The following is a 112,989-nucleotide window of genomic DNA, read 5'->3' on the forward strand; positions in this document are numbered from 1 at the left end:
TAAGTATCAGTTAAGTGATAACAAAGCGGCGGCGGTTCTCGCACTGGACAAACAGGCGGATAAAGTGGTGGCCAATTTAGGCACATTGATCGCCCAACTAAAACGCGGGAGCATCGACGTATAGAAGGGGTAGCGAAGAACTCCTGAAAGAATTAAAGTTAACGATTGTACAAGAATATCTAGTTGGAAAAGGTGATGTGGATTATGTTGCCGATGAAACAACAAGACGAACCAGACAAATTGGTTGGCAAATTTTGCTAAAGGAAGCAATCTACCACATGAAAAAGTAGAGTGGGAAGAGCCACTCTACAGAAGTCTAACTTTTGGGAGTTGCAAGATGCCGCAACTCCTTTTTTTATTTCAATTTCAATTTCTGCCCAACATAAATCGTGTTGCTTGTTAGTTTGTTGAGGGACTTCAATTTGGTGACGGAAGTTTTGTTTTTTGAGGCAACACCCCATAACGTGTCACCTTTTTTTACGGTGTAGCTTGCTGTACTTGGTTTTGAACTAGACGGTGTGTTAGCGGATTTTGAAACGATGAGCTTTTGCCCAACTCGTATGGAGTCTGACGGTAGTTTATTCCAAGACTTAATATTTGCGACAGTCGTTTTGTTGGCTGTTGCGATTTTCCAAAGTGTGTCACCTTTTTTAACGGTGTACGTGGCAGTGGTTGAACTTCCGCTTCCGCCGGTATTTGTACTACCTGCGCTCACTTTTAAAACTTGTCCGACACGAATGGTATCGGATTTTAGGCCGTTCCAAGCTTTAAGATTGGCGGGTGTCGTTTTGTATTTTGTAGCAATTCGCCAAAGCGTGTCGCCAGAAACTACTTTGTATGTCGTGGCCGATGTATTGCTGCTACCACTAGGTGTGCCTTGTTTTATGACGAGTTTTTGCCCGATGTGAATGGTGTTGCTCTTTAAGTTGTTTAATGATTTTAAATTCGAGACAGACAATCCGTGGCGCGTAGCTATGCTCCACAAGGTGTCGCCTTTTTTCACAGTATAATAAGTACTGCCGACGATGTTTCCTGAACCTGTTCCGCTTCCGGGTGTGTCGTACTGAGTTAAGTTATAAGTTTTGATCAGGTTGTTTAGTTTGACGGAGTAGCTTGTGTCGGTTGCGTATGTTCCGGTCAGTGCTTGGGTGGCGCCGAGATAAGATGATGTGTTGCTTTTCCAAGCGCCGGCATAGTAGTTCGGGTTCCATGACGGACCGTTTCGGATGACGCGCGCATAGTCCTGCAAAGATTCGTGGTATGACGGATATTTGCGGAAATGAGCGTTAATAGGATAATAATTGCCATTGCCGTCATCTTCTAACGTTTGTTTTAAAACGGATTGTCCGTTGTATGTGCCTTTTATGCCGAATAAATTGTAATTTGGCGCTGAACCGAGGGCGCTTGTTCCGTAGGCGCTTTCTAGAATCGCTTGTGCAATCATGACGGAAGCATACAAGTCATTTGCAGTAGCAATTTGGGAAGCACTTAAACTAATCTGATTGATAAAACTTTGAACCGAAGCTGTGCTTTTTAGTGTCGTTTTTTGAAAGTTACTAAACGTTGCGCCTGAAGAATAACTTACGAGTGGTTTAACGGAAACCGTTTCTTTTCCTCCGGTAGCGGCACGCTGATTTTCTAATGTTTTCGCAGGTGTCTTATCGTTTTGACTGTTGTTTGCGACTTCATCTGCACTCACTACAGTTGAAAACGCAGGGACTAAAGCTGTACTTGCGATAGCTGTAAAGCTTGCAACTTTCGCTCCTGTTTGTAGAGCGCTTTTCTTTTTATTTAACTGTCCGTTTTTGCGGGCAGCTAAAATCCTCTCTTTTCTTGTTTTGTTCAAACATGGTCACTCCTTTTGAGGGAAATCTTCCCGGGCTAGGTACACTAATTTAGTTATCATTATCCCATTTTTCCCTTTCAGTTGCTATTTCAAACAGATTACAGTTCTGTGATTCTGCAGACTATTAGTCAAAAGAGGACACCTCTTGAACAACATTTCATCCTCTGCTATACTTTTGTTAAGTAAGTACTTGCTTTGTGTGCAAGGAAGGAGAAAACAAGTGATTACGAAAGAGTCAATTATGGAGGCAACGCTTAAAATGCTTGCTCAAAATGGCATTAAAGGTTCCACTACGCGCCAACTCGCTGAAGCGGCGGGAATTAATGAGGCGACCATTTTTAAAAAATTTAAAAGCAAAGAAAATTTGATTCATATGACTCTTGAATTCCAATTTGAGATGATGCAAGAGGAAATCAATCGCTTTTTTGAGCGCGATTTTGAAGACAGTCACAGCTTTTTAAAAGAGGCCAGTGAATTTATTCTCACTCTTTATGATAAATACCAAGCGTTTATGGTTATTTCGGTGAAAGAAATGGGCAGTAAGGACATGGAATTCATCAATCCGACCATAATTGAATATTTATATCTAAAAGTTGGGGAGAAAATTAAGCAATTCATGCGCGAAAAAGAGAAATCGGAACAATCGGAAACAATTTCCCTTGTTTTAAACAGTGTGATCTTATTAACGATGGTTGAGCGGGTCAATGATACGATTTATGCGAGACCGCCTAAAATTACGATTAATGCGGAACTTTTAACAAATGTTTTGGATAAATTAATGAAATAGAGGCGAATGGGAATGAGAATAGTGAACAATGGACCGAAAATCACGCGTGAACGTCAGACGGTTACAGCAATGATTGAGCTATATTGCAAGAAAAACCATCATACGCCGTGCTTATGCGATACTTGTCAAGACTTGCAAAATTATGCGATGAAACGTTTGGATTTTTGCCGTTTTGGTGAAGAAAAAGGCACGTGTGAGAAGTGTAGTGTTCATTGCTACCGCGCCGACTATCGCGATAAAATCAAGCAAGTTATGCGCTTTTCAGGTCCGAGAATGCTGTTTCACCACCCAATTTGGGCTGTTCGCCATGTAATTAAGAATATGAGGAGTTAAAAAACGCCAGGTCTCCCTGGCGTTTTTTATAACATCGCTTTATAAAGTGATAAAATGTCCTCTAAACTAGTTTCACGCGGATTTCCGCCAGTGCAGACATCTTTAAGGGCATCTTTTGCAATGGCTTCTAAATCAGTTTCTAGAACGCCGAGTTCGGTGATGTTTTGTGGGATGCCAACTTGTTTGCCGAGTGATTTCACGGCTTCTACGGCTTTTATGCGAACCTCGTCAATTGAGGAAGCTTCAACATTTGGAATGTCCATGACACGGGCAATTTCTCGATATTTTTCCCCCGTAAAGTCTTTGTTGTAGTCCATCACAATCGGAAGAAGTGCGGCGCAGGCAACTCCGTGAGGTACGTTATACCAAGCGCTTAGTGGGTGAGCCATGCCATGAACGAGGCCAAGCCCCACGTTTGAGAAGCCCATTCCAGCCATATATTGACCGAGCGCCATTTTTTCGCGTGCAGCTGAATCACCGTCTACAGAAGCAGGAAGGGCGTGACTAATTATTTCGATGGCTTTTAAGTGCAAGGTGTCGGTTAGCTCCCAAGCCCCTTTTGTAATAAAACCTTCGATGGCGTGGGTTAAAGCGTCCATTCCTGTTGCGGCACAAAGCGCTTTCGGCATGCCCATCATCATGTCGCTGTCAATAAAAGAGCATACAGGGATATCGTGCGGGTCGACGCAAACAAATTTGCGGTTGTTGGCCTCGTCAGTAATCACATAGTTAATCGTCACTTCGGCAGCAGTTCCTGATGTTGTCGGGACAGCCAAAATTGGCAAGCTCGGGTTTTTAGTTCCAGGTTCTCCCTCTAGGCTTAAAATGCCCGCGTGTTCTGGATTTGCGTAAATGATGCCAAGTGCTTTGGCCGCGTCAATTGGGGAACCTCCCCCGAGCGCCAAAATATAGTCAGCGCCAGACGCTTTTAGGGCAGCGACGCCGGCGTTTACGACCGCTAAATTAGGGTTTGGCGTGATGCCATCAAAAACCGTATACGGCAATTGGTGTTCATCCAGAATGTCCGTTATGCGTTTGGCCACACCCGCATCAACTAGGCCGCTATCCGTCACCAAAAAGCCTTTTTGAAATCCACGTTTTTGAACCTCATCCGCAATTTTATAAATCGCACCTTTCCCAAAATACGAAGTTTCATTTAAAATCATGCGGTTTACCATAAAAATCCTCTCCTTTGTTCGAAATATCACAAAAAACAATGCGCGAAAGGGCCGCAACTGGCGACCCGTAACTCGCTAGGCTAAATAAAATACTTCACGTAAATCTTTTGTGACAGGACTGTTATCCTCATTTGTTTTCATTATCTGCGCCATGTATGCCCACCATTTTTTGCAAATTTCAGTGTCCGCGATTTTGTTGTACCGCGAAAGATCACTGACCTCCAGATACGCAAATAAAATGTCGGTGTTTTTGTCCAAAAAAATGGAGTAATTACTTGCCCCGTGCGCTTTTAATGCGGCTTCAAGCTCAGGCCAAAGCTCGTCGTGGCGTTTTTTGTATTCCTCTTGCTTGTCTGGGTACAAATACATGAGTTGTGCAATGCGTTCCATGTGGATTCCTCCTTATATGTTCAAATAACCGGCTTTTGGGGTGACGCCAAAGCGTTCGCCGAGCAAGTGCAATTGTTCATCGGTAATCGTTTGTAAAACGTCGCCTTGTGCGCGGACAATCGTGTAAACTTGCGCGGCTTTTTCTGCGGTTTCAATTAGACCGAATGTTTCGTCCATCGTTTCGCCGGCCCCGTAAATACCGTGATGCGGCCAAACGACGAGGCGAGTTTCCTTCATCTTTTCCGAAGTCGCCGTGCCAATTTCGTTCGTCCCCGGGATAAGCCAAGGAATGATGCCAACACCATCTGGAAAGACGACCAGACATTCTGTACACATTTGCCAAAGTGTTCTGGTGAAGAGGCGTTCATCTAAATTGTGCGTGAAAGTCATCGCCAAAAGATGCGTCGCGTGACAGTGCATGACAACGCGATTATTTGGGTTGACAGAGAGGCGCGCGATATGGCTCATAAAATGAGAAGGAAGTTCGCTTGTTGGCACAGCTCCGTTTTCAAGTCCCCAAAGGAGGTCTACGCTTCTCCCGTCATTTGTAACGCGGATAATACCAATATTTTCGCTAGGCGCTTTTCGCACATTTTTGAAATATTTGCCTGATCCCGTTACTAAAAAATATTTGCCGATTAGAGCACTGCCATCAAAATCCATTGGAATGTTGCGGATAGTTTTGCTAGCATCCAAATAAGGCGCGATTTCTTCCTCGAAAAGCAAGTAACTAATATTTCCGCCGTTTCGTTCATCCCAGCCTAGGCGGTACAAATTGCTTGCCGTTTCGACCATTTCTTCTACAAAAGGGGCAGTTTCAATTTTGTTTACTATTTGATTCACCATTTTTAAGACTCCTATCGTTCTAAAATTGCGTTTCGTTTTAACAGCGTACTTTCTTCGTAATCACGCACGTCCGTAAGCCAGTTAAGCCCAACTGGAACGCCGTTTTGCTCGCAGAAATAATTCCATACATCCCCGTAAGGAAAGTCTTTTAGTTCCTCTGTGAAAACTAAACGCGATGTAAAGTCGTTTGCAAGCTCCATTTTTTTCAAATCAGCGGTCGGTTCAAGGAGTGCTTTTAAAAGTGCTTTTTGGGTGTTGCGAACGCCGACAACCCAGGCAGCGACACGGTTAATCGTCGCATCAAAGAAATCGAGCCCGATATTTGTAATCGGCAATAAGTCATTACGCACAAGCTCACGGCCAATCTCGACAAGCTCATCGTCCATGAGCACAACATGATCGCTATCCCAGCGCACTGGCCGGCTTACGTGGAGCATAACCCCTTTGCTGAATAAAGCTAAGGAGGAAAGTTTATTTGAAATGACTTCGGTTGGATGGAAGTGCCCAGCATCTAAACAAATTAATTTATCACGTGTTAAACCGTACCCCATATAAAACTCATGAGAGCCAACTGTATACGCTTCAGCGCCCAAACCGAAAAGTTTGCTTTCAACTGATTCTTGCGTGAAATTTTCATCCAATTTTTCCGCAAAAACTTCATCAAGTGCCTCCATTAGGCGTTTTCGAGGTGTCAGACGGTCAATTGGATTGTCTTTCATACCATCTGGAACCCAGAAATTGTTAATGCTCGTTTGCCCTAATTCGCGCCCGAAATATTCCGAGATTTTCCGTGAACGTTTCCCGTGCTCAATCCAAAAATCGCGAACCGTTTGATCAGGAGAAGCAAGCGTATAATTGTCTTTAAACATCGGATGCGAAAAGAAAGTCGGATTGAAGTCAAGTCCAAGCCCGTGTTCCTTCGCCCAGTTCACCCAACCTTCAAAATGTTTTGGCTCAATCTCATCTAAATCCACTTTTTCATCCGTATCCACGTACATCGCGTGCAAATTCACTTTATGTTTCCCGGGAATTAACGAAAAAGCCTTCTCTAAATCAGCGCGGAGCTCATTCGGCGTTGTCGCCACACCAGGGTAGTTGCCCGTTGCCATAATGCCGCCAGTCAGTTCGCCGCCAGGATTTAAAAACCCTTTCACATCGTCGCCTTGCCAGCAGTGCATCGAGATTTTGATTTCTTGCAGCTTCCGAAGAGCCGCCTCCGTATCTACACCAATCGCCGCATAACGGCTTTTTGCGCTCTCATAACGTTTTTCTACTTCACTCATTGATTTTCCCTCCTAAAATTAAATCGCTCGTTTTTGGAACATATTTTTTTATATGAAAAGAAGAACGAACGATGTTTCTTGCGTGAGACATATTTTTTAAGACGCCTTTTGTTATCATTTGCACGCATAAGTTCCCGGTGGCCGTCGCCTCGCTTGGTCCAGCGTAAACGGGAATGCCCGCAAGATCAGCTGTCAATTGGTTCAAAATGGCAACATTACTGCCTCCGCCAACAATGTGGAGCGACTGAACTTGTTCGCCGGTAATTTCAGCTAGCGTCTTTAGTGCGTCCCGGTAACAAATGGCGAGGCTCGAATAAACACAGTTTGTCAGCTCCCCAATTGACTCCGGCACCGGCTGCCCATTTTCCCGACAATAATTTTGAATTTCTACAATCATGTTTTCCGGATTGTTAAAACGGGCGTCGTTCACATCAATAACGCTCGTAAAATACGGATAACGATTTGCTTCCTCAGCCATCTCCGCAAACGAAATCGAATGCCCCGCCTGACGAGCAATTTCCTGCACAATCCAAAGTCCCATAATATTTTTCAAAAAGCGATACGTCCCGTATGCGCCCCATTCATTTGTATAATTTTCCTGAAAGGCGCGGTCGCTTGTAATGGGCGCAGATAATTCCGTGCCAAGGAGTGACCATGTTCCACTACTTAAAAAGGCGGAATTACTACCAGTAAGCGGCGTTCCAACGACTGCTGAAGCGGTATCATGCGTCGCCACTGTAATGACCTCGCAAGTTGGAATGTCGAATTCGTCGTACCATTTTGGAAGCAATTCGCCAAGCGTCGTTCCCGCATCCGTCAATTTGGCAAACTTGTTCGGGTCGATATTTAAGTGGGCGAGAAGCTCAGCGTCAAACAATTGTTCCCGCAAATTAAGCATTTGTGTTGTAGACGAATTCGTCGTTTCAGCGACCATTTTACCCGTTAATACGTAGCCAATATAATCAGGGATGAGCAAAATTTTGTCTGCCTTCTTAATTTGGTTTTTGTCCTCCGCGTACAATTGGTAGAGTGTATTTAATTCCAAAAACTGAATCCCGGTTTTTTTGTAAATAAAGTCTTTTGGGTAAAGCGCGGTCATTTCGGTCATCTTATCCTCGGTCCGTTTGTCGCGATAACTAATCGGATCGGCCAGTTTCTGCCCTTCCTCTGAAATCAAAACATAGTCGACGCCCCACGTGTCAATGCCAAGGCTACACTCTGCGATGCCTTCTTGTTTTAATTTCGTAAGCCCGGCGAAAATTTCGCGAATCAATTGGTCGATTTCCCACCGGTCATGGCCATCTCGGAACGTAAAACCATTTTTAAATCTGTGCACCTCCCGTAAAACGAGTTTATCTTGCGCGATTTCTCCCAAAATAAGTCGCCCGCTCGATGCCCCAATATCAACTGCTACATAGTGTTTCACATCAATCACTTTCCTTTGCAAGAGTTGCTTTCACTTCTTTTTTGTTTAAAGCGCCGTAACGTTCCTCCGTGATATCATCAAGTGTCCGCCCGCGAGTATTTGGTGTCCAAATGACGCCAATGAATAGCGAAATAGCGAGTAAAACAATCATGATAGTTCCTGCTACAGTGAAACCAAGGTTGGTGAGAATAACTGGGAAAATAATCGACCAAATGCCGGCGCTTCCGCGAACGATAAAGAACATAATGCCTTGGACTCCGCCGCGGTACTGCGTCGGGAAGAGTTCGGTTGACCAAAGTGCATAAAAAGCTTGCGCCCCGATGCCTGCTGAAATTCCCCAAAGGATAACGAACGTCCAAAGACCAACCCAAGACATGCCAACATAAGTAAGTACAACCCATGAGGCAACTGCCATTGCGGCTCCGACGAAAAATAACCATCTGTGACTGACACGGTCGCCAAATTTGGCAAATCCGAAATAAGTAGCTGCGGCTGTTAGAATCCATAAAACAGCTTGAAGTAAGTTTGCTTGCGTATTTGTAAGTCCGCCAACCGTTTCATAAACAAATGGCATGAAAAAGCCCATTGCGCCAGCAACCAAGTTCCAAAACATGTAAACGCCAACTAAAAATAAAATCGATTTAATGTTTATCATATTTGAAAAAGCGTGTTTGAATGGATGCGACTGTTTTGTGCCCGCTGCTTTTAATTTTGCTTGCTCCGCTTCCCAGTCTTTCGATTCATCTAAACGGCGTTGCAGCGACCAAGCTACAATAGCTACAATAAGTAGTGATAAAAATAGTAAGCGGTTTCCAAAAAGCCCAAGTGGTGAAACTAAAATACCAAGTGTAAAGATAATCGCTGGGCCACATGACCAAGCAAATTGTGAAATGCCGATATTTCTAGCTCTAATTTTCGGGTTCGCCATTTCAGAAATATACGTCCACGAAGCGGGAACGCCTGCCCCAACAGACAATCCAGTAACTAAAAATCCAAGCAATAACATCGTAAAGTTCATCGCAAACATAATGATTGCAACACCTAAAATGTAAACCAGCATATTGTATGTGTAAATGAATTTCCGACCATATTTATCGGCCAAATGACCGCCAATTAACGCTCCAAAAGCAGAACCAAACGCATTCGCACTCACCGCACCTAGTAATCCTACAGCAAAACTATCTAAACCAAATTCGCTGGCCCATAAAGTTAAGCCACTTGCACCTGCAACAATACAACCTGAGTCTAAGTAATTTGTTAAGGATACCGCGATGGTTCCTTTTTTGCTCTCCTTTGCAACTGTACTCATAATTAACCCTCCTACGTATTTTTGTTAAGCGCTTACTTATAATATATTCTTGAATGATTGCGTTTACAATAACGTAGGATTATAATAATAGTATCAAATATACAGGTGGTGAGCATCGTGGATGAGGTCATTAAATCAAGGTTATACCGCATGAACAGTAAAGAAAAGGTTCAAAAAGAAACAGGCGATTTCATCATGGATTACCCGAAAAAATCGTTTTCTGAAAAAGATGGCAATATGAATTTGCTAAATGAATACTTTTTTCGAAATAAAGACATTTACATCAGTAAACATAACCGCTTTGCCGATTATCCGAACCACTCTCATCAATTTTTAGAGCTCAATTATATGCTCCGCGGACAGTGTCATCAAACGATTGAAGGAAAACCCGAAGTTTTAAACAAAGGGGAACTTCTGCTACTCGACAGTGGTTGTCATCACTCAATCGGAGCGATGGGCGAGGAGGATATTTTGATCAACATTCTTTTTCGGGATAAAAATATTAACCTAGAGTGGCTGACCGGAATAAAGAAGAAAAACAGTCTCGTGTATGATTTTTTGTTAAACTCCAGCGTTTCTGGCAACCGTATGAAAAAATATATTATCTTCAAAAGCGCCAATATCCCGCACATCCAGCAAATTTTAGATCAAATTATAACCGAATATTTTCGTGATGAAGAATTTTCAACCAAAATTATCACACTATACTTGCCGATTTTATTTACTGAGCTCGTCCGAAAATGTGATACTTACTTGTCGGATGAGGTGCGCAGTTTGCACTCGGAAACGGACAACGTAGCGCTTAATACGCTACACTTAATTGAAAAAGAATACCGTGATATAACGCTTACAACAGCTGCTGATACGCTCGGCTACAATAAAAATTATTTAAGCAATGTCATTAAAAAGAAAACGGGCCAAACATTCACCGAACTGGTCAACAAACAAAAAATTTTCGCCGCCAATTTATTAATCGAAACAACGAACATCCCCATTAACGCTATTATCGAACAAGTCGGCTTCCAAAACAAAACGCATTTTTACTCGCTCTACAAAACAAAATATGAAGCGCTCCCGTTAGAAAGGCGAAAAAAGAAAGTATCTCCGTGATACTTTCTTTTTTTGAAAAGCTATTGACAAATAAAATGCAAGCGATTACAATGAAGTTGGTATTAAAAATATATTTAGCTGTATCTTTTTAGGAGGTGTCGCCATGGAGTACAAAGACATATCGCCGGCTATTCAAAGCGAGGAGCAGTTGCGGTTTCTTGTGCAAGAAAAAACAGCTAGTGGTGAAATCGATATGCCATCGGAACGCGCGCTTGAAACAGAGCTAGGCGTAAGCCGGACAACGCTCAGGCGGACGCTTGATACGCTTGAAAAAGAGGCCATCGTGCAAAAAAGAAATCGCAAAGGCATGGTCATCAACACGAAACAAACCATTAATATTTTGAAAATGAATTCAATGAGTAGCCAGCTCCCCGGTGAGCAAATCATTACAGTGGTTTCAAATGAAGTAGCGAACGGGGTTCCTGAAGTCAACCAATTTCTTGGACTCGATTTAAATCAGCCGGTTTTCAAATTAATTCGTTTGCGGGAGGTTTCTGGAAGGCCGTTCTCTTTCGAAATATCGTACGTAGACATTCGGCGATTTGCGGGTATTGCGGCAATCGATTTTAACAATAGATCGCTCTACCATGTTTTAGAAAAGGAATTTAAAACGCGGCCAACCTACGGGCGAGAAGAGTTGCGCTTTGTGTCGGCGGACGAGGAGCTTTCAGATAGCTTGAAAGTCCCGCTTGAAACGCCGCTTTTCGAGGTTGTGAGTAAGGCGTTCGACCAAAATGATGAGCCAGTGGAATATAGTAAACAGTATCTTATTGGTAATCAAATTAAATATAAAATCAACGCGAAACATATTTTTGATTACTTGGAGGATGAGTGAAGATGGGCGTAAAACAGCCACTTTTTGAGAAAATCGCGCAAGAAATAAAAGAAAAAATTAATCGCGATGAATATAAAGCGGGAATGCTAATGCCAAATGAAACGGAATTGCAGGACATTTTTTCGAGTAGCCGAACTACGATTCGCCGCGCGGTGGATTTACTTGTAAATGAAGGGCTTGTTATGCGAAAAAATGGTGTCGGACTTTATGTGCAGCCAAAATTAACCGCGCAAAACATTCTAGAGATGACAGGTGTTATGAAAAATAACACCAATGAGGACTCGAAAAAGGAAATAAAAGACTTTTATGTGCGTAAAGCAGGGAAGTTTTATGCGGCAAAATTAGGCGTTAAGGAAAATGAGCTTATTTATTACATTAAATTTACTCAAAAAAATGAGCGCGCAACAACGCTAGACATACTTGTTTTACCAATGCGTTTATATCCTGATTTACAAGCGAATGATTTTCAAATTATTAATGTCATAGAGCTTGTCAATTCAGGTAAATATAAATTGTTTGAGCTTGAGCAGGAACTTCAACTTATTTTAGCCGGTAATGAGCAAATAAAATCAATGCATGTGCAAGAAAATGCCCCCGTATTCAAATTAAGTAGCCTGTTTTTTGCAGAAAACGGAGTGCCCATTGCCATTCAAAATCGTTATGAAGATGCCCAGTCAACCAAATATGTAGTCGATTTTAACTAAGGAGGAAGAAAAAATGATTCAATTTCTACGAGTGGATCACCGCTTGCTTCATGGACAAGTAGCGGTATCCTGGTTTAATGCACTAGACGTAAACACGATATTGGTCGCCAATGATAGCGTTGCCGCAGATGATTTTCGAAAATCTGCCATTCGTTTGGCTAAACCTGAAGCGGCGAAGTTAGTAATGAAGAGTATAGAAGAGAGTGTCCAAGCTATTAATTCCGGAGTCACAGACAAGTATAACTTGCTCATTGTAGTGGAATCGGTTGAAGACGCTTACAAACTAATCGAAGGCACAAATGGCAAAATTCCAATGTTGAATTTAGGTGGAACGAAGCAGCGAGAAGGCACGACCAATTTTTCTAAGGCGGTAAATCTGACGGCGAACGAAGTTGAGCGCTTGAACGATTTGAAAAAACGGAATATTGACATTTTTATCCAACAAGTACCGAACGAAAAGAAAGTCACTTTTGAGGCATAAACTTAGAAAGAAGGGCTAAATTATGGAAAATATTGTAACAGCAATTTTGTTGGCACTGGTTGCAATGCTTGCAAATGGAGAATACTTACTTGGTTCATCCATGCTATCAAGGCCACTTGTAACATGTACGCTCGCAGGTCTTATTATGGGGGATGTTCAGATGGGCATCATTATGGGAGCCACTTTAGAATTAGCGTTTGTTGGTTCCTTTTCCATCGGTGCGTCGATTCCGCCGGAGATTATTTCAGGCAGCATCTTAGGAACTGCTTTTGCGATAGCGACTGGGGAAAGCACAGCGGTAGCATTAGCGCTGGGGATTCCAATCGCTTCCCTTGTTTTAGTCGTAAAAAATCTCTGTTTTATCTTTGTTCTACCTTATTTTGTGCATAAAGCTGACCGCTATGCTTTGGAGGGGAATTCCAGTGGGATAAGTCGAATGCAGCTTCTGGGAGGCTTCTTATCCATTAACTTGCCGATAGGGATTATCGTCGCGGTTTCTTACCTTGTCGGGAGCCCTGTTATTCAAACGGTTCTTGATGCTATTCCGCAATTTGTTATTACGGGTCTAGGGATTGCGACAGGACTTCTTCCAGCTTACGGTTTCGCGTTACTACTTAAACTAATGATTAATAAAAAGAATGCGGTATTCTTTGTTTTCGGTTTTGCTTTAGCCGTTTATTTAAAAGTACCTGTTACTGGTGTTGCCATTTTTGCCGCTTGTTTAGCGCTAATTTTAACTGGCTATGCGACACTCAAAAATGATAATTCGCCAAAAAATGACCAGACAAAACCAGCTCTTGCAAATGATGGGGGGATTAACTATGAAGATGAAGAATTCTGATGTACTCACTAAAAAAGATTTGATGAAAGTTTTCTGGCGCTCATTCACAATGGAATGGTCGTGGAACTATGAGCGGCAATCAAATCTCGGTTACGGATTTTCAATGTTACCAGCACTAAATAAGATTTTTAAAAATGACAAAGATCAAAAAATCGCTTCTTATCAAAGGCATTTAGAGTTTTATAACGTCACACCGTGGCTCTCTACATTTCCGCTAGGGATTTCAATCGCGATGGAGGAACAAGCTGCCAAAGAAAAAGATTTTGACACAGACTCCATTAATAATATTAAAGTGGCGCTCATGGGCCCATTAAGCGGAATTGGCGACTCGTTCTTTTGGGGAACATTACGCGTTATTGCAACGGGAATCGGGACTTCACTTGCCCTGCAGGGAAATATTTTAGGCCCCATTCTGTTCCTTCTTATTTTCAATATTCCGGCTATTCTGACTCGTTATTACGGTTTGTTTGTCGGCTATAATATTGGAGCTAACTTTATTGAGAAAATCCAAAAGACAGGTTTAATGGATAAATTATCTTATGGCGCGTCCATTATTGGGTTAGGTGTTGTTGGCGCGATGGTAGCCACCATGGTAAGCATAAATATGCCGTTTAAATTCGGTACGGGAAAAGAAGCCGTCAGTATTCAAAGTATTTTTGATGGCATTGTTCCAGGGATTCTAGCGCTTGGCTTCACTTTCTTCATCTTTTGGCTAGATAAAAAAGGACTTAAAGCGCATTGGATACTCCTTTTAATCGCAGGAATTGGAATTTTAGGAGCCTTTACAGGATTATTAAAATAAAGCGGGTGAAAAAATGAAAAATATGGAACATTATATTCATGCAGAACCAGAAATATATACAAATATTATGCGAAATCGCAAACAAATTTTAGCAGAAATCATTCAAATGGAGCATAAAACGTATCATTCCATCGTCATTTTTGCTACAGGATCAAGTTCGAATGCGGCTTTCGGGGCACAACTTTATATGAGCGCGAAACTAGGTATACCCGTTTATATAGAAGAGCCGTCTATTTCTGGAAATTACATGCTTCATTTGGATAAAAATACGTTATATGTGGCAATTTCGCAAGGCGGCCATAGTTATTCTACCATCCATCTTGTGGAAGAAATTCAAAAACGAGGCGGTACAATTTTTACGGTGACAAGTGATGTGACTAGTCCAATCGCAAAAGCGGCTGAGCACGTCATTGAAATGGGCATGGGCATTGAAGAAATGCCATATGTGACGGCAGGCTACAGCGCGACGATTCTCATCTTGAATTTACTGGCGCTTGAAATGGCATTAGCAACTGGAAAAGTAACGACCGAACAATATGAATTTGATTTGGCTGAAATGCAAAAAATCGCTACCAAATTGCCAGCGCTTATCACGAAAGCGACCAAATGGGTAGACGAACGCACGCCTGAATGGTTAAAGGCGAACCGAATTTTCTTTATTGGCTACGGAAGCACGTATGGTGTAGCGCGCGAAGGAGAAACAAAAGTAACCGAAACCATTCGAATTACGGCGTTTGGCAAAGAGTTAGAAGAATACATGCACGGACCATATATTGGTTTATCTGCAGATGATTATGTGATTTTCTTGGAACCGGAAGGGATACTTTTGGAACGCGCGGATAAATTGAAGGAGTTTTTGCACGGACATGTTTCGCGTGTAGAGACCATTTATGCGAATGGGGACAAAGCGAAACGTGGAGATTTAGCGTTGGACATTCAAACAGAGGAACTACTCGCCTCGCTATTTATGACGGTGCCCGTTCATCTGCTCGCGTTTAAAGTGTCGCAGGAAAAGGGCATCAATTTGGAAAAATCCGCATTCCCGGAATTTGACACAATTACAAAATCGAAAATTTGAAGAGAAAGGCAGGACTAGCAATGCTAAAATTTGACGAAGGAAAAGTATTAAAAAATATGGAGGGGGCGTTAAAATTACGTCCGCAAATTAATGAGGTTATTGATCATGTCTTTAACCGAGGCTTTAGTAACATATGCTGGTTAGGTATTGGAGGCACTTACGCGTCAGCTATGCAGGCGGTTGTGCACATGAAAGAGAGAACGGAGCTTGAAACTTTTTATGAAAACGCCGCCGTGTTTCTAACGACAGGGAATAAGCGAGTGACGAAAGATACGTTTGTTGTGGTTTCATCGGTCACAGGTAGCACAGAAGAGGTTGTGCAAGCCGTCAAAAAGTGTAACGCGCTTGGCGCAACGGTTCTTGGTTTCATTGATAAAGCCGATGCGGAACTAGCTTCGCTTGTTGACCATTTAATTTCCTATCCGCTAAACGAACAATTGAAATTCTTCATGGTGGGGGACCGCTTTATGCATTTGGCTGGCGAGTTTGCCGAGTATGACGAGTTTTATAATGAAATGGATCAACATTTTGCAAAAGGCATTGTTGAAATTGAAAAATCCGCCGACGCATTTGGGCGTGAATTTGCCGAAAAACACCATCGCGATGACATTCATTATTTTGTAGGCGCCGGGAACCAGTGGGGCGCAACGTATTCCTACGCCATGTGTTACTGGGAAGAGCAGCACTGGATTAAAACGAAATCAATTGAGGCGCATGAATTTTTCCACGGCATGTTCGAAATTGTTGAGCGTGATACACCTGTAACGATTTATGTAACCGAAGATAGCCAGCGCGCATTAAGTGAACGAGTCGCCCGTTTTATTCCACAAATTTGCGGCAACTATACAATCATCGATGCAAAAGACTACGCTTTGCCTGGCATTTCAGAAAAATTCAGAGGCATCTTATCCCCGTTCATCATTCATGCTGTAAACAACCGAATTGATGTGCATATCGAGCGTTTAAATCGCCATCCAATGGAAATCAGACGCTACTATCGTCAATTAGACTATTAAAAAGGCGGTTTTGAAAATGACAGCAATTTTTGTTTGCACGCACGGGAATGCCGCAGAAGAATTAATTCGCTCAGCGGAAATGATTTGCGGCACGCAGAAAAATACCAGTTTTGTCCCATTCGAAGTGGGAGAAACGCCTGAAAACCTACAAAGCAAAATCATGCAGGAAATCAGCAATTTAAATGTAGAAGAAGGCGTTTTATTCCTCACTGATTTAAAAGGAGGCACCCCCTTTAATGTGCTAGTCACGCTTCTTCTGAATTTTAGTCAGACAGAGCTTGTAACGGGCGTGAATATACCGCTACTGCTAGAAGCATTTATAAACCGAGAGAGCTTACCGCTAAACGTGTTAGCGAATCAAATTATTGAAGCGGGAAAACAAGGTGTTTATCAATATGTGGCGCCGGTCGATCAAATGGAAGATGATTTTTAGCAGCTAGGAAATATTCTTAGCTGCTTTTTGTAGGCAATCAAATAGAATCTATAGGGTATTAAAAGGTGCTAGCCTAATTTACATTGAGGGACGGGAATGTTATTATTTAATTAGCGAAAAGTTAAGGAGTGATTATATGGCAACCACATTAGCAGGTATGAAACCTTTTACAAAATGGGTTGGCGGTAAGAGGCAACTATTGCCGGAAATAAACAAGTATTTGCCTAAAGAATATAGTTCATATTATGAGCCGTTTATTGGTGGAGGCGCGGTTTTTTTTGATCTGCAGCCCAAAAAAGCAGTTATCAATGACTTTAATAAGGATTTAATACTTGCATATAAACAAATAAGAGACAATTTAGAAGAATTAATAAAAGTTTTAGAGAAGCATTCCAGACTGAATAGCTCAGAATACTACTATGAACTTAGAGCGATGGATAGAACAAATGAAATTCAACAAGTTTCTGCTGTTGAAAGGGCTGCAAGACTCCTTTATATGTTGAGGGTTAACTTCAATGGTTTATACAGAGTAAATAAGAGTGGACAATTTAATGTTCCGTATGGTAGATATAAAAATCCAAAAATTATAGATTTAGCCAACTTAACAATGGTTTCAGAATTTCTAAATGAACAAGAGATAACGATTTTAAATTGTGATTTTGAGGAGGCTGTTAAGGGGGCTGGAAAAGGGGATTTTGTTTATTTTGATCCACCGTATGTACCGCTAACGAAAACGGCTACTTTTACTTCATATACCCATGAAGGTTTTTCTTATGAAGATCAAGTTAGGTTACGGGACTTATTTGATGATCTCACGAAAAAAGGGGTTTATGTGATGCTTTCAAATTCTAGCACACCAATAATTCATGAATTATATCAAGACTATCAAAAGACTATACGAATCATTGAGGCATCTAGAATGATAAATAGTAAAGGAGATGCAAGAAAAGGGAAAGTTCCGGAAGTTATCATAACAAATTACTAGAAGATAGGAGAATGGAACAAGAATGAAAACGATTAATGGTTATGACATACTTGATTATATCAATATGCCAGCAAAGAAAAAAACAGAATTCTTTTTAGACACTAGATCCAGTCTTAAATTTCCAGCCGATTATTGGATTGATTTTTCCAAAGTAAGAGAATATATTGATGAGTATGGGGCAGACTTATATACTCTAGACTATCTTATAAATAGAGATCAAGAAACAGTAAAGCAGTTTTTTATAGAGAGACCACATCTTTTGAAATTAATCCCAGTTTTGTTAGGAATTAGAAGAGAAAAATATAATTCAGGAAACGCAAACGGTTTCCTTGATGTACAACATATTTTGGGTGAGTATAAATTAAACTTTAATGCTATAGATATAAAAAACATTGATTTATATATGAAGTTCATTAGAGAGTCTGGCTTACTCGAACTTTTAGAGCGCGGTTTAAGTAAGAGTGTTCGCGATTATGTTGTAGGTATTGAGGCAGGATTAAATACAAATGCTAGGAAAAATCGTTCAGGCAATTTAGGAGAGTGGTATTTAAGTGAGTTGTTAAAAGATATAGCTAATAGAAGAGGATGGCAGTCTTGTGGACAGACAACGGCTGATACCGCTAAAAAAAAGTATGGTTTGGAAATGGACGAAATTTTTGCAAATAGAAGATTTGATGGTTCTTTATTTGACAAAGAAAGAAGAAAATTGTTTCTGTTTGAAGTGAATAATTTTAATTCAGCGGGAAGTAAGGTGAAGGCATCTTCAACAGAATTTCAAGTTCTTCACGATAGGTTTTCTCGAACTAACCACAAATTTATTTATATTACAGATGGTGAAGGGTGGAATAAGGATAAGTCACACTTGTATGAGGCGATGTCCTATATTGGCTTAGTCTTCAATTATGAGATGTGTGAAGCGGGATGGATAGATGCTTATCTTTCCTTATAGAAAAAATATATATTTAAAAAGAAGCAAGCCAGTTGGCTTGCTTCTTTTCTTACCTTATTTTGTACGATATAACTCAACAATTTCTTTTGCTAAATCCTTGAAAGTGATAGCGTTCATTAAGTGGTCTTGAGCATGAACAAGAAGTAGTGATACTTCTGTTTTTTCACCACGAGCTTCACCTTGGATTAAAGCAGTTTGAGAATGATGAGCCTCGAGTAAAGCGTCTTCGGCAAGTTTAATTTGCTCGTCAGCTTTATCGAAATCTCCCTTTTTAGCGGCATCAATTGCGAGCATTGCATCGCTTTTAGCATTACCACCAAAAACGATTAGCCCCATAATTGTTTGTTCTAGATTTTCAGAATTCATGTTCAACACGTCCTTAAAGTGTAGAGTTCAAGTTGAAATTATTTTGCTTCCTCAGCAGCAGCCTCTTTTTCACGTTTAAGCTCTTGAACTTGAGCCATTTTCGCGAATGGAAGGTAGATAATAACAGCGACAACTAAGTTCACTGCGGCTAAAATACCACCTGACAAGCTTTGTGTTGCTAAGGCACCACCGATAATTGGCGGAGTAGTCCAAGGTGTGATAACTGTTGCAGCTGGAACAAGTCCAAGTACAGTTGCAAAGTAAGCAATTGTTACAAGAATCATTGGTGTCAAGATATAAGGAATGAAGAAGATTGGGTTTAACACAATTGGTAAACCAAACATCATCGGTTCATTAATCATGAACACACCTGGTGCAGCAGATAATTTAGATACTGTCATGTAAGCTTTATGTTTACGAGCTACTAGGAAAATCGCAATGATAAGACCTAGAGTCGCCCCTGTACCACCTAAGTTTACGAAAGAATCGAAGAAAGGTTTGTTAACGATATAAGGGATTTTGTCGCCTGCTTCTAGAGCTTTTACGTTAGCTTCGATTGCAGGAACGTTAATTGTTTGCATAAATGGATCGATGATGTTTGCACCATGCAAACCAAAGAACCATAGGAATGAAGAAATAAATGCTAATAGTAAAGCAACTGGCAACGAGTTAGCAAGACCCATGAATGGTTCTTGAACAAGTTTGTAGAATTCGCCAACTAAATCTGTAATACCTGCAGCTTGGAAGAAAGCTGTAATTAAAGCGAAAATTGAAACGGTAATCATCGAAGGGAATAATGCAGCAAATGAACGAGCAACTGCTGGTGGAACCCCTTCAGGCATTTTGATAATCAGTTTTGAGTTTCCACTTAAACGAGTGAAAATTTCAGTTGAAATTAAAGAAATAATAAGTGCTAAGAATAAACCAGCAGATCCAAGACCCGCGACACTTCCAGCCCCGTCAGTAACGGTAACGAATCCAGCGCCGATTGCAAAGAAAGAAGCAACAGATACGACACCAGAAGATAAAGCATCTTTGTCATAAGATTTGGCAAGGTTGTAAGCTACTGTAAAAGCAATAAAAAGACCTAAAATAGCGAAAGTACCAGCCCAAATGTTACCACCGAAGGCTTGCCATTTTCCTTCCCCAAAAATGTTATTCATCATCGGGATATAACCAGGGATTGGTAAGTTGTTAATTAGTACGGCGAACGAACCGAGAATCATTAGTGGCATTGTCGCGATGAAACCATCACGCACGGCTACTAAATGACGTTGTGCACCGATTTTAGCTGCGTATGGAATGAAGTGCTTCTCCATAAATGCAATAAAACCATTCATTTAAAAAATCTCCTTTTTTGTGGCCTTTAAAAGAACCATTAATTTATAGTAAGGGTTGCCCCTTTGCTAACAAAATTATTTCATTAACTCTTTAGCTTGTTCTAAAACTTTGTCGCCTTTCATCATTCCGTAGTCAATGCTGTTAATCACGCCTAGTGGAATACCTTTTGGCTCTAATTTTTTCTTCATGTTTCCTTCTAAGAAACGAACTTGTGGACCAAGTAGTAAAACATCGATTTCATCTAAGTGCTTATCAGCTTCCGCTTCAGCAACAGCAAAGATTTTTGCTTCCATACCTTCCGCTTCAGCAGCTTTTTCCATTTTAGTTACAAGCAAGCTAGTGGACATACCAGCGGAGCATACTAACATAATCGTTTTCATTGTAAACCCTCCTATAGGTTGAATTCTTATAGTTATAATATATGCAAAAACCGTGCCAACTTTTTGAAACTATGAAACCGCTATATAATAACGTTTTCATTCTGTAGAAATGTGTACACAATGTGTGTGATGTGTGTAAACTTTACACAGACTACCCCCTTTACAAAATCTTTATACCCTAATAAATAGATTTAACACCGTCTTTATACCTTAACTGATAGGATTAGGATAGAAAAAGGAGTTGAGAAAAATGAGCGTGGTCATTGGTGTTCTAGGTGTGCTAGCCCTTATTTTGATGGCGTATTTATTTTACGTTTTATTCCGAGGTGAAGACTTATGAGTCAAGCGATATTAAAAGATGTTATTTTCATTGTTGTCTTAATTGGTCTGGCGATTCCTCTTGGACGTTATATGTATGCGGTAATGCAAGGCCGGCATACTTTTTTATCGCGTGTTGTTGAACCAGTTGAAACGTGGATTTATAAAGGGATGGGTGAAAATAGTACGGCGAGTATGTCGCCAAAAAAATATGCTCTTTCGGTGTTAATTTTTAGTGGAATTGGGTTTATTTTTTTGATGGCCATTTTAATGATGCAAGGATTTTTGCCGCTTAACCCAGAAAATATGAAAGGGATGTCAATTGGGTTGGCGTTTAACACGGCGGCGAGTTTTGTATCAAATACGAATTGGCAGGCCTATGCGGGGGAAACTCAGTTGTCCTATTTTTCGCAAATGATGGGGCTGACCGTGCAGAATTTTGTGTCGGCAGCAACTGGTATTGCCGTTTTATTCGCATTAATTCGTGGGTTTATTTTAAAAAAGGAACATACTATAGGTAACTTTTGGCAAGATTTGACGCGGATCACGCTTTATGTGCTGTTGCCGCTATCAATCGTGCTTTCGATAATTTTAGTTTCTGGTGGCGTTGTGCAAAATTTATCGGGCTACAGTGTTCAGACGACGCTTCAGGACGGGGTAAGTCAAATCATTCCGATGGGACCAGCGGCGAGTCAGATTGCGATTAAGCAGCTTGGAACAAATGGCGGCGGGTTTTTCGGAACCAATTCGGCGTTTCCGTTTGAAAATCCTACGGCAATTACGAATTTTTTCGAAATGCTGGCGATTTTAATTATCCCAGCGGCGCTAGTTTTTATGTTCGGTCATGCGGTTAAAGAGCGGGGGCAAGGAAAAACCCTATTTTTAACCATGATAATTGTTTTTGTAGTGGCGCTTGTTGGCATCACGGCGGCGGAATATCAAACTGTTCCAAATTACGCTGGTGTAGACGTGAGTGCGGGGAATATGGAAGGCAAGGAAGCGCGTTTTGGGGTTGCGGATTCGTCACTTTTTGCAACGTCAACTACGGCGGCATCGAATGGCTCAGTGAACGCGATGCACGATAGTCTGACGCCGCTCGGAGGCTTTATACCGCTGTTCTTAATGCAACTCGGGGAAGTGATTTTTGGCGGAGTTGGTAGCGGGCTTTACGGGATGATTGCTTTTGTCATTTTGACCGTGTTCATTGCAGGACTTATGGTCGGGCGGACTCCGGAGTACTTAGGCAAAAAAATCGAACCTTATGATATGAAAATGGTCTGTCTGATTATCCTTGGGCCGCCACTATTCACGCTTTTCGGCACGATGTTTGCGGTGATGATGCCAAGTGCTACGGGTTGGCTGACAAATAGCGGCGCGCACGGCTTTTCGGAAATCTTATACGCTTTTACTTCTATGGGAAATAACAATGGGAGTGCGTTTGGAGGCTTTTCGGCCGATACAACCTTTACGAATTTGATTGGCGGAACCATCATGCTCATTGTGCGTTTCTTACCGCTTGTCGCTGCGCTGTTCTTAGCGGCAAACTTGGCGAAGAAAAAGCCTGTTGCAGCAAGCAGTGGCACGCTAAAAACGGATACAGGGTTGTTTGTTGGCCTTTTAATTGGCGTAATTTTCTTAGTCGGCGCTTTAAGTTTCTTGCCGAGCCTGGCGCTTGGTCCAATTGCCGACTTCTTCACTACAAAATAGGGGTGAGTAAAAATGAAACAAGAAATCAGTCAAAAAAATGTATATATGGACGCGACAAAGCAATCTTTTAGAAAACTTGCGCCTAAAATTCAAATTAAAAATCCAGTCATGTTTGTCGTTTATCTTGGCGCCGTTTTAACGACCATTTTATATTTTTTAACGTTCATAAATATTGGTGATGAAGCGCGGTGGTACACATTTGTCATTGCGATGGTACTCTGGTTCACCGTTTTGTTCGCCAACTTTGCGGAGGCGATTGCAGAAGGCCGCGGCCGGGCACAGGCGGATAGTTTAAGGAGTGCTAGGAAAGATGTTTTGACGCGGAAGTTGAAATCGGCTGATAACCACGAAGACTTTACCGAAGTTTTATCCAATACTTTGAAAAAAGGCGATGTGGTCATTGTCGAAGCTGGTGAGCAAATTCCGATGGACGGCGAAGTGATTTTTGGTGCGGCTTCGGTGGACGAAAGCGCGATTACCGGTGAATCGGCACCCGTGATTCGGGAATCTGGTGGCGACAGAAGCGCCGTGACAGGCGGGACAACACTAGTTTCGGATTCGCTTGTCATTGAAATTACGACAGAAGCGGGTGAAAGCTTTTTAGATAAGATGATTGCGATGGTAGAAGGCGCTGCGCGGAAAAAAACACCGAATGAAATTGCGCTACAAATTTTACTCGTGACGCTAACGATTATTTTTCTAGCCGTTTCGGTGACTTTACTTCCGTTTTCCGATTTTTCCAGCAAACTAGCAGGAAATGGCTCGGCCGTTTCGGTGACAAACATTGTCGCACTGCTCGTCTGTCTGGCACCAACAACCATTGGCGCGCTACTTTCTTCCATTGGAATTGCTGGCATGAGCCGCTTAAATAAAGCGAATGTACTTGCGATGAGCGGTCGGGCAATCGAGGCGGCTGGTGATGTGGACGTTTTACTACTCGACAAAACTGGGACAATTACACTCGGAAACCGTCGTGCAAGCGAGTTCCTACCTGTAACAGGCGTAAGCGAACGTGATCTTGCAGATGCAGCGCAACTTTCCTCACTCGCTGACGAAACTGCTGAAGGACGAAGTATCGTTATTTTGGCTAAAGAAAGGTTTGATATTCGCGGGCGTGATTTTAGCGGGACGCAAGCAGAATTTATTCCGTTTACAGCTAAAACGCGTATGAGTGGCATTGATTACGCGAATGACGCGATTCGAAAAGGGGCCGCAGACGCGGTAAAAAAATATGTGCAGGAAATTGGTGGCGCGTATCCAGATGAATGCGACGAACTCGTTTCAAAAGTAGCGAATGTCGGGGGAACTCCGCTTGTCGTCGTTAAAAACAAGCAAGTGCTAGGCGTTATATTCTTAAAAGATATCGTTAAAAATGGTGTCAAAGAGCGTTTTGTTGACCTTCGGAAAATGGGGATTAAAACGATTATGATTACCGGGGATAACCCGATGACTGCGGCGGCAATTGCAGCGGAAGCGGGTGTGGATGACTTCTTGGCCGAGGCGACACCAGAGGCGAAGCTCGATTTAATTCGGAGCTACCAGCAAGAAGGCCACCTTGTTGCGATGACCGGTGACGGCACAAATGACGCCCCAGCGCTTGCGCAAGCAGATGTTGCAGTGGCAATGAATTCGGGAACGCAGGCAGCAAAAGAGGCGGGGAACATGGTGGATTTAGATTCGAGCCCGACCAAACTGATCGACATCGTTCGCATTGGCAAGCAGCTTTTGATGACGCGGGGAGCGCTCACGACATTTAGTGTAGCGAACGACATCGCCAAATATTTCGCGATTATTCCCGTCCTGTTTTACGGCATTTATCCGGAGCTAGCGGCGCTAAACGTCATGGCCTTAACGAGCCCTAAAACGGCGATTTTATCCGCGATAATCTATAACGCTCTGATTATTATTTTCTTAATTCCTCTTTCGCTTAAAGGCGTGAAATATACGGAGATGCCGGCGCAAAAATTACTTGGACGCAACCTTTTGATTTACGGGTTAGGCGGACTCATAGCGCCATTTGTGGCGATTAAGTTGATTGATTTGATTTTAACGTTTATTGGTATTTCATAGGAGGCGATGGAAATGAAACCACTTTTTAGACAGGCACTGGTCGTGTTTGCTGCCCTAACAATTGTGTGCGGCGTCCTCTACCCGGCCGTCGTAACGCTTGTTGCACAAGCTGCTTTCCAAAACAAAGCAAATGGCAGTATAATAGAAGGAAATAAAGGTTCCAAATTGATTGGTCAAAACTTTACAGAAGCAAAATATTTAATTGGTCGCCCTGATAGCGGTTCGCCCTCCAACTTGAATCCATCAAGTTCAGAAGAGGAAAAATTAGTTGCGGAGCGTGTGGCTTTTTTCCATAAGCTCGATTCAGCGAATACAAAACAAATTCCGATTGATTTAGTCACAAGTTCTGCAAGTGGTGTGGATCCGAACATTTCGGTCGCTGCGGCGGAATACCAGGTGGATAGAATCGCGAAAGCGCGCGATATGTCCCCGTCTGCTGTGGAAAAAATCATAAAAAATAACACGGAAAACCGTGCGTTAGGATTTATGGGGGAACCTGTTGTAAATGTTCTTGGCGTGAATTTGGAGCTTGATCAAAAGGTTAAATAAAAATGGAAAAAGAACTCGTTTCGTGTTAAACTAAACGAGCAGAGAAGTGAAGATGGTGGCGAAATCCCTACTAAGGGGGTGACGCCTATGTTTATTCAGGTTTTTCTCCTAGAGAGGAGTTAGCCGTGTCGGTGTATGAGGCGCTGGTACTGATGATTGCATTTGCATCATTAGTGCTAGCCATTCGTAACTCGAACGATAAACAAGAAAAATAACCATCTTTCCACTTGGCGAGTGAAGATGGTTATTTAATAAATCATTAGAAACTGCCACCGTCTTAACGGCTCTGTACGGGGATATGTTGACGCATATCCCTTTTCAATTCAAATTATAACATAAACAAATAAAAAATACACGCTTTTTTCACTCATTTTGAGTCTAAAGGAGGTGCTAGCAATGCAAGATGATCGGCCAAATCCAGATGCGTTACTACAAGAGGCACGGGAGGCTTCTTCAGGAAAATTGAAAATTTATTTTGGCTATGCAGCAGGCGTAGGCAAAACGTTTGCGATGCTAAATGATGCCCGCGAAGAGCTTGAGCGCGGAGTGGCGGTTGTCGCCGGTTATATTGAGCCACATAATCGCAAAGAAACGATGCGGCTTTTAGACGGAGTACCTGCAATTCCGAAAAAATCGATGGCATATAAAAATATGAGTTTGGAAGAACTCGATGTTGATGCGGTTCTCTTGCGGAAGCCGGATATTGTGTTGGTCGATGAGCTTGCCCATACAAACGCACCCGGTTCGCGGAACAAAAAGCGCTATCAAGACGTGCAGGAACTGCTTGACGCCGGCATTGATGTGTATACGACGGTCAACGTCCAACATATTGAAAGCCTAAATGATATTGTGGAAAACATTACGCAAATTGCAGTCAAGGAAACGGTTCCGGATCAATTTTTTGACCAAGCTGATTTTGTCAAATTGATTGACATTGAACCAGATGAGCTGTTGAAGCGGTTTAGCGAAGGGAAAATTTATGAAGCGGAACGCGCCGCGCTTGCGATGCACAAGTTTTTCACAAAAGAGAATTTGAAGTTGCTTCGGGAAATTGCGATGCGGAAAGTGGCTGACCGCATTAGTTTTGAGAATGAACAGACGATTTCCTATGCGGAGAAGCGCGCGAGTATGAAGATGCTCGTCTGCATTAGCGCCTCAAAGTCATCGCAAAAATTGATTCGCTGGACGGCGCGTGCGGCAGAGGCTTTTCACGCGACTTGGACGGTGCTTTATGTGGACGACGGGGATACGGAAAGCTTGCCGTTCGCTGAGAAGAAGACGCTGCAAGAGAACATCGCGCTCGCGGAAAAATTAGGCGCGGATACGGTCACGATAAACGGTCACAATTTGGGCGAAACAATCGCCGAATACGCCAAGCTGTCGGGTGTGACGAATATCGTTCTCGGAAAATCCAAACGCAAATCTTTTCTTTTGGGAAAATTGGGGACCGATTTGGAAGACGAACTAATTGACTCCCTGCAAGCAATTGAAATCCACATCATTCCAAGCGGCCGCAAAGAAAAAGCAAAACCGCATGCGTGGACATTTAAAAATATACTTACGTGGCACGACACCGCCAAAATGTTCGCAGCCCTCATTTTAGCCACCTTAATTTCGGCTGGTCTATCCGAGCTTGGCATTGGCGATCAAAATATCATTATGGTGTTCATTTTATCCGTGCTCGTCATTTCCCGAATGACGTCAGGCTATTTATACGGAATTATCGGGTCACTTCTTGCCGTACTTATGTTTAATTTCTTCTTCATGACGCCGCTGTACACCTTCAATACCGTTCAAGCCGGCTATCCAGTCACATATGGCATCATGCTACTTGTCGCCTTAATCACAAGTGCGCTCACGGTTCGAGTGAAAAAAATTGCCAAGCAAGCCGTTGTCAGGGAGCGCCGTACGGAAATTTTATACGAGCTCAATCGGAAACTGCTTGTCACCCGCCAACTAGACGGCATTTTAGAGCTAGTCACAACCTATCTCGTCCGCCTGCTCGGTCGCTCGGTCATCGTGTACGCGGAAGACCCGAAGGAACACGGAGCGGGGACCTTTTTACAAGAAGAAGAGGAAGCCGGTGCAATCGCAATGCTCTCAGAAGGTGAGCGCGCCGTCGTGCACTGGGTGTTTAGAAGCGGCAAAGAAGCAGGGCAGGCTACGGACACGCTTTCTGGGGCTGCAGGATTTTATTTACCCGTTATTTCTGGTGGGAAAATTTTAGGTGTCATTGGGATTTTTTGCGACCCTAAAAAAGAAGCGCTCACACAGGATAATCGATTGTTCTTGCGAATGGTCAGCTCGCAGGTGGCCACTTCGCTTGAACGGCAGAAGCTCTCAGACGAACAACGCGAAATCCTAATTGAAGCCGAAAAAGAACAAATGCGCAGTAATTTGCTGCGCGCCATCTCGCATGATTTGCGCACGCCGCTCACCGGCATTCTAGGCGCCAGCTCGGCGCTACTTGAAAATAAATTGGACGAAGAAACTCGCACGAAGCTCGTCTTGGATATTAAAGAGGATTCTGAATGGCTCATTCGAATGGTTGAAAATTTACTTTCTGTCACACGGATAAACGAAGGAATGCTCACGGTAAACGCCGACTTGGAAGCGCCTGAAGAAGTAGTAAGCGCAGCGGTAAGACGAATTCGTAGCCGATTTTCAAACCGAAAAATCACCGTTCGAGTCCCAGACGAAGTCGTTCTCATTCCCATGGACGGTACTTTAATCGAACAAGTTTTAATAAACTTAATGGAAAACGCGCTTAGACACGGCGGCGCGGATGCTGAGGTTTGGGTGAACGTGATTTTGGCTTCTGATGAGGTCGTGTTCACGGTGAAAGATGACGGCATCGGCATTCCGAAAGAGCGTTTTAGCCAGCTGTTCAATAATTTTGGCGTGGAGGAGCGCGACCGTGTGGATATGACGCGTGGTCTTGGCATCGGGCTTTCTATCTGCATGTCGATTATTCGGGCGCACGGTGGTAAAATGGAAGTGGCAGAAAATCCTGGCGGAGGGGCATTATTCCGCTTTACGTTGCCATTAGGAGGGAATTCGCATGCAAAATGACAAGCTCATTTTAATTATTGAAGATGAACCGGGTATCAGCCATTTTATGAACGCTATATTAAGTGCCAGCGACTATAAAACACTTGAAGCGCGCACAGGTAAAGAAGGTCTAAGCATGGCGGCTTCGCACGCCCCCGATTTAATTTTGCTTGATTTAGGACTGCCAGATACGGACGGGCTCACTTTGCTTAAAACCATTCGTTCCTGGTCTGACTTACCCGTAATTGTTGTGTCGGCACGACTTCATGAGCGCGAAAAAGTCGAAGCCCTCGACCTTGGTGCGGACGACTATATCACAAAGCCATTCGGCACGTCCGAACTGCTAGCCCGAATCCGAACAGCCCTAAGGCACAGTGCGCGCAAAACGCCTCGTGCGACTTCCGGCACCATTCAAATCGGCGACCTCCAAATTGATGCCGACAAACGCCTCGTCACCGTATCTGGCGAAGTCGTTCACCTCACTCCAATTGAATATAAAATCCTCCAAATGCTCGCCCAGCACGCCGGAAAAGTTTTAACGCACGACTTTCTAATCCGCGAAATCTGGGGCCCGTACGCCAATGAAAACCAAACTTTACGGGTTAATTTAAGCAATATCCGCCGCAAAATCGAACAAAATCCAGCAGAACCGCGCTACATTCTAACAGAAGTCGGCGTCGGCTACCGAATGGTGGAGGAGTGAAAAATGAAAATTTCAGACATGCAAAATTTAGGTAAAATCAACGAAGAAAAATTAAACGAAGCCGGAATTATGACCGCTGAACAACTTATTTCAGTCGGTACGGAAACCGCGTATTTAAAAACGAAACACCTTGTTGATGAGGGTGCCTGCCTACATTTCTTATACGCGCTAGAAGGCGCCATTTCGGATATCCCTAAAAAAGAAATCAGCTCAACTCGAAAAGCTGAATTAAGGGCGTTTTATAAAGCGAATGAACACTAAAAAGCAGAATTTCATGAATCCGCCATTCAAAAAATGGTTAGACATGAAATTCTGCTTTTTAATTAGCCTTATTTAAAACTCGTAATTTCCGTGGCATCCAAACGATAAGAAGGATAACCTGCATCTTTTGCTTTCCCAATTGAAAGAATCATAATGGGTGTGTAGCGTTTTGTGTCCATATCAAAGGCTTCAGCCACTTCATCGCGTTCAAAGCCGCCGATTGGATTTGTGTCGTAGCCGTAAGCGCGGGCAACGAGCATGAATTGCATCGCAACGAGGCCGCCGTCAATTAGGCTGGTGCGTTCTAGTTCGCTTTCAGGAGCGCTTGCAAACATTGCGCTTAAAGCAGGAAGTTGCTTGTCTTTCACTTCTTGCGGCATCAAACCTTTTGCAACCGCCGTACCGTAAATTTTTTCGCCATTTTCGAAAGCATTTTTATCCCCAAAAAGAATAATCATCGCAGAAGACGTGTCGTTTTGCGTCGTGTTAAAGCGCACTAGCGGGCGAAGTTTTGCTTTTGCTTCGGCCGTATCTGCCACGACAAAGCGCCAAGGCTGCATGTTAACCGAGCTAGGTGCAGTTGTCGCCTCATTTATCATTTCGAGCATTTCTTCGTGCGAAATTTTCACATTTTCATCGTAAGCGCGAATCGAGCGGCGATTCTTCATTAAGTCTTGAAAATCATTATTTTTGTACATCTGTATGCCTCCAAAGTTCTAATTTTATCGAACTATTGTACTTTAGCACAGAATGTTTTTATCGGCAAATAAATCGTCCTGTGATAAGATGGTTTTATGAAAACTTTATCTGAGGAAAATTTATTAATGATTTTGCAAGCACTCGCTGACCCGATTCGCTTGAAAATATTTCGTTGCCTGTTAAAAAACGGTGAGCGCTCCGTAAATTGCAGCGAATATCATATCGCCAAATCCACCTTATCGCACCACATTAAAATCTTAAAAGATGCCGATTTAATTCAACTACGAAAGGAAGGAACGACGCATATTTATTCAGTCAACGCGGAACTAATTGATGGTGCGCAATCGTTTTTTGATGTTTTAAAGTAGAGGAGGCCGACAATTGAATTATTTAGCCGATTTAGAAGAAGCGTACGCGCTAGGCTGTCATGATGCGCGGATTATCGCCGTGTTAGACCGTGTCATTTTAAGCGCCGGCGTCTACCAAGATCAAGCTGCCATTTTAGAAGCTCAAAGTTTACTATTTGAAGCAGCGACTTGCCAACAATTACGCGCCAAACAATTGCAAGCCTATGAGTGGTTGCGCGCAGAGTATCAAGATGGCAATCCAGAAATCGACTACGACGAATTAACCAAAAAATTAAACACCCGTCACTTTTCCACAAGCTGAAAAGTGACGGGTGTTTTTATCCACAAGTATAAAATATGTTACATCAGCCAATTGGATAAGCGTTTGTGGATAATGTGGATAACTATGTGCATAAGTATGCTAACGGAAGCGATAAAATCCTTCGCCAATTCGAAATTCTGTTTGGCTGATAACGTTTGATGTAGCGTCAAACACAAGCGCATGTAAGCGATTAGCTGACCCTTTTGTAAAATTCACAGCAATATCATCAAAAAACAACGAATTGTGGATAACCTGTAGATTAAAAAGTTCTGCCCAGTATTTCAACACGTATTTGGGGTTATCCACACGAATGTGGATTTCTTTAAGTGTGTGGTGAATTTTCGGCGTCGTCACCGTCTTTTTTTTCTGAATAAGTGGATATGCTAAGCCATTTAATGAGCCTGGAATGGCATAAAGCGGTTCAGCTTCATCGGCCGTTGAAATGAGTGTCAATTCGTGTCCTTTTTCAAAAAGGCGTTTGCGTAGGCCGTTTAAATCATCGGTTTCGAGGACAAGGTGCCCTAAAATTTGTTTGACCGGCAAAAAGGTGAGCGCCTCTTTTCCAAGGAAACTTTTAGATGCGGCTGTTTTTTCGGTAATACTTAGAAATTTGATATGTGGAAAACTAAATTCGGTTAAGGCAGACTGGGTGCCGGGTAGGCTACGCTCGTTGTTCGTATACAGTTTTAACCCAAAATGATGCAACTGAGTGCGGACCGCTTCTAAATCGTGGACGAAGTGGACGGCATGACTAACGGATAATGAATTCATTTTATTTGCTCCTTTCGACAAAAGAAAAACTCTCCTTTCAGAAAAAGAAGAGCGCCTAAAACAAACTCTTCTCATCTGCCAAGCTTTGCGCCTGCTGGATTTAGCACAGTGCCCGTAGGTCTGTTGCTGAGATTTCAACGGGCCAAGTCCCTCCATCTCTCTTGATAAGAATTCCGAGTATTTTCATTTGATTTATAAACATTAAACCATCTTTTTGGGGAAAAATCAACTTTGAGTGTTTTCGAATTGTTCAATTTGACTAAGGCGATTTGCGTGGCGCCCGCCTTCATAGTCCGTTTCGAGCCAAAGTTTCACGATATCGAGTGCAAGTCCCGGGCCGATAACACGGGCACCTAGTGCAAGGACGTTGGAATCATTATGTTCTCGTGTAGCATGCGCCGTAAAAGTATCCGAAACGAGCGCACAGCGAATGCCGTGTACTTTATTTGCGGCAATGCTCATACCGACGCCAGTCCCGCAAACTAAAATGCCGCGTTCAACTGCTCCGGTAGCGACTTTTTCAGAAACAGTGAATGCCAAATTTGGGTAGTCTACAGATTCTTTAGTTTCTGGGCCAAATTCTTCAAAATCGATTTTCTGTTCTTTTAAAAAGGCAATGATATTCTTTCGAAGTGCTATACCGCCATGATCGGAAGCGATGGCCACTTTTGAGATGTTCATTTAGATTCCTCCTAAAGGTTATTTATCTACATTATACACGTAAAAAATAATTTATAAAATGGAAGTTTTAAAAGTAGAAAAGTCGTCATAAGCCAGTCTGGATAACAATTGATAAAAGGTTTCAATTCGAATTAAATAAAGTATGAAATGTTCAATTTATTGTCACAAATACGATGAGTATATATGGTATAATTATACAGTGGGTTTATATCCATAAAAACATAAGAGGAGATGAAGAAATATGTCAGGACAAATTAGAATGACCCCTGCAGAACTTCGTGATCGTGCTAAAACATATGGCCAAAGTGGTCGCGAAATCGAACAATTGTTACAACGTTTATCTGGGCTTCAAGAAACTTTACGTAGTGAATGGGAAGGTCAAGCATTCCAACGCTTTGATGACCAATTCAACCAATTGCGTCCAAAAGTAACAGAATTTGCAAACTTAATGGACCAAATTGAAAACCAATTACAACGTACAGCACAAGCTGTCGAAGAACAAGACCAACAATTGTCTCAAAACTTTGGATTCAATTGATTTCCAAATTTCTATTTGTGTAGCTTAGTAGTACATATTCTGCTACGTAAGAAAAGCTGTGTAGCATTTGTTACACAGCTTTTTCTGAAAAATATACAATCTGACATTAAATTGAATACAATGAACGACATTATAGATATAAAAATAACAGCGGGAGTGAATTAAACATTATGAAGCGGAAAGTAAAATGGAACATTTTACTATTTTTAGTTTTGGCTGTTTTGCTTACGGCAGGAATTTCCTATCTGGGGCTTAGTCAAAATTTAAGTAAAGAAAAGACTACTCCGGATAAAAAAGACACACATAAAATGAGTATTGCCTTCGTTAATGAGGACCAAGGCGCGATGCTTTCGGGTAAGAAATATACATTCGGAGATGATATTCAAACGAGTGTTTTAAAAGATACAACACATGACTGGGCGACGGTAAGTCGGGGCGTGGCAGAAAGCGGCTTAAAACGAGATGTGTACAATTTAATGATTATCATTCCGGATAATTTTTCTGAAAAAGCTTTATCGCTTACTTCTACGTCGCCAGAAAAAATTCAAGTAAATTACAAAATTAATGATGTGGGTAATAATGATTTAAAAGTAGAGGCAGAAAAGACGGCATCCAATTTGGTGGCGGATATTAATCAGCGGGTTATCGACGTTTATTTTGCTAGTATACTGACAAACTTACAAGAAGCGCAAGATAATATTAGTACGCTCGTTGCGAAAGAAAAGAAACATACTTCGCGCTATGATAGCGCGGTGAAAGACCCGCTTTCCAACTATACAGATCAGTTTGGAACGGTTCAAAGTTATACAGGTTCTTCGAAGGAAAGTTTTTCTGGTTTTGAAGAATTATTAAAAAATCAGGAATCTTCTCTTGCAGACGCAAGTAAAGAAAATGCGGCATACCAAGAGTCTTTGAATAGTTTGGTTGCGATGCAGGAAAAAAATGCACCGTTTGGAACTACTTTTACGGATAACTTGCAAAAATATTCTGCTAGTATTTCGGCGGATTCTGTGCAAGGGCAACTTGCAGCGCTAGAACAAGCAAATGCCGTTTTATATGCGGAACTTCAAACCATGCAAGATTCTAATTCGTTAATGTCACAAACGCAAGCTCTGCAAAACTATATACAAGATGTCAACAGTCGGATTACTGATTTGGATAATCAGCTTAACACGACGATTCAAGCGGATATTCAAGAAGATATACAGAAGGAGCTTGCGCAAATTTTATCTGGTTCAGCAGGTGGCGAAAGCAAAAACTATACCATTCAAGAGCTACGTAATGACATTAATAATCGCTTTAAGAGTAAGCTAGAAGAAGAAATTAAAGGGTTGCAATATTTCACTCCAGAAGATGCTGCGATTCTTGGGATTGATACGGATGAGTACAATAATATAAAAGCATTAGCGGCGAAATTTATGTCGGAAAATGCTGATGATTTTTCGGACACGGAGTTGAATCAGACAGTCACTGATTTAACGATTACTAAACCAGTGGAAGATACATATAGAGCGATTCAGCAAAGGCTAGCGACGGAAGGTATACCGGTTAGTTCGCAAACTTTCTCGTTACCAGCAACGACAAAAAATACAGAAATTAAAATCAATCATGAAGACACTTTTCGTTTAGATAATATACAGGTATTTAAGATTGTTGATGGGGTAAGACAAGAAGTTTCTTATAGAAAAAAACTTGACTTAAAAGACGATGAAACGACGCTTACTTTTTCTCAAGAGGATGAGGCTGGAGATTATGAAGTCACTTTTACAGCATTTCTAAAAACGCCTGTACCAGAGGGATTCCGAATGTTTGGTACATTTGATGTGAGCATGATGGCGATCCAGTACACAGATCAAAATGTTGCTGTTACTGATAGTGGACTCACGCTAAATAAAACATTCATTCAAAAGGTTACACCGATTAAAATGAACGAACAGAGTTCTTATTACACAGAAGAAGATTTAACTGAAGATGTTACAAAGATGTTTAAAGAATTCCAAAAGATTTCACAGTCTTATGACCATACAGCGACTTTATTCCAAGTTTATTATGGTTTAGACCCGCTGGATGTGGGTTTTAATTTAGATGGGAAGTCACTAGCTGAACAAGCTACGGATGATTCTTACTATGCGATTTTTAATCGCGATAATTTGCTGGACAGTATTGCCGCAATGGCATCTGGGAATGTTACAAAGGCTTATAAAGAAAGTTTAGCAAGTTTTGAGGCGCAAATTGCTGCGTACAAAGAAACGATGGCCGAAGTTGAAACGCGTTCAAAAGATGTGGCAGAACGATTAGTGCATACAAGTTCAGAAGCGGCATCTCAAAATGAAAATTTAACCAAAATGTTAGAAGAAATGGCGACTTGGCAAGAGACGAGTCAGGCACTGTTAGAAGAAAATCAAGTCATTATGTCGAATGGTTCAGATGCTAACTCTGCAATTACGTCGATAAATGGTGACTTTAGTGGTCTTCTTACGCGAAGCCAGAGTTTGGCAGAGGCAACTAGCAGTAATTTGGAGTCAGCAGACGGCGTGTATAAAACGTTTGACTCACTTGATCAAGAAGCAAAAAATATTAAGTCAAGCGGTGAAGATTTAATTTCAGATGCGGGCACATTATCGAAAGACTTGGCGAAGAAGCTCACGGCTGATGAAACATTTTCTGATAATTTTTCGGATGTAATGTCGAATAGTCGTGTGGGAGATCGGCAAAATGAAAGCTTATATAATTTCTTGAGTAGTCCAGTTGAAAAAGTAAATGGTAAAACAATTGCGGCTGGCGATAAGGCGACGCCGTATTATATGGTGCTTATCATGACGCTCATCGCGCTTTTCACAAGTCATGTGATTTCTAGTCAGGAGAAAAAACGAATGCAGCGTGATGCGTTTAGCGAGGAACTTTCGATTGCATCGAAAAACTTACCAGTTACGTTCCTGACGGCTTGTGTGGCCATCGTAGAAGGTCTTATTATTGGCGTGATTTCTGGAAATATTTTTGATGCTCAGCAAATTGGGCTGTTCCTTTGGATCGGGATTTGTATCATTTTGATGCTCGTGTTGGTTATGGGATTCACCTATTTACTGCGCCAACTGCAAATGCTCGGCATGTTTATCATTTTATTCCTAGTCGGCACCTACCTTTTCCTAACAGATGCAGTGGGGTTAAATGTTGACCGTACTTCTCTTTTTGGGACGCTACAAAAGTATTCGCCGCTCCAGTATATAGAATTGCTGTTAAATCGTATTTTGAACGGAGAAAACAACTTTTTAGTGCTAATGTACATTTTTATTGGCGCAGCGGCAGTTTTTGTTGTACTTAACTTATTTGTTGTTCGAAAAACAACTCCGGAAAGTGAGGAAGTTGCTCATGAAGATATGTAAAAGCGTCATTTTTTCTCTTTTGCTATTAATGTTTGTGTCTGTTAGTGGCGCAACGGTTTTTGCGGAGAATGGTTATTTGGAAAATGACGGCAAAATGGAAATGAAAGCGGACCGTCTTCAAAAATCCGAGGAAGAAAAAACGCAAACAACCGAGCAAGAAAAAACAATGCTTGATGAACTCGGCTTACCACTTTTCACAGATGAGCTGGATAAGAAAATAGAGCAGCAAGAAAAGGAGCAAAAAGAGAAATATAAAGAGTTGCAAGATAGTTTATTTACAGGTAAAGAAGTGACAAATCAAACAGCAAAAGACACGCAAAAGAAACTTTTTGAGGGAAACTATGCTTTAAAGGCTGATGAGGAAGTAGTGGAAGACACGAAAGAAGATAAAACTTCAAACTCGATGATCGCCAGTATTGGCGGAATCGTTTTAGCGCTTGCGGGCGGCATTTATTTTGCTAGCCGGCACGTGATGGAATAGGAGGAAGAACATTGGCGAAACAAACACATCTAAACGTTACAGTTGATTTCACAAAGTGGGGTGCCACGCAAAAGGATTTGCGCATCCCCATTCATCAGCCGATTAAAGCGCTGATTTTAAATTTGGCGGAGACGCTTAAATTTGAGGGTGCGAATGATACGAAATATTCACTAAAGGCAACGAATAAAGGCATTTTATTAAGTGACGATGACAAATTGACAGATTACCCAATTACTGACGGGGACATTTTAGAAATTTTATAAATGAGGGAGTAGAGATAATGAAAAACAAGATTGAGATTGGCGGAGTTTCTTACGAATACAACTATGAGGATACAGTGTGGTCTGTTAGCTTTACTGAGTCGCGGACGCGCATTAAAGACGATGCAGAGCTGGAAATTTTGGCAAAGCCTTCCTCGTATTTTGTTCCAGTAGAGATGGAACATGCGAATGATACATATACATTTAATTATACGATTGCAAAGGAAACGTACAGTTTTGACGAGCTGAAAAATTTTGAACGAAAAGATAGCTTGCGCGCGCTGCGAAACGTGGCGGAACTTGAGGCGCTAATTGGCACGCGCTTCACTTTTTTCCTTCACCCGAGCAATATTATTTTTGACGAAAACTTAATGCCCAAAATCGTTCATCGGGGATTAAAAGGGATTTTGGAGCCTTACGATTTAACGCGCGAAACATTTTTCAAACAGTATCAATCGCTTATTGTGGCGATGTTCCAGAAAAAATATGACTTTGACAATTTATATGCGGGATCTGTTCAAAATGCACGCGGAACGGCCTTTTTGAAGGCGATTGTAGATGCAAAAACGACCGCGGAATTAGTGGGCATTTTAGATGAGGCGTTTCAGAAGGAGAAGGAAAGTTCTGGCAAGAAGATGGCGCTCGTCCCTAAAAAGACGTTTAGAACGTATAAAGGTCTTGCGGTTGGGTTTATTATTGCGGCTGTGTTGCTTGCTGCGCCGCTCATTTACTTGGCGTTTATGAAAGTGCCCTATCAGAACGAGTTGCTTACGGCGAATGAAGATTTCTTGAAAACGGACTATTCGAAGGTGATTGCGGATTTGGAAAATGAAGATCCAGAGAAATTGCCACAAGCCTCTAAATACATTTTGTCGTATTCGTACTTGCAAGGTGAAAAATTGGACGATAAGAAAAAAGAAAATATCATGAAGAATTTAAGTTTGAAGTCTGACGAGCAGGCACTATTATATTGGATTTATAACGGGCGCGGGGACTTTGATGAGTCGCTTGATGCGGGACAACGATTACAGGACGATGTGCTGATTACTTATGCGCTTACGAAACAATTGGAAGAAGTTCGCGCGGATAAGACGCTTTCTGGGGATGAATCAGTGAAGAAACAAGCGGAAATTGAAGCGGAACTGAAGAAATACATGGAAAAACTAGAAGGCTCAGATAAGGGAGAACAAACAGATGAAGGATAAAACTTTACTTATTGTTAGCAACGGGAGAGAAATTCATAAACAGCATTTAAATCGCGACAAAGTGATTCAAATCGGGAGTTCGAAGGATGCGAACATTTTTTACCCGGGACTCGTGGAAAATTTAGATATCAAATTCGAAAATGAAACTTGGTTCGCTGGAAGTACGGCGCTTGCTTTGGATGAAAAGCAAGATTTCCACACGGAAGAAGAAGAAAAGCTGTCACTTTACGTGACGGAAAACATGGTGCCGCGGTCCTATGATGTGGCAGGCTTATTTGTTGTGACATTTGGCGCGGGAGACTTCCAAGATGTTGCCATTGCAGGCACAAAAGCCGATTTTGTTTTCCTGCGTGACAGCACAGAAGAGGCGTTTTCTGTCCAAGTTTCTGCGGGTGAAGTGTACCACAATTTGGAACGCGTAACTGGGAAAGTGTCGCTTCAAGTTGGTGACCAGCTTTATGTTGACGGTGTGACGATTACAGTTGGTCAAGATGACATTACGGTTTTAGGGCGCGATAATCGGGTGCAGGCAAAATTGGGCTCCTTAGTTGCTGCTGACAATGCGTACAGTGTGGACTATCCAGATTACCACCGGTCGCCGCGCATTATTTACCGTGCGCCGGAAGATAAATTTACACTGGCGAAACCAGCAAACAAACCAGCAAAACCAACTGACGGCCTTTTGAAAATCATTTTGCCGCCGCTCGTGATGATTGCCATCACCGTTTTAATTTCGATTTTCCAACCTAGAGGGATTTACATTTTCATGACGCTTGCGATGACTGGTATGACGGTTATCATGTCTACAGTAGCCTATGTCAAAAATCGTAAGGAATATAAGGTCGGAACGAAGGAACGCGAGGAAAGCTACGATTTATACCTAAAGAGAAAAACGAAAGAACTTCACAGTGCGAGCGAAGAACAACGTCACGCGCTGCTGTATCATTATCCGAGCATTGAGGAAATCCGCGACATGGCGGTTAGTGTGGATTCACGGATTTATGAGAAAACGATGCTTCACCATGATTTCCTGACATTTCGTGTGGGGACGGGAACGGAGCCGATTAGTTTTTCGGTGGATTACAAAGAAGAGGAATTCACGCAAGAAAAAGATGAGCTGCTAGAAGCTGCCACAAACTTGAAGGCGCAGTACTATGAAGTGAAAAATATTCCGATTGCAACCGACCTAATGAATGGCCCAGTCGGCTACATTGGCCCGCGTCGTCTTGTGCTGGAGCAATTGCAAATGCTCGTGATGCAAACAGCACTTTTCCACAGCTACTTCGATTTGCAATTTGTCACGATTTTCCCAGAAGAAGAAAAGAGCGAATGGGACTGGATGCGCTGGCTGCCACATGCGAATGTGCGTGATGTCAACGTCCGCGGCTTTGTGTATCACGAACGCTCGCGCGATCAAGTGCTTAATTCGCTGTACCAAATTTTAAAAGAACGAAAACAAGCGCTTACTGAGCGTCCAAATAAGAACGAAAAAATGTACTTTGCCCCACATTACGTGGTTCTAATTACTGACGAAAAACTAGTTTTAGACCATACCGTGATGGAATTCTTTAACGAAGATCCAGCCGAACTTGGCGTATCGCTCGTATTCGTGCAAGATGTGATGCAGAGCCTACCTGAACACGTGAAAACGGTTGTCGATATTCGCGATTACAACAGCGGGAACGTTATTTTGGAAAAAGGTGAGCTCGTAAATCGCGCCTTCGTTCCAGACCACTTGCCACACGATTTTGACAAGGAATCCATCTCCCGTGCGCTCGCACCCCTGAATCATTTGCAAAATCTGAAGAATTCAATCCCAGAGTCCGTCACATTCCTCGAAATGTACGGCGTGACGCGCGTTGAAGAGTTAAACATCGCTACTCGCTGGCAACAAAATGAAACATATAAAAGTTTGGCGGTGCCACTTGGGCTTCGCGGAAAAGACGATATTGTTAACTTGAACTTGCATGAGAAAGCGCACGGACCGCACGGCTTAGTGGCCGGGACAACAGGTTCCGGTAAATCGGAAATCATTCAGTCGTACATCATTTCGCTTGCTGTCAACTTCCATCCGTATGAAGTTGCTTTCTTACTTATTGACTATAAAGGCGGCGGGATGGCGAACTTATTTAAAAATATGCCACATTTGCTTGGAACGATTACAAACTTAGACGGGGCTCAGTCCATGCGGGCACTAGCTTCAATTAAAGCGGAGTTACAAAAACGACAACGCTTATTTGGCGAACATGATGTGAACCATATCAATCAATACCAAAAGCTGTATAAAAAAGGTGAGGCGAGTGAGCCAATGCCGCATTTATTCCTCATTTCAGATGAGTTTGCGGAATTGAAATCAGAACAACCTGAATTCATGAAAGAGCTTGTCTCGACTGCGCGTATTGGACGTTCACTCGGCATTCACTTAATCTTGGCAACGCAAAAACCGAGCGGTGTTGTCGACGACCAAATCTGGTCAAACTCGAAATTTAAACTCGCGCTGAAGGTTCAAAATGCGAGCGATTCAAACGAGATCTTGAAAACACCAGATGCGGCCGATATCACCCTACCTGGACGTAGTTACCTCCAAGTGGGTAATAACGAAATTTACGAACTTTTCCAAAGTGCATGGAGCGGCGCGGATTACGTGCCCGACAAGGAAGACGAGGACTACTTGGATACAACGGTCTACGCGATTAATGACCTCGGCCAATACGAAATTTTAACGGAAGATTTGAGCGGTCTTGACAAAAAAGAAGACTTAACAAAACTACCGTCCGAACTCGATGCTGTCATTGACCACATTCACGAATACACAGAAGCAGAACAAATTGCACCACTACCAAGACCTTGGTTGCCACCGCTTGAAGCAGAGATTTTCTTGCCAGAGCTACATCCGGTTGACTTTGACGTAGCGTGGACAGGCGAAAAACGACCACTACAAGCGACAATCGGCTTCCTAGATATTCCGGAAATGCAGGCACAAGAACCACTTTCCATTGACCTCGCGAAAGACGGTCATGTTGCTGTGTTCTCCAGTCCAGGTTTCGGGAAATCAACATTCCTACAAACACTCACAATGGCAGTTGCGCGCGAACACAGCCCAGAACGACTCCATGTTTACCTACTCGATTTAGGAACAAACGGCCTTTTACCGCTTAAAGACTTGCCACATGTGGCAGACACTATCATGGTTGACGAAGAAATTAAAATGCACAAACTTATTCGGCGCATCACGCGTGAACTCAAAGAGCGGAAGCAGAAGTTAAGTGAGTACGGCGTTGCCAGTATCGCGATGTATGAGAAGGCAAGTGGAACAGAAGTGCCAACTATCTTGCTTGTCATTGACGCGTTTGATTCGGTTTCAGAATCGCCATTTAAAGACGACTTTGAAAAAATTATTGCGCAAGTAGCCCGTGAAGGTGCCGGTGTCGGCATTCACCTCGCGATTAGTGCTGTCCGCCTAAACGCTATCCGAATTCAAGTGCTCGCCAATATTAAAACGCAAATTTCGCTATACATGATTGATCCAACTGAACCGCGCAACATTGTTGGAAAAACAGATTTGACAGTCGAAGAACTTCCAGGACGTGGGCTTGTTAAACTAGAAAATCCAACGTCATTCCAAACCGCGCTACCGGTCATCGGGGAAGACACTTTAGTTGTCATCGAAAATATTCAAAAAGAAAGCAAACAAATGAGCGAGGCCTGGAAAGGTGCTTTACCGGATCCAATTCCAATGGTGCCAGACGTCTTACCAATTGCCGACTACCTGGCGAAGCCGCTTGTAACGGACATGCTTGCAGATGGCAAACTTCCATTTGCAGTTGATTTCGAAGATGTGCTACCAATTGATCTAGCACTAAATAAAAACGGCAATACGCTTGTGCTTTCTGACATGAACGACGTCATCGAGCGCACAATGCTGTCGCTTACTGAAATCGCAACGCGTAATACGAAAATTGAAATTGCACTCTTTGACAATGCCAATTCGCGTTTCCAACCATACAGTCAGACCGTCAATTTATTCGCAGGTGACGAAGCGAGCATCACAGAAACTGTCACGCAACTAACAGGGCTACTTGATAACCGTGAAAACGCTTGGCGGGAAACACAAGCAAATTCAAACGGCAACACGCCACTCTCCGTTTTCGTCGAAGAGATGAGCTCTGTGGTTGTTCTTGTGCCAGACGCTACTTTTCTTGCTGAAAACACCTCGCTTGATGTGCAGAAGCCGCTTCAAAGACTGGTGGAGAATGGCTCCAGAATGGGCATCTACTTCATTACAGGTGCCATCACAGGTCAACTTTATCGCGCCTACGACGATATCTCCGGCGTCTTCAAAAAACAAAAAGTGGGCATCCTAATCGGCCGTATCAGCGACCAAAATGTGCTTGAAGTTATGAACAAACCTTATAAAGAACAAATGCTACCGCCATATGAAGCCTATTACATTAATCAAGGCCAAGCAGAACGTATCAAGCTAGTAGCACCGATTTGAGTTTAGAGAGGAGATATTTGAGATGGATGAAAACACTACATTTTTACCGCTAGGGAGCATAGTTATTGTTAAAGGAAACACAAAGAAAATTATGGTTATTGCCAGGGGATTAGCAACTTTCATTGAGAATGAGGCTAAATACTTTGATTACGGAGCCTGCTTATATCCAGAAGGAATGATGGGTGATAGCCTGATTTATTTCAACAATGAAGATATACAAAAGATTGTAGTAGAAGGATTTTCAGATGATGATAATGAATTGATGCTTGATAATTTGAGAATGTGGATTGAGCAAGCAGATATACCAAAAGGAAACCCTGCTGAACTTCAAAAAAATACTACAACGAATAGCAATAAATTAAACTTAGGGTAACAGGAGGAGTTTAAATGACTGATGCTGCAACCTTAAAGAGTCAAAAATCCGCCAAACAAGCAGAACTCAATCAATGTGTAAGTGATAAAGCTTCGATTGAAGAAAAATTAGAGCGCTTGAGGACGGCAAAGAAAGAAGTCGCAAATGTCCAAACCGAAATAAAAGATTTAAAAAGTAAGGTAAAGGATAAATCCGAGCAACCAGATACTTGGCAAGGTAAAAAATTAACAGACTTTAAAAATCTCATGGAGGGCACCTTTAAGACAGATTACGACACGTACTATAAAAAAATCGATAACTACTATGACGAGATATGTGACGAAATTACACGTTTAGAAAATGAGGCGAATGAAAAAGGTGGATTAATCGGGTGGTTAGGAAACCAAATCAATAATTTGGGAAATGAAATAGACAAATTAGTGCATCACTAATTTTGTGAAAGGAGATGAATGATTTTGGGGTTTGAAATGATTCAAATTAACTCCATTATTTTCTTCGCTCTTGTGGGAGCAGCTCAAAAAAATGCTGGAGATTTTCTTGCAGATGCAGGTTCTATGCCAGAAATTACGTCCAAGTCAATTGCGTTAGATAATTTTGTAGACCAGTTTAAGGAGATGCAATCTGTTTTAGAAAGTTATAAGACACTACTACAAAAAGACTTGTCAACGATACATGATATTGGAAATTCGTTAGTGGAGACGGACAATGCATTAGGACGGGGGATACAAAATGGTTTATCAGATTAAGTATGATGATATAATGTCCGTAGGCGCGTTTACTAATTCTACTAGTAAAGCTTATTCGGATCAACTTGAAGCTATTTCAAAATCCATTAGTCCAATCATCTCGATGAACCAATTAAAGGGGCAGGCAGCTGACAGCGTGAAGACTTACTTAGCGGAAGTGCACGGAAATATTTTAGGCAGCATAGGGCAAATTATTCAAGAATATCAGGTGCGTTTCTTATTATACAAAGATGGCTATTTTCAAGAAATTGACAACGATTTACATGCTCAATTGGACGAAAAAGTTTTTGACGAATTAATTAGCTTTTTTAAATCATCGAAAAGTGCTTTTGAAGTAGAGGAAGTGAATTTAGACAGTACGATAGGGACAATAAATGATATATTAGCTACTAAAATTTCCGCCCAAAATGTTTTACAAAGTTATGAAGATGCCTCAAAGAGAGTAGGCGAGCTAAGAACTAAAACGGGTGAGTATGAAACAAAACACAAGAATGAGGACTTAGTAAATTTTAAAAATATGCTCCAAGCTTTAAAATTGTTGATAGCAGATTATCAGGGGAAAAATTCAAACGTTGTTACACAATATGAAGCTGGAAGTATTGCAACTGCTAACGGGGCACAAGATTTAGGTGCTGCCCTTCAAGCTTCGGCGACAGGTATGGAAGCGAGTCAAAGTCAAATCAAGGCTGCCGGTGGTCGCGAGGAAGCGAGATGGAAGGCATACGAAAAAGAATTAGCGGATGCAAGAAAAGAAAAAGGAATATGGAATGCAGTATTTGCTGTAGGTGCCATTGTGATAGGTGGTGCTGCGATTGTTTTAACAGCAGGAGCAGCAACACCGCTGGTAGTGACGGCAGCAGTTGCAGGGACTGCATCTATGGCATACGGTGCTTCTAATTTAGTCGAGGCTGGACAAGATATATACTACGGTGCGACTGGTGACGGTTTTTCAATGGCAATAAACCCACTAAGAGATACAATATTTATGGGAAATCAGCAAGCGTATGATATATTTGGAACAGTAGCTACAACAGCTGCAGGGCTTTGCATTCCAGTTGGTGTCGGATTAAAAGCGGCGGAAACCACCGCGAAAACAGCTGGAACGGCTGTAACAAAGAAATTAGTCGCACAAGCAGTAGCCAAGGAACTAGGTAAGGAAGCAATTACAGGAGCGGTAGCAGGTGGAACAGGATATGCGACTAATTGGGCAGCGAATGAGTTTCTACCTCAGTTTGTTGGGGAAGATGCGGCTAGGAATATAGGTATTGGAGGCAGTCTGTTGACAGGACTGACAGCTGGTTGGGGTGCGTATAAGGGATTAAGTAATATGAGTGCGTTTCAAGTTAAGGCTGGAACAATAATTACAGAGGATTTGAGCAATGTTGCAAGATTTAGTGAGCGAACTGGTGAGGCCACGGGTACCGTTTGGGATGATATTAAAGGCACGCAACCTCCAAGAGAAGGAACTACAATTCCTAAATCTTTTGAAATAAACGTTAACGGAGGGAAATTGTGGGTAAATCCAAACGGAACCAAGCACATGATAGAATATTCAACTAGGAATCTATCCCATGGACAAAAACTTACTGAACAACAATTGTTAAGAAGTTTCCAAGGCGCTGTAGAACAAGCCACTTCCACAGGAATAAATTTTGATACTAAAATAATGATAGATAATTGGGAATTAATATTTAGTCCAGCTAGAGAAGCAGGACAATTACCAGTTGTTAAACATGCTGTGTATCTACCTTAACTATGAAAGGAGTATAATATGAAGATTAAAAGTTATGAAAATAAACTGGTTAAAGATGATGTGGAAGTTGACTATTACGTCCCACTCACTATATCGTTTTCTGAAAATGATGATAAGTATAGATTAGGAGAATTTTTTTATTATAGATTCGTTAACGAACATGAATCATTTGTTGAGATCAAAATTAATTCTGTTACACAGAAAATTGTAGAAGTAGTATTCACATCCATCAATGATATAGAAGATTCTAATTTAATTGTTGGGGAGTATACAGAAAAAAATCCAGTGATACAAACAAATATTTTTGATGTAAATTCGATTATAACTAAAGAAGCTGCTTTTAAAATACTTAGGGAACGAAAAAAAATATATTTTAAATTGGATGAAGAAAAGATAGATTCTGTTATAAAAATGTCTAGCCATGTATCTTTATTTCTAAATGAAGAGGGTGAGGTTATTGGCTTGGAATTTTCTAGTTTCTCAGATGATGAATGGACAGAACTTAATGAAAGTATAGAGTCTACTACTTAATTTTAAGCAAAATGAAATTCGAATAAAATTAAAAACAGATTCAGATGCTGCATTTTTCTGGTCTTGTAGAATAGATGGTGTTGGAGGAGCTGATATAGCAGCAAATGTAGCAAAAGATATGAGAAAACTAACTCTATAGTGAGATTAGTGTGCTCATATCTTTTGTTAATTTCAAAAGTGTTGAAATTAGCATGTTACTAGAAAACTAAACAAAAATTTACGTGATGTGGAAGACGATTAAGAGATACCATTTTTATGGGAAATCAACAAGCGTATGAAGCTGCAGCTGGTACTGGATATACGACCAATTGGGTAGCGAATGAGTTCCTACCTCAGTTTGTTGGGGAAGATGCGGCTAGGAATATAGGTATTGGAGGCAGTCTGCTGACAGGACTGACAGCTGGTTGGGGTGCTTAAGTAATATGAGTGCGTTTCAAGTTAAGGCTGTCCCGAATAGTGGAGTTCTGTCTAAGCCTACCATTCCCTCTGAGGGAATACAAGATGTTAATCTTAGTTCACCAAAGAAAGGCGCTTTTGAAACGAGTAAAACTAATCAAGCGATTTCTAAAAACGCGAGTAGTACTTTTGAGACTGGTGAGAAAGTTAGTGGACTTGAGGTAGCAGAAGAAACAGTTATTTATCGTAGAGTTCAAGGCGGACAAGGAACTAAATCTAGCCAAGATAGAATTGTTGTAGATGGAGATGGAAATATTTTTATAAACAAAAAAGATAGAGATTTAAATATAAGTATTGATAATGGAGAACATGCGAAACATTTTATTGAAAGCAATAGATTGGGTGCAGATTTGATAGAAATTGAGATGCCGAAGTGGTTTGATGACTTTGTACAAGAAAATATAATTCCTCAAGCTGGCTCAAAAACTAATCCAGCAAATCAAGGGGGAGCTGCACCGAAACTGACTGACCCAACTACTCCAGGAGTAAGCGTTGAGTTTCCCCCGCCTTGGTCTGAATGGATTGAAGAACATGCTATTAATGTTAAGGTAACGAAGGGTGGAAAGTAATGAATTTGATACCAGACTATACGAAAAATATAATTGTAGCAGTTGTTTTAGAAGGAAATTTATTATGGTATGTTTCTGATAAAGAAATTTGGTTTTTAGATTATCAGAAACGTATTGAAGCATTTAAAAATAAAGGATATAGTATTAATACTGACTATATTGATGAAAGTAGAAAAAACAACTTAGTTCTAGATACCTCTAATGCTTTAGAATTTCTTAATTTAATAAAAGAAAATAAAACAACTGTTGAAGAATTAAGAGAATCCTTATCAAAAAGTAAAAGTAATATAGATGACAGCTGGAAATATGATTATAGACCTAGTTTGTATGTGGATTTTGACAAGAAAATATTGTATTCAAATTACTCGGAACCATCTTCATATGAAGACTATGCTCCTGAATTTTGGGATTCTAAATATACAGATTTTGAAAATGAAATTCCAATTTCGAAAAAATATTGGCTTAATCATGGTGGTACCAATTTATTTAATGATTAATTAGGAAGGAATGTTTTAAATTGAAAAAAACTATTTCAATAATGGCAGAAGAATTTGAAAATGAGCAAACGGGAGAAAAAGTTGAAGGTGTGACGATTATGGTAGATGGTATGCTTAAGGAGTTTGTTAATATCGTTAAGTCTAAAGACTCTAAATACCAAACGACTGTTGATGTTATACAAGATGCTCTGATGAAAGGCTTAGAAGATATTAAGAAAGATTTTAGTAAATAAAGACTATCCCTAGAAAAAGGCACTTTATCACAAGACTAGTAATCAAGTGATAAGGTCTTGACTAGTAATCAGGAACTCATTAATCGAGTCGCCACTAGCTAACAAAAGTTAGCCGTATTCATTGTATGGAGACTGCAATACCAAAAAAGATATGAGAGAACTAACTCTATAGCGAGATTAGTGTGCTCATATCTTTTTGCTAATTTCAAAAGTGTTGAAATTAGCATGTTACTAGAAAACTAAACAAAAATTTACGTGATGTGGAAGACGATTAAGAGATACCATTTTTATGGGAAATCAACAAGCGTATGAAGCCGCAGCTGGTACTGGATATACGACCAATTGGGCAGCGAATGAGTTCCTACCTCAGTTTGTTGGGGAAGATGCGGCTAGGAATATAGGTATTGGAGGCAGTCTGCTGACAGGGCTGACAGCTGGTTGGGGTGCGTATAAGGGATTAAGTAATATGAGTGCGTTTCAAGTTAAGGCTGTCCCGAATAGTGGTATCTCAGCTAAGACGGTCCTTTCCCCTGAAAGCATAAAAGACATCAATCTTAGCTCGCCAAAGAAAGGTTCTTTTGAAACGAGTACAGCCAATCAAGCGATTTCTAAAAATACAAGTAGCACTTTAGGGGCTAATGTTCCTAATTCAGACATTGGAGTTGTACAGTCAAGAATTAATGTAGCGAATGGGAGAACTAGATTTACTCCAAAAAGACCTTCAACAGGAAAGCCAGTATCAGCAGGATTTGAACATGTATATGATGGGCACTTTAATAGACCGCTTGCAAACAGTCGTTCTATTTTTTCAATAACTACTGATAAATTAAAACAGATTTTGCAATCTCCCAGAGCTGTTAAATCCACTGTGATTGATATGTCTGGTGGACAGTATAAGAGAATTGTGGATACAGGAGAAATAATTGGAAATACCGCCTTGAAATTTGGTGGCAAACCTACTAGTTGGATTGAAATAATTACTGACCGAGCTGGAAATTTAATAACTACTTATCCAGTTCCAGCACCTTAAAATTATTATTGTGGAGGCAATTATGAGAGAAGAGACAATTAGTGAAGATTTATTAAAAGAATATTATCAAATTTTTAGTGACTCTCAAGCGTTAAAGAACTTTTTTAGTTATTATGAGGCATTAGTATCTTTTGTAAAAAAACATCCCATAGAATTTACTGACGAAGTAAAAGATGAATGGGGATTGAATGAACTTCTAGATATTAATATAAATGAATATCTAGTTGCTACCCCAGATATTTGTTTAGACATGGAAGCAAAGCGCTTAGTAAGAGCATATGAAAATATAGATACACTAGCAATGTCAATTCGAGATACATTATGGGATATGGTCACAGTATATTCTGGGAAAGATTGTCCTATCACGCCAAATGATGAGTTGAGATATATTAAATTAGTTTATAAGGACAATTCTGATAAGATTCTTTTAGAGTGTGCAGGATGTGGATGGACAGAAGACACTAGTGGAAATGAGTATACAGGACCTTATGGAAAAGTTTATCCTGTAAATCAAAAGGAAATTGAAAAATACATGTAACAAAAAAGGTGATTATGTTTTCACCCTGCTATTCTGAATTTGCGGGAAATCAACAAACACACGATATATTTGGAACAGTAGCAAAGGAACTAGGTAAAGAAGTTGTCACAGGAATAGTTACAATTGATAAGCTATCAACAAATGAAAATAAACCACTATATTACGTGTTGTTAAAAGAAGGATCAAATTACAGGTTAAAAGATAGCTTTGGGAAATCATGTTTAGATTATGCGAAAGAATATTCATGGAGAAATGATTTTATTACAGTTGTGGAGGAATTTGAAAGTGAGAATAAACAATTCTGATTTCGGAGGATTTATAGTCTCTAATAATATTTGCAAAGGAAATCCGATAAAGTACTCATTTAGGGAAAAATCAGAAAATAATAATTTAAATGGTTGGATGCTTTATTCTGAATTGGATGATGAAGAGTATGTAAATGACTCTAGTAACTTTACAATTTTAAATGCAGATTCTATATTTAAGATAGCTCCAGTAATGTTAGAAATTTTTAGTGCCCCATATGGAGCAGATTTATGTTGGTTGTATGAAAAAGATGTTCATATTGGATTTTATGATTTGAAAACTGATAGAGAAATAACTATTGATGAGATAATAACAACAAAATAGAAAGACACTCTACCAAGCGATGGGAATTGAGAAAATAGAGCCTTGAGTGATAAGAGGTAAACTCGCTAATCAAGTTGCTAATAGCTAACAAAAGCTAGCCGTATTGTTGCAATATCAAAAAAGATATGGAAAAACTAACTCGATAGTGAGATTAGTTTTTCCATATCTTTTTGCTATTTCATACAGCCATTCAAGTAACCAATCAAAACGAGACAGCATCGGGGAAGATATCGGCATTCTCAGCAAGTTTATGGATAAAGTAGATGGTGTTGTGAATGAAACAGTAGACGAACCTTTCCATAAAGATTTAGATGCGTTTGTTGATGGTATGCAAGATTTAAGCATTACGACCTATACGACAACGAATCGGATTGGTGCAACTTCGACGCAAACGGTTTATAATAGCTACTCTTACGGACAAACAACGACAATCGAAGTTCCTAAAAAAGAAGCAAACATGGAAGACTTGCTTGGTGGTGATAATTTCTACGGGAACCAGCTTACTGACATGTATAACGAATGGAAACTCGCTAATCCTGATGAAGAGGTGAGTAAGTCTGATTTCATTGTTGGCTCCGTTCACACAAGAGCTTTCGAGTATAAATCGATTAAGGATGAACAACAAGAGAAAGAATTTTGGGTAAATATTGTCAGTGCAGTAGTCATTATCGGAGTCGGAATCTTTTGCCCGCCAGCAGGCCTTGCGCTTGGTTTTGCGATGGGGGCACTAGAGATGAGTTCAGCTATTTCTGGGAAAGATTGGGTTTCCGGACGCGAATTAGACGCTGGTGAAAGGATATTACGAGGTGGCTTATCCCTACTCGATATTGTTCCCGGTGTCAAAGCACTATCAAGTGGAGCAAGAGCTGTCACAAGCAGTACTCGCCTAGCGGGACTAGCAGATAATGTCTTTACAAGTGGTATGAAGACGGCTACGTCTAAAATAGATGATGTGATTCGCATTGGGAAATCGGAAGTGGCGTCACGTTTAGGAAATTTAAAAACGGCCGCAAACGATGCGATTCAATCAGCTGGGAAGCGTCTAACTACCTCTATTGATGAAGCAAGTGAAGCCGTAGCCCGTTTTTCAGATAATATAAGCAATGCTTTGCCAAAGAGACAACTAGCAATGGAAGGCGCAGGTGTATTACCAGCTGGCAATAAAGCAGCGACAAGCCTGTCAAAAGCAAGTGATGAAGTGAGAGCGGTTTTGAGTAAGATTGATACTTCTTTGGGTGGCGGTATACGAAGTGGGGATGATATAATTAAAGAAGGTAGTAAACTTGCAGATGACTTGCCAAGTTTACCTAGTACTTATGAAGAAAGATTATCTCAAACTCCTGTTAATAATGGGGAATGGACTGGTACGAGAGGGGATTCGAAGTTTATTTCTGAGCTTGATGAAGTTAATACTGTACTAAAAGAATCTGGAGTGGATGGTATTGAATATTCTGAGGCAATTCCAGATTTTTCCCCTGTATCAATTGGTGAGGTAGAAATTTCAGGCATGACAACAGACAGGAGAATTAATTTTAGAGAAGCAGATGAGTTGTTAGCTGAAAAATTAGGTGTTTCTAGGAAAGACATCGTAAAATTAAGAAAAGAAAATAAATTAACTTGGCACGAGTTAAATGACATGAAAACAATGCAGCTTGTACCTACTATTATCAATAGCAAATTTGGTCATCTTGGTGGAGTAGCAGAAATTAAGAAATTATTAAGTATGTTAGGAGAATAGAGAATGGGGAGAAAAATAAATCATAAAGTTTTTGGCGAGATAGAATATGATTATGGATGGACTAAAGCTATACAGCTTGAATTTTTTGGTCAAAAATATGAAATGCAAATTGTTATTGATGCAGAGGAGGATGCTGATTTTGAAATAGCTCAGATAGAATCGTATAAAAATTTCTTTTTAGACATTAATAAAAGGATTAATGATGCAGAAGAGGCGGTATTTAATTACTATCAAAAGGAGAGTTTGAACTATAGAGAACAATTTATGAGTGAAGAGGATAGAAAAAAATTTGTGCCTGAAATAACAAAAAAAGAAGAAGTATACTTTCTTGTAACTCCAAAACAAATTATGTTCCCAATGGTTTTTGCTGATGACAAGAGAGAAGCTGGTTTTCTATGTGAATGCACATGGGAGATAGAACATGGATTAGGGATTAAATTTGAAGATGAAATAGTTACAGAAGTTGGGTTTCAAGATATCTTGTTATAATTTAAAGGATGACAGAAAAATATGAGTTTTTCAATGGTGTTAGATTAGAATACAGCATTTTGTGTGTTCTAAAGGTATATGTTCAATAAATAAAGCCAATAGCGATGTTAGGAGAGTCTAGCGGTCTATTGACTTTATTTATAGTGCTATAAAATATAGAAGTTAGTCAATAATTTCCTTATTTTTCCTTCAATTTGCAAATTAGTAAGAATGTGAAGATATGGCCTAAATAGGAGGTATTTATGAACATAGAGTTGAACAAAGCTTTAAGTGACCACGTTGCTTGGTATGAATCTAATGAAGAAAAAGGAAAACAATTATTTTTAGAAAATAAACAGTACGATGGTATTTCAATAGGTAATATAGATTTAGTAGATGTAGGAGTGCTAGGCTGTAAATTTAAGAACAGCAGTTTTGAGAAAATAGACTTTTCAAATGGAAACTTTGGACATACACAATTTATAAAATCAATATTTGAAAATATTGATTTTATAAAAGCGGATATGGATTATCTAAGAGTAGTGGGAACAACATTCGATAAATGTAACTTCTTTCGAACTAGCTTAATGTATGTTGATTTTATTGATAGTTTCTTTTATGAAATTAATCTAAGTAACGTGCATTTGCTTAATGTTAATATGACCGAGAGTGCTTTTGAAAATGTGGATTTTTCTGAAAGTAGATTGAAAAATATTGATTTTTCGCAGGTTACACTAAAAAATTGTTGTTTTAAAGGAACTAAATTCAGTAATATTATGAATGTAGATAAAGCAAAAATTGAAAGCATCATCATTGAGAACGATATGATTTTATACGATGTAGAAGCAAAAAAATGGCTGGAGAAGCAAGCTATGGAACATGCCTGATGTCGAACAAACAAGTACTGACATGAGGAAGAAAAACAGATGAAAAGAGGGATGAAATGAAGGGCGTTTTATTGGGATTGTTGATAGCGCTAGTTACATTATCAGGCTGCTCTGAAACCAATGAGAAAAAAGAGGCAGAGGGTACTACTCCTGTACAAGATTACATAGGTCAAGGTTTTATTTTTGTAGATGGAGACAAATCGAAAGACATTGTGGAGAAAAATGAAGCTGAAATAAGTAGACGAGCAATCAAGTATATGAAAGAAACATATAAAACCGATGTAAAAGTGAACAATGTAGTACCAGCGAGAAGTGCCGCTGTGGTGATGGTAGAAGCGGAAGAACCAATTCAATTTCATACATCAGTCATTGTAGGATTAGATATGGCGAAGAAAACATTGGATCCAGAAGAAGCGAATGTGGTACGTTCGGAAGAAGGGGAAGTAGAGAAGGCGATTGTTAGTGGCTTGTATGCGAAAGCGTACGAGGAAGAATTCGCTAATTTGGATAAATTCTTAGCAGAGTTAGCTAAGGAAAATGATGTTTTGGGACTACGACAAGAAGCTGTAGATAAAACGGCAAGTGATGGGTATCAAACAAAATATTTCTTTATATCGGTTTTTGCAAATGATTATAAAGAAATTTATAATGATTATTTAAAAGGTGATATAGATCAAAGTAAGCTAAAGACTTTATTTAGCAATCGATCAAGTGAGTTGGATCAACCCCTAATATCAATAGATTTTTATTCTAAGATGGATAAATTACCAGAAAAAGAGGTGGCAAACAGAATGATTAAGAAGTTAAATGAACAAGCAAATATTCCTAAAGGGGAGTATTCGATAGATATATTCAAGAACAGTATTGTAAACAGAGTAGGTTTGCCTGATGGAGAATCCGTTTCTGCAGAAAGTTTGATAATATATTAAAATAAGGCATGTAAGAGAAGGGCTATAAATAAATTTGGCGAGATTTTTACAGCTAGAGATGGGAAGAGAAATTAATGAAAAAAGATTACTTCAGTTCAATTATTGTAAAGAATATTCAAAGGCGATTTGTTTTTGAAAGTTTGATCTTCATAGATATGATACTTATTGCGATTTTTGGTTTAGTATTTGGTATCGTTTTTAACGAAGAGTTGGGAATGTTATTAAGGGATAAACCGTGGTTAATGCCAACATTTCTTATCGTTCTTTTCGGTGTATCGTATTTGATAGGTTGGATCATAAATCTAAAATGGATACTTAGAGATTGTAAAATGTATGAGGAACAAGTGGAGACTAGTTATGATAAAAGACTCTTGAAATTCATAAATATTGTTTCTATTTTATACTTAATTCCTTTGTTCATTCCAATTGTAGTGATTCTTCGTGGTAGTACGCTCCGAATTTTAAAAGGAAAAGTGCGACCAAATACAATAGCTGCATTTATTACTGAAAAATACTTAAACAAAATGGATTGGGTAGAGAGATGAACAAAATTATAGATAAGTATTATTTGTTTATATTTGCCAATTTGTTTGGGAAAATTATAATGATATATCCTGCTGCTTTTGGTATTATGAGTATTTTCTTATTTATTATGGTACTTGTACCGACTATGCAAATAAAAGTTGTACACAAAGTAAATAATCCTCAATTATTAGTGTACACGCCTCAAACAAAATTAATGTATATTGTTTTAGCTGTGCTGTTTCTTTGCGTGGTAGGAGCTACGATATTTTTAGGACCGTTTATAAATCAGACATTAGAAGATGGAAGAGGTTATTTAGGATTTGTCTATGATAATAGATTCGTTTTGTATATTATAGGAATGCTGTTACTTATACTTGCTAACCTTGCTACCGTTGGTAAAATTCAAAAAATAAATGATAATTATATGAAGCGAATTAGAAAAAGTAATAATTAAAATCAATGGAAGAAGGTTATTATCAATAATGAAGAAACTTTCTATTATCTTATTAAGTAGTTTGCTTTTCTTAATTTTATATGGGTGTGATACACCAAAAGAAGAGAAAGAGGCCTCAATAGAAGCACAAAATGAAAAAACAAACAATAAAATAAAATTAATTTATGTAACTAAAGATGGTCAGCTAACTCAAGGACAAGAAAAATTATATAACATTACAGAGTCTTATATTAATGAAATTACAAGTCCTGCTGCTGGTGAAGTAGGTCTAGCATTTTCCACAGCTTTTGATTATGAGAATGCTGAACCTACGAACAGAGGGTTTATGGGCGCTTTTATTAATCGTTCTGGAAAACCAGTAAAAAATATGGAAATAAGCCTAACATTGTCTAATAAGACGACTGGGGCTAAAATTTATGATCAAGAGAAAATTGATTTTCCAGAAAATAAATACAGTGTTATAAAAAATAATGAGGCAGTAGCATTTACTTTACCGATTCCAAGTTCAGAAAATGACAAGGTTACTCCGGCCGATTATAATTGTGAATGGAAAACCACTGCTGGGGAATATGTAGATTGAGTTTTTACATGAACAAGCAGGAACTTATATAGCTAGTTCAGATAATAGCTTTATAAGTTCCTGCCTATTTTCATTCAAAGCTTTTCGCATTCCACGGTTTCCCCCGGACAACAATAACATCGCAGCTTGCGTGTTTGGCGACGAATTCGGTGACGCTACCGAGGATAAGTTGTTCAGATGCGGTGAGGCCGGTTGAACCGACGAGCACAAGGTCGGCGCCAAAATTTTTAAGTATTTTTTTCACGAATGTGGTTTTGGGTGTTCCAAAGTGGACGAAAGTTTCGACGTGTTTGACACCGGCTTTTTCGGCCTCATTTTTGTAGATTTCTACAAGTTCTTCCCCGTAGGCTTTGGCTTTTTTTGCATAGGTTTGTTCGTAATCAATGAGTGGGGCGATGCGGCGAATGTCTGCGATGAAGCCGATTCCGAGTGTGGCATCGGCTTCTTTTGCGATGGTGATTCCGCGTCTTAGGGCTGCTTCTGCTTCGTTGGAACCGTCTACGCCAACTAAAATTCGTTTATATGTTGTCAATTTTCTCACCCTTTCCTATATTGTTTTATACCCAGATTAAGAGATTTTTAGACGTTATTTGTTTAAAAGGGGATGTGGTGTGACATTTTAGGGTAGAATAGGTTTATGGAGGTGTGAATGAATGATTAGAAAATTTGAAGGTGTGAATATTGCGGGGCCGAGCGCGGCTGAATTGGTCGATTTTTATCATGAGAAGCTTGGGATTCCAATTGTTTTTCCGGGGCACGGGGATAGCGTTGGGGCGAAACTTGGCTTTACGCTCGCTGAACCGGGCATCATTGTGTGGCAGGAAGAGGCGAAGAGCGCGCCAGTTGAGTTTGTTTTTTCGTGTGAAAGCTTAGATGAAACTTACGCGGAACTAAACGCGCGCGGGGTGACAGACACGCCGCCGAGGCTTGCCGAGTGGGGCGGCCGCGAATTAAATTTCATCGACCCGATTGGTAATAAGATTATGATTTTGGAAGGCGATTACGCATAATAAGACGATTGCTTTTTTCAAAAATTAGATTGCTTTTTGTAAGTGGGGGTTTGTATAATAAGTGTAGGCACAGCGTTTTGAACAGCAAAGCGCGGTGTCTTTTTTTGTTCGTTGGTCCCATGGTGCACAAAATGGTTAACAAACTTTGAGAGAGGATTGCTTATTCATGCGGTTTTTAGCGGTGCAGCATGTGAAAATTGTTAATAAATACACAAGTAAAGTCCAAAGATGTACACGGCTTCCACGAATTTTGGTGATGAAAGCGTGTACATTTTTGTTTGGCTAAGAATTATAATGAAGTAGAACAGGAGGGAACGACATGTATTTGGATGAACGTAGCGACACGCTTCTAAAAGAGATTTTGAGACATCCAGATGTTACAAATGCGGAGCTGCAAGAGAAATTTGGGCTTAGTCGCAGGCAAGTCGATTATAGTTTCTTGAAGATTAATAATTGGCTGGAGGAGCAAGCTTTTCCTAAAATTCATCGTGGTGCTGGCGGGCGATTTGTTACCTATCCTGACCTGTTTAAAATTATTGGTGAGGATGAGTTTGAAAAAGCTGATTGGTACATTCCTTCAGAGAAAGAACGAGCGAGTTTAATCATTCTTATGCTCACAACCCGAAATGAGGAATTATCGTTAAACCATTTTATTAGTGAACTGGAGGTGAGTAAAAATACGGTTTTACGCGATTTGAAAGCTGTTCAAAAGATGCTGGATAAGTTCCACCTTGAAGTCAAATATTCACGCATGAAAGGGTATTTGGTTGTGGGAGATGAGTGGAATGTGCGAACGGCGATGCTTATCGCGGCGGAACATGTGATTGAAAGTTACGGCGGCGAAGATTATTTAAAACGGTTTATGCAGATGGAAAAAGCGGAAGTTGAAGGGTTGCGGTTGAAACTCGAACAAGTAGAAACGCATCTCAATCTCCACTTTATTGATAGCAAGATGCAGATTTTGCCGTACATTTTAATTGCAATTTTTAGAAGAATTAATAGCAACCAGACGATTACGACAGCTTTCCAAATTGATTATAGCGAACTTTCGGATACGCGTGAGTACGGGGCGGCGGAAATTTTAATAAGCGGTTTGGGAAATGTATCGAAAGAAGAACGGATGTACATTACACTTCAAATTTTAACAACAAATGTTCTTTTGAAGGACCATCTAAAATCGGAGGAAATGCCGAAACTTAGGCTGGCATTGGCAGAATTTTTAACAGAGTTTGAGAAAAAAGCAGTAGTTCAGCTTGTGGATAAAGAAACGCTACTAGAAAAGTTATTTGCCCATATCAAACCAGCTTATTATCGTATCAAATACCGTTTAACAACGGATTACAGCATTTTAGACAGGATTGATGAGGAGTTTCAGGCGGTGCACTATATTGTGAAACAGTCGCTTTACCCTTTGGAAAAATTTATTGGGACGCGAGTTCCTGAAAACGAAAGTATTTTCATCACACTTTTTGTTGGCGGCCATTTAATTGAAACGACAGAGAAGCTGCAAACGCGTATGAAAGCTGTTGTGGTTTGCCCGAATGGACTTTCGATTTCACGTCTGATGGAAAAAACACTTCGAAGCTTGTTTCCAGAAATTTTCTTTTACCAAGCGATGTCTATTCGGGAATTTGAGCAGACGAATTTACTTTACGATATGGTGTTCTCAGCAGTTCCACTTACGACTAACAAAAAATTCTTTTTAATAAGTCAATTGATGGATGAAAAGGAAAAAATTGAACTTAGAAGGCGAGTTCTACGCTCGGTTTATTTGATTGAAGACTATTTAAGCGTGGATAGTTTAATGAAAACCGTCCAAAAATATGCGGATATTCGTGATCCGGAAAAACTAGAACGGGCGCTTGCGGAAAAGCTGCACCCGACGGAGGAGAAAAAGCTGGACGACCGCGACGCGAAACAAAATCTAGCTGATTTAATCCCAAAAGAACGCATTATTCGTTTGAAAAATATTTCAAGTTTTGAAGATGCGATTGAAATCGCGGCGAGTCCTCTTCTGGCCTCGGGTTCAATCACGAATGAATATATTCTTGAGATGCAAAAGCAACACGGGGTGCCTTCGCTCAACATTGTTCTTGGGAAAACGATTGCAATCCCTCATGCGGAAACAGAAAAAGGTGTTTTGAGTCTTGGCATGAGTATGCTTTTTGTGGAAGAAGGATTGTTTTTGGAGGACGGAACGCCGCTGCATTTTATTGTTGTGATTGCAGCAGTGGATAAAAACGCGCATTTCACGGCGCTTCGTCAACTGATGGAGCTTTCAGGTAAAAAGAGTGAGCTTGCCAAACTTAGCGCAGCAAAAAACACAGAAATGATGCATGCAATTATTAAAAATAATACGGGAAACGAGCTACAGGAGGAGTCGTAATGGATTTAGTGAAATTTTTGTACAAAGAGCTGATATGGACAGATACAACTTGCGTCACGCAAGAAGATGTTTTTAAAACGGTAGCGGATAAAGGGGCGGAACTCCACTATGTGACGAATCATTTTCTAGGAAAACTGATGGAGCGTGAGGCGGTCTTTCCCACGGGATTAAAACTCGATGGATATGGCGTGGCGCTTCCGCATACCGACCCAGAATGTGTGAATGAACAATTTATCGCCGTTTTGACGAGTAAAGAAGGCATTCCGTTTCAACTCATGGAAGATAAAAACCAACATGTAAAAGCAGAAGTGATTTTTGTGCTCGGTTTAAACGAGCCGCACAGTCAACTTGAAGTATTGCGGCAACTAATGGGCATCATTCAAGATAAGGGGAATATTCGCGCGCTTCATGCGGCTAATTCAGCGGAGGAAATCATTCAAACTTTGGAAAAAATAGCGATAGGAGGAATTTAAAATGAGTCAATATACAATTTTAGTAGCATGTGGGGCAGGAATTGCAACATCAACGGTGGTAACTGATAAGGTGGAAAATTTGGTGAAGGAACATCATATTGATGCGACAGTGAAGCAAATTAAAATTTCGGAGGCAGCAGGGCTTCAAGACGGGGCGGACTTGATTGTGTCGACAACGATTTTGCCGACGACGTACAAAATTCCGGCAATCATTGCGACAAGCTATATTACAGGAATGGGTATGGAGGAATTGGACGAAGAAATTTTATCGTATTTAAAGTAACTGATGATTAAGGGTTGTCTAAATCTTCGGAATAGATGACCCTTGTTATCAAAATAAAAAGACTTGCTTTAGGGAGGAAAAAGAAAATGGATAAACTACTAGCAGGAGTACAGTACGTACTTAATCTCGGTCCAACTGTTATTTTACCGATTATGATTTTCTTTATTGCACTTATTTTCCGTGTGCCAGCTAAAAAAGCGGTTCGTTCGGCAATTACAATTGGTATCGGTTTTGTTGGGATAAACTTAGTTATTAGTTTGCTTTCTGACAACTTGGGCCCAGCAGCGCAACAAATGGTTGAACGCTTCGGCATGAACTTAACGATTATTGATGCGGGCTGGCCAGCAGCAGCGGCGGCTTCATGGGCATCACCAGTTGCGGCGATTTTAATTCCAATTTGTTTGGCGGTTAACTTATTACTTATTTTGATGAAGGCAACTAAGACGCTCGACATCGACATTTGGAACTATTGGCACTTCATTGCAGCGGGTGCGACAGGTTATATCGTAACGGGCGGCAGCTGGTGGTTCGCGATTCTCTGCGCCATCATTTACGAGGTGCTCGTACTTTGGATGGCAGACAAAACGCAACACATGGTAGAAGATTTTTACGGGTTGAAAGGGATTTCGTTACCAACAGGCTCCACAGCGGCATTCGGGTTTGTCGGAATTCCAATTGGGTGGCTAATTGCTAGAATTCCGGGGATTAAAAATATTCATATTGACCCGGAAACGATTCAAAAACGCTTTGGTATTTTCGGTGAGCCAATGATGATGGGGCTAATTCTTGGTATTGCGATTGGACTTCTTGCGGGCTACGACGTCGGCGCTACAGCGCAACTTGGGATGTCGATGGGCGCCGTGATGTTCCTCATGCCACGGATGGTTAAAATTTTGATGGAAGGCTTAATTCCGATTTCCGAATCGGCGCGTGATTTTATGAAATCTCGTTTTAAAGGGCGCGAACTTTATATTGGGCTTGACGCGGCGCTTTCAATTGGGCACCCGGCCAACATTTCGACTGGTTTAATTCTCGTACCGATCACACTTTTCCTAGCGGTTATTATTCCGGGGAATAAGGTGTTGCCTTTTGGTGACTTGGCCACAATTCCATTTTACGTATCGTTCGTTGTAGCTAGTCGAAAAGGGAACATTTTACACTCCGTTTTAGCCGGAACAGTGGTTATCGCTCTTGCGCTTCTGATGGCGACGGACTTTGGGCCTGTGCATACGGAAATGATGAGCGGTGTATATGAGTTCCCTAAAGGAGCATCTGAGGTGAGTACGCTTGATATGGGTGGTAACTTCTTTAACTGGATTATCTTGAAATTCTCCCAAATGTGGGCGGCAATTTTCTAAGAAATATGTAACCGAGGTGACGGATTATGAGAGCAGCTGTGCTCTATCAGAACAATGAAATAAAGGCGGAAGAAATTGAAGAAGCTGTTTGTCATGCGGATGAAGTTCGCGTTAAGGTGATGGCGGCTGGAATTTGCGGTTCGGATATTCATAAGATGCAAACGAGATGGAAATATCCGCTGCCAGCTGTCATGGGACATGAGTTTTCGGGTGTGATTACGGAAGTTGGTCGTGATGTGACGAATGTTGCTGTCGGCGACCGTGTGGCGGGTATTCCGCTTGAACCGTGTGGCAAATGTACGTACTGCAAATCAGGCGAGTTTTCCTTATGCGACAATTATCGCATGATTGGTTCACACTTTTACGGCGCTTTTGCGGAAAATACCGTTTTGAAGGCGGAAAATGTCATTAAAATTCATGACCTCGATTTTGAGGAGGCGGCAATGCTAGAACCGCTTGCGGTTTCGATGCACGGGGTACTAGGCATTCGGCCGAAAGTCGGCGATACGGTGTTAGTTTTTGGTGTTGGGACGATTGGGATTTTGACGGTGCAATGCTTGAATTTGACGGGTGTAAAGGACATCATTGCGGTGGACATTAGCGACAAGAAACTGGAAGATGCGCGTCAGTTCGGATGCACGCACACAATTAACCCCCTAAAGGAAGATTTGTTGGCGCGCGTTTTAGAGCTAACAAATGGTTTAGGTGTTGATATTGCGATGGAATGCGCGGGTTCGAAGGTGACGCAGGAGCAGTGTTTGCTTGTGACGAGGAAGAAGGGCAAGATTGGTTACCAAGGAATTGCTTATGCGGACGTGCTCTTGCGTGAGGAAGCGTTTGAGAATATTTTCCGGCGCGAGTTGACGCTAAAGGGTTTTTGGAATTCGTATTCGGCGCCGTTTCCAGGGAAAGAGTGGCAGAATTCGATTGAGTTCGTGCGGCAAGGGAAGATTAAATTGAAACCGCTTATCTCGCATCGCTATGCTGTTCAGGATACGGCAGACGCTTTTGAAATGATTTTAGGTCGCAAGGAAGATTACAACAAAGTGCTGATTTTACCACAGAAGGAAGTGTTATAAATGAAAGCGGTAGTGAAAACAGAACCTGGTTATGACAAAATGGAACTCCGAGATGTGCCTGTTCCAGAGGTTTACGGCGACCGTGTCACAATTAAAGTTGCGTATACAGGGATTTGCGGATCGGATATTCATACGTTTAAAGGGGAGTACAAAAATCCGACAACGCCAGTGACGCTCGGCCACGAATTTTCAGGTGAGGTGGTTGCGGTTGGTCCTTTGGTTACGAAATTCAAAATTGGTGACCGGGTGACGAGTGAAACGACGTTCGAAACTTGTGGCGAGTGCGTTTATTGCAAAGAGCGTGATTACAATTTATGTAGCAACCGAAAAGGAATTGGAACGCAAGCTAACGGCAGTTTTGCGGAGTATGTGTTGTCGCGCGAGGAGAGCTGTCATTTGCTCGCAGATAGCATTTCATACGAGGCAGCGGCGCTAACGGAACCACTTGCTTGTTGTGTGCATGCGGCTTTGGAAAAAACGGAAGTGGGTGCGCGTGACACAGTCCTCATTTTTGGACCGGGACCGATTGGACTCCTACTTGCGCAAGTTGCGGTGGCACAAGGTGCGACAGTCATCATGGCGGGGATTACAAAAGATAAGGCGCGACTTCTTCTGGCACTTAAACTAGGCGTAGACAAGGTTGTCGATACGCTAACCGATGATTTAGAGGATATCGTTCTAAGCATGACAGACGGCTACGGTGCGGATAAAGTGTTTGACTGCTCTGGCGCGGTCCCAGCGGTTAATCAAGGCCTTCCGTTAACAAAGAAAAAAGGCGATTTCGTTCAAGTTGGCTTATTTGCTGAAAAGAAAAATGCAATTGATGAGGAAGCAATTATTCAACGTGAAATAGCTTATATTGGCAGTCGTTCACAGAAACCAAGTTCGTGGATTCTCGCGCTTGATTTACTCGCTAAAGGTCAAATTAATGCAGACGAAATGATTACAAAAGTCTATGATTTAGACGACTGGCGCGCGGGTTTTGAAGCAGTGATGGCCGGAAATGAAATCAAAGTATTAGTGAAATCAAATTAAGTAACCATAAGGAGGATGACTGTTTTGCAACCTTTTACAAAAAAAGGACAACTTTTACAAAACCAAGCTGGCGGGCTGGGGAATTGTAAGCAGTCATCCTTCTGATTATTATAGCACAGAAGGTGGATTAGGATGAAAATAACAATTGGTTGTGACCACGGCGGTCTTCGTCTGAAGGAGACCATTGTGCAGCATTTAAAAGAACGCTATGAAGTAACGGATATTGGGACGTACAGTACGGAAAGCGTCGATTTCCCGTCTTATGCAGAGGAAGTTGCGCGCAGCGTCACAAATAAAGAAGCGGATTTAGGCATTTTAGTTTGCGGGACGGGCATCGGTATGAGTATTGCGGCAAACAAAGTACCGGGCATTCGAGCGGCGGTCGTTTTAGACTGTTTTTCGGCGCAAGCGACGCGCGAACATAACGATAGCAATGTGTTGTGTTTAGGGGAGCGGGTGCTAGGCGAGGGGCTCGCGCTTCGAATCGTGGATACTTGGCTTTCCGCCGAGTTTAGCGGCGGTCGACATTCAAAACGGCTTGCTTTAGTCGAAAATATCGAAAGAAGTGAGGGGTTACGGTGAGGCAAATTGCGGCATCGATTATGTGTGCGGACCAATTTCATTTGGCAGATGAGCTTAGGCGCCTAGAAGCAGCGGACATTCAGCTTTTGCATTGTGATGTTATGGACGGCGTGTATGTGAACAATTTGGCACTCGGACCGGAATATTTGACGGCGCTTCGTGCGGCAACGTCCATTCCGCTTGATATTCATTTGGCGACGGTAACGCCACTTAAATATGTGGATATGTTTCAAGTTGCAAAGCCGGAATACATGTCATTCCACGTGGAGGCTGCGAGTGATGCGATGGAGGTCATTCGGAGGATTAAATCGTACAACATTAAACCTTCGATTGCGCTCAATCCCGAAACGCCCGTTGAGGCCATTTTTCCGTATTTGGATCACGTGAATATGGTTCTCATGATGACGGTAAATCCAGGCTTTGCGGGGCAGGAATTTAACAAGAACGTCCTAACTAAAATCGCTATTTTAAAAGAAAAAATAAAAGATAATCCGTATGCTCCGCTTATAGAAGTCGACGGGAATATTAACGGCCATACGGTGGGGCTCATGCGGGACGCGCTTCCAGATGTCTTTGTGCTTGGGACGTCGACGCTTTTTCATCAAAATGATACGTATGATTATGCGACGCGGTCTTTAAAAATTTGGTCGGAAATTGATTAGGAGGGAAAAATGATGATGCAACTCACATTAGAGGGAGGTGAGCGCGCATGACGCTTCTAGCTCCGTCGCTCCTTGCGGCGAATTATATGCAGCTGGGCGAATCGATTCGCGAAGCCGAAATTGCTGGCGCGGACTATTTGCACATTGACGTTATGGACGGCCATTTTGTGCCCAATTTGACGTTTGGGATTGATATGGTGGGGGCAATTGCTGGCGTGGCGAACATTCCGCTCGATGTGCATTTGATGCTCGCGAATCCAGATTTGTATATCGAAAAATTTGCGGAAGCAGGGGCAAAAATTATTTCGGTGCATATCGAAGCTTGTCCGCATATTCATCGTGTCATTCACCAAATTAAAGAAGCGGGCTGCCAGGCGGGTGTCGTTTTAAATCCGGGTACGCCGGCCGAAAGTTTAGTGAGCGTTTTAGCGGAAGTGGATCTAGTGCTACAAATGACGGTCAATCCAGGCTTTGGCGGACAACGTTTTATTCCAGGAACGCTCCACAATATGACTTTTTTAGACCAATATCGAAAAGAAAACGATTTAAATTACCTAATTGAGGTCGATGGTGGTATCAATCAGGAAACGGCGGATTTATGCAAGGCGGCGGGTGTCGATATTCTTGTCGCAGGCTCGTATTTCTTCCAAAGTGCGGATAAAAAAGTGACGGCAGATTTTTTGAAAAAATGAGTTTTTCTCCAAGCTGAAATCCCTTCTATCAGAAGGGATTTTTCATGTATAATGAGAAGATGAAGGGAGCGGTTAGAATGATGCATTACCAAAACTTAAACGGCGTCTCCGTTGAAACGATTTACGCGACATTTTTAGATGCTTTTTCAGATTATGCGCTTCCGATGAAGCCGAGTCTGGATGCCTTTCAGAAGATGCTTGTCGGCAAGGGATTTCATGCGGATATTTCCGTTGGCGCCTTTTGTGGCACCGACCTGGTCGGGTTTATTTTAAATGCTGAACGCGAAAACAACTTTTATAACCTCGGGACGGGTGTGAAAGTGGCATTTCGGGCGCAAAAAATCGCTTCTAAGATGCTTGACGCAAGTATTCGAACGCTAAAGGAGCGCGGTGCAGCGGCGTACGTCCTCGAGGTTTTGCAGGAAAATCGAAAGGCATTCGCGCTTTATGAGCAAAAAGGCTTTCAAGTCGCGAGGCGTTTTTTGTGCTTCCGCCTAGACGCCCCACAAGTTCAGCCGCAACTGTCAACTCATGTCACGACAGAAGCAGTAGACCAAGTCGCAAATTTTGAAACCACGCTTGAATTCCCGCCGTCATGGCAGAACAATCAGCACGCAATTTTAGCTTTGCGCGGTGACTTCCAGTGTTTTGCGTACCGAAAAGGGGAGGAAGTGCTTGGGTACGCCGTCATAAATCCGACCAGCCAGTCGCTTGTTCAGATGGGGGCGCAAACGAAAAAAGCCGGCGCGGCCTTACTTGCGCATATCTTGGCGCTGTTCGCTTTTGAAACGCTAAGCACGATTAATGTGGATGCTAGAAATGAGTCGCTTATCCAATTGCTTACGGAAGTTGGGTTTGTGAGAACGTTCGAGCAATACGAGATGCTTTTTAACCCTTGATAGGTTCTTATTCGCGCTCAGGCGGTAATTCCGTTATACTGAAAGAAGGGAAAATTGAACATGATTTTTTGAGAAAGTAGGGGTTTTTTATGAAGTGGGATCAACTTTTAAATGACAAAAGGCGCCGGGAATCTTCTGTGACGCGCACGAAAAGCACCGATATTCGTAGTGCTTTCGAAAATGACTATCAACGAATTGTAATGAGTGCGTCTTTTCGACGTTTGCAAGATAAAACACAAATTTTCCCGCTAGAAAAAAGCGATTTTGTGCGGACGCGGCTGACGCATTCGATGGAAGTGGCAACGATTGCGAAATCAATGGGTAACATGGCATCTCATACAATTTTAACGGAAAAATTAGATGATGCATTTACGCGTGAACACGCTGAAAATATGGCTGATATTCTATCTTGCGCTGGATTGCTTCATGACATGGGAAATCCGCCGTTTGGCCATTTTGGCGAAGAATCGATTCGTGAATGGTTTAGGGAAAACATGGCGGAGCTTGAATACGACGGTCAAGTTTTAACAGACATTTTAAACGAGCAAATGCAACAAGACTTTTATAATTTTGAAGGGAATGCGCAAGTTTTACGCGTAGTTTCAAAGTTGCATTATTTGTTTGATGAGTACGGACTCAATTTGACTCACGCCACACTGAACTCGATTATTAAATATCCGGTTTCATCTTTAAAAATAAATAAGAAACAAATTCGGAGTAAGAAATTGGGCTATTTTTATGCCGATGAAGCGATTTTTCACGAAGTGACAGAGGCTACTGGTGCGGGGAATAGTCGCCATCCGCTGACATTCTTGCTTGAAGTCGCCGACGACATCGCCTATTTAAACGCGGATTTAGAAGATGGTGTGAAAAAAGGGACCATCACGATTCCGCAAATTTTGCGCGGCTTTGAAGAGGTTCCAGAACACAATTGGGTAACGTCCGCTTGCTTTAATGAGCTAAAGAAAAAAGCCGATCGTTATGCGGGACAAGAAGACGGATTTATTGCGCAGCAGTGGCTTGCGTCTAACGTCCGCGGGCATTTAATCAACCGTTCGCTTGAGAAGTTTTATGAAAATTACGCGGCAATTATGGCGGGAACGTTTCAAGATTCACTTCTCGACGTGTCCGAGGCGTTTGAACTTGTACAAGTGTTGCAAAACCTTTCCGCTACATATATTTACACGAATCAAGGCGTTGTCGAGTCCGAAATTGCCGGCAACAAAATCATCACATCGCTACTAGACAGCTACATTCCGGCAGTGCTTTATTACGACAGCCCAATGCCTGAAAAAATTACCGCCAAGGATAAGCGTCTGCTGTCGCTCATTTCAGACAACTACATCGGGTGTTATCGCAAAAACGCTACCGGGCAAGACGAAACGGTCAAACTTTACCTGCGCTTACTTCTTATCACCGACTTCATATGCGGCATGACAGACAGCTATGCGAAAGATTTATATCAAGAATTAAATGGCTTACGCTAAACAAAAAGGAGAGAACCATTTTGAAAAAACTTTTAACCACAGCTTTAATTTACTGTATTTTAGGACTAACTTCGGGCGTTTATTACCGCGAAATTACGAAATTCAATGATTTTACCGGCGATACACAACTTTCCGTCCTACATACGCACCTTTTAATGCTCGGCATGTTCACATTCATCATCGTCCTCTTACTCGAAAAAAACTTCCACATCATGCAAAGTAAAAAATTCAACATCTTCTACTACACCTACAACGCGGGCTTATTCCTAACCGTCGGCTTAATGACGTTTCACGGAACGATGACCGTCATCGGGAAGGAAACTGGCGCCGCCGTGTCAGGCATTGCAGGATTGGGACATATTCTGCTCGCAGTCGGTCTGATTGCACTCTTCCTAGTGATGTATGAAAGATTGCGCGTGGAGAAGTAAAATTGCAGCTGAAATTAAGTAACTTCCTAAAACGGAATTTACCTAATTTCAGTTTTTTTGTCTATTAAATTGTCTAAATAAAGAGAAAAGTTCATAAAATAGGCACAAAAAAGACAGCGCTTCCATGATATAATAAAGCCAGAGATATAACAGTTAAGAAAGTAGTTTCAATTTATTTGTGATTATATTCACAAATGTGTTTTAAAAATAATTAAAGAGAATGGAAGGAGATGTTTGGAATGATGAGAAAAATTGAGTGGCTAAGAATGAAGAAGATTATGGGAGCATTTCTTGTAGTGCTAATGAGCGTAGTAATGTTTGCTCAACCAGCAAGTGTTGATGCAGCTCTATATTTAAAGATATATAGAGTAGACGATTTGCAAAAAGTAAACGGGATATGGCAAATAAGATGCAACTCTCTAGTTCCAGTTGGATTTGACTGGACTGATAATGGTATTGGGGTTGGAGATGTAGATGAAGTATATTTAAACGGGGATAGAACACTAGACCAAATTTTAAGCAAAGGTAGTTATTTTACTTTTAACACCTCGAATCTTATAAGTGCATCATCTGCTATGAAAGGTACAGGAGGATACTACTGGACGCAATTTAATATGAAATATAGTGGGAAATTTTGGTTGAGAACATCAGGTTATTATGAGTTGTTCTATACAACACATTTAATATACTGACATATTATCTAATTAAAAAACCGCAAATCACTTAGAAAGTGTATTTGCGGTTTTTGATTTATTTACACATTCTCCCTCAAAACCTTCTCCATGCTCCTCCCCTTCGCAAGCTCGTCCACCAGTTTATCCAAATAGCGAATTTTTTGCATCAAAGGGTCTTCGATTTCCTCCACGCGAACGCCGCAAATGCTTCCTTTAATGAGCGCCACCTTTGGATTCATTTCGGGTGCTTTTTCGAAAAAAGTTTCAAAGTCAACCTGCTCCGCAATTTGTTTATCTAAAGCCGCCTGGTCGTACCCTGTTAACCAGCAAATTGTTGTGTCTAATTCTTCTTTTGTGCGATCTTTGCGTTCAATTTTCGTCACATAGAGCGGATAAACGCTCGCAAAACTCGTTGTGAAAATACGGTGTTTTGTCATTTAAAATCCCTCGCTTTCACATTAATTTTCTCTATCATAGCATATGCTTTTAATTAAACATAGATTATGAGATTCCATTTAGTTCTTGATATAAGCTTTTTGCATAACTATCTGTCATGCCGCAAATCGTATCAGTTACAAGAAGTAATCGTAAATACAATTTTTCGGTATCATTATCTGGCTTATATTTATTATAGGCGTCTATATAGTTTTGTGACAGTAGTGTCCTCAATCTTTTATGTTCATCTTTGTTATCTTCTTTCAAAGGTGAATCAAAATATAGAACAGCTGGAATAAGAGTATCTAACAAATTAAAAATTATTTTCTTTCCCGCCAATTCTACTTTCTGAATATCGCAATTGGTAAAAATATATTTACAGCAGATTTCACCAAGTAAGGAAGATAAAGATGAAACTTTGGAAGCTTCGAGTAAGCTACTTTCGAAATGTCCACTCATTATGTCAGTGTAATTGTTGATAAACGTATCAATAGTATTATTTATTAATATCCCACGTACTTTTACTGTAATCCATTGTTGGAAGGAGAGTAGCTCATTACTATATCTAGCTTTTTCTTCTAAGTACTCGTAACATGCACTTAGTTCTTTGTGAGGACTACCTTTCAAGGGACTAAGTTCTGTTATTAATTGGTTTAGCGAAAAAAGTTTTTTCTTCATGCCATCTTCTAAGTCTGCTAAGAGGTAACTAATATCATCAGCAGCTTCAAGCAAAAATGCAGCTGGATGTCTGTTATCGCCGGCTGTAGTAGCCTCTGTGATTTCAGAGAATGTATCTTTATCCGCATAAAAGTAACCCATCTTATGTAATTTCACATCACTTTCTTTATTTTTGTCTATTTTTACTGAGGGAGTAGGGTATTTAAATAACGAGTTAACTGTTGCACAAGTTAGATTCATACCATGAGTACTTTCGAATAATTGATGAAGTTTTGTTAGTAATCGAAGAACTTGCGCATTGCCTTCGAAATGAGTGAAATCTTTCTGCATTTGCTCAGTCAAAAGTTTTCCAAGGGTATCATTTCCGTACTTTATTTTACTTAGGTTCTTCGAAAACCATTGTCGAATCGCGCATTCTCCAAAATGCCCAAATGGTGGGTTACCCATATCGTGTAAAAGTCCGGAGCAAGCCAATAAATCAGAAAGTTCTTTAATATTTTTTTCAGTAAAGCTTGGGTCTAATCTTTCATTGATTATTTTTGTTCCTACCCGTGTGCCAAGAGACTTTGCGATTTGTGAGACTTCTAGTGAGTGAGTTAAACGAGTGCGAACAAAATCATTTTTCTCCAAAGGGAAAACTTGAGTTTTATCTTGAAGGCGTCTGAATGAAGCGCTTATAATAATTCGTTGGTAGTCATTTTCAAAAGCATTTCGTAGATCATCAGGAGATACAGTTTTACTTGGATTACTAGTTCTTTTAACAGTAAGTAAATCTTGCCATTGCATTGTTTTCAAATCAAAAACCCCTTTTTAATTATATAATACCAATAAAATATAAGAAAAGGAATTGTATTCTTTTTAGAGGGATACAATTCGCTATGTAATTATACATTGAAAGACGGAAGACCTATTCATATGCTGCGGTTTTCTAGCTAAAATAAAAGTAAAACTTCTTGTTCAGACTTCGTGACAAAAGAAGTTATATGCGCAATTGAAAGCGTTTTTATTTGCGTGTAAGCTAAATTTAAAGAGTTGGTGGGGGATAAAGTTGAAATTAGATAGACGTTGCATAGATATACTCGATTTACTGTTGACTCGTGATGATTATGAGAAAGTGAAGGAACTTGCACTCGTTTTTAAAACTTCTGAACGCAATATTCGCTATAGTTTGGAAAAAATTGATGCCTTTTTGGTGGAACTAAATGGGGAAAAGCTGAGCAGGCACCCTAAAAAAGGCGTAATGATTGAAAATCGCAACAAAATTAGCGGAAGTTTTAAAAAATTCAAGCAGCAAATGACACCAGAAAAATATAAATATGATGCTGAAGAAATGGAACAATTTTTATTACTCAAACTACTTTTAGAGGAAAAGCCCGTTTCTGTGCAATATTTTCAGGACATCCTATTTATTTCTAGGTCAACGGTGCTCAATCATTTGCGCGCGATTGACGGCGATGTGTTTCTAAATGACATGGCGCTTGTGCACAAAACGCGCATCGGATATCAAATTGCTGGTGATGTTGTTTTGAAGTGTACACTTTTTGCTAGAAAGCTGCTTAAATTCATGAATATGCGCGAATTTTATCAGTTTCTCGAATCAGAACAAAGTTTATCCAAAAAAGGAGAGCTCTTTTTTTATAATCTTTTTGATCTTTCTCTTTTGGAAGAAACGGTGTCGGAAGTGGATGCGATTACGCAAAATTTAAGAAGGACTGTGGATGACCAGCTCTACCTTACCATTTTGGTCATGCTTCTTAAAATGCGCGGAGTATCTAAGGATTTTCGTTATGATACGTGGGAAAATAACGGGAGTGTGTATGATAAAGGGCTGGAAACGGTTATTAACACGGTGAAGCAGTTTAAAGATGCCGGTCAGGTTGAGCATGTCATTGGATTTGCCAAGCGCCTTTGCATCAAAATGGGTGAGCTTTACCATACCGATTTTTTGACAGACAATCAGGCGTTTTTTAACCAAATTACGTCGCATATTAGTTTAATGATTAGACGAATTCGTGGTGGCATTAGCGTAGAAAATCCAATTTTTTCAGATTTTATGCGCGACAACAAAGAAATTTTTCTAGCAACTAAGCGGATTTGCGAAGAACTAGAAGATGAATTTGAGTTTTCTACAAGCGCGCAAGAAGTTTCGTTTTTAGCCATTTATTTTGCTTCTGAACTTGAACGAAGCCTTGCTGTAGAACGAAATCGTCCAACGTTATTAATTGTTTGTGCAGAAGGGATGGCTGTATCGAATATGCTTCAAGTTCAGCTAAATCAGCTGTTTGAGTTTTCGGCTATTTCGACAACCTCCCTTCGAAAATTCAACCAAAAAATGTTGGAGCAGTTCGATTATGTCATTACAACCGTTAAAATTCCCGATATCACATCGAAAAAAATGATTCGCATCCATAGTTATTTGCAAAAAGAAGATATGCAACTGTTGCAAGAGCATTTCCAAATGAAACTCGTAACAAACAGAAAACAAGCGATTGATAAGTTTAGCGAAATCATGAATATCATTAGTGAAAACACGCAAATTATCAATCTTAGCAAGCTAGAACTGGATTTGTTAGACGTATTAACTAAACAGCCTAAAAAAGAACATGTTGAACTACCTGAAATCGAGTTCAAAGAGCAGCTTATCGTCACTAAAAAGCATGTGAATACGTGGCAACAAGCCATCAGGCTCGGAACAGAAGTTTTATTCCAAAAAGGTTGTATTGAAAAACGTTATACGGAGAAAATCATCCAGCATTTAAAGGCGTTCGGTCCGTATATGGTCATTGCTCCCGGAATTGTTTTAGCGCATGCGAGTCCAAAAGACGGCGTTTTAAAAGACAGTATGGCAGTGACCGTTTTAGAAGAGGGACTTTCCTTTTTTGATCGCTACGGCGAGCCCGTTCGTTTGATTTTTACGCTTGCCTTTGAATCGAAGGAAGCAAGACGTTTAGTCGAGCAGCTGATGAAAGTAGTGCTAAACGAAGAACAAGTTAGCCGAATTCTTTCAGCCAAAAGCCACAAAGATATTTATAGTTATGTGAAATCTGCAATTTATGAATGAGAGAAGGTAGTTTTATGAAAACAGAAGAAATCGCATTTTCATTAATCTCACTTGCTGGAGATTCCTTTTCGCAGCTTGTTGAAGCATTACAATGTGCAAAAGCTGGCAAAAAAAGTGAAATGGAAGAAAAGTTAGCGGGAGCTGAACGATTGATGAATGAAGCACATAAAGTGCAAACAGAATTGATGGTAGAAGAAATCCGCGGGGATAAAACGGAATTTTCCGTCTTGCTTGTACATGCACAAGACACTCTAATGAACACGATTTTAGCTTCTACGCTAATCCGTGAAATGATTGATATGTATATCGAATTAAAAGGAAATCAGGAGGCGACACAAGATGAATTTTGATAGACTACACGTTTTATTAGTTTGTAACTTAGGAGCTTCAACAGGTGTGATGGTCACAAAAATGAAAGAAATTGCAGCGGGAAGCGAGAAGCTGAAAAATACAGACATTCGCATTGAAGCGCATCCTGCTGGCGAGCTACGCGAATATATTGAAGACTTTGATGTTGTCATGGTAGGTCCGCAAATTAAACATCAATTTAAAATGTTGAAAGAAATTGCGGATGCAGCGGGGAAACCCATTCAAGTCATTGACACGAAAGATTATGGCACAGTAAATGGCGCGAATATTTTAAAAGACGCCATCATTCTTAAAACAAGCCATTAAAATTTAGGAGGAAAAGTCATGAGTACGAATAAGACATCAATCATGGAGCGCTTTATTGCATTCATGGAAAAGTATTTTGAACCAATTGCTGCCAAAATTGAAAAACAACGACATATCCAGTCCATCAAAAATGGTATGATTGCCCTTATTTCAGTCCTTATCATTGGCTCATTTTCACTGATTATCTCCGCTATCGGAAATATGTTTCCAGAAGGCACTGCCATTAAAACGTTCTTCGTTGATAATGCCGAAATGTTAAATTTACCTTTCCAATTCACATTCGGTTTGCTATCACTTTATGCGGCCGTTACGATTTCATATAATCACGCCAAACAATTAAAAGTGCCTATTTTACATAGCATTCTAGGCGCTGTAATGACGACCATAGTTTTAAACACGAAGTTTATTGATGGAAAACTAAGCACGGAATATTTAGACTCACGCGGCTTGTTCATCGCAATTTTTGGTTCGCTTCTTGCCGTTGAAACGATTCACTTTTTTATTAAAAAGAAAGTCACGATTCGAATTAAAGGCTTACCAGACGGGATTGCTCAAACGTTTGAAGCCATCGTGCCGCTCGTTGTTATCCTCTTTTTATCCGTAGTCATTAGCATTTTAATGCAAACGGTTACAAAAGGACAAATTATTCCAGAAGCATTTACAACTATGCTTGCGCCAGCAATTAATAGCATCGACACGCCGTACGCAGTCTTTTTAATTTGCTTCTTCGAAATGCTATTTTGGTTCATCGGCTTAAACGGATATGCCATTTTAGTCGGCTTCGTTATGCCATTTATGACACAATACTTGGGCGCGAATGCTGCGGCGTATGCTGCAGGCGAACCAATTCCGCATGTTTTTGCCCCCAATTTTTGGGACTATTTCATGGGCTTCTCCGGTTCTGGGATTACCGGTGCGCTCGTGTTACTCGCGCTATTTAGCCGCTCGAAAGAACTAAAAGCCGTCGGGAAAGCTTCCGTTGTGCCAGCCGTCTTTACAATTTCTGAGCCGGTCGTGTTCGGGTTGCCAATCTGTTACAACCCATACTTATTCATTCCGTTTGTTCTCGGAACGCCGATTATTGCGGTAGGACAGTGGTTTGTCTTCCACTTAGGTTGGGTTCGCCCTCCAATTGCAAACGTAGGCGGAACGCCGATTCCACTCGCACAATATTTAGCGACGATGGACTGGCGCGCCATCATTTTAATCGTTTTCGTACTGGCCGCGGCGACCTTGATGTACTATCCGTTCTTCAAAATGTATGAAAGAAGCCTCGTCAAGCAGGAGTCGGTCGTTTCAGAACGGCAAGCTGCACACGAAGCGTTAGACCTTGATTTTTAGGAGGAAAAAAGATGTTAAAAAAATTTGATGACGACAAGGCGGTAGCAATCGCTATCAGCAACCAAATTGAGTCCCTCTTACAAGAAAAGCCAGATGCGCTTATTTGTATCGCGGGAGGCGACACGCCGCTCAAAACGATGGCGGAACTTGTGCGCCGCAATAAAAACGGCCAAATTGATTTCAGCAAGGCGTATTTTGTCGGCTTAGATGAGTGGGTTGGGCTCGGCCGTGAAACAAAAGGTAGTTGCCGCCAGACGCTCTATGATTATTTTTATGACCAATTGGAAAGTATAAATCCTGACCATGTTTGCTTTTTTGACGGAAAAGCGAAAAATTTGGCGGTCGAATGCAAACGAATCGATCATTTTATTGACGAAAGAGGTGGCATTGATTTCATTTTGCTTGGGATCGGCATGAACGGCCATATTGGCTTCAATGAACCAGGCGTGCCAGTCGATGTGAACGCCCACGTGGTCGAACTTGATGACGTCACGAAAAAAGTGATGAGCAAGTATTTTGATCAAGATTTGCCGCTTACAAATGGAATTTCACTCGGCATGAAGCAAATTAAACAGGCGAAAGAGATTATTGTAGCCGCAACCGGCAGTAAAAAAGCGGAAATCGTCGAATTAACAATGAATAGCGAACCAACCGCAAATATTCCAGCTACTTTACTTAAAAACGCAACAAGTACTCAGTTTTTCGTAGATCAGGAAGCGGGCGCACGCGTTTAGACTTGCAAACTAATTTTAATCAAAAAAGAAACAGGTGGCGATAAAATTGAAACAAATTCGAGTAAACGGAAAAAAAGATGGAAGAAACATTTTAATCCCATGTGCAAACCTTGTCATGGGCGCAGGCGACTTCTTGCGAGCAGACAACATGGACGTGGCGGCGCAAATTTTAGACCGCTACTTCGAATGCGGCGGCAACATTTTTGATACCGCAAGACATTACCGTCATAGTGAAAACGCCATTGGCATCTGGATGGAAGAACGCAAAAACCGCGACCGAATTATTATCCAAACGAAAGGCTGCCACCCAGTGCGTGGCGCGCTAGACGTGCCTCGGGTGACACCAGCTGCCATTCATGAGGACATTTCAACGAGTTTAGAGATGCTTCGAACCGACCATGTGGAACTTTTTGCGCTTCACCGCGATGATGAAACTGTCCCAGTTGGGCCGCTCATGGAGGCGCTCCACAAAGAAGTAGAAGATGGCCGCGTCTATGCGATTGGCGTTTCCAATTGGGAGCTAGCGCGAATCATTGAGGCGAACGAATATGCGCAAACGCACGGTTTGACCCCGCTTAGCTTTAACAGCCCCAATTTAAGCTTGCCAAAAGTCAATCGTCCGCGCTGGGAAGACTGCGTTTCGGCAGACGACACGATGATAAAATGGCACGAGCAAACTGATTTGCCGCTCTTTTCTTGGTCAAGTCAGGCAGGTGGCTTCTTTTCAGGTAGGTTCACGAGAGATAATTTGGAAGACACCGAAATGGTCGAAGTGTATTACAGCGAAAAGAACTGGGAACGTTACAGCCGAGCAGAAAAACTGGCACAAGAAAAAGGCGTGACACCGATTCAAATTTCACTCGCCTACGTCTTGCATCAATCATTCCCAACAGCCGCAGTTATCGGCCCAGAAACGACGAGCGAGCTGAATTCTTCCATCGAAGCCGCTGATATTCACTTAACGCAACTGGAGGTCGACTGGCTTGACCTAAGGAGGGACAACCGATGAGCTTCCACGACAAGATTGCCATTCAACTTTACTCCGTTCGGAAAGAAATGGAAGCAGATTTGGAAGGAACACTGCGCCGTGTGAGCGAACTCGGCATCAAACATGTTCAGCTTGACGGCATGCGTAATAACCCGCCACTTGAAGTTGCGAGATTGCTGAAAAAGTACGACTTAAATGTTGTTGGCATGCACATTAAACACGATCGTTTCTTCGACGATTTGGACGGCATTATTTACGAAGCTTGCCTATTCGATTGTAAAACAATTTATGATAAATACATCGAAGAAGAAGACCAAAATGAAGTAGGGTACAGGAAAACAAAGCGGGCTTTGCTAGACGTGGCGTATAAACTGGCGCCGCTAGGATTCCGAGTCGGCCTCCACAACCCCGAATACGATTTTAAATCGGAAATTGATGGCCGAATGATGATGGATTTCATTACCGACCCCGAAGCGGGCGTTTCAATCTACGCAGAACCAGACACATATTGGATTTCGGCGTCTGATGTGGACCCGGTCGAATATATCAAACGCTACTCCGGGCGCGCCCCAATTGTTCACATGAAAGATTATATCCCGGGTTTTGAAATAACCGATATGGATCATAACTTAACGGAAATCGGTTCTGGCGCTGTCGATTTTAAAAGCATCATCGAATGGGGCGAACAAAACGGCGTTGAGTTTTACTGCATCGAACAAGATCGTAGCAAGCTAGACATGTTCGAAAGCTTAGCAACTAGCATCAAAGCCTTAAAAGCGATTCAGCTTTAAATAGAAACACGCGCAACCCCCTCTTTTGAATAAATACAAGTGGATATCTAAAGAGACTTTTTTTATCATTTGTGTTTAGATGAACAAGACTTGTAAACAGTCATAACATCATTAGAAAAGAGGGATTAAGATGAAAAGATTTATTAAAAAAGCTATTTTAACGACAATTATTGCTCTAGCTTTGATGCAAGTAACAGGGACACAAGTAAGGGCATCTGCAATTGGGTAGAGGAGACGGGGGATATCCTTAGTGATTTGGATAGTTATTTAGATAACTACTCTGTAGAAACAGCAGAAGAAAATGGGGTGGAAAATGCCAATAGTGAAACTATTCGAAATGATATCAATGAACTCAAAGAAGAACTTGCTAACTTAAGTGAAGAAGAACAAGAAAAGCTAGCATATTATTTCAGTGATCCAGAGGCAATGCAAGCTGCAATCGAAGATGATGCTAATGAGGATGTAATTATTGAATCAGAAGATGTGTTTGAGTCAACAAAACCTTTATTAAAAGCTGGAGTAACTAAAACTCGTAATGCTACACATAGCTATTCGATGAAATTTTTCGGCATTACTATGACTAAATATGTGGTTTCAGTTAAGTATACAACTAGTGGAGGGACGGTTAAATCTATAGTATCTTCCTCGGGCTACGTGGATAAGAATTATAACCCAACTGTTAAAACAAGCCGTATCGAAAAAAATGCTTGGATTGCAAACAATCGAGCAAAAACGACATCACGTTTTAAATATAGTTTAGTTCATAAGGAGTACGGGGTTCAGTTAGGGACTATAACAGTACATGTAGAAGGAACCTCAGGTGGTGGTAAGTATAACGGATATGCTAAGATTAGTTGAATAGTAAGTTTTTTGTAATTAAAAACACGCACTTTCCAATGGCTGGTCAGTGCGTGTTTTATTGCTGTTAACTTGAAATCTAGTGTACAGGGCTGCAGCGGGTGTAGCCTATCTATATTTTATAGTTTCGGCTTTGCGCATAGTGATTACTATAACTTAGATATTGGTCAATTAATTTTACCTTTTGATAGAAAAAAAGTTATGGCACCAATTAACATTAGTACAATGATGACAGTTGATAATACAATACTTATAATGGAAATGATTTTTGTACTCTTATTAATAGTGTTTGGATTAGTCCGCACTGCGTTTCTGCTAATTATTAATGTAGGGATTGCAATGATTAGTCCAAATGGTATAAATAAAGAAATAATAGAAAAAAACATGGTCCAAAGTTCTTTGCTTTTTTGTGTTAAAGCCATCTTGAGCCTCCAATGTATGTTATGTCTAAGCCTATTTTACTTTCTTTCAATTTCTTTGGCAAGATACAGAAGGAACTCACGTAAAGCACTTGACATGAAACCCGTCAAGTGTTACTATATTCAAGGTGCCTCACCTATAGAGGTCTTGAAATAATGAATGTTGTAGTACACATCTACAGCAGTTTTATTTTTTCGAAAAAATGAACCACCTGGATGTGTGGAACTACTAAACCGAGAAAGGAGGAACCTATCCAATGCCTACTATTAACCAATTAGTTCGCAAACCGCGTCAATCTAAATCTAAGAAATCTGACTCTCCAGCACTTAACAAAGGGCTTAACACTTTCAAGCGTGAACTTACTAACGTGAATTCACCGCAAAAACGTGGTGTTTGTACTCGTGTTGGTACAATGACTCCAAAGAAACCTAACTCCGCGCTTCGTAAATATGCTCGTGTGCGCTTAAGTAACGGTATCGAAGTAACGGCTTATATCCCAGGTATCGGACACAACTTACAAGAGCACAGTGTTGTTCTTATTCGTGGTGGACGTGTAAAAGATTTACCAGGGGTACGTTATCATATCGTGCGTGGTGCTCTTGACACTGCTGGTGTTGAAAATAGAGGACAAAGTCGTTCTAAATACGGAACGAAAAAACCTAAAGCAAGCAAATAATTTTTTAAAATTCTATCCTTATGAAAGGAGGATATCCAATGCCTCGTAAAGGTCCTGTTGCTAAACGTGACGTGTTGCCAGATCCTATTTATAATTCGAAATTGGTAACTCGCTTAATTAATAAAATGATGGTTGATGGTAAACGTGGAAAATCCCAAGCGATTTTATACGCTGCTTTTGACATCATTAAAGAAGAAACTGGTAATGATCCGATGGAAGTTTTTGATCAAGCGATTAAAAACATCATGCCAGTTCTTGAAGTAAAAGCTCGTCGTGTCGGTGGTGCAAACTATCAAGTTCCAATCGAAGTGCGTCCAGATCGTCGTACTACTCTTGGTCTTCGTTGGTTAGTAAACTATGCACGTCTTCGTGGTGAAAGAACGATGGAACTTCGTCTTGCGCGCGAAATCATGGATGCTGCTAATAATACGGGTTCTTCTGTTAAGAAACGTGAAGATACTCATAAAATGGCAGATGCAAACAGAGCATTCGCTCATTATCGTTGGTAATATTAAGTTTTATCAGCATAAATTAAACTCGAAAAGGCTAATCGCCTAAAAAACGTTTTATGGAAGGAGAAAGAAAACATGGCAAGAGAGTTCTCCTTAGAAAAGACTCGTAATATTGGTATTATGGCGCACATTGATGCGGGTAAAACTACTACTACTGAGCGTATTCTTTTCTATACAGGGCGTATTCACAAAATTGGTGAAACGCATGAAGGTGCCTCCCAAATGGACTGGATGGAGCAAGAGCAAGAACGTGGTATCACTATCACTTCTGCTGCGACAACAGCACAATGGAATGGTTACCGCGTAAATATCATCGATACACCGGGACACGTAGACTTCACAGTTGAAGTTGAACGTTCACTTCGTGTACTTGATGGCGCTGTTGCGGTTCTAGATGCACAATCTGGTGTAGAACCACAAACAGAAACTGTTTGGCGTCAAGCTACTACTTACGGGGTTCCTCGTGTAGTATTCGTCAACAAAATGGATAAAATTGGTGCAGATTTCTTATATTCTGTAGGCACTTTACATGATCGTCTTGATGCAAATGCACATCCAATTCAATTACCAATCGGTGCTGAAGATACTTTCACTGGTATCATTGATTTAATTGAAATGAATGCACTATTTTATGAAGACGATTTAGGTAACGATCCTCATATTAAAGAAATTCCTGAAGATATGAAAGATCTTGCTGAAGAATATCATGGTAAACTAATCGAGGCAGTTGCTGAACTTGATGAAGAACTTATGATGAAATATCTTGAAGGTGAAGAAATTACGAAAGATGAGCTTAAAGCAGCGATCCGTAAAGGAACACTTGCAGTTGAGTTTTATCCAGTAGTATGTGGTACAGCATTTAAAAACAAAGGTGTTCAACCAATGCTTGATGCTGTTATCGATTACCTTCCAGCACCAACTGACGTTCCTTCTATCAAAGGTGTTTTACCTGATGGTGAAGAATCTGAACGTCATGCAAGTGATGAGGAACCATTCTCTTCTCTAGCATTTAAAGTTATGACTGACCCTTATGTAGGTCGTTTAACTTTCTTCCGCGTTTACTCTGGTACTTTGAACTCTGGTTCTTACGTACAAAACTCAACTAAAGGTAAACGTGAACGTGTAGGTCGTATCCTACAAATGCACGCCAATCACCGTGAGGAAATCGATATCGTTTACTCTGGTGACATCGCTGCAGCTGTAGGTCTTAAAGATACTACAACTGGGGACACTCTATGTGATGAAAAGAACCAAATTATCTTAGAATCTATGGAATTCCCAGAACCAGTTATCTCGGTTGCGATTGAGCCTAAATCAAAAGCTGACCAAGATAAAATGGGTCAAGCTCTTGCTAAATTAGCAGAGGAAGATCCAACTTTCCGTACTGAAACAAATACGGAAACTGGACAAACTATCATCTCCGGTATGGGTGAGCTTCACTTAGATATCCTTGTTGACCGTATGAAACGTGAATTCAAGGTTGAGGCTAACGTAGGTGCGCCTCAAGTGTCTTACCGTGAAACATTCCGCACATCAGCACAAGTCGAAGGTAAATTCGTTCGTCAATCTGGTGGTCGTGGTCAATATGGTCACGTTTGGATTGAATTCGCTCCTAACGAAGAAGGTAAAGGTTTTGAATTTGAAAATGCAATTGTCGGTGGGGTTGTTCCACGTGAATACATTCCAGCTGTCCAAGCAGGTCTTGAAGGCGCACTAGATAATGGTGTACTTGCAGGCTATCCGTTAATTGATATCAAAGCAAAACTATATGATGGATCTTACCATGACGTTGACTCCAACGAAATGGCATTTAAAGTAGCTGCAAGCATGGCGCTTCGTAATGCTGCTAAAAAATGTGATCCAGTTATTTTAGAACCAATCATGTCTGTTGAAGTTGTTATCCCAGAAGAATATCTTGGTGATATCATGGGTAACATCACAAGCCGTCGTGGACGTGTAGATGGTATGGAAGCTCGCGGAAACGCTCAAGTTGTTCGTGCTTTCGTTCCACTTGCTGAAATGTTCGGTTATGCAACTGACTTACGTTCTGCAACTCAAGGTCGCGGTACTTACACAATGCAATTTGACCACTACGAAGAAGTTCCTAAATCTATTGCAGAAGACATTATCAAGAAAAACGGTGGAAATAAAGACGAAGATTAATCTCTTCTGATTTAACGCAATGAATTGCATTTTTGCTCGATTTCTTGTATAACATTAGTTAGAAGTATCTACTAAATGAATTTCATTTAGTGACTTAAATATCATTTTTTCAAACATTGAGGAGGATTTTATAAAATGGCAAAAGAAAAATTTGACCGCTCTAAACCCCATGTTAACGTTGGTACAATTGGACACGTCGATCATGGTAAAACTACTTTAACAGCAGCTATCACTACTGTTTTATCTAAAAAAGGTTTTGCACAAGCTTCTGCATATGACCAAATTGATGGTGCTCCAGAAGAACGCGAACGTGGAATCACAATCTCTACAGCACACGTAGAGTACGAAACTGAAAACCGTCACTATGCACACGTTGACTGCCCAGGACATGCTGACTATGTTAAAAACATGATCACTGGTGCTGCACAAATGGACGGTGGGATCTTAGTAGTATCTGCTGCTGATGGCCCAATGCCACAAACTCGTGAGCACATCTTACTTTCTCGTCAAGTAGGTGTTCCTTACATCGTTGTATTCTTAAACAAATGCGACATGGTTGATGATGAAGAATTATTAGAATTAGTTGAAATGGAAGTTCGTGATCTATTATCTGAATACGAATTCCCTGGTGACGATATTCCTGTAATTAAAGGTTCTGCTCTTAAAGCTCTTGAAGGTGACGCAGCTTGGGAAGAAAAAATCTACGAATTAATGGATGCAGTAGATTCTTATATCCCAACTCCAGAACGTGATAAAGCTAAACCATTCATGATGCCAGTTGAGGATGTATTCTCTATCACTGGTCGTGGTACAGTTGCAACTGGACGTGTTGAGCGTGGTGAAGTTCGTGTTGGTGATGAAATCGAAATCATCGGTATCGAAACTGAAACTTCCAAAACAACTGTTACAGGTGTAGAAATGTTCCGTAAGCTTCTTGATTATGCAGAAGCTGGCGATAACATTGGTGCGTTGCTTCGTGGTGTTGCGCGTGAAGATATCCAACGTGGTCAAGTATTAGCTAAACCAGGTTCGATTACTCCACACACAAACTTCAAAGCTGAAACTTATGTTTTATCTAAAGAAGAAGGTGGACGTCATACTCCATTCTTCAATAACTACCGTCCACAATTCTATTTCCGTACAACTGATGTAACTGGTATCGTTACTTTACCAGAAGGTACTGAAATGGTTATGCCTGGCGATAACGTAGAATTAACTGTTGAACTAATCGCGCCAATCGCGATTGAAGACGGTACTAAATTCTCTATCCGTGAAGGTGGACGTACTGTAGGCGCTGGCGTTGTTTCCAGCATTCAAAAATAATTAACAATAACTTAAAACCAGCGGGACAATAGTTCCGCTGGTTTTTTTACGTCTAAAATTGGTATACTTATAATGGATGCAAGATAAAGGAGTGTAGCGAATTGGCAAATGAATTAAGTTATGTAGATGAATTAACACAACTGCTTTCCGAAAACTATGAACGGATTCGGAAAAGTAAAGTAAACTTTGTAGATAAACGAATTCGTTTTTTAATCGCAAGACTTTTTACGGGGAAAAATGAGTTAGTCGATGCAGAACGATTTTTTGCCGCGGACCGCGCGATAAAATCTGAATTAGGCTTTTTTACCGCCCTGAATGGAAATGTTCGGGCGTCGCTAGCGGGGCTTTTAGTAGCCGATGGAACCGATGATAGGTCGGATGTGTTGCGCCTCATTCAGCATTACCGCGAACTGGTTGAGGTGAAATTTGGCAGGTCAGAGTTCACCTATTTTGCGGCATATTTACTTTTGAAACAGGAGAATGCGGATAGTGTAGCGACAGCAAAACGGGCGAAGGAAATTTATACATGCCTCAAAAAATTTCATCCTTTTTTAACCGGACCAGAAGATGCAACGGCAAGTGTGATGCTAGCATCGCTTGATACCTCGCTCTCGGCGCAAGAAATTGCTGACATTGTAGAGTTTTATTTCCAAGAGTTTGCGGACTTGGATTTCCATAAAAACAATGGCTTGCAGGCGCTTGCGGCAACAGCAGCCCTACTTTATGGTAAAAAGGATCGCATATTTGTGACGCGTGTCAGAACGCTTTTAAATGAGCTGGACAAAAAAGGGATTAAAGTGAAGGAACTATACTATAATACCATTGGAATTTTAGCGTATGTAAATGACGGGGCCAAACTGGATGCGCACTTTTTCGAACTCGTTTCAGAGCTTAGCCAAGTTTCGGGATTAAAGTTTTTCGGAAAAACATTTTATACGGCACTTGCGCTTAGTCTGTATACTGAAGAAGTGACTGGAAAAATGAACCAAGCGCAAATTGAAAATTTAATGGTCAGTGTGCACGTCTTAATTGCCATTGAGCAAGCAAGTGCAGCGGCCGCAGCCGCGGCGGCTAGCGCTGCAGCAGCAAATAGTTCGAGTAATTAAATTAAACCCGTTGTCATAAGTCTAGTATACGTTTTCTACAAACAAAACCTGTTCAATACTGAGCAGGTTTTGTTGTGTCCTACTTTGGGAACTAATAGGAGGTGGCGCAATCACTGAATAAAGGAGGACTTTAGATGAAAAAGCTTTTTTATGTTGCGATTCTTATTTTACTTATAGGAATTGTTCTACCATTTCGTGCGCAAGCGGCGGTAGATTATGGGTCGCAATTTTTTACAAATGTGAGCTTAGAAAATGTTTCAGGCAAAGAAAGCTCAGAATTCCGCAAAACGGATAAGGTGAAAGTGGTGTATGACTTTAAGGTGAACCAGCAAGTGCATACGGGGGATCAAATGACGATCGCGCTGCCGGAACAGCTGACTATGGTAAGTTATGCGCCGTTTCAATTGAAGGATTCAGAGGGGAATGTGGTTGCGCTAGCGGAGACGAACTCTACAACGGGAATGATAACACTAACGTTTACTAATTTTGTTGAAACGCATCAAAATATTCAAGGAAGTATGTTTTTTTGGGCGAAATTCAATGTTGAAAAAATCCAATTGGGTAGCGAGAATCAGCTGACCTTCCCAGTTCAAAACGAGGCTGTCGTGAAATCCGTTTTAGTCAAAGATACAACAAGTGGTGGCAGTAGTGAGGGGACTTCTGTCATTTACAAGCAAGGACGCATCGACACGAAGCAGCCGGACCGAATCAATTGGACGGTGACAGTTAATAATGCGCTGCTTGACATTGAGAACGGCTATGTAATCGATACGATTGGCCCGGGACATGAGCTAATCAACCCTGTACAAGTACGTTATCGCGATGAAAATAAAAAAGTAGTGGCAACATATACGCAGACAGTAAACGTGCAAAACCGAGCTTTCCGCATTGATGTCGGGTCGCTCAGCAAGCAATCGGTTGTCATCACGTATCAAACGAAGGTGAACGGCGGCCAGACAAGTTATAAAAACAATGCAACGTTATACGGCGATAACATTAAAATTTACTCCCGAAACTCAACCGTGAATGATTATAGTAACGGCGGGAAAGGCGGGGGCGAAGCAACACCGCCACCAACGTCTACCCCAGAACCAAAGCCAGAAGTAACACCAACACCTAACATGGAAGAAACTACAACCGAACCACCAACTACTACTGTGGAGAAAAACGGTGAAAAGATTTACTACTATGAAGTAAAAAAAGGCGACACGCTAAAAAGTATCGCAACTTCCTTTAAAACGACGCCAAAACAACTAATGATGTGGAACAATTTGCCGAGCGAAAACGTTTACGTTGGGCAAAAATTAATTGTGCGCATCGAAAACCAAACCACCATTTCGCTGCCACATACAGGAGATAGCGCAGGCCTTCTCATAAGCCTATCCGGATTATTAATGCTCGGAACTGGCGGGCTTCTGCTAAGACGGAAATAACCAATTGAATATAAGAAAATCGAGCAGAAATTGCCTTTTCTGCTCGATTTTTATTCATCTGATGAAGCTGTCACCATCTAAAATGGCCTGTGACGAAGAGGCGTAATGCTTAATCATTTCCCAGTCCACTCATCATTCGACCGTTTCGGCGCGCCACTTGTGCTGATAACGTACTTCTTCAGGAAACTATTTGGCGCGCTTTGCCATAGTTTTAACCCGTCCGATTTTGGCGGTGCAACACCAGCAAAATAAGAGAGATTGTTTAGCGCCATCGTATCGGCCATCGCCTCTTTTTCTTGCTCAGAATAGCTGTCAAAATCGTCGCTCGTTGCGAGGTCCTCCATCGCTTTTCCGTAACCATTTAAATAAAACTGATCATAATCTTTTTGGTTGAAAGAAAGGAATTTATCGCTCGTCAGATTATTTTGTTTGGCGTATTCCTCTAAATTAACTTTCCCCGTTTGATAATTAAAAAGAGCCTTTTCTCCCGAATAAGTGATTTTTCCGTACTTATGTGGGTAGACAGAAAGCGCGTTTGTTGTAATATCTGTGAGTTTGCCGTCTGTCGCGATGTTTTGGGTATGAATGTGCCCGCTTAGTGCAAATGTGAAATTCGCTTTCTTGAACGCATTCTGGACGTCCTCTGCATAATTAATCGTATAACCTTGTTGCAGAATTTCGCTATGATTCATTAAATTGTGGTGCATCACCGGAACGATTTTTACACTATTCGCCTTCGCTAAATCAGCACACTCTTTAATCCATTCAAGCGTCCCCGTCGTTAAGCCGCCATCAGTTTGCGGTGAGCCAAGCTGCATATTGCTCTTATAATGGTTCGTATCAAGCATAAGTAGCCAGACATCTTTTGAAGCAGGCGCCAAATAACTAAGAGAAAATTTATCCTTTAAAACCGCCTCTTTTAGGCCGAAATTCTCGTAAATTTTTGCGAATTCCTCGGGTGTGATGCTGTCCGTTTTGTACTGCTTATCCGCTTTGAAACTCCGTGCCCACGGATTATTAATGTCGTGATTGCCTGGAATGACGTAAACATCGGTACCAGATTTCTCAACTTTTTCAAGCTTCTTCGCCAAGTTCTCATGGCTTTTCCGTTCCCCGTTATTCGTTAAGTCGCCACTCAAAATCAAAATATCCGCCTGGTCTTTTGACACATCAGCCAAAAAGGCATCGGTCATTTCATCGCTCACTTGAAGCGCCTTGCCATCACCAGAAGCTACATACGTTTTGAAAGCCTCGCCAAAATCGGTTAATTCAGGCGCCAAATAATGAATGTCCGTTGCGACCCGAATGGAAATATCCGTCTTATCTTTCACCGGCTTAATCGTTTCTGTTGCTTCGCCAGATGAACATGCAGAAAGGTAGGCGCATGTAAAAAGTAAAATAAAAAGAAGACTGAAACGTTTCATGCTAATTCCTCCTTTGAAAAAAATTCACAAACACATGTGTGCAGAAAAAATTAAATTTTCCGCGTTAAAATCTCGCTCGTCAAACGCTCAAGCGTCGTTTTATAGGCCCCGTCTGGCAATTTCGAAATTTCTTTTTGCGCTTTTTTCGTGTATTTTTGCGCTAAATCAAACGCTTTTTCAACACCCTCATGTTTTTCGATTAATTCGAGAAGCGCCTTCAAATCGTCATCAGTCATCGCTTCTTTTTTAGAGAGCAAAGGTTCAAACTCATTTTTTTGTCCGCGCATCGCATAAATAAGCGGGAGCGAATAAACACCTTGCAAAACATCGTTTAAAACCGGTTTCCCAAGCCCCGAGTCAGTACTCGTATAATCCAGAACATCATCAATAATTTGGAAAGCCATCCCCAAATAGTGCCCAATATTCCAAGCTTTTATCGCCATTTTTCGTGGAGCCTTACTCGCTGTCGCACCAGAATAACAGCTAAGCGCAAAAAGTTGCGCCGTTTTCCCAGAAATCCGCGATAAATACTCCTTCACCGACACATCAAGATTATAGCGCATTCGCATTTGATCCAGCTCGCCCATCAAAATCTTCTCGATATTGCGACTGCTAAACTCAATGTTTTGCAATGAATCCGAATGCTTCGACAAAATTTTAAAGCAAACCGTAAATAAATAATCTCCTGTATAAACCGCGTAATGGTTCCCGTAGCGAGAATGAATCGTAGGCTCCCCGCGTCTAAGTGGTGACTCGTCTACCACGTCATCATGAATGAGCGTAGCCATATGCAAAACTTCAAGTGCTGCCGCAACCGAAACCGCCCGTTCGCGTTCGTAATCCGGCCCAATTTCTGCCATCAAAAGTGCATATGCCGGACGAAGCAACTTACCGCCCGCATGAATCAGTGATTTTACATTTTGGTTAACACGCTTGTCGCGAATTTGAATGTTTTTTTCAATTGTAGTTAATACATCTTTTAAATCAGTTTCTAAATCTGGGTACGAAGCCCACATGGAATGAAGTTGCATCATGAAACTCCTTTTTTATTTATTAAAGCGCGTTCTTGTTTAGCATCGAAAAACGTGCGCAATGTTTGCACATTCTGAAGTAAATAGTTTGCTGCAATCCCAATTGCAATCCCCGATAAAATCCCAATAAACGAAAGTACCGGCAAATAAAGCATAACATTCCACGATCCAGCAATCCAACTGGCCACAACAAGTTGACCAACATTATGCAAAATCCCGCCAGTCGTACTCACGCCAATGATGCTGACGCGCTTTGGACCAAGCTTTTGAACCGCCCACATGCCCACGAAACTAAGCAAAGCCCCCGCCGCACTATATAAAAACGTCGAAATTGTCCCGCCTAAAAGCGTCGAAAGCACAAGACGAATACAGACAATCATAAAAGCATCTTTCGTCGATAACGTATAAAGTGAAATACACGTTATAATATTCGATAACCCCAGTTTAGCGCCAGGCGCAAAAGCAAACGGAAAAGGAATCGCTCGTTCTAGCAAGCTAATGACAACCGCTTGAGCCGCCAAAAGCGCTATATAAACAAGGCGTTTATTTTTAGTCATCAAAATTCACAATCCTTTTTTATAAAAATTAAGAAGAAATAATCATGTCGTCATCATTTGATGTCCCGTCAGTCGCTTTAACCTCAATGACCAACTTATGCGGCAAACAAACAATCGTTTCGCCTAGTTTCCCAACCGCGCCTGTGCGGACACAAACTTGATCCCCACAATTCGCCTTGCTAATCCTGATTTTTTCATCTTTAACTTCAATAGTATTGTAGTCGCCATCTTCTTGTGTAACCGTAAAAGTATCCGTTCCAGAGTGCCCCGTCAAATCAACGCGCTTATATTCCTTCCCGTCAACCGTAATAACCGCTACAAGTTTTTTATCCGCCCCGTTATCCGGTGCATTTGCTTGCACATAAGAAAAAATAGCTAGAGGCAGAAAAGAGAGCAGACTAAGCGTAATAACGATAATAACATCAAAGCGACGAATCATTTTTAAATATGGTTTCACATCTTTGCCCCCTCTAAATATTTTTTCTAACCTTATTGTAAAGGATTTCGTATAAAAAATATACCTTAAATGAAAAGAAAAGATAAGCGAAAGGACGAGCCTTTCGCTTATCTCGAAATCGTATCGTTATTTGCCTGAATCGCGATAAATAGCACGAGGTTTACCATACCACCAGTGACCTAAGTGTTTTTGGAACCAAGGAACAACCCAGTAGTCTAAACCAAATGTGCGTCCAGCCCCGTTTAACATGGCGATAGAAGCAGGCAGCGCCCAGAATTTGTCCCAACCAAGCATAGCGCTTAATGTGAACATAGCTAGGAAACCGATACTTCCGATACTTGCTAACCAAGTAAATAGACCAACAACAAGTGCAAGACCAATAGCTAATTCCACGAAAGGAACTACTTTTTGCATAAATACCGCTACGTCTTGATTTGGCATGATAATTTTCATAATCCATTCAAACCAACCAGGCATGTGGCTGAAGATTGGAGTTGTAACGTTTTGCGCCGCTTCACCAGCTGCATCTCCAGCAGCTTGGCTCGCGCCTGATGTTGCTGCAGTTTGCAACCAAGAGAATGGCATTTTCGATGTTTCAGCAGTCAACCAAGAATCAGGACCTAAACCTTGGAATAATGGTTTTAAGTTTGTAAGGCTAACTTTGTCCCATGTGCTTTCACCATAAATTTTTGCAAGTGCTTCATCAACCCAGAACCAACCAAGATAAATACGTAGTGGTAAGCTCCAAAGTACGTTTCCGTAACGTGAAGTCCAGCCACGGAAAATGTTACGATGATCGCGAATGTGGAAGAACTCATGGACGATATACTGCCACATATAGTAACCGCTGCGAATCCCGAAGAAGTAGTACAAGTTTACCATGTGTTTCATAAAGATAGCGAACCAACCAGATAAATGCATGCTACCTAAGTGAGCAACGCCGTATTTGGCACCGATGGAAACCATAACACCGTGGTATTTACCGTGGAAAGCTTCTTTTTGTCCGCCGCTGATTTCAGCAATAATGCTTTTCGCAGCAGTCATACCTGTTTGTTCGGCTGCTTCAACGATTTGAGGAGTTGGTTTTCCTTCTTCGTCTTCGAAGTAAGCAAGGTCACCGATAACATAAGTGTTTTCGAATTTTTCAGCTTCCATGTATTGGTTAACTTTAAGTCGTCCAGCACGAGCTGTTTCCATACCGTAATCCTTCGTATCGGAGTTAGCACGAACACCCGCTGTCCAAATTAAAGTATGTGTCGGAAGTTCTTCGCCTGATTTTAAAACGATGCTCTCAGGTTTAACTTCAACAATTGCAGCTTCTTTAAGAATTTTAATGCCTTTTTTCACCATGTATTTTTCAGCTTTATCAGCATCACGGCGTTCAAGCATATTCAAAATTGTTGGAGCAGCTTCGACAACCATCAATTCAATTTCGTCTTTATCGATTTTGTTATCTTTTGCAAGACGGTCTTTCCATTCAAGTAATTCGCCGACCATTTCGATGCCGGTGAAACCAGAACCACAAACAACAAAACGAAGCATAGCTTTACGTTTTTCAACGTCTTGTTCGCGACTCGCTTTTGTTACAGTTTCTTCAATATGAGTGCGCAAGCGAACGGAATTTTCCCAAGACCATAATGTGAAGCCGTTTTCAGCAACACCCGGAGTACCGAAGTCGTTTGGTTCGCCGCCCATACCTAACACTAGATAATCGAACGGATAGCTACCATGTTCTGTTACAACGACTTTTTTGTCATGGTCAACGTTTGTCACGTTATCAGTAACAAGATTTACTTTCGTGCGATTGAATAAACGACGCAAATCATACTGAATAGCAGTTGGCTCTACACGTCCACCTGCAACCTCATGTAATTCAGTCATCATCGTATGATACGAATGACGGTCGATAAGCGTGATTTTAACATCTTTATCCTTTTTGTACTTCTTCGCTAATTTCTTAGCTGCATGTACACCTGCATACCCTGCCCCTATTAGAACGATATTTTTTTCAGGCATATGCTTTCTCAACTCCTTGTTTATTTTTTCACAAAAATAGTATTAGTTCAATAACCAAAATATAGTAATAACCTAACATAGTGTAACAGAAAACAGGGGGGATTGTCTACACAATATATAGGAATAAGTGCATAAAAAATAAAAATAGTTCTTTCTTATAAAAAAGCCAATTTTTATGGTTAAAAACTCCTCGTTTTATGTAGGCGAAAGGTCTATTTTGTTTTTTATATACAATTAAATCTGCAAAGTTGGATCAAAACATAAGTCTAACGTCATTTTTTGAAAATTTATGGAATTAAGTAATTTTAAAAAATCTAGACAAACTAAGTGCTAGATGTTATTATTTGTATGTATCGTGATATCGCTTTCGCAGTGCATCTTATATTGCTCGTGATATCACAAACATTTTAATTAAACCAAAAGGTGGGAGCAAATTATGAAATTGAAAAAAGTGGCAATGGGCCTTACAGTAGTTGCAGCGTCCAGTATGTTATTAGTAGCTTGTGGGAACGATAACAGTTCCGACAAAAAATCTAGTGAGGAACCAAAACAGTCTGAAACGAAAAAAACTGAAGCTAAAACTGATGGTACAATGACTGATGGAACTTACAAACTAGAAGAAAAAAATTATGATGATAAAGGCTGGAAAGCTTTCGCATCAATCGAAGTTAAAGATGGTAAAATCACTAAAGCTAACTACGATTATAAAAACAAAGACGGCGAATTGAAATCTGAAGACGCTGACTATGAAAAAGCAATGAAAGACAAAGTGGGTACAGGCCCTCAAGAATACTTAAAACAATTAAGCGATTCATTAGTTAAATCGCAATCTGCATCTGGTGTAGACATTGTAACAGGAGCAACTCATTCTTCTGATACATTCATCAACTATGCTAACCAATTAATTCAAGCTGCACAACGCGCTGATACTACAACAATTTCTATCAACAACGGTGCTGAACTTCAAGATGGTAAATATAACCTTGAAGAACAAAACTATGCACACGGATACCGCGCTGTCTTCGCTATGGAAGTTAAAGATGGTAAAATCGTAACTTCTGATTACAACTATGTAAACGAAGATGGACAAAAGAAAACTGACGATGCTGACTATGAAAAGAATATGAAAGCGAAATCTGGTACTGGTCCACAAGAATACATTCCAGCATTAAACAAATCTTTAGTTGACAAACAAAGCCCAGCTGAAGTAGATACAGTTTCTGGTGCTACAAGTTCTTCTAACCAATTCAGAATTTACGCTGCACAACTTGAAAATGCCGCTCAAAATGGCGACACTGATACAATTAAAGTGTATAACAAAGTTGAAGAAGAATAAGATTTAGCAATTGACTTAAAACATAGTGACACCCTTAAAGTTTATGCGAACTTTAAGGGTGTTTTAATATAGCGTTTGAACGGATTTTACGCTATAGTGTAAGAAGCAATAGAAAGTTTGAAAGGTGTTCGCGCATGAAGAAAATCGTTTTTTTAACAGGACTTATTTTTATTTTATTACTAAGTGCATGCTCTGGGGAAAAAGAACAGGTCGAGCTGCTCGATCAGCCATATTCGAAAACGGAATTTTTAATGGGAACAGTCGTTACGTTGAAAGTCTATGATAAAGGCAAAGAAGAAGCGATTGACAAGAGCTTTGAACGCATTAAAAAGCTAGCCGCTGAAATTACGACGAGTGATGCAGGCAAATCTGAAATTGATAAAGTCAATCAAAATGCAGGGATAAAACCAGTTAAAGTGACATCAGATATGTTTTATCTTGTTGAAGAAGGTATTAAATACAGCAAAGCTTCTGACGGCGATTTTGATATTACGGTAGGACCATTAACGGATTTATGGCACATCGGTTTTTCAGATGCAAAAAAACCAACAGAAGCTGAAATTCAAGCTGTCTTGCCGCTAATTGACTATAAGAAAGTTGAAATGAACAAGGAAGAACAATCCATTTATTTGCCTGAAAAAGGCATGGCGCTTGATCTTGGTGGTATTGCGAAAGGCTATATTGCTGATGAGGTAAACAAGGTCATGAAAGGCGAGGGCGTAACATCTGCGATCATTGATTTAGGCGGCAATATTTTTGTGCGCGGCGACAATCCAAAAGGTGGAAACTGGACGATTGGTATTCAAAATCCGTTTGAAACTCGCGGACAAACAATTGGGAAGCTGCCTGGTTCGGATATTTCGGTCGTAACCTCCGGCATTTATGAGCGCTATTTGGAAGTTGACGGGGTGAAGTATCACCACATTTTAAGCCCGTTCACAGGTTACCCGTGCAACAATGAACTGGCAGGTGTTAGCATCGTTTCGAAAAAATCAATCGATGGTGATGGACTTTCCACCGCCGTCTTCATGAAAGGCGTCAAAGATGGTATGGCATATGTCGATTCATTTAAAGACGTGGAAGCGATTTTCGTAACGAAAGATAAGCAAGTGTATGTCACAGATGGCTTAAAAGATAAATTTGAACTTACTGATAAGGCGTTTAAAATGGCCGAGCTAGATGGAAAGGGGGAGAAATAATTGTCGTTTCGGACGTTTTTAGAACTGGTTGAAATCCGCACGAAAATTGCAAGCGTATATCCATTTATGCTTGGGACGTTATACGTGCTTTATGAGTATCAAGTGTTCAACTGGCAAAATACCATTATTTTCTTCCTCGCAATGCTGATTTTTGATTTAACAACAACGGCCATTAATAATTATATGGACTACCGCAAAGCAACAAATAATCACGACTATGATTTTCGCAAAACAAGTAATATAATTGGACAAAAGGAAATTCCGGAACTTACGGTCATCATTTTAATTTTTGCGATGTTTTTCATCGCAACAGGGCTAGGGATTTGGCTCGTTTTTAGAACCGACTTGCTCGTCCTCCTAATCGGTTTTGTATGTTTCTGCATCGGGATTTTGTACACGTTCGGTCCTGTGCCGCTATCGCGCATGCCACTTGGCGAAATTTTTTCCGGCGTGACGATGGGGTTCGGCATTTTTTTTCTCGCCATTTATGTAAACGCGTTTGACGCAGGAATTGCCAATCTCATCTGGCAAGGCGAGTGGATCAACATTCGCTTCAACCTGCTCGAAATTATTCAAATCGCCGTCGTTTCACTACCGTGCATTTTCACAATCGGAAACATCATGCTCGCGAATAACTTGTGCGATCTCGATGAAGACATTCGCAACCATCGCTATACACTTCCTTATTATATTGGAAGAAAAATGGGGGTTCTCTTGTTCAACGTGCTTTATTACGCGTCGTTTTTAGCCGTAGTAGTAGCCGTCCTGCTTGGATACCTGCACCCAGTCATGCTGCTTTCGCTTATCGTAATCCTACCAGTTTACAACAATTTGAAAAAATTCAATCAAGAGCAGGTGAAAGCGAAAACGTTTGTTATTGGCATTAAAAATTTTGTGATGATTAACGCATCGTTAACCGTCTTGATGGCGCTTAGTGTTGGCATCGTTTATTTCACGCACTAAAGGAGAGGGCGAAAATGATAGACAAACTTATATTTGGTCGTTTTGTTCCTGGTCAATCGCTTATCCACGCGTTAGATGCGCGAACGAAATTGCTAGCAGGTTTTTATTTCATCGGCATTCTATTTTTAGCGAATAACATCCAAACTTATGCGCTTATGATTTTATTTACGCTCATGGTCATTACGATGACGGGCATTAAAATCAAAGTTTTTATAAAAGGTGTCAAGCCGCTCATTTGGCTAATTCTGTTTACAGTCATGATGCAAATGCTGTTCACGAGTGGCGGTACGATTTATTTAGATTTCGGTCCATTCGTCATTTCTTCTTTTGGTATTATAAATGGTATTTATGTATTCATTCGTTTTACGCTCATCATTATTTTATCAACAGCGATTACACTCACGACAACGCCAATGGACTTAACCGACGCAATTGCGTATCTTTTACAACCTTTTAAATATGTTAAAATGCCAGTTCAAGATATCGCGCTCATGTTATCCGTTGCTCTGCGATTTATTCCAACTTTAATGGAAGAAACGGATAAAATTATGAAAGCTCAGCGCGCACGCGGAGTCGAATTTGGTGAAGGCAATTTGTTTGAGCAAATGAAAGTCGTCGTCCCCATCTTTATCCCATTATTTGTCAGCTCATTCAACCGGGCCGAAGAATTAGCAGACGCTATGGAAGTTCGCGGCTATCAAGGAGATAAAGGTAGGACGCGATTTAAAATTCTCCATTTCCATCTCAATGATTTAATCGCATTGTTTGTTCTTATTTTATTGACAGCCATGCTAATTGTATTGCGTACTTAAAATCTAAAAATCTTCACTTTTTGAAGATTTTTAGATTTTTTTTTGCGAAAATTGAGTTCAAATCCAAATACGATTGTGTTTTATAGCATGATTTTAAGTATACCTTATATGTAAAACAACTTTTTAGCTATAGCGCAAAACTCCAAAAACAACAGCTTTATGAACATTCTTTGTACAATTACATAAAAATCTGAAAAATAATCTGAAAAATAGGGTATATTTACACCTATATAGGTTTAAAGTATAATGTTTTGGCGGAGTAAGGAATATAAGAATGAGGAGTGTCAAATAAAAGATGGATAAGAAAAAATTAGCAAAGACGATAGTAACGCCATGCTTAATTGCGGGTATGATAGTGGCGGGTTCACCGGCTGGAACAGCCCTAGCTTCAGATAACGAGATGATTCAAGCTACAGGGATATCAGTTTATGAGCGTGGATCGCTAAAAATTAAAGGAACCGCAGCGAAATCAGGAATTAGCTACGATGCTAAAAATAATGCGACAGGAGTATTGTCCTTAAATTATTACGCACAGTATGGTTTTGGCGGGGGAGTTGCCGACCAAACCTACTATACGCTAAAATTACCGCAAGAATTTGAAGAAATCAGTAAAACGGATTCTTTCAAAAAAGCAGTAACGGCGAAATTCAGACAAAAAGCAACGGGAATCACAATGAAAAGTTACAAATATATGCAACAAGACTTTTCTATAGAAGATAATACTCTAATCTTTAAAAATCCGCGTTTCTCCTATATTGTAGAATCTCGTATCTTAGTAGATGTAGATATTGACCTTGGAAAAGTGATTAACGAAACGGGTATGCATATTCCAAAAGCAAATGAGACGACAAAATATCGCTTCATGGGACAAAATGTACAAAACGTAAATCTGATTAACTGGAATCTATTATTTGGTAGTGATAATGATGCCAAAACAACTTTTAACGTCATGGATTCTTTCGGTTTATAAAAAATAATTGCCCAAACTCCGCGAAAAGAGCCATATAGGCTCTTTTTTTAACTCCCTTCACCGTTTTGGCCGGCCTTAATTTGTGCGGAGCAAGCAATTACTTCGCGCCAATAGTTTATTAAAAAACAAGAAAGAAACGAACGCCTGTTTTTACAATGAAAAGAAAGTCAAACTTTTTTCAAAAAGCGGTTGATTACAAGCCTCAACACGTGTATAATAGATAAAGTGCAAATGAGTAGGCATCCGTCTGCCCTTTTGTATGAGCACCCCTAAGCTATTGGGGCGCAAGATGTGATGAAGTGGAAGGTTGCTGACACACCCGGCCGCTTTGCCATGGCGGGTACTCAGGTAATTTCCATGGAGAATGTCTATTTTAAAAGTAGGCGAGAAGGAGGGAAAATAATGGCAAAACAAAAAATTCGTATTCGTTTAAAAGCTTATGATCACCGTATCTTGGATCAATCAGCTGAAAAAATTGTGGAAACTGCGAAACGTTCTGGTGCTTCTGTATCTGGTCCGATTCCACTTCCAACAGAGAAATCTGTATACACAGTTTTACGTGCGGTTCACAAATACAAAGATTCGCGCGAACAATTCGAAATGCGTACGCATAAACGTTTAATCGACATCGTTAATCCAACACCACAAACTGTGGATAGCTTGATGCGTTTAGACTTGCCAAGCGGTGTAGATATCGAAATTAAACTCTAATAAACTCTTGGGCATGTTTTGTCCGAAAAAAATTAACTATTAACAGGAGGTGTGACTCATGACCAAAGGAATCTTAGGTAGAAAAGTAGGGATGACTCAAGTTTTCACTGAAAATGGAGAATTAATTCCAGTAACAGTAATTGAAGCGGCTAACAACGTAGTACTTCAAAAGAAAACTGTTGAAACTGACGGCTACGAAGCAGTACAAATCGGCTTCGAAGACAAACGTGAAGTTTTATCAAACAAACCCGAAAAAGGTCATGTAGCAAAAGCCAATACTACTCCTAAGCGCTTCATTCGCGAATTCCGCGATGTTAACTTAGACGAGTATGAGATTGGTTCTGAAGTAAAAGTAGACGTATTCGCAGAAGGTGACATCATCGACGCGACCGGCGTATCGAAAGGTAAAGGGTTCCAAGGTGTAATTAAACGCCACGGACAATCTCGCGGGCCTATGGCTCACGGTTCTCGTTACCACCGTCGCCCTGGTTCAATGGGTCCTGTAGCGCCTAACCGTGTTTTCAAAAATAAACTTCTTCCAGGTCGTATGGGTGGAGATCAAATCACTATCCAAAACTTGGAAATCGTTAAAGTAGACGTAGAAAAGAACTTACTTTTAGTTAAAGGTAACGTTCCTGGTGCGAAAAAATCATTAGTTCAAATTAAAACTGCTATTAAAGCAAAATAATTTATTTGGAAAGGAGGACTAACGAATGCCAAAACTAAGCTTACTTAAACAAGATGGTTCTAAAGCTGGCGAAATTACATTGAATGATGCTGTCTTCGGTATCGAACCGAATGAAAAAGTAGTTGTTGATGTGATTTTGAGCCAACGAGCTTCCTTACGTCAAGGAACTCATAAAGTAAAAAATCGTTCTGAAGTACGTGGTGGTGGACGTAAACCATGGCGTCAAAAAGGTACTGGTCGTGCTCGTCAAGGTTCGATTCGTTCCCCGCAATGGCGTGGAGGCGGTGTCGTATTCGGCCCAACACCTCGTTCATATGCATACAAATTACCAAAGAAAGTTCGCCGTTTAGCGATTAAATCAATCCTATCTTCTAAAGTGAAAGACGAAAACGTTCTTGTACTTGAAAACTTAGCGTTTGATGCGCCTAAAACAAAAGATTTTGCAGCTTTCCTTAAAAATATCTCTGTAGATTCTAAAGCTCTAATTGTAGTTGCTGGAGAAAGCGAAAACGTAGAATTATCTGCCCGCAATATCCAAGGCATTACAGTTATCCCAGCTGAAAGTATCTCAGTACTAGAAGTTGCTAGTCATGATAAATTAATCATTACTAAAGCAGCTGTCGAAAAAGTAGAGGAGGTGCTTGCGTAATGGATGCACGCGACATCATTAAGCGCCCAGTCGTAACGGAGGAATCTACAAGTATTCTTGATGACAAGAAATATACTTTTGAAGTAGACACTCGCGCGACAAAATCTCAAATTAAACATGCGATTGAAGAAATTTTTGAAGTTGACGTTGTAAAAGTAAACGTTATGAACTACAAAGGTAAAAAGAAACGCATGGGTCGTTACGTTGGCTACACAAACAAACGTCGTAAAGCGATTGTTACATTGAGTGCTGACAGTAAAGAAATTCAACTTTTTGAAGTTTAAAACGAACGTTTAGAATAAAAAAATCTAACGAGGAGGGAAAAAAATGGCGATTAAAAAGTACAAACCTACCACAAACGGCCGCCGTCATATGACAAGTTCTGATTTTGCTGAGATTACAACGAGTACTCCAGAAAAATCTTTACTACGTCCTATGAAAAAGAAGGCTGGTCGTAACAACCAAGGTAAGTTAACTGTTCGTCATCACGGTGGTGGACATAAACGTCAATACCGTGTGATCGATTTCAAACGTAATAAAGATGGCGTTCCAGGTCGTGTAGCAACAATCGAATACGATCCTAACCGCTCAGCAAATATTGCGTTAATCAACTACGCTGATGGAGAAAAACGCTACATCATCGCAGCAAAAGGTCTTGAAGTAGGCCAAACAATTTACTCTGGAGCAGAAGCAGACATTAAAGTCGGTAACGCTTTAGAACTTAAAGATATTCCAGTGGGTACAGTTATCCATAATATCGAATTAAAACCTGGTAAAGGTGGACAATTAGTTCGCTCTGCCGGCACAAGTGCACAAGTACTTGGTAAAGAAGGAAAATATGTTCTTATTCGCCTTAACTCTGGTGAAGTTCGCATGATTCTTGCTACTTGCCGTGCTACTATCGGTCAAGTTGGGAACGAACAACACGAACTTATCAACATCGGTAAGGCTGGACGTAGCCGCTGGTTAGGCAAACGCCCAACGGTTCGTGGTTCCGTTATGAACCCTAACGATCACCCACACGGTGGTGGTGAAGGTAAAGCGCCAATCGGACGTAAATCTCCAATGTCACCATGGGGTAAACCAACTCTTGGTTACAAAACACGTAAGAAAAACAATAACTCCGATAAATTTATCGTACGTCGTCGTAAAGGTAAATAATTTCTGGGTTAATATGATTAAATTAAAGTTAGCAGGACAGCACGGAGAAATGCTCCGAGCTGCCTGACTATACGAAGGGAGGTTCCGTCATGGGTCGTAGTTTGAAAAAAGGACCTTTTGTCGATGATCACTTGATGAAGAAAGTGGAAGCTGCTAATGAAAGCGACAAAAAACAAGTTATCAAAACTTGGTCTCGTCGTTCCACAATCTTCCCAGTATTTGTAGGTCAAACAATCGCTGTATATGATGGACGTAAACACGTTCCTGTTTATATCCAAGAAGATATGGTAGGACATAAATTAGGTGAATTTGCACCAACTCGTACTTACCGTGGCCACGCGGCAGACGATAAGAAAACTAGACGATAATTCGAGAGGAGGCTATCTAAATGGCAAATGAAGTTACAAGCGCAAAAGCCGTTGCCAAAACGGTACGTATTGCTCCTCGTAAAGCGAGAATCGTTATTGATTTAATCCGAGGTAAGCAAGTAGGCGAAGCAATCGCAATTTTGAAGTTTACTCCAAAAGCGGCTTCACCAATCATTGAAAAAGTATTAAAATCTGCTATGGCAAATGCTGAGCACAATTATGATTTAGACGTGAATAGTTTAGTTGTATCTGAAGCTTTCGTAGACGAAGGTCCAACTCTTAAACGTTTCCGTCCACGTGCACAAGGTCGTGCAAGTGCAATTAATAAACGTACTAGCCACATCACAGTTGTGGTATCTGAAGTGAAGGAGGGATAACGTTGGGTCAAAAAGTACATCCAATAGGTATGCGTATCGGTGTCATTCGTGACTGGGATTCTAAATGGTACGCTGAAAAAGAATATGCGGACTTCTTACATGAAGACTTACGCATTCGTGATTTTATCGCAAAACGTCTTGCTGATGCTTCTGTTTCACGTGTTGAAATCGAACGTGCAGCTAATCGTGTAAACATTACAATTCACACTGCAAAACCTGGTATGGTAATTGGTAAAGGTGGTTCTGAAGTTGAAGCACTTCGTAAATCACTTAACGAATTAACAGGCAAACGCGTACACATCAATATCGTTGAAATTAAACGTGCTGATTTAGACGCTAAACTTGTTGCAGAAAATATTGCTAGACAACTTGAAGGTCGTGTTTCCTTCCGTCGTGCACAAAAACAAGCAATTCAACGTACTATGCGCGCTGGTGCTAAAGGAATTAAGACTCAAGTATCTGGTCGTCTTGGCGGAGCTGATATCGCTCGTGCTGAACATTATAGCGAAGGAACAGTACCTCTTCATACATTGCGTGCAGACATTGACTACGCATGGGAAGAAGCTGACACAACTTACGGTAAACTAGGCGTTAAAGTTTGGATTTATCGCGGTGAAGTCCTTCCTACGAAGAAAAACAATGTGGAAGGAGGAAAATAATAATGTTAGTTCCAAAACGTGTTAAATATCGTCGTGAGTTTCGTGGTAACATGCGCGGACGTGCAAAAGGCGGAACTGAAGTAGCATTTGGTGAATACGGTCTTCAAGCGGTTGAAGCTTCTTGGATTACTAACCGTCAAATCGAAGCTGCTCGTATCGCTATGACTCGTTATATGAAACGTGGCGGTAAAGTTTGGATTAAAATTTTCCCTCATAAATCTTACACTTCTAAACCAATCGGGGTTCGGATGGGTAAAGGTAAAGGTGCTCCGGAAGGCTGGGTAAGCCCAGTTAAACGCGGCAAAATTATGTTCGAAATCGCAGGTGTACCTGAAGAAGTTGCGCGTGAAGCGTTACGTCTTGCGTCACACAAACTGCCGGTCAAAACTAAGATCGTAAAACGTGAAGAAATTGGTGGTGAAGCAAATGAAAGCTAATGATATCCGTGAACTATCCACTACCGAAATTAAAGATCAAGAAAAAGCGCTAAAAGAAGAGCTTTTCAACCTGCGCTTTCAATTAGCTACAGGACAATTGGAAAATACTGCACGTATTAGAGAAGTACGTAAATCTATCGCGCGCATGAAAACAATTGTTAAAGAAAGAGAACTTGCTTAAAAAGAAAATCGTAAGGAGGTTTTAATGCATGACTGACCGTAATCAACGTAAAATTTATACAGGTCGCGTAGTATCCGACAAAATGGATAAGACAATCACTGTAGTAGTTGAAACATACAAAAAGCATGGCTTGTATGGTAAACGCGTTAAGTATTCGAAAAAGTTCAAAGCGCATGATGAAAATAACACTGCTAAAGCTGGCGATATCGTTCGTATCATGGAAACTCGTCCTCTATCCGCAACTAAACGTTTCCGTTTAATTGATGTAGTAGAAGAAGCAGTAATTATCTAACGTTTATTATAAAAATAAGAAATTATTTCTTACCCGTTATTCTGGAAGGAGGGTGTCCTAATGATTCAACAAGAAAGTCGTATGAAAGTGGCTGATAACTCTGGCGCGCGTGAAGTGCTAACTATTAAAGTGCTAGGTGGATCAGGACGCAAAACTGCTAACATTGGCGATGTTGTCGTGTGTACCGTTAAACAAGCAACACCAGGCGGCGTTGTCAAAAAAGGTGAAGTTGTTAAAGCAGTAATCGTTCGTACTAAGAGTGGAGCACGTCGTCAAGATGGTTCTTACATCAAATTTGATGAAAATGCATGTGTCATTATCCGTGATGATAAAAGTCCTCGTGGAACACGTATTTTTGGACCTGTTGCTCGCGAACTTCGTGAAAACAACTTTATGAAGATCGTTTCTTTAGCTCCAGAAGTTCTTTAAAAAACAAGTTTCAAACCAAGGAGGTGCTAAGACTTATGCATGTCAAAAAAGGTGATAAAGTACAAGTTATTACTGGTAAAGATAAAGGCAAATCCGGCAAAATCCTTGCTGCATTTCCGAAAAAAGATCGTGTAATTGTTGAAGGAATTAACATGGTGAAAAAACATACGAAACCTTCCAACATCAATCCACAAGGTGGAATCTTGAATGTTGAGGCACCAATTCACGTATCAAACGTAATGCTTATCGACCCTAAAACTGGTGAACCTACTCGTGTAGGCTATGAAGTAAAAGGCGATAAAAAAGTACGTGTAGCTAAAAAATCCGGTGAAGTAATCGATAAATAAGTATTTGAGGAAGGAGGCAACATTACATGAATCGCCTTAAAGATCGCTATCTTAAGGAAATTGTTCCTGCTATGATGAGCAAGTTTAACTATTCTTCCGTTATGGAAGTACCAAAAATTGAAAAAATCGTAATCAACACTGGTGTTGGTGACGCAGTAGCAAACGCTAAAGTTTTAGACAGTGCTGTTGAAGAATTAGCTTTAATCACTGGTCAAAAACCTGTAATCACAAAAGCAAAAAACTCTATCGCTGGTTTCCGTCTTCGTGAAGGAATGCCAATCGGTGCTAAAGTAACGCTTCGTGGTGAGCGTATGTATGATTTCTTAGACAAATTAATTACTGTTTCACTTCCACGTGTACGTGACTTCCGTGGTGTTTCGAAAAAAGCTTTCGACGGCCGTGGGAACTATACGCTGGGTGTGAGAGAACAATTAATTTTCCCTGAAATTGATTATGATCAAGTATCTAAAGTTCGAGGTATGGATGTAGTTATTGTTACAACTGCCAAAACTGATGAAGAATCCCGTGAGTTATTAACTCTAGCTGGAATGCCGTTTCAAAAATAATCAATAATTAAAAGTAGGGAGGCGAAAACGTGGCTAAAAAGTCAATGATCGCTAAGCAAAAACGCGAACCAAAATTCGCAGTTCAAGCGTATACTCGTTGCGAACGTTGTGGACGTCCACATTCCGTTATTCGCAAATTCAAATTATGCCGTATTTGTTTCCGTGAACTTGCCTATAAAGGTCAAATTCCCGGCGTAAAAAAAGCAAGCTGGTAAGTTAAAGTTTAAGGAAGGAGGGTAATTACACATGGTGATGACAGATCCAATTGCAGATTTTCTAACTCGTATCCGTAATGCGAACATGGTAAAGCATGATAAATTAGAATTACCTGCGTCTAAAATCAAGAAAGAAATCGCTGAAATCCTGAAACGTGAAGGTTTTGTACGCGATGTTGAGTATATCGAAGACGACAAACAAGGCACTATCCGTGTTTTCTTAAAATATAGTCCGTCTGGCGAACGTGTAATCACTGGTTTGAAACGTATCAGTAAACCAGGTCTGCGTGTATACGCTAAATCAAATGAGGTGCCTAAAGTACTTAACGGTCTTGGTATCGCAATCGTATCAACTTCGCAAGGTGTTTTAACTGACAAAGAAGCTCGCGCTAAACAAGTCGGTGGAGAAGTTCTAGCATACGTTTGGTAAGAAATATATAACACAAGGAGGTGCGATAAATGTCCCGTATCGGTAAAAAGCCTATTACAATTCCTGCTGGTGTAACTGTTACACTTGACGGAGCTAAGGCTACAGTTAAAGGTCCTAAAGGTGAACTCGTTAAAGAGTTTAACCCAGACATTAAAATTGATATTGAAGGAAGCGAAATTAACATTTCCCGTCCAACTGATAATAAAACTCATCGTGCTCTTCATGGTACGACTCGTGCAATCTTAAATAACATGGTTGTCGGAGTATCTGAAGGCTACGAAAAAACTTTAGAATTAATCGGTGTCGGTTACCGTGCACAAAAACAAGGTTCTAAACTTGTTCTTAACGTAGGTTACTCTCATCCAGTAGAATTCGAAGCGCCAAAAGGTGTAGAAATTGATGTTCCTGCTAATACGAAAATTATCGTTAAAGGCTTCAATAAAGAACACGTTGGTGAACTAGCTGCGAATATTCGCGCTGTACGTCCGCCTGAGCCATACAAAGGCAAAGGTATTCGTTACGAAGGCGAATATGTACGCCGTAAAGAAGGTAAAACTGGTAAATAATGCCGCATAGGCTATTAGAGAAGAGGTGAGTCGTGTGATTACCAAAATCGACAAAAATAAAGTTCGTAAAAAGAGACATGCTCGTGTTCGTTCTAAAATTACTGGAACTGAAAGTCGTCCACGTTTAAACGTTTTTCGTTCTAATAAAAATATTTACGCTCAATTAATTGATGATGTAAATGGCGTGACACTTGTAAGTGCATCGAATTTAGATAAAGATTTCGCATCAAGCGAATCAAAAGTTGACGCTGCTAGCAAAGTTGGCGAATTAGTCGCAAAACGTGCTTCTGAAAAAGGAATTTCTGCTGTTGTATTTGACCGCGGAGGTTACTTATATCATGGTCGCGTAAAAGCTCTTGCTGAAGCTGCTCGTGAAAACGGATTACAATTCTAATAAGAAGGAGGGAAACCTTGCATGGCTGAAATTATTGATGGAAACAAATTAGATTTAGAAGAACGCGTTGTTACAATCAACCGTGTTGCTAAAGTAGTTAAAGGTGGTCGTCGTTTCCGCTTCACAGCACTTGTTGTTGTTGGTGATAAAAACGGTCACGTGGGCTTCGGTACTGGTAAAGCACAAGAAGTTCCAGACGCTATTCGTAAAGCTGTTGAAGATGCGAAGAAAAACATGGTATTCGTACCAACTGTTGACACAACAATTCCGCATACAGTTGTAGGTCACTTCGGTGGGGGAGAAATCCTTCTTAAACCTGCGAGCGCCGGTTCTGGTGTAACTGCTGGTGGTCCTGTTCGTGCCGTACTTGAGCTTGCTGGTGTTGCAGATGTATCTTCCAAATCACTTGGATCAAATACACCTATCAACATGGTGCGCGCTACAATCGACGGTATCAAACAACTTAAAAAAGCTGAAGAAGTTGCAAAACTTCGTGGCAAAACTGTAGAAGAATTGCTAGGATAAGGAGGGAATTATCATTATGGCTAAATTAGAAATCACTCTAAAACGTAGCTTAATCGGTCGTCCCGAACCACAACGTAAAACTGTTCAAGCATTAGGTCTTGGTAAAACAAATTCCGTTGTCGTTAAAGAAGATAATCCTGCAATTCGTGGGATGGTTAACAAAGTTAGTCATCTTCTGGACGTTAAAGAAGTTTAAGCGAAATTTTCAAATGTAATAAACTAGAATTAGGAGGAGGTGCTTGACATGAAACTACACGAACTTAAGCCTGCTGAAGGTTCTCGCAAAGAGCGTAATCGTGTTGGTCGTGGTACAGGCTCTGGTAACGGTAAAACTTCCGGTCGTGGACATAAAGGGCAAAAAGCTCGTTCCGGCGGCGGTGTACGTTTAGGTTTTGAAGGTGGACAACTTCCATTATTCCGCCGTATACCAAAACGTGGATTTACGAACATCAACCGTAAAGAATTCGCAGTTGTGAATTTAGATGTTTTAAATCGCTTTGAAGAAGGTACAGAAGTAACACCTGAATTATTAATTGAAACTGGTATTGTGCGTAATGCAAAATCTGGTATTAAAATCCTTTCAAATGGATCTATTGAGAAAAAACTTACAGTGAAAGCAAATAAATTTTCCACAGCTGCTAAGGAAGCAATCGAAGCCGCTGGCGGGAAAACTGAGGTGATCTAATGTTTTCAACGTTAGTCAACTTCTTTAGAGTAGCTGATATCCGTAAAAAAATTCTTTTCACAATTGCGATGTTAATTATTTTCCGTATTGGAACATTCGTGCCCGTGCCTGGGGTGAATGCTGCTGCATTGCAACAAACGATGGAAGGCGGGATTTTTGGCTTTCTAAACACATTTAATGGTGGAGCATTAAAAAACTTCTCCGTTTTAGCAATGGGTGTTATGCCGTACATCACGGCGTCCATCATTGTTCAACTATTACAAATGGATGTTGTTCCTAAACTTACGGAATGGGCGAAGCAAGGGGAAATGGGTCGTAAAAAACTCAACCAACTTACTCGTTATTTAACAATCATTTTAGGTTTAGTAGAAGCGTTTGGTATGGCATATGGCTTTAACAGACTTTCAGGATCTACTTTGATTTTTAATGCGTCAATTCCACAGTACATTCTAATTGCGATTGTACTAATGACAGGTACAATGTTCCTTATGTGGTTAGGGGAACAAATTACAGTTAAAGGTGTTGGTAATGGGGTTTCCATTATTATCTTTGCTGGTATCGTTGCACGTATTCCTGATGGTGTTCGTCAAGTTTACGTACAACAAATCGAAGGAGCTGGAGATCAGCTTTTCCTACACATTTTAGTTCTTGCTGGAATCGCACTAGCTGCACTTCTAATCGTAGTAGTAGTTATTTACTTCCAACAAGCTTTACGTAAAATCCCGATTCAATATTCAAAACGTGTTGCAGGTAACAAGCAAGCTGGTGCTCAGGCAACTCATTTGCCACTTAAACTTAACTCTGCTGGGGTTATTCCGGTAATCTTCGCGAGTGCGTTTATTATCACACCACAAACCATTCTTACTTTCTTTGATAGTAGTAATGAAGTTGTTGCTGTGCTCAAAAATGTGTTTGATTATACGAAACCTATCGGCATGATTTTATATGTAGCACTAATTATCGCATTCACTTATTTCTATGCTTTCATTCAAGTTAACCCTGAAAAAGTGGCTGACAATTTGAAGAAGCAAGGTGGATATATCCCTAGTAAACGCCCAGGTAGAGAAACACAAGCATATCTTACTTCGGTACTTTACCGTCTAACATTTGTTGGTGCACTTTTCCTAGCGGCAGTTGCTGTAATTCCAACTATCGGTACGACCGCTTTTGGTCTTCCTCAAACGCTCGCTATCGGTGGTACAAGTCTTCTAATCGTAATCGGTGTAGCACTAGATACAACGAAACAACTCGAAGGTCAACTTGTGAAACGGAATTATCGTGGGTTCATCAAATAACACGCAGGCACTTGCTTAGGATTACCTAGCAGGGCCCCTGCGCGTAGCCGAGGAGCGAAACAGTTGAAATTAGTATTAATGGGACTACCAGGAGCTGGAAAAGGTACTCAAGCTGAGAAAATTGTTGAAAAATATAATATCCCTCATATATCTACAGGGGATATGTTCCGCGCAGCGATGAAAAATGAAACAGATTTAGGACTAAAAGCTAAGTCTTACATGGATAAAGGTGATTTAGTTCCCGATGAAGTGACAAATGGTATTGTTCGTGAACGTTTAGCTCAAGATGATGCAAGAAACGGGTTTCTATTAGATGGCTTTCCACGCACAGTGGCACAAGCTGAAGAGCTGGAAAACATATTGAAAGATTTAGGAACAGAACTTGATGCTGTCATTAACATTAATGTTGATAAAGAAATTTTGATGAAACGCCTAACGGGCCGCTGGATTTGTAAAACTTGTGGTCGCACGTATCATGAAATTTATAATCCACCCAAAGTTGCAGGTAAATGTGACGTGGATGGAACAGAACTTTATCAACGTGAAGATGACAAAAAAGAAACTGTTGAAAATCGTTTGAATGTCAATATGAAACAAACAGAACCTCTTCTTAATTTCTATAAAGAAACAGGTAAGCTTCACAACGTAAACGGTGAACAAGATATCAATGATGTTTTTGCGGATGTGGACAAGATTCTTGCTGCTTTCTAAGTGCGGAAAGTGCTTGCCCTGCTAACAAATTAATACGTGCAAATTCAATTGGATTGTAGTATAATGGATAATTGGCAGTGGAATAAAAGCATCATAGCAAATCATGATGAACGAGAGAACCATTTGAAGATCATCCGAAAGATTATATCGAGCTTTAACTTTGAGTAATGTTTGCTCAAAATCTCGGCATTACGGATTCACTCTGTGGGTTGTCTAAAAACACCGAAAACGTTGCAAATATGCGACGAGTTTTGGCTTGTTTACCGTTTTTTCATGTAATCAAGTTTTACACTGATAAAATTTAGTAACCAAGTGGTCTAGTAACCGAGAAGGAGGTAGCGAACATATGGCTAAAGAAGATGTAATCGAAGTGGAAGGCGTTGTTCAAGAAACTTTACCAAATGCGATGTTCAATGTAGAACTCGAAAATGGTCATAAAGTGCTTGCCACTGTTTCTGGTAAAATTCGTATGCACTACATCCGTATTTTACCTGGGGACAAAGTGACAGTTGAGCTTTCCCCGTATGATTTAACTCGTGGAAGAATCACTTATCGTTTTAAATAATTTGCACTCCGAAATTGAATTTATATACCGGTCTGGTTCGCCAGCTTAGTACGTATCGGTTTATAGAGACACTTTCTCTAATAAACAAGGAGGTATATGGAATATGAAAGTAAGACCATCCGTTAAACCTATGTGCGAAAAATGTAAAGTTATTCGTCGTAAAGGTAAAGTAATGGTGATTTGTGAAAACCCTAAACATAAGCAAAAACAAGGATAATATAAGGAGGTGCTTGACTAAATGGCACGTATTGCAGGTGTGGACGTTCCACGTGAAAAACGTATTGTTATTTCCCTGACTTACATTTACGGTATTGGTAAACAAACTGCTATTCAAGTTTTGAAAGAAGCAGGCGTTTCTGAAGATACTCGTACTCGTGATTTAACAGAAGAAGAATTAGGTAAAATCCGTGAAATCGTTGACCGTATTAAAGTAGAAGGTGATCTTCGTCGTGAAGTGAACTTGAACATTAAACGTCTGATTGAAATCGGTTCTTACCGTGGTATGCGTCACCGTCGTGGACTTCCCGTTCGTGGACAAAATACTAAAAATAATGCTCGTACTCGTAAAGGTCCTTCTAAGACTGTTGCAGGTAAGAAGAAATAATAAGTTAGTAAAGGAGGTAGTAAGTGAATGGCACGTAAAACAAATACTCGTAAACGTCGTGTGAAAAAGAATATCGAAAGCGGTATTGCACATATTCGTTCTACATTTAATAATACGATTGTAATGATTACTGACACGCATGGAAATGCTTTAGCTTGGTCTAGCGCTGGTGCTTTAGGATTTAAAGGTTCTCGTAAATCTACTCCTTTTGCAGCTCAAATGGCAGCTGAAAGTGCAGCTAAATCAGCTCAAGAACATGGTTTGAAAACTTTAGAAGTAACTGTTAAAGGTCCAGGTGCTGGTCGTGAAGCAGCTATTCGTGCTCTTCAAGCAGCAGGTCTTGAAGTTACTGCAATTAAAGATGTAACTCCAGTTCCCCACAATGGTTGTCGTCCTCCAAAACGTCGTCGTGTATAAGTAGTCGTATTTCTTATGCCACTCTATACTTCGATTGTTAAACTTGTAAAGAGGTTCGACTAGATTTAGGAAATAAGACGTTTTGAAGGAGGGTAAATTTGAATGATCGAAATTGAAAAGCCAAAAATCGAGACGATTGAGATCAGCGATGATGCCAAGTATGGAAAGTTTGTTGTAGAACCACTTGAGCGTGGATATGGTACAACTTTGGGTAACTCCTTACGTCGTATTCTATTATCTTCACTACCAGGTGCTGCAGTCACTTCAATTCAAATTGATGGTGCATTGCATGAGTTTTCTGTTATTGAAGGTGTAGTTGAAGATGTGACAACAATGATTTTAAATATCAAGAAACTTGCACTTAAAGTTTACTCTGATGAAGAAAAAACATTGGAAATTGATATGCAAGGACCAGGTGTTGTAACTGCTGGAGATATTAATTATGACAGTGATGTTGAAATTTTAAATCCAGATTTGCATATTGCTACATTAAGTGATAATGCGAAATTCCATGTGCGCTTGAATGCCACTCGTGGTCGTGGTTATACGCCAGCTGACCAAAACAAACGTGAAAGTATGCCTATTGGTGTTCTTCCAATAGACTCTATTTTCTCTCCAGTAATTCGTGTGAATTATCAAGTTGAAAATACACGTGTAGGTCAATCGACAAATTATGATAAGCTAACTTTTGATGTTTTAACTGATGGAAGCATTAGCCCAGAAGAAGCTGTATCTCTTGGTGCAAAAATCCTTTCTGAGCATTTGAGCATCTTTGTTAACTTAACAGACGAAGCCCAAAAAGCGGAAATTATGATTGAAAAAGAAGAAAGCCATAAAGAGAAAGTGCTTGAAATGACAATTGAAGAATTAGATCTTTCTGTTCGTTCTTATAACTGTCTAAAACGCGCTGGAATCAATACTGTACAAGAATTAGCTGACAAATCAGAAGATGATATGATGAAAGTTCGTAACTTGGGTCGTAAATCTCTTGAGGAAGTTAAAGTTAAGCTTGCTGACCTTGGCTTAGGTCTAAGAAACGAAAACTGATAGAAAAGTAAGGAGGGAATTCCATGGGTTACAGAAAATTAGGCCGTACGAGCTCACAACGTAAAGCGTTACTACGTGATCTTGCAACGGATTTAATCGTACATGAACGTATCGAAACAACTGAAGCTCGCGCTAAAGAGATTCGTAAAGTTGTTGAAAAACTTATTACTTCCGGTAAAAAAGGTGACTTGCACGCTCGTCGTCAAGCTGCTGCTTTTGTTCGCCATGAAGTTGCTGACGTTAAACAAGTTGACGTAACAAACAAAAAAGGCGAAACTGTGAAGAAAAACCAAGCGGTATACGCGCTTCAAAAACTATTTGATGATGTAGCACCTCGTTATGCTGATCGTCAAGGTGGTTACACTCGTATTTACAAAAAAGGACCTCGTCGTGGTGACGGTGCTCCAATGGTAATTATCGAGTTAGTTTAATAGAAAATGTATGAAAGCAAGTAGAGTGTCATGATAAGCAGGGAAACCTGACTTGTCTAGCTCTGTGCGCCTTCTTCTGTTTAAAACGGGGAGGGCGCAGGCTTTTTTTATTTCTGTCCAGACTCAAAGTCATTTACTTTGAGTTTTTTTGTGTTCAAAAACTAAATTGTTTCCAAGAAAAGCATGATTTTAAAACAAGCTTTGCGTGTTATGGCGCTTTATACTATAATAAATAAGGTGTAGCCTGTATGAAAGAGGTGCGAATAATGGCGGAAGATTTTGTGAAGATAGATCACGTTTTTTATAAATATGATGATGAGTCGAGCTATGCAGTGCATGATGTGACCTTTTCTGTCGAAAAAGGTGAATGGATGGCGCTAGTAGGTCATAATGGTTCAGGGAAATCGACTCTTGCTAGACTTTTGAACGGCTTGCTTTTCCCAGAAAAAGGGTTAATTAAAATCGGGCACTATGTTTTGTCAGAAAAGACGATTTGGGATATCCGTAGACAAGTCGGTATGGTTTTCCAAAATCCTGATAATCAATTTGTGGGCGCGACTGTGCAGGATGACGTCGCGTTCGGATTAGAGAACCACGGCGTGCCTCATGACGATATGGTGGAGCGTGTGAGCGAGGCGCTACGTGAAGTTGGCATGCAAGAATACAAGGAGCACGAACCGGCTCGTTTGTCTGGTGGTCAGAAGCAACGGGTAGCCATTGCTGGTGTGTTGGCGCTCAAACCGGATGTCATTATTTTGGATGAAGCGACGTCCATGTTAGACCCGCGTGGGAGAGCTGAAGTGATGGAGACTATTCGCAGGCTTAGGGAAAAGGAAGATATTACGGTTATTTCGATTACGCATGACTTAGATGAGGTGCTTTATGCTGACCGGGTCATCGTGATGAATGAAGGAGAACGTTTCAGAGAAGGCACTCCAAAAGAAATTTTTAAAAATGCGGAAGAAATGAAACAAATTGGTTTAGGTGTACCCTTTATTGTTGAACTGGAAGGACAGCTAGAACAGCAAGGTGTACCAATTGGCGAGCCAGTTTTATCGGAAGGAGAGCTGTTAAATTTATTATGGGAATCAAACTCGAGCAAGTAGGATACTGTTACCAAAAAAATAGCCCTTTTGAGAAACGTGCGCTCACTGATGTGAATGTGACATTTGAAACTGGCAGTTATACGGCCGTCATTGGCCACACTGGGTCGGGGAAATCGACGCTCGTACAACATTTGAATGCCTTGCTTTTACCTACTGAGGGGAAAATAACGCTGTTTGATCGTGAAATGATTGCCGGTGTGAAGCAAAAAAAATTACGCGATATCCGGCGCCGTGTGGGCATCGTGTTTCAGTTTCCAGAAGCCCAATTGTTTGAAGAAACGGTGTTAAAAGACATTATGTTTGGGCCGCTTAATTTTGGGGCGACAAAAGAAGAGGCGGAAAAACGTGCGCGCGAAGTCATTCAAGATGTAGGTTTAACAGACGCGATTTTGGAACGATCTCCATTTGAACTTTCGGGCGGTCAAAAACGGCGTGTCGCCATTGCTGGTGTGCTGGCGATGGAACCGGAAGTCCTCGTGCTAGATGAGCCGACTGCTGGTCTTGATCCGCATGGGCGGCAGGAAATTATGGAAATGTTTTATGAACTGCATCAAAATAAAAAATTGACGACCATCTTGGTTACACATAGCATGGAAGATGCGGCGCGTTACGCTGAAAAGATTGTG

The 112,989-nt window shown here is 40.7% G+C and carries 135 protein-coding genes and 1 riboswitch (1 of these 136 only partly in view); of the genes, 113 read left to right on the forward strand and 22 right to left on the reverse strand.

Going from position 1 to position 112,989, the window contains the following annotated elements; genetic code table 11:
* Window positions 1-355: 355 nt before the first annotated feature.
* Entirely contained in the window at window positions 356-1,846 is a 1,491-nt protein-coding gene (locus BN1609_RS09750; protein WP_088840810.1) for a LysM peptidoglycan-binding domain-containing protein, read from the reverse strand.
* A gap of 220 nt (window positions 1,847-2,066) precedes the next feature.
* Here BN1609_RS09750 and BN1609_RS09755 point away from each other — a divergent pair, with 220 nt between their 5' ends.
* Entirely contained in the window at window positions 2,067-2,633 is a 567-nt protein-coding gene (locus BN1609_RS09755) for a TetR/AcrR family transcriptional regulator (protein ID WP_088816141.1), read from the forward strand.
* A 12-nt stretch (window positions 2,634-2,645) separates the two neighbouring features.
* On the forward strand, window positions 2,646-2,966 hold the full coding sequence (locus tag BN1609_RS09760; protein ID WP_208611159.1) for a nitrous oxide-stimulated promoter family protein: 321 nt from the start codon (window positions 2,646-2,648) through the stop codon (window positions 2,964-2,966).
* A 26-nt stretch (window positions 2,967-2,992) separates the two neighbouring features.
* Here BN1609_RS09760 and fucO read toward each other — a convergent pair whose 3' ends face one another.
* The 6 genes from fucO to BN1609_RS09790 form a co-directional block, all read right to left on the reverse strand.
* Window positions 2,993-4,144 (reverse strand): lactaldehyde reductase, encoded by a 1,152-nt coding sequence (gene fucO, locus BN1609_RS09765; protein ID WP_088816143.1) that lies wholly within the window; start codon window positions 4,142-4,144, stop codon window positions 2,993-2,995.
* Between the two features lie 75 nt (window positions 4,145-4,219).
* Window positions 4,220-4,534, reverse strand: coding sequence for an L-rhamnose mutarotase (rhaM, locus tag BN1609_RS09770; protein WP_088810628.1), 315 nt, complete (start codon window positions 4,532-4,534; stop codon window positions 4,220-4,222).
* A gap of 12 nt (window positions 4,535-4,546) precedes the next feature.
* A complete protein-coding gene (rhaD, locus tag BN1609_RS09775) occupies window positions 4,547-5,380 on the reverse strand; it encodes a rhamnulose-1-phosphate aldolase (protein WP_088839088.1) in 834 nt (277 codons plus the stop codon).
* A gap of 11 nt (window positions 5,381-5,391) precedes the next feature.
* Window positions 5,392-6,663: an L-rhamnose isomerase gene (gene rhaA, locus BN1609_RS09780; RefSeq protein WP_088810630.1), complete on the reverse strand. Its 1,272-nt coding sequence runs from the start codon at window positions 6,661-6,663 to the stop codon at window positions 5,392-5,394.
* The gene (gene rhaB, locus BN1609_RS09785) at window positions 6,656-8,089 is read right to left on the reverse strand and encodes a rhamnulokinase (RefSeq protein WP_088810631.1); all 1,434 of its coding nucleotides are present in this window, start codon (window positions 8,087-8,089) and stop codon (window positions 6,656-6,658) included. The genes rhaA and rhaB overlap by 8 nt, the downstream gene beginning before the upstream one ends.
* 1 nt (window position 8,090) lies before the next feature.
* Complete coding sequence (locus BN1609_RS09790) at window positions 8,091-9,398, reverse strand: MFS transporter (RefSeq protein ID WP_088810632.1); 1,308 nt, start codon at window positions 9,396-9,398, stop codon at window positions 8,091-8,093.
* A gap of 150 nt (window positions 9,399-9,548) precedes the next feature.
* Between BN1609_RS09790 and BN1609_RS09795 the strand changes: the two genes are divergently transcribed.
* From BN1609_RS09795 to BN1609_RS09845, 11 genes are all read left to right on the forward strand, one after another.
* Entirely contained in the window at window positions 9,549-10,508 is a 960-nt protein-coding gene (locus BN1609_RS09795; protein WP_255377368.1) for a helix-turn-helix domain-containing protein, read from the forward strand.
* Between the two features lie 103 nt (window positions 10,509-10,611).
* Complete coding sequence (locus tag BN1609_RS09800) at window positions 10,612-11,343, forward strand: GntR family transcriptional regulator (RefSeq protein WP_088810634.1); 732 nt, start codon at window positions 10,612-10,614, stop codon at window positions 11,341-11,343.
* Window positions 11,344-11,345: 2 nt separating this feature from the next.
* On the forward strand, window positions 11,346-12,047 hold the full coding sequence (locus tag BN1609_RS09805) for a GntR family transcriptional regulator (protein WP_088810635.1): 702 nt from the start codon (window positions 11,346-11,348) through the stop codon (window positions 12,045-12,047).
* 13 nt (window positions 12,048-12,060) lie between these two features.
* A complete protein-coding gene (locus BN1609_RS09810; RefSeq protein ID WP_088810636.1) occupies window positions 12,061-12,528 on the forward strand; it encodes a PTS system mannose/fructose/N-acetylgalactosamine-transporter subunit IIB in 468 nt (155 codons plus the stop codon).
* Window positions 12,529-12,550: 22 nt separating this feature from the next.
* The gene (locus tag BN1609_RS09815; RefSeq protein WP_088810637.1) at window positions 12,551-13,369 is read left to right on the forward strand and encodes a PTS mannose/fructose/sorbose/N-acetylgalactosamine transporter subunit IIC; all 819 of its coding nucleotides are present in this window, start codon (window positions 12,551-12,553) and stop codon (window positions 13,367-13,369) included.
* Window positions 13,350-14,171: a PTS system mannose/fructose/sorbose family transporter subunit IID gene (locus BN1609_RS09820; RefSeq protein WP_088810638.1), complete on the forward strand. Its 822-nt coding sequence runs from the start codon at window positions 13,350-13,352 to the stop codon at window positions 14,169-14,171. The genes BN1609_RS09815 and BN1609_RS09820 overlap by 20 nt, the downstream gene beginning before the upstream one ends.
* Window positions 14,172-14,184: 13 nt before the next feature.
* Window positions 14,185-15,249, forward strand: a complete 1,065-nt coding sequence (locus BN1609_RS09825) for an SIS domain-containing protein (RefSeq protein WP_088840811.1) — start codon at window positions 14,185-14,187, stop codon at window positions 15,247-15,249.
* 20 nt (window positions 15,250-15,269) lie between these two features.
* On the forward strand, window positions 15,270-16,265 hold the full coding sequence (locus BN1609_RS09830; RefSeq protein WP_088810640.1) for an SIS domain-containing protein: 996 nt from the start codon (window positions 15,270-15,272) through the stop codon (window positions 16,263-16,265).
* Between the two features lie 16 nt (window positions 16,266-16,281).
* Window positions 16,282-16,698 (forward strand): PTS sugar transporter subunit IIA, encoded by a 417-nt coding sequence (locus BN1609_RS09835; protein WP_088810641.1) that lies wholly within the window; start codon window positions 16,282-16,284, stop codon window positions 16,696-16,698.
* Window positions 16,699-16,834: 136 nt separating this feature from the next.
* Complete coding sequence (locus tag BN1609_RS09840; protein WP_220387163.1) at window positions 16,835-17,683, forward strand: DNA adenine methylase; 849 nt, start codon at window positions 16,835-16,837, stop codon at window positions 17,681-17,683.
* Between the two features lie 22 nt (window positions 17,684-17,705).
* The gene (locus tag BN1609_RS09845; RefSeq protein WP_088840812.1) at window positions 17,706-18,632 is read left to right on the forward strand and encodes a DpnII family type II restriction endonuclease; all 927 of its coding nucleotides are present in this window, start codon (window positions 17,706-17,708) and stop codon (window positions 18,630-18,632) included.
* A 54-nt stretch (window positions 18,633-18,686) separates the two neighbouring features.
* On the opposite strand, the gene BN1609_RS09850 is transcribed toward BN1609_RS09845, so the two are convergent.
* From BN1609_RS09850 to BN1609_RS09860, 3 genes are all read right to left on the reverse strand, one after another.
* Window positions 18,687-18,998 carry a PTS lactose/cellobiose transporter subunit IIA gene (locus tag BN1609_RS09850; RefSeq protein WP_088810642.1) on the reverse strand — a complete coding sequence of 104 codons (312 nt, stop codon included), beginning with the start codon at window positions 18,996-18,998 and terminating at the stop codon, window positions 18,687-18,689.
* A 38-nt stretch (window positions 18,999-19,036) separates the two neighbouring features.
* A complete protein-coding gene (locus tag BN1609_RS09855; RefSeq protein ID WP_088810643.1) occupies window positions 19,037-20,338 on the reverse strand; it encodes a PTS sugar transporter subunit IIC in 1,302 nt (433 codons plus the stop codon).
* A gap of 75 nt (window positions 20,339-20,413) precedes the next feature.
* The gene (locus tag BN1609_RS09860) at window positions 20,414-20,719 is read right to left on the reverse strand and encodes a PTS sugar transporter subunit IIB (protein ID WP_088810644.1); all 306 of its coding nucleotides are present in this window, start codon (window positions 20,717-20,719) and stop codon (window positions 20,414-20,416) included.
* Window positions 20,720-20,969: 250 nt separating this feature from the next.
* Between BN1609_RS09860 and kdpF the strand changes: the two genes are divergently transcribed.
* The 8 genes from kdpF to BN1609_RS09895 all read left to right on the forward strand — a co-directional run bounded on the left by kdpF (window position 20,970) and on the right by BN1609_RS09895 (window position 29,378).
* On the forward strand, window positions 20,970-21,059 hold the full coding sequence (gene kdpF, locus BN1609_RS09865) for a K(+)-transporting ATPase subunit F (RefSeq protein ID WP_088810645.1): 90 nt from the start codon (window positions 20,970-20,972) through the stop codon (window positions 21,057-21,059).
* Window positions 21,056-22,744, forward strand: coding sequence for a potassium-transporting ATPase subunit KdpA (kdpA, locus tag BN1609_RS09870; RefSeq protein ID WP_088810646.1), 1,689 nt, complete (start codon window positions 21,056-21,058; stop codon window positions 22,742-22,744). The genes kdpF and kdpA overlap by 4 nt, the downstream gene beginning before the upstream one ends.
* Window positions 22,745-22,789: 45 nt before the next feature.
* Window positions 22,790-24,814: a potassium-transporting ATPase subunit KdpB gene (gene kdpB, locus BN1609_RS09875; RefSeq protein WP_369821526.1), complete on the forward strand. Its 2,025-nt coding sequence runs from the start codon at window positions 22,790-22,792 to the stop codon at window positions 24,812-24,814.
* Window positions 24,815-24,826: 12 nt separating this feature from the next.
* Window positions 24,827-25,363, forward strand: coding sequence for a potassium-transporting ATPase subunit KdpC (kdpC, locus tag BN1609_RS09880; RefSeq protein WP_088810648.1), 537 nt, complete (start codon window positions 24,827-24,829; stop codon window positions 25,361-25,363).
* Between the two features lie 125 nt (window positions 25,364-25,488).
* Window positions 25,489-25,578 carry a putative holin-like toxin gene (locus tag BN1609_RS14185; protein WP_220387115.1) on the forward strand — a complete coding sequence of 30 codons (90 nt, stop codon included), beginning with the start codon at window positions 25,489-25,491 and terminating at the stop codon, window positions 25,576-25,578.
* Window positions 25,579-25,759: 181 nt separating this feature from the next.
* Window positions 25,760-28,435, forward strand: a complete 2,676-nt coding sequence (locus BN1609_RS09885) for a sensor histidine kinase KdpD (RefSeq protein ID WP_088840813.1) — start codon at window positions 25,760-25,762, stop codon at window positions 28,433-28,435.
* On the forward strand, window positions 28,425-29,117 hold the full coding sequence (locus tag BN1609_RS09890) for a response regulator (RefSeq protein ID WP_088810650.1): 693 nt from the start codon (window positions 28,425-28,427) through the stop codon (window positions 29,115-29,117). Before BN1609_RS09885 ends, BN1609_RS09890 begins: the two co-directional genes overlap by 11 nt.
* 3 nt (window positions 29,118-29,120) lie before the next feature.
* Entirely contained in the window at window positions 29,121-29,378 is a 258-nt protein-coding gene (locus BN1609_RS09895; protein WP_088810651.1) for a TfoX/Sxy family DNA transformation protein, read from the forward strand.
* A gap of 68 nt (window positions 29,379-29,446) precedes the next feature.
* Here BN1609_RS09895 and BN1609_RS09900 read toward each other — a convergent pair whose 3' ends face one another.
* A complete protein-coding gene (locus BN1609_RS09900) occupies window positions 29,447-30,076 on the reverse strand; it encodes a nitroreductase family protein (RefSeq protein ID WP_088816154.1) in 630 nt (209 codons plus the stop codon).
* Window positions 30,077-30,172: 96 nt separating this feature from the next.
* Here BN1609_RS09900 and BN1609_RS09905 point away from each other — a divergent pair, with 96 nt between their 5' ends.
* On the forward strand, window positions 30,173-30,445 hold the full coding sequence (locus tag BN1609_RS09905) for a helix-turn-helix transcriptional regulator (RefSeq protein ID WP_088810653.1): 273 nt from the start codon (window positions 30,173-30,175) through the stop codon (window positions 30,443-30,445).
* A gap of 13 nt (window positions 30,446-30,458) precedes the next feature.
* On the forward strand, window positions 30,459-30,746 hold the full coding sequence (locus BN1609_RS09910) for a hypothetical protein (RefSeq protein WP_088810654.1): 288 nt from the start codon (window positions 30,459-30,461) through the stop codon (window positions 30,744-30,746).
* A 99-nt stretch (window positions 30,747-30,845) separates the two neighbouring features.
* Here BN1609_RS09910 and BN1609_RS09915 read toward each other — a convergent pair whose 3' ends face one another.
* Window positions 30,846-31,517 (reverse strand): VOC family protein, encoded by a 672-nt coding sequence (locus BN1609_RS09915; protein ID WP_088816196.1) that lies wholly within the window; start codon window positions 31,515-31,517, stop codon window positions 30,846-30,848.
* 68 nt (window positions 31,518-31,585) lie between these two features.
* Window positions 31,586-31,688: riboswitch (SAM riboswitch) on the reverse strand.
* A 54-nt stretch (window positions 31,689-31,742) separates the two neighbouring features.
* Window positions 31,743-32,198 (reverse strand): ribose 5-phosphate isomerase B, encoded by a 456-nt coding sequence (gene rpiB, locus BN1609_RS09920; RefSeq protein ID WP_088810655.1) that lies wholly within the window; start codon window positions 32,196-32,198, stop codon window positions 31,743-31,745.
* 241 nt (window positions 32,199-32,439) lie between these two features.
* Between rpiB (BN1609_RS09920) and BN1609_RS09925 the strand changes: the two genes are divergently transcribed.
* The 26 genes from BN1609_RS09925 to BN1609_RS10045 all read left to right on the forward strand — a co-directional run bounded on the left by BN1609_RS09925 (window position 32,440) and on the right by BN1609_RS10045 (window position 55,500).
* Window positions 32,440-32,736 carry a WXG100 family type VII secretion target gene (locus tag BN1609_RS09925; RefSeq protein WP_088810656.1) on the forward strand — a complete coding sequence of 99 codons (297 nt, stop codon included), beginning with the start codon at window positions 32,440-32,442 and terminating at the stop codon, window positions 32,734-32,736.
* A gap of 170 nt (window positions 32,737-32,906) precedes the next feature.
* Window positions 32,907-36,119, forward strand: coding sequence for a type VII secretion protein EsaA (gene esaA / locus BN1609_RS09930; RefSeq protein WP_088840814.1), 3,213 nt, complete (start codon window positions 32,907-32,909; stop codon window positions 36,117-36,119).
* Window positions 36,106-36,600, forward strand: a complete 495-nt coding sequence (gene essA / locus BN1609_RS09935) for a type VII secretion protein EssA (RefSeq protein ID WP_088840815.1) — start codon at window positions 36,106-36,108, stop codon at window positions 36,598-36,600. Before esaA ends, essA begins: the two co-directional genes overlap by 14 nt.
* Window positions 36,601-36,611: 11 nt before the next feature.
* Window positions 36,612-36,863 (forward strand): EsaB/YukD family protein, encoded by a 252-nt coding sequence (locus tag BN1609_RS09940; RefSeq protein ID WP_088810659.1) that lies wholly within the window; start codon window positions 36,612-36,614, stop codon window positions 36,861-36,863.
* Between the two features lie 17 nt (window positions 36,864-36,880).
* Window positions 36,881-38,065, forward strand: coding sequence for a type VII secretion protein EssB (gene essB / locus BN1609_RS09945; RefSeq protein ID WP_088810660.1), 1,185 nt, complete (start codon window positions 36,881-36,883; stop codon window positions 38,063-38,065).
* Window positions 38,055-42,563, forward strand: a complete 4,509-nt coding sequence (essC, locus tag BN1609_RS09950) for a type VII secretion protein EssC (protein ID WP_088840816.1) — start codon at window positions 38,055-38,057, stop codon at window positions 42,561-42,563. The genes essB and essC overlap by 11 nt, the downstream gene beginning before the upstream one ends.
* Window positions 42,564-42,585: 22 nt before the next feature.
* Window positions 42,586-42,936: a DUF4176 domain-containing protein gene (locus BN1609_RS09955; protein WP_088840817.1), complete on the forward strand. Its 351-nt coding sequence runs from the start codon at window positions 42,586-42,588 to the stop codon at window positions 42,934-42,936.
* A gap of 14 nt (window positions 42,937-42,950) precedes the next feature.
* Window positions 42,951-43,367 (forward strand): DUF5082 family protein, encoded by a 417-nt coding sequence (locus BN1609_RS09960; protein ID WP_088816159.1) that lies wholly within the window; start codon window positions 42,951-42,953, stop codon window positions 43,365-43,367.
* An 18-nt stretch (window positions 43,368-43,385) separates the two neighbouring features.
* Window positions 43,386-43,682 (forward strand): hypothetical protein, encoded by a 297-nt coding sequence (locus BN1609_RS09965; RefSeq protein WP_088816160.1) that lies wholly within the window; start codon window positions 43,386-43,388, stop codon window positions 43,680-43,682.
* Window positions 43,666-45,435: a T7SS effector LXG polymorphic toxin gene (locus BN1609_RS09970; protein ID WP_088840818.1), complete on the forward strand. Its 1,770-nt coding sequence runs from the start codon at window positions 43,666-43,668 to the stop codon at window positions 45,433-45,435. Before BN1609_RS09965 ends, BN1609_RS09970 begins: the two co-directional genes overlap by 17 nt.
* Before the next feature lie 18 nt (window positions 45,436-45,453).
* Window positions 45,454-45,966, forward strand: coding sequence for a hypothetical protein (locus tag BN1609_RS09975; protein ID WP_088816162.1), 513 nt, complete (start codon window positions 45,454-45,456; stop codon window positions 45,964-45,966).
* A 255-nt stretch (window positions 45,967-46,221) separates the two neighbouring features.
* Window positions 46,222-46,383: a hypothetical protein gene (locus tag BN1609_RS13935; RefSeq protein WP_159458168.1), complete on the forward strand. Its 162-nt coding sequence runs from the start codon at window positions 46,222-46,224 to the stop codon at window positions 46,381-46,383.
* 5 nt (window positions 46,384-46,388) lie between these two features.
* The gene (locus BN1609_RS09980) at window positions 46,389-46,991 is read left to right on the forward strand and encodes a hypothetical protein (RefSeq protein WP_088816163.1); all 603 of its coding nucleotides are present in this window, start codon (window positions 46,389-46,391) and stop codon (window positions 46,989-46,991) included.
* Window positions 46,991-47,488 (forward strand): hypothetical protein, encoded by a 498-nt coding sequence (locus BN1609_RS09985; protein ID WP_088816164.1) that lies wholly within the window; start codon window positions 46,991-46,993, stop codon window positions 47,486-47,488. The genes BN1609_RS09980 and BN1609_RS09985 overlap by 1 nt, the downstream gene beginning before the upstream one ends.
* A 20-nt stretch (window positions 47,489-47,508) precedes the next feature.
* Window positions 47,509-47,721 (forward strand): hypothetical protein, encoded by a 213-nt coding sequence (locus tag BN1609_RS09990; protein ID WP_244169966.1) that lies wholly within the window; start codon window positions 47,509-47,511, stop codon window positions 47,719-47,721.
* A gap of 289 nt (window positions 47,722-48,010) precedes the next feature.
* The gene (locus BN1609_RS14110; protein ID WP_088816165.1) at window positions 48,011-48,751 is read left to right on the forward strand and encodes a hypothetical protein; all 741 of its coding nucleotides are present in this window, start codon (window positions 48,011-48,013) and stop codon (window positions 48,749-48,751) included.
* 22 nt (window positions 48,752-48,773) lie between these two features.
* Window positions 48,774-49,289: a hypothetical protein gene (locus BN1609_RS10000; protein ID WP_088816166.1), complete on the forward strand. Its 516-nt coding sequence runs from the start codon at window positions 48,774-48,776 to the stop codon at window positions 49,287-49,289.
* A gap of 14 nt (window positions 49,290-49,303) precedes the next feature.
* Complete coding sequence (locus BN1609_RS10005) at window positions 49,304-49,594, forward strand: hypothetical protein (protein ID WP_088816167.1); 291 nt, start codon at window positions 49,304-49,306, stop codon at window positions 49,592-49,594.
* The gene (locus tag BN1609_RS10010; RefSeq protein ID WP_088816168.1) at window positions 49,575-49,919 is read left to right on the forward strand and encodes a DUF2185 domain-containing protein; all 345 of its coding nucleotides are present in this window, start codon (window positions 49,575-49,577) and stop codon (window positions 49,917-49,919) included. The genes BN1609_RS10005 and BN1609_RS10010 overlap by 20 nt, the downstream gene beginning before the upstream one ends.
* Before the next feature lie 145 nt (window positions 49,920-50,064).
* Window positions 50,065-51,657, forward strand: coding sequence for an HNH endonuclease (locus tag BN1609_RS10015; protein ID WP_159458332.1), 1,593 nt, complete (start codon window positions 50,065-50,067; stop codon window positions 51,655-51,657).
* Between the two features lie 3 nt (window positions 51,658-51,660).
* A complete protein-coding gene (locus BN1609_RS10020) occupies window positions 51,661-52,146 on the forward strand; it encodes a hypothetical protein (protein ID WP_088825900.1) in 486 nt (161 codons plus the stop codon).
* 242 nt (window positions 52,147-52,388) lie between these two features.
* On the forward strand, window positions 52,389-53,012 hold the full coding sequence (locus BN1609_RS10025) for a pentapeptide repeat-containing protein (protein ID WP_088840820.1): 624 nt from the start codon (window positions 52,389-52,391) through the stop codon (window positions 53,010-53,012).
* Window positions 53,013-53,068: 56 nt separating this feature from the next.
* Complete coding sequence (locus BN1609_RS10030; RefSeq protein WP_088825902.1) at window positions 53,069-53,941, forward strand: DUF1672 family protein; 873 nt, start codon at window positions 53,069-53,071, stop codon at window positions 53,939-53,941.
* A gap of 74 nt (window positions 53,942-54,015) precedes the next feature.
* The gene (locus BN1609_RS10035) at window positions 54,016-54,486 is read left to right on the forward strand and encodes a hypothetical protein (RefSeq protein WP_088825903.1); all 471 of its coding nucleotides are present in this window, start codon (window positions 54,016-54,018) and stop codon (window positions 54,484-54,486) included.
* A complete protein-coding gene (locus tag BN1609_RS10040; protein ID WP_088825904.1) occupies window positions 54,483-54,920 on the forward strand; it encodes a hypothetical protein in 438 nt (145 codons plus the stop codon). The genes BN1609_RS10035 and BN1609_RS10040 overlap by 4 nt, the downstream gene beginning before the upstream one ends.
* Before the next feature lie 28 nt (window positions 54,921-54,948).
* Entirely contained in the window at window positions 54,949-55,500 is a 552-nt protein-coding gene (locus tag BN1609_RS10045; RefSeq protein ID WP_088825905.1) for a hypothetical protein, read from the forward strand.
* 70 nt (window positions 55,501-55,570) lie between these two features.
* Here BN1609_RS10045 and BN1609_RS10050 read toward each other — a convergent pair whose 3' ends face one another.
* Window positions 55,571-56,032, reverse strand: a complete 462-nt coding sequence (locus tag BN1609_RS10050) for a universal stress protein (RefSeq protein WP_088816172.1) — start codon at window positions 56,030-56,032, stop codon at window positions 55,571-55,573.
* 121 nt (window positions 56,033-56,153) lie between these two features.
* On the opposite strand from BN1609_RS10050, the gene BN1609_RS10055 reads away from it, so the two are divergent.
* The 14 genes from BN1609_RS10055 to BN1609_RS10120 all read left to right on the forward strand — a co-directional run bounded on the left by BN1609_RS10055 (window position 56,154) and on the right by BN1609_RS10120 (window position 68,566).
* On the forward strand, window positions 56,154-56,510 hold the full coding sequence (locus BN1609_RS10055; RefSeq protein WP_088816173.1) for a VOC family protein: 357 nt from the start codon (window positions 56,154-56,156) through the stop codon (window positions 56,508-56,510).
* A 319-nt stretch (window positions 56,511-56,829) separates the two neighbouring features.
* Window positions 56,830-58,896 carry a BglG family transcription antiterminator gene (locus BN1609_RS10060; protein ID WP_088810667.1) on the forward strand — a complete coding sequence of 689 codons (2,067 nt, stop codon included), beginning with the start codon at window positions 56,830-56,832 and terminating at the stop codon, window positions 58,894-58,896.
* The gene (locus BN1609_RS10065) at window positions 58,896-59,369 is read left to right on the forward strand and encodes a PTS sugar transporter subunit IIA (RefSeq protein WP_088810668.1); all 474 of its coding nucleotides are present in this window, start codon (window positions 58,896-58,898) and stop codon (window positions 59,367-59,369) included. The genes BN1609_RS10060 and BN1609_RS10065 overlap by 1 nt, the downstream gene beginning before the upstream one ends.
* A gap of 1 nt (window position 59,370) precedes the next feature.
* Window positions 59,371-59,652, forward strand: coding sequence for a PTS sugar transporter subunit IIB (locus tag BN1609_RS10070; protein WP_088810669.1), 282 nt, complete (start codon window positions 59,371-59,373; stop codon window positions 59,650-59,652).
* 86 nt (window positions 59,653-59,738) lie between these two features.
* Window positions 59,739-61,010 (forward strand): PTS galactitol transporter subunit IIC, encoded by a 1,272-nt coding sequence (locus BN1609_RS10075; RefSeq protein ID WP_088810670.1) that lies wholly within the window; start codon window positions 59,739-59,741, stop codon window positions 61,008-61,010.
* 26 nt (window positions 61,011-61,036) lie between these two features.
* The gene (locus BN1609_RS10080; RefSeq protein WP_088810671.1) at window positions 61,037-62,089 is read left to right on the forward strand and encodes a galactitol-1-phosphate 5-dehydrogenase; all 1,053 of its coding nucleotides are present in this window, start codon (window positions 61,037-61,039) and stop codon (window positions 62,087-62,089) included.
* On the forward strand, window positions 62,090-63,124 hold the full coding sequence (locus BN1609_RS10085) for a zinc-binding dehydrogenase (protein WP_088810672.1): 1,035 nt from the start codon (window positions 62,090-62,092) through the stop codon (window positions 63,122-63,124).
* Between the two features lie 132 nt (window positions 63,125-63,256).
* Window positions 63,257-63,706 (forward strand): ribose 5-phosphate isomerase B, encoded by a 450-nt coding sequence (rpiB, locus tag BN1609_RS10090; protein ID WP_088840821.1) that lies wholly within the window; start codon window positions 63,257-63,259, stop codon window positions 63,704-63,706.
* Window positions 63,703-64,368, forward strand: a complete 666-nt coding sequence (locus BN1609_RS10095; protein ID WP_088810674.1) for a ribulose-phosphate 3-epimerase — start codon at window positions 63,703-63,705, stop codon at window positions 64,366-64,368. Before rpiB (BN1609_RS10090) ends, BN1609_RS10095 begins: the two co-directional genes overlap by 4 nt.
* A gap of 47 nt (window positions 64,369-64,415) precedes the next feature.
* Window positions 64,416-65,060: a ribulose-phosphate 3-epimerase gene (gene rpe, locus BN1609_RS10100; RefSeq protein WP_088810675.1), complete on the forward strand. Its 645-nt coding sequence runs from the start codon at window positions 64,416-64,418 to the stop codon at window positions 65,058-65,060.
* Between the two features lie 77 nt (window positions 65,061-65,137).
* Window positions 65,138-65,959: an N-acetyltransferase gene (locus BN1609_RS10105; protein ID WP_088840822.1), complete on the forward strand. Its 822-nt coding sequence runs from the start codon at window positions 65,138-65,140 to the stop codon at window positions 65,957-65,959.
* A gap of 89 nt (window positions 65,960-66,048) precedes the next feature.
* Window positions 66,049-67,446, forward strand: coding sequence for a deoxyguanosinetriphosphate triphosphohydrolase (locus tag BN1609_RS10110; protein ID WP_088810677.1), 1,398 nt, complete (start codon window positions 66,049-66,051; stop codon window positions 67,444-67,446).
* Between the two features lie 20 nt (window positions 67,447-67,466).
* Window positions 67,467-67,874: a DUF2871 domain-containing protein gene (locus BN1609_RS10115; RefSeq protein WP_088840823.1), complete on the forward strand. Its 408-nt coding sequence runs from the start codon at window positions 67,467-67,469 to the stop codon at window positions 67,872-67,874.
* Between the two features lie 239 nt (window positions 67,875-68,113).
* Complete coding sequence (locus BN1609_RS10120) at window positions 68,114-68,566, forward strand: lytic exoenzyme target recognition domain-containing protein (protein ID WP_208611160.1); 453 nt, start codon at window positions 68,114-68,116, stop codon at window positions 68,564-68,566.
* 62 nt (window positions 68,567-68,628) lie between these two features.
* On the opposite strand, the gene BN1609_RS10125 is transcribed toward BN1609_RS10120, so the two are convergent.
* Together BN1609_RS10125 and BN1609_RS10130 are read right to left on the reverse strand one after the other, a co-directional pair.
* Complete coding sequence (locus tag BN1609_RS10125) at window positions 68,629-68,985, reverse strand: DUF2200 domain-containing protein (protein WP_088810682.1); 357 nt, start codon at window positions 68,983-68,985, stop codon at window positions 68,629-68,631.
* A gap of 64 nt (window positions 68,986-69,049) precedes the next feature.
* The gene (locus BN1609_RS10130) at window positions 69,050-70,447 is read right to left on the reverse strand and encodes a deoxyguanosinetriphosphate triphosphohydrolase (protein WP_088840834.1); all 1,398 of its coding nucleotides are present in this window, start codon (window positions 70,445-70,447) and stop codon (window positions 69,050-69,052) included.
* A 262-nt stretch (window positions 70,448-70,709) separates the two neighbouring features.
* Here BN1609_RS10130 and BN1609_RS10135 point away from each other — a divergent pair, with 262 nt between their 5' ends.
* From BN1609_RS10135 to BN1609_RS10170, 8 genes are all read left to right on the forward strand, one after another.
* A complete protein-coding gene (locus tag BN1609_RS10135) occupies window positions 70,710-72,722 on the forward strand; it encodes a BglG family transcription antiterminator (RefSeq protein WP_088840824.1) in 2,013 nt (670 codons plus the stop codon).
* Window positions 72,723-72,736: 14 nt separating this feature from the next.
* The gene (locus BN1609_RS10140) at window positions 72,737-73,072 is read left to right on the forward strand and encodes a PTS lactose/cellobiose transporter subunit IIA (RefSeq protein WP_088810684.1); all 336 of its coding nucleotides are present in this window, start codon (window positions 72,737-72,739) and stop codon (window positions 73,070-73,072) included.
* A complete protein-coding gene (locus BN1609_RS10145) occupies window positions 73,062-73,397 on the forward strand; it encodes a PTS sugar transporter subunit IIB (protein ID WP_088810685.1) in 336 nt (111 codons plus the stop codon). The genes BN1609_RS10140 and BN1609_RS10145 overlap by 11 nt, the downstream gene beginning before the upstream one ends.
* 18 nt (window positions 73,398-73,415) lie before the next feature.
* Entirely contained in the window at window positions 73,416-74,738 is a 1,323-nt protein-coding gene (locus BN1609_RS10150; protein WP_088810686.1) for a PTS sugar transporter subunit IIC, read from the forward strand.
* Window positions 74,739-74,749: 11 nt separating this feature from the next.
* Complete coding sequence (locus BN1609_RS10155; protein ID WP_088840825.1) at window positions 74,750-75,472, forward strand: glucosamine-6-phosphate deaminase; 723 nt, start codon at window positions 74,750-74,752, stop codon at window positions 75,470-75,472.
* Between the two features lie 46 nt (window positions 75,473-75,518).
* The gene (locus tag BN1609_RS10160) at window positions 75,519-76,481 is read left to right on the forward strand and encodes an aldo/keto reductase (protein ID WP_088840826.1); all 963 of its coding nucleotides are present in this window, start codon (window positions 75,519-75,521) and stop codon (window positions 76,479-76,481) included.
* On the forward strand, window positions 76,478-77,251 hold the full coding sequence (locus BN1609_RS10165; protein ID WP_088810689.1) for a sugar phosphate isomerase/epimerase: 774 nt from the start codon (window positions 76,478-76,480) through the stop codon (window positions 77,249-77,251). The genes BN1609_RS10160 and BN1609_RS10165 overlap by 4 nt, the downstream gene beginning before the upstream one ends.
* 255 nt (window positions 77,252-77,506) lie before the next feature.
* The gene (locus BN1609_RS10170) at window positions 77,507-78,109 is read left to right on the forward strand and encodes a hypothetical protein (RefSeq protein ID WP_088810690.1); all 603 of its coding nucleotides are present in this window, start codon (window positions 77,507-77,509) and stop codon (window positions 78,107-78,109) included.
* Window positions 78,110-78,276: 167 nt separating this feature from the next.
* Here BN1609_RS10170 and BN1609_RS10175 read toward each other — a convergent pair whose 3' ends face one another.
* On the reverse strand, window positions 78,277-78,531 hold the full coding sequence (locus tag BN1609_RS10175; RefSeq protein WP_088825916.1) for a hypothetical protein: 255 nt from the start codon (window positions 78,529-78,531) through the stop codon (window positions 78,277-78,279).
* Window positions 78,532-78,785: 254 nt separating this feature from the next.
* On the opposite strand from BN1609_RS10175, the gene rpsL reads away from it, so the two are divergent.
* The 6 genes from rpsL (at window position 78,786) to BN1609_RS10205 (ending at window position 85,742) form a co-directional block, all read left to right on the forward strand.
* Complete coding sequence (gene rpsL / locus BN1609_RS10180) at window positions 78,786-79,205, forward strand: 30S ribosomal protein S12 (protein ID WP_007474870.1); 420 nt, start codon at window positions 78,786-78,788, stop codon at window positions 79,203-79,205.
* Between the two features lie 38 nt (window positions 79,206-79,243).
* Complete coding sequence (gene rpsG, locus BN1609_RS10185) at window positions 79,244-79,714, forward strand: 30S ribosomal protein S7 (protein WP_088810692.1); 471 nt, start codon at window positions 79,244-79,246, stop codon at window positions 79,712-79,714.
* Window positions 79,715-79,792: 78 nt separating this feature from the next.
* Window positions 79,793-81,880, forward strand: coding sequence for an elongation factor G (gene fusA, locus BN1609_RS10190; RefSeq protein ID WP_088810693.1), 2,088 nt, complete (start codon window positions 79,793-79,795; stop codon window positions 81,878-81,880).
* Window positions 81,881-82,015: 135 nt separating this feature from the next.
* Window positions 82,016-83,203 (forward strand): elongation factor Tu, encoded by a 1,188-nt coding sequence (tuf, locus tag BN1609_RS10195; protein WP_088810694.1) that lies wholly within the window; start codon window positions 82,016-82,018, stop codon window positions 83,201-83,203.
* A 101-nt stretch (window positions 83,204-83,304) separates the two neighbouring features.
* On the forward strand, window positions 83,305-84,309 hold the full coding sequence (locus BN1609_RS10200) for a DUF4003 family protein (protein ID WP_088810695.1): 1,005 nt from the start codon (window positions 83,305-83,307) through the stop codon (window positions 84,307-84,309).
* 134 nt (window positions 84,310-84,443) lie between these two features.
* Window positions 84,444-85,742 (forward strand): LysM peptidoglycan-binding domain-containing protein, encoded by a 1,299-nt coding sequence (locus tag BN1609_RS10205; protein ID WP_088840827.1) that lies wholly within the window; start codon window positions 84,444-84,446, stop codon window positions 85,740-85,742.
* A gap of 113 nt (window positions 85,743-85,855) precedes the next feature.
* Here BN1609_RS10205 and BN1609_RS10210 read toward each other — a convergent pair whose 3' ends face one another.
* The 5 genes from BN1609_RS10210 to BN1609_RS10230 all read right to left on the reverse strand — a co-directional run bounded on the left by BN1609_RS10210 (window position 85,856) and on the right by BN1609_RS10230 (window position 91,227).
* Window positions 85,856-87,166 (reverse strand): metallophosphoesterase, encoded by a 1,311-nt coding sequence (locus tag BN1609_RS10210; protein WP_088840828.1) that lies wholly within the window; start codon window positions 87,164-87,166, stop codon window positions 85,856-85,858.
* Between the two features lie 50 nt (window positions 87,167-87,216).
* A complete protein-coding gene (locus tag BN1609_RS10215) occupies window positions 87,217-88,197 on the reverse strand; it encodes a polyprenyl synthetase family protein (RefSeq protein WP_088810698.1) in 981 nt (326 codons plus the stop codon).
* Window positions 88,197-88,754 carry a flavinylation system FAD exporter subunit EetB gene (eetB, locus tag BN1609_RS10220; protein WP_088810699.1) on the reverse strand — a complete coding sequence of 186 codons (558 nt, stop codon included), beginning with the start codon at window positions 88,752-88,754 and terminating at the stop codon, window positions 88,197-88,199. Before eetB ends, BN1609_RS10215 begins: the two co-directional genes overlap by 1 nt.
* A 28-nt stretch (window positions 88,755-88,782) precedes the next feature.
* Window positions 88,783-89,211 carry a NusG domain II-containing protein gene (locus BN1609_RS10225; RefSeq protein ID WP_088840829.1) on the reverse strand — a complete coding sequence of 143 codons (429 nt, stop codon included), beginning with the start codon at window positions 89,209-89,211 and terminating at the stop codon, window positions 88,783-88,785.
* Between the two features lie 126 nt (window positions 89,212-89,337).
* Complete coding sequence (locus tag BN1609_RS10230) at window positions 89,338-91,227, reverse strand: FAD-dependent oxidoreductase (RefSeq protein ID WP_088810701.1); 1,890 nt, start codon at window positions 91,225-91,227, stop codon at window positions 89,338-89,340.
* Between the two features lie 436 nt (window positions 91,228-91,663).
* Between BN1609_RS10230 and pplA the strand changes: the two genes are divergently transcribed.
* The 36 genes from pplA to BN1609_RS10415 form a co-directional block, all read left to right on the forward strand.
* Window positions 91,664-92,563, forward strand: coding sequence for an extracellular electron transfer flavoprotein PplA (gene pplA, locus BN1609_RS10235; RefSeq protein WP_088810702.1), 900 nt, complete (start codon window positions 91,664-91,666; stop codon window positions 92,561-92,563).
* Between the two features lie 134 nt (window positions 92,564-92,697).
* Window positions 92,698-93,762: an FAD:protein FMN transferase gene (locus BN1609_RS10240; RefSeq protein ID WP_088840830.1), complete on the forward strand. Its 1,065-nt coding sequence runs from the start codon at window positions 92,698-92,700 to the stop codon at window positions 93,760-93,762.
* The gene (gene menA, locus BN1609_RS10245; RefSeq protein WP_088810704.1) at window positions 93,763-94,725 is read left to right on the forward strand and encodes a 1,4-dihydroxy-2-naphthoate polyprenyltransferase; all 963 of its coding nucleotides are present in this window, start codon (window positions 93,763-93,765) and stop codon (window positions 94,723-94,725) included.
* Window positions 94,726-94,739: 14 nt separating this feature from the next.
* A complete protein-coding gene (gene fmnA / locus BN1609_RS10250; RefSeq protein ID WP_088816187.1) occupies window positions 94,740-95,537 on the forward strand; it encodes an FAD export ECF transporter transmembrane subunit FmnA in 798 nt (265 codons plus the stop codon).
* 295 nt (window positions 95,538-95,832) lie between these two features.
* Window positions 95,833-96,507 (forward strand): hypothetical protein, encoded by a 675-nt coding sequence (locus BN1609_RS10255; RefSeq protein ID WP_088810706.1) that lies wholly within the window; start codon window positions 95,833-95,835, stop codon window positions 96,505-96,507.
* A gap of 402 nt (window positions 96,508-96,909) precedes the next feature.
* Entirely contained in the window at window positions 96,910-97,218 is a 309-nt protein-coding gene (gene rpsJ / locus BN1609_RS10265) for a 30S ribosomal protein S10 (RefSeq protein ID WP_007474836.1), read from the forward strand.
* 58 nt (window positions 97,219-97,276) lie between these two features.
* The gene (gene rplC, locus BN1609_RS10270) at window positions 97,277-97,906 is read left to right on the forward strand and encodes a 50S ribosomal protein L3 (RefSeq protein ID WP_088810707.1); all 630 of its coding nucleotides are present in this window, start codon (window positions 97,277-97,279) and stop codon (window positions 97,904-97,906) included.
* A gap of 25 nt (window positions 97,907-97,931) precedes the next feature.
* The gene (rplD, locus tag BN1609_RS10275; RefSeq protein ID WP_088810708.1) at window positions 97,932-98,555 is read left to right on the forward strand and encodes a 50S ribosomal protein L4; all 624 of its coding nucleotides are present in this window, start codon (window positions 97,932-97,934) and stop codon (window positions 98,553-98,555) included.
* Window positions 98,555-98,839: a 50S ribosomal protein L23 gene (gene rplW / locus BN1609_RS10280; RefSeq protein ID WP_007474831.1), complete on the forward strand. Its 285-nt coding sequence runs from the start codon at window positions 98,555-98,557 to the stop codon at window positions 98,837-98,839. Before rplD ends, rplW begins: the two co-directional genes overlap by 1 nt.
* A gap of 43 nt (window positions 98,840-98,882) precedes the next feature.
* A complete protein-coding gene (gene rplB, locus BN1609_RS10285) occupies window positions 98,883-99,716 on the forward strand; it encodes a 50S ribosomal protein L2 (protein WP_007474829.1) in 834 nt (277 codons plus the stop codon).
* Between the two features lie 89 nt (window positions 99,717-99,805).
* Window positions 99,806-100,084, forward strand: coding sequence for a 30S ribosomal protein S19 (gene rpsS / locus BN1609_RS10290; protein ID WP_007474827.1), 279 nt, complete (start codon window positions 99,806-99,808; stop codon window positions 100,082-100,084).
* A gap of 20 nt (window positions 100,085-100,104) precedes the next feature.
* Window positions 100,105-100,461, forward strand: coding sequence for a 50S ribosomal protein L22 (rplV, locus tag BN1609_RS10295; protein WP_007474825.1), 357 nt, complete (start codon window positions 100,105-100,107; stop codon window positions 100,459-100,461).
* 2 nt (window positions 100,462-100,463) lie between these two features.
* Window positions 100,464-101,120 (forward strand): 30S ribosomal protein S3, encoded by a 657-nt coding sequence (gene rpsC, locus BN1609_RS10300; RefSeq protein WP_007474823.1) that lies wholly within the window; start codon window positions 100,464-100,466, stop codon window positions 101,118-101,120.
* Between the two features lie 2 nt (window positions 101,121-101,122).
* Window positions 101,123-101,557: a 50S ribosomal protein L16 gene (rplP, locus tag BN1609_RS10305; protein ID WP_007474821.1), complete on the forward strand. Its 435-nt coding sequence runs from the start codon at window positions 101,123-101,125 to the stop codon at window positions 101,555-101,557.
* The gene (rpmC, locus tag BN1609_RS10310; RefSeq protein WP_007474820.1) at window positions 101,547-101,738 is read left to right on the forward strand and encodes a 50S ribosomal protein L29; all 192 of its coding nucleotides are present in this window, start codon (window positions 101,547-101,549) and stop codon (window positions 101,736-101,738) included. The genes rplP and rpmC overlap by 11 nt, the downstream gene beginning before the upstream one ends.
* A gap of 28 nt (window positions 101,739-101,766) precedes the next feature.
* Window positions 101,767-102,030 (forward strand): 30S ribosomal protein S17, encoded by a 264-nt coding sequence (gene rpsQ / locus BN1609_RS10315; RefSeq protein WP_088810709.1) that lies wholly within the window; start codon window positions 101,767-101,769, stop codon window positions 102,028-102,030.
* Between the two features lie 60 nt (window positions 102,031-102,090).
* Complete coding sequence (rplN, locus tag BN1609_RS10320) at window positions 102,091-102,459, forward strand: 50S ribosomal protein L14 (protein WP_003723686.1); 369 nt, start codon at window positions 102,091-102,093, stop codon at window positions 102,457-102,459.
* A 35-nt stretch (window positions 102,460-102,494) separates the two neighbouring features.
* Window positions 102,495-102,806 (forward strand): 50S ribosomal protein L24, encoded by a 312-nt coding sequence (rplX, locus tag BN1609_RS10325; protein ID WP_007474807.1) that lies wholly within the window; start codon window positions 102,495-102,497, stop codon window positions 102,804-102,806.
* A gap of 26 nt (window positions 102,807-102,832) precedes the next feature.
* Window positions 102,833-103,372, forward strand: coding sequence for a 50S ribosomal protein L5 (gene rplE, locus BN1609_RS10330; RefSeq protein ID WP_007542993.1), 540 nt, complete (start codon window positions 102,833-102,835; stop codon window positions 103,370-103,372).
* A 29-nt stretch (window positions 103,373-103,401) separates the two neighbouring features.
* On the forward strand, window positions 103,402-103,587 hold the full coding sequence (locus BN1609_RS10335; RefSeq protein ID WP_007474803.1) for a type Z 30S ribosomal protein S14: 186 nt from the start codon (window positions 103,402-103,404) through the stop codon (window positions 103,585-103,587).
* A gap of 31 nt (window positions 103,588-103,618) precedes the next feature.
* Window positions 103,619-104,017, forward strand: a complete 399-nt coding sequence (rpsH, locus tag BN1609_RS10340) for a 30S ribosomal protein S8 (protein WP_007474801.1) — start codon at window positions 103,619-103,621, stop codon at window positions 104,015-104,017.
* 29 nt (window positions 104,018-104,046) lie between these two features.
* Entirely contained in the window at window positions 104,047-104,583 is a 537-nt protein-coding gene (rplF, locus tag BN1609_RS10345) for a 50S ribosomal protein L6 (protein WP_088810710.1), read from the forward strand.
* Window positions 104,584-104,617: 34 nt separating this feature from the next.
* Window positions 104,618-104,977, forward strand: coding sequence for a 50S ribosomal protein L18 (rplR, locus tag BN1609_RS10350; protein WP_088810711.1), 360 nt, complete (start codon window positions 104,618-104,620; stop codon window positions 104,975-104,977).
* Between the two features lie 21 nt (window positions 104,978-104,998).
* Window positions 104,999-105,502: a 30S ribosomal protein S5 gene (gene rpsE / locus BN1609_RS10355; protein ID WP_007474795.1), complete on the forward strand. Its 504-nt coding sequence runs from the start codon at window positions 104,999-105,001 to the stop codon at window positions 105,500-105,502.
* Window positions 105,503-105,518: 16 nt separating this feature from the next.
* On the forward strand, window positions 105,519-105,698 hold the full coding sequence (gene rpmD, locus BN1609_RS10360; protein ID WP_088810712.1) for a 50S ribosomal protein L30: 180 nt from the start codon (window positions 105,519-105,521) through the stop codon (window positions 105,696-105,698).
* 48 nt (window positions 105,699-105,746) lie between these two features.
* On the forward strand, window positions 105,747-106,187 hold the full coding sequence (rplO, locus tag BN1609_RS10365) for a 50S ribosomal protein L15 (RefSeq protein ID WP_088810713.1): 441 nt from the start codon (window positions 105,747-105,749) through the stop codon (window positions 106,185-106,187).
* Window positions 106,187-107,482 (forward strand): preprotein translocase subunit SecY, encoded by a 1,296-nt coding sequence (gene secY, locus BN1609_RS10370; RefSeq protein WP_088810714.1) that lies wholly within the window; start codon window positions 106,187-106,189, stop codon window positions 107,480-107,482. Before rplO ends, secY begins: the two co-directional genes overlap by 1 nt.
* Window positions 107,483-107,545: 63 nt before the next feature.
* Complete coding sequence (locus BN1609_RS10375) at window positions 107,546-108,193, forward strand: adenylate kinase (RefSeq protein WP_088810715.1); 648 nt, start codon at window positions 107,546-107,548, stop codon at window positions 108,191-108,193.
* Window positions 108,194-108,539: 346 nt separating this feature from the next.
* Window positions 108,540-108,758, forward strand: a complete 219-nt coding sequence (gene infA, locus BN1609_RS10380; RefSeq protein WP_003720929.1) for a translation initiation factor IF-1 — start codon at window positions 108,540-108,542, stop codon at window positions 108,756-108,758.
* Window positions 108,759-108,861: 103 nt separating this feature from the next.
* On the forward strand, window positions 108,862-108,975 hold the full coding sequence (gene rpmJ, locus BN1609_RS10385; protein WP_003720928.1) for a 50S ribosomal protein L36: 114 nt from the start codon (window positions 108,862-108,864) through the stop codon (window positions 108,973-108,975).
* Between the two features lie 21 nt (window positions 108,976-108,996).
* A complete protein-coding gene (gene rpsM, locus BN1609_RS10390; RefSeq protein WP_007474664.1) occupies window positions 108,997-109,362 on the forward strand; it encodes a 30S ribosomal protein S13 in 366 nt (121 codons plus the stop codon).
* Between the two features lie 27 nt (window positions 109,363-109,389).
* Window positions 109,390-109,779 carry a 30S ribosomal protein S11 gene (gene rpsK / locus BN1609_RS10395; RefSeq protein ID WP_007474662.1) on the forward strand — a complete coding sequence of 130 codons (390 nt, stop codon included), beginning with the start codon at window positions 109,390-109,392 and terminating at the stop codon, window positions 109,777-109,779.
* 102 nt (window positions 109,780-109,881) lie between these two features.
* Complete coding sequence (locus BN1609_RS10400) at window positions 109,882-110,826, forward strand: DNA-directed RNA polymerase subunit alpha (protein ID WP_007474660.1); 945 nt, start codon at window positions 109,882-109,884, stop codon at window positions 110,824-110,826.
* A gap of 23 nt (window positions 110,827-110,849) precedes the next feature.
* Window positions 110,850-111,257: a 50S ribosomal protein L17 gene (rplQ, locus tag BN1609_RS10405; protein WP_088810716.1), complete on the forward strand. Its 408-nt coding sequence runs from the start codon at window positions 110,850-110,852 to the stop codon at window positions 111,255-111,257.
* A 266-nt stretch (window positions 111,258-111,523) separates the two neighbouring features.
* Entirely contained in the window at window positions 111,524-112,363 is an 840-nt protein-coding gene (locus BN1609_RS10410) for an energy-coupling factor ABC transporter ATP-binding protein (RefSeq protein ID WP_088840831.1), read from the forward strand.
* Window positions 112,339-112,989: the 5' portion of an energy-coupling factor ABC transporter ATP-binding protein gene (locus tag BN1609_RS10415; RefSeq protein ID WP_088816190.1), read on the forward strand. The gene runs 222 nt beyond the window's last position; 651 of the gene's 873 nt are visible here — the first part of the coding sequence; the start codon lies at window positions 112,339-112,341; the stop codon falls past the right edge of the window. The genes BN1609_RS10410 and BN1609_RS10415 overlap by 25 nt, the downstream gene beginning before the upstream one ends.

Origin of the sequence: Listeria sp. ILCC797, from assembly GCF_900186185.1 — a bacterium.
Lineage (GTDB): Bacteria > Bacillota > Bacilli > Lactobacillales > Listeriaceae > Listeria > Listeria goaensis.

Bases quoted from the DNA above. Each gene is read 5' to 3' on its own strand.
- BN1609_RS09760 (WP_208611159.1), top strand. From the start codon at position 2,646: ATGAGAATAGTGAACAATGGACCGAAAATCACGCGTGAACGTCAGACG.
- fucO (WP_088816143.1), bottom strand. From the start codon at position 4,144: ATGGTAAACCGCATGATTTTAAATGAAACTTCGTATTTTGGGAAAGGT.
- rhaM (WP_088810628.1), bottom strand. From the start codon at position 4,534: ATGGAACGCATTGCACAACTCATGTATTTGTACCCAGACAAGCAAGAG.
- rhaD (WP_088839088.1), bottom strand. From the start codon at position 5,380: ATGGTGAATCAAATAGTAAACAAAATTGAAACTGCCCCTTTTGTAGAA.
- rhaA (WP_088810630.1), bottom strand. From the start codon at position 6,663: ATGAGTGAAGTAGAAAAACGTTATGAGAGCGCAAAAAGCCGTTATGCG.
- BN1609_RS09790 (WP_088810632.1), bottom strand. From the start codon at position 9,398: ATGAGTACAGTTGCAAAGGAGAGCAAAAAAGGAACCATCGCGGTATCC.
- BN1609_RS09795 (WP_255377368.1), top strand. From the start codon at position 9,549: ATGAACAGTAAAGAAAAGGTTCAAAAAGAAACAGGCGATTTCATCATG.
- BN1609_RS09800 (WP_088810634.1), top strand. From the start codon at position 10,612: ATGGAGTACAAAGACATATCGCCGGCTATTCAAAGCGAGGAGCAGTTG.
- BN1609_RS09805 (WP_088810635.1), top strand. From the start codon at position 11,346: ATGGGCGTAAAACAGCCACTTTTTGAGAAAATCGCGCAAGAAATAAAA.
- BN1609_RS09810 (WP_088810636.1), top strand. From the start codon at position 12,061: ATGATTCAATTTCTACGAGTGGATCACCGCTTGCTTCATGGACAAGTA.
- BN1609_RS09815 (WP_088810637.1), top strand. From the start codon at position 12,551: ATGGAAAATATTGTAACAGCAATTTTGTTGGCACTGGTTGCAATGCTT.
- BN1609_RS09820 (WP_088810638.1), top strand. From the start codon at position 13,350: ATGAAGATGAAGAATTCTGATGTACTCACTAAAAAAGATTTGATGAAA.
- BN1609_RS09825 (WP_088840811.1), top strand. From the start codon at position 14,185: ATGAAAAATATGGAACATTATATTCATGCAGAACCAGAAATATATACA.
- BN1609_RS09830 (WP_088810640.1), top strand. From the start codon at position 15,270: ATGCTAAAATTTGACGAAGGAAAAGTATTAAAAAATATGGAGGGGGCG.
- BN1609_RS09835 (WP_088810641.1), top strand. From the start codon at position 16,282: ATGACAGCAATTTTTGTTTGCACGCACGGGAATGCCGCAGAAGAATTA.
- BN1609_RS09840 (WP_220387163.1), top strand. From the start codon at position 16,835: ATGGCAACCACATTAGCAGGTATGAAACCTTTTACAAAATGGGTTGGC.
- BN1609_RS09845 (WP_088840812.1), top strand. From the start codon at position 17,706: ATGAAAACGATTAATGGTTATGACATACTTGATTATATCAATATGCCA.
- BN1609_RS09850 (WP_088810642.1), bottom strand. From the start codon at position 18,998: ATGAATTCTGAAAATCTAGAACAAACAATTATGGGGCTAATCGTTTTT.
- BN1609_RS09855 (WP_088810643.1), bottom strand. From the start codon at position 20,338: ATGAATGGTTTTATTGCATTTATGGAGAAGCACTTCATTCCATACGCA.
- BN1609_RS09860 (WP_088810644.1), bottom strand. From the start codon at position 20,719: ATGAAAACGATTATGTTAGTATGCTCCGCTGGTATGTCCACTAGCTTG.
- kdpF (WP_088810645.1), top strand. From the start codon at position 20,970: ATGAGCGTGGTCATTGGTGTTCTAGGTGTGCTAGCCCTTATTTTGATG.
- kdpA (WP_088810646.1), top strand. From the start codon at position 21,056: ATGAGTCAAGCGATATTAAAAGATGTTATTTTCATTGTTGTCTTAATT.
- kdpB (WP_369821526.1), top strand. From the start codon at position 22,790: ATGGACGCGACAAAGCAATCTTTTAGAAAACTTGCGCCTAAAATTCAA.
- kdpC (WP_088810648.1), top strand. From the start codon at position 24,827: ATGAAACCACTTTTTAGACAGGCACTGGTCGTGTTTGCTGCCCTAACA.
- BN1609_RS09885 (WP_088840813.1), top strand. From the start codon at position 25,760: ATGCAAGATGATCGGCCAAATCCAGATGCGTTACTACAAGAGGCACGG.
- BN1609_RS09890 (WP_088810650.1), top strand. From the start codon at position 28,425: ATGCAAAATGACAAGCTCATTTTAATTATTGAAGATGAACCGGGTATC.
- BN1609_RS09895 (WP_088810651.1), top strand. From the start codon at position 29,121: ATGAAAATTTCAGACATGCAAAATTTAGGTAAAATCAACGAAGAAAAA.
- BN1609_RS09900 (WP_088816154.1), bottom strand. From the start codon at position 30,076: ATGTACAAAAATAATGATTTTCAAGACTTAATGAAGAATCGCCGCTCG.
- BN1609_RS09905 (WP_088810653.1), top strand. From the start codon at position 30,173: ATGAAAACTTTATCTGAGGAAAATTTATTAATGATTTTGCAAGCACTC.
- BN1609_RS09915 (WP_088816196.1), bottom strand. From the start codon at position 31,517: ATGAATTCATTATCCGTTAGTCATGCCGTCCACTTCGTCCACGATTTA.
- rpiB (WP_088810655.1), bottom strand. From the start codon at position 32,198: ATGAACATCTCAAAAGTGGCCATCGCTTCCGATCATGGCGGTATAGCA.
- BN1609_RS09925 (WP_088810656.1), top strand. From the start codon at position 32,440: ATGTCAGGACAAATTAGAATGACCCCTGCAGAACTTCGTGATCGTGCT.
- esaA (WP_088840814.1), top strand. From the start codon at position 32,907: ATGAAGCGGAAAGTAAAATGGAACATTTTACTATTTTTAGTTTTGGCT.
- essA (WP_088840815.1), top strand. From the start codon at position 36,106: ATGAAGATATGTAAAAGCGTCATTTTTTCTCTTTTGCTATTAATGTTT.
- essB (WP_088810660.1), top strand. From the start codon at position 36,881: ATGAAAAACAAGATTGAGATTGGCGGAGTTTCTTACGAATACAACTAT.
- essC (WP_088840816.1), top strand. From the start codon at position 38,055: ATGAAGGATAAAACTTTACTTATTGTTAGCAACGGGAGAGAAATTCAT.
- BN1609_RS09955 (WP_088840817.1), top strand. From the start codon at position 42,586: ATGGATGAAAACACTACATTTTTACCGCTAGGGAGCATAGTTATTGTT.
- BN1609_RS09960 (WP_088816159.1), top strand. From the start codon at position 42,951: ATGACTGATGCTGCAACCTTAAAGAGTCAAAAATCCGCCAAACAAGCA.
- BN1609_RS09965 (WP_088816160.1), top strand. From the start codon at position 43,386: ATGATTTTGGGGTTTGAAATGATTCAAATTAACTCCATTATTTTCTTC.
- BN1609_RS09970 (WP_088840818.1), top strand. From the start codon at position 43,666: ATGGTTTATCAGATTAAGTATGATGATATAATGTCCGTAGGCGCGTTT.
- BN1609_RS09975 (WP_088816162.1), top strand. From the start codon at position 45,454: ATGAAGATTAAAAGTTATGAAAATAAACTGGTTAAAGATGATGTGGAA.
- BN1609_RS13935 (WP_159458168.1), top strand. From the start codon at position 46,222: ATGGGAAATCAACAAGCGTATGAAGCTGCAGCTGGTACTGGATATACG.
- BN1609_RS09980 (WP_088816163.1), top strand. From the start codon at position 46,389: ATGAGTGCGTTTCAAGTTAAGGCTGTCCCGAATAGTGGAGTTCTGTCT.
- BN1609_RS09985 (WP_088816164.1), top strand. From the start codon at position 46,991: ATGAATTTGATACCAGACTATACGAAAAATATAATTGTAGCAGTTGTT.
- BN1609_RS14110 (WP_088816165.1), top strand. From the start codon at position 48,011: ATGGGAAATCAACAAGCGTATGAAGCCGCAGCTGGTACTGGATATACG.
- BN1609_RS10000 (WP_088816166.1), top strand. From the start codon at position 48,774: ATGAGAGAAGAGACAATTAGTGAAGATTTATTAAAAGAATATTATCAA.
- BN1609_RS10005 (WP_088816167.1), top strand. From the start codon at position 49,304: ATGTTTTCACCCTGCTATTCTGAATTTGCGGGAAATCAACAAACACAC.
- BN1609_RS10020 (WP_088825900.1), top strand. From the start codon at position 51,661: ATGGGGAGAAAAATAAATCATAAAGTTTTTGGCGAGATAGAATATGAT.
- BN1609_RS10025 (WP_088840820.1), top strand. From the start codon at position 52,389: ATGAACATAGAGTTGAACAAAGCTTTAAGTGACCACGTTGCTTGGTAT.
- BN1609_RS10030 (WP_088825902.1), top strand. From the start codon at position 53,069: ATGAAGGGCGTTTTATTGGGATTGTTGATAGCGCTAGTTACATTATCA.
- BN1609_RS10035 (WP_088825903.1), top strand. From the start codon at position 54,016: ATGAAAAAAGATTACTTCAGTTCAATTATTGTAAAGAATATTCAAAGG.
- BN1609_RS10040 (WP_088825904.1), top strand. From the start codon at position 54,483: ATGAACAAAATTATAGATAAGTATTATTTGTTTATATTTGCCAATTTG.
- BN1609_RS10045 (WP_088825905.1), top strand. From the start codon at position 54,949: ATGAAGAAACTTTCTATTATCTTATTAAGTAGTTTGCTTTTCTTAATT.
- BN1609_RS10055 (WP_088816173.1), top strand. From the start codon at position 56,154: ATGATTAGAAAATTTGAAGGTGTGAATATTGCGGGGCCGAGCGCGGCT.
- BN1609_RS10060 (WP_088810667.1), top strand. From the start codon at position 56,830: ATGTATTTGGATGAACGTAGCGACACGCTTCTAAAAGAGATTTTGAGA.
- BN1609_RS10065 (WP_088810668.1), top strand. From the start codon at position 58,896: ATGGATTTAGTGAAATTTTTGTACAAAGAGCTGATATGGACAGATACA.
- BN1609_RS10070 (WP_088810669.1), top strand. From the start codon at position 59,371: ATGAGTCAATATACAATTTTAGTAGCATGTGGGGCAGGAATTGCAACA.
- BN1609_RS10075 (WP_088810670.1), top strand. From the start codon at position 59,739: ATGGATAAACTACTAGCAGGAGTACAGTACGTACTTAATCTCGGTCCA.
- BN1609_RS10080 (WP_088810671.1), top strand. From the start codon at position 61,037: ATGAGAGCAGCTGTGCTCTATCAGAACAATGAAATAAAGGCGGAAGAA.
- BN1609_RS10085 (WP_088810672.1), top strand. From the start codon at position 62,090: ATGAAAGCGGTAGTGAAAACAGAACCTGGTTATGACAAAATGGAACTC.
- rpiB (WP_088840821.1), top strand. From the start codon at position 63,257: ATGAAAATAACAATTGGTTGTGACCACGGCGGTCTTCGTCTGAAGGAG.
- rpe (WP_088810675.1), top strand. From the start codon at position 64,416: ATGACGCTTCTAGCTCCGTCGCTCCTTGCGGCGAATTATATGCAGCTG.
- BN1609_RS10105 (WP_088840822.1), top strand. From the start codon at position 65,138: ATGATGCATTACCAAAACTTAAACGGCGTCTCCGTTGAAACGATTTAC.
- BN1609_RS10110 (WP_088810677.1), top strand. From the start codon at position 66,049: ATGAAGTGGGATCAACTTTTAAATGACAAAAGGCGCCGGGAATCTTCT.
- BN1609_RS10120 (WP_208611160.1), top strand. From the start codon at position 68,114: ATGATGAGAAAAATTGAGTGGCTAAGAATGAAGAAGATTATGGGAGCA.
- BN1609_RS10125 (WP_088810682.1), bottom strand. From the start codon at position 68,985: ATGACAAAACACCGTATTTTCACAACGAGTTTTGCGAGCGTTTATCCG.
- BN1609_RS10130 (WP_088840834.1), bottom strand. From the start codon at position 70,447: ATGCAATGGCAAGATTTACTTACTGTTAAAAGAACTAGTAATCCAAGT.
- BN1609_RS10140 (WP_088810684.1), top strand. From the start codon at position 72,737: ATGAAAACAGAAGAAATCGCATTTTCATTAATCTCACTTGCTGGAGAT.
- BN1609_RS10145 (WP_088810685.1), top strand. From the start codon at position 73,062: ATGAATTTTGATAGACTACACGTTTTATTAGTTTGTAACTTAGGAGCT.
- BN1609_RS10150 (WP_088810686.1), top strand. From the start codon at position 73,416: ATGAGTACGAATAAGACATCAATCATGGAGCGCTTTATTGCATTCATG.
- BN1609_RS10155 (WP_088840825.1), top strand. From the start codon at position 74,750: ATGTTAAAAAAATTTGATGACGACAAGGCGGTAGCAATCGCTATCAGC.
- BN1609_RS10165 (WP_088810689.1), top strand. From the start codon at position 76,478: ATGAGCTTCCACGACAAGATTGCCATTCAACTTTACTCCGTTCGGAAA.
- BN1609_RS10175 (WP_088825916.1), bottom strand. From the start codon at position 78,531: ATGGCTTTAACACAAAAAAGCAAAGAACTTTGGACCATGTTTTTTTCT.
- rpsL (WP_007474870.1), top strand. From the start codon at position 78,786: ATGCCTACTATTAACCAATTAGTTCGCAAACCGCGTCAATCTAAATCT.
- rpsG (WP_088810692.1), top strand. From the start codon at position 79,244: ATGCCTCGTAAAGGTCCTGTTGCTAAACGTGACGTGTTGCCAGATCCT.
- fusA (WP_088810693.1), top strand. From the start codon at position 79,793: ATGGCAAGAGAGTTCTCCTTAGAAAAGACTCGTAATATTGGTATTATG.
- tuf (WP_088810694.1), top strand. From the start codon at position 82,016: ATGGCAAAAGAAAAATTTGACCGCTCTAAACCCCATGTTAACGTTGGT.
- BN1609_RS10205 (WP_088840827.1), top strand. From the start codon at position 84,444: ATGAAAAAGCTTTTTTATGTTGCGATTCTTATTTTACTTATAGGAATT.
- BN1609_RS10210 (WP_088840828.1), bottom strand. From the start codon at position 87,166: ATGAAACGTTTCAGTCTTCTTTTTATTTTACTTTTTACATGCGCCTAC.
- BN1609_RS10215 (WP_088810698.1), bottom strand. From the start codon at position 88,197: ATGCAACTTCATTCCATGTGGGCTTCGTACCCAGATTTAGAAACTGAT.
- eetB (WP_088810699.1), bottom strand. From the start codon at position 88,754: ATGACTAAAAATAAACGCCTTGTTTATATAGCGCTTTTGGCGGCTCAA.
- BN1609_RS10230 (WP_088810701.1), bottom strand. From the start codon at position 91,227: ATGCCTGAAAAAAATATCGTTCTAATAGGGGCAGGGTATGCAGGTGTA.
- pplA (WP_088810702.1), top strand. From the start codon at position 91,664: ATGAAATTGAAAAAAGTGGCAATGGGCCTTACAGTAGTTGCAGCGTCC.
- BN1609_RS10240 (WP_088840830.1), top strand. From the start codon at position 92,698: ATGAAGAAAATCGTTTTTTTAACAGGACTTATTTTTATTTTATTACTA.
- fmnA (WP_088816187.1), top strand. From the start codon at position 94,740: ATGATAGACAAACTTATATTTGGTCGTTTTGTTCCTGGTCAATCGCTT.
- BN1609_RS10255 (WP_088810706.1), top strand. From the start codon at position 95,833: ATGGATAAGAAAAAATTAGCAAAGACGATAGTAACGCCATGCTTAATT.
- rpsJ (WP_007474836.1), top strand. From the start codon at position 96,910: ATGGCAAAACAAAAAATTCGTATTCGTTTAAAAGCTTATGATCACCGT.
- rplC (WP_088810707.1), top strand. From the start codon at position 97,277: ATGACCAAAGGAATCTTAGGTAGAAAAGTAGGGATGACTCAAGTTTTC.
- rplD (WP_088810708.1), top strand. From the start codon at position 97,932: ATGCCAAAACTAAGCTTACTTAAACAAGATGGTTCTAAAGCTGGCGAA.
- rplW (WP_007474831.1), top strand. From the start codon at position 98,555: ATGGATGCACGCGACATCATTAAGCGCCCAGTCGTAACGGAGGAATCT.
- rplB (WP_007474829.1), top strand. From the start codon at position 98,883: ATGGCGATTAAAAAGTACAAACCTACCACAAACGGCCGCCGTCATATG.
- rpsS (WP_007474827.1), top strand. From the start codon at position 99,806: ATGGGTCGTAGTTTGAAAAAAGGACCTTTTGTCGATGATCACTTGATG.
- rplV (WP_007474825.1), top strand. From the start codon at position 100,105: ATGGCAAATGAAGTTACAAGCGCAAAAGCCGTTGCCAAAACGGTACGT.
- rplP (WP_007474821.1), top strand. From the start codon at position 101,123: ATGTTAGTTCCAAAACGTGTTAAATATCGTCGTGAGTTTCGTGGTAAC.
- rpmC (WP_007474820.1), top strand. From the start codon at position 101,547: ATGAAAGCTAATGATATCCGTGAACTATCCACTACCGAAATTAAAGAT.
- rpsQ (WP_088810709.1), top strand. From the start codon at position 101,767: ATGACTGACCGTAATCAACGTAAAATTTATACAGGTCGCGTAGTATCC.
- rplN (WP_003723686.1), top strand. From the start codon at position 102,091: ATGATTCAACAAGAAAGTCGTATGAAAGTGGCTGATAACTCTGGCGCG.
- rplX (WP_007474807.1), top strand. From the start codon at position 102,495: ATGCATGTCAAAAAAGGTGATAAAGTACAAGTTATTACTGGTAAAGAT.
- rplE (WP_007542993.1), top strand. From the start codon at position 102,833: ATGAATCGCCTTAAAGATCGCTATCTTAAGGAAATTGTTCCTGCTATG.
- rpsH (WP_007474801.1), top strand. From the start codon at position 103,619: ATGGTGATGACAGATCCAATTGCAGATTTTCTAACTCGTATCCGTAAT.
- rplF (WP_088810710.1), top strand. From the start codon at position 104,047: ATGTCCCGTATCGGTAAAAAGCCTATTACAATTCCTGCTGGTGTAACT.
- rpsE (WP_007474795.1), top strand. From the start codon at position 104,999: ATGGCTGAAATTATTGATGGAAACAAATTAGATTTAGAAGAACGCGTT.
- rpmD (WP_088810712.1), top strand. From the start codon at position 105,519: ATGGCTAAATTAGAAATCACTCTAAAACGTAGCTTAATCGGTCGTCCC.
- rplO (WP_088810713.1), top strand. From the start codon at position 105,747: ATGAAACTACACGAACTTAAGCCTGCTGAAGGTTCTCGCAAAGAGCGT.
- secY (WP_088810714.1), top strand. From the start codon at position 106,187: ATGTTTTCAACGTTAGTCAACTTCTTTAGAGTAGCTGATATCCGTAAA.
- infA (WP_003720929.1), top strand. From the start codon at position 108,540: ATGGCTAAAGAAGATGTAATCGAAGTGGAAGGCGTTGTTCAAGAAACT.
- rpmJ (WP_003720928.1), top strand. From the start codon at position 108,862: ATGAAAGTAAGACCATCCGTTAAACCTATGTGCGAAAAATGTAAAGTT.
- rpsM (WP_007474664.1), top strand. From the start codon at position 108,997: ATGGCACGTATTGCAGGTGTGGACGTTCCACGTGAAAAACGTATTGTT.
- rpsK (WP_007474662.1), top strand. From the start codon at position 109,390: ATGGCACGTAAAACAAATACTCGTAAACGTCGTGTGAAAAAGAATATC.
- BN1609_RS10400 (WP_007474660.1), top strand. From the start codon at position 109,882: ATGATCGAAATTGAAAAGCCAAAAATCGAGACGATTGAGATCAGCGAT.
- rplQ (WP_088810716.1), top strand. From the start codon at position 110,850: ATGGGTTACAGAAAATTAGGCCGTACGAGCTCACAACGTAAAGCGTTA.
- BN1609_RS10410 (WP_088840831.1), top strand. From the start codon at position 111,524: ATGGCGGAAGATTTTGTGAAGATAGATCACGTTTTTTATAAATATGAT.